We start from the raw sequence: 113,962 nt of genomic DNA on the forward strand, positions 1-113,962 counted from the left end.
TGGAACGCCGCTACTGGCTCAACGGGGAGTGGAAAGGCCGCCCGCCCTCTAGCAAGGCGGCACAAGCGAGCGCGACGATCACTGTGAGTAGCTCCGTCGGAAAAGACGGCCGGCCGGTCGCGAGCTCGCCGAAGAGCACAACCGCAGTGGCGCCACGGATCAGTGGATAGCAGCCATACCGGATGACAGTCGCAATGAAGGGGGCGCATTGGTGCTCATCTGTTCTGTCCTAAAGCTCTGACTGGATTGGAAAACCTTCTAGCTACGGTAGAGTCAAGGGCGTCCGGGAAGACCCTGTGGCAAGTTCGTTGCATCTGCGCCTTGACTCTCCAGCCGCTACAGGCTTCAGCATCCATCGATTTGGAAGGAACAATGCATGGCTGAAAACCACAGAAATCACGAAAACGACGAGTTGGGCCGCCTAGATGCGAGCGATGCGAAGGACCGAAAGATTCTTCTGACTGTGTTGCTGATCAACCTGACGCAGTCCGCCGCCGGCATTGCCCTTGGCATCTGGGCTGGCTCTACGGCGCTGATGGGCGCCGGGTTGGACAACCTCGCCGATGCGTCGGTCTATGCGGTTAGCCTGTATGCCGTCGGTCGTGCGGCAACGGTCAAGGTGGGCGCGGCCCGCTTGTCGGGTTTCTTGCTAATCGGCCTGGCCGCGCTGCTGCTGTTGGAAGTCCTACGCCGCTTCGCTGGAGGGGAAGAGCCTGTCGGCCCAGCCATGATGGCCATGGCCGCGCTGAACGCGGCTTTGAACCTAGTGTGCCTCAGACTACTGCGCCGCCATCGCGGGGAAGATGTGAACTTCAAGGCGTCAGCGATCTTTACCAGCAACGACTCCATCGTCAATGGTGCGATTGTGCTGTCCGGGGTGCTGGTGATGGGGTTCGGGTCGAACATCCCGGATCTGGTGCTGGGCGTCATCGTGGCCGCAATCGCAGCGAATGGGGGGCGGGAAATCCTGCGCGAAGCATCGGAAACAGCTCGCCGTAAGGCGGGCACATAAGGCATGTTTTCGCCCAGTTCATCCCGAGGTTTACCTCTGCAAAAGAGGTAGTCCAGCCTTTGGGCTACGGCCTCGGCTGCAGCCGAGCGTACCATTGGCGATGGCCGCGCGATAGGCGGGCATGCCGTTCTCGACCTCCGTCTGCCGTACAGCAGCGGTGCGCAAGGTTGAGGGTGCATGTCGTCTCTCCTGTTCGTGTGGCCCAGGCCAATGGCCGGGCCGGGACGTTGATGGGCAGGAGAATGGCGCCGAAGGCCCAACGGCCTTCGGCTCGGGAGAAAAGAGGAACCACCCGTGGGCTGATTGGCAGGCCCGGTCGTCGCTAGAACCGTCTGCTCATCAAGCAATCACACCCGGCCCATGTCGTGGCTGGGGCCGGCATCGTCTGGCGCACATCCGCGCACAAAGGGAGCCCGTTTTTGCACCGGCGGGCACCGGCACCGATTACCGCTGACCACGAAGGGTCTCCCGGTGGCTCGTGCAGCCTGGCAAGCCACCGGGAGACCCTTCGCAGAGGGCGGAAGAAACGCAGATCAACAGAACGCGCGTGGTGCGGCTCGCAGAGAAGCTACCTTCAGGTCCCGCGGCCGGGGACGGCTGGGCGGGACGCGCACACGGATCAAGAAGGCGTTGCGCGCTGGGCGTCCCGCAGGGCATGCGGCGGAGTGCGGGACAGGGGCCACGCCGCCGAAGGCGGGCACGGCTCACGGGGAACGGGGGCGGTCAGGAGCCTTTGCGGCCGCTACGGCGCGGGCGCGAGGCGCCGCGCTTGGAGCTGCCGGATTCGACTGGCAGCGTGCCTTTGCAGTCCGGGTAGCGGCTGCACGACCAGAACGGGCCGCTCTTGCCGCTGCGCTGGCGCGTGGGTGCGCCGCACTGCGGGCATGCCGGCCCTTGGGGAACCTTGATGGACAGGGAGGCGCTGCCGTACTGCGCAATCAACTGCGAAATCCACGCGGCCTGCTTGCCGATGAACACGTCCAGGGTGAGCTGTCCGGCCTCGATCATGTCGAGCGCCTGTTCCCAGACGGCGGTGGTGCCAGGGTCGGCAATCGCCGCAGGCACGGCATCGATCAAAGTGAAAGCCGCATCCGAGGCGCGGATGGCGCGCCCCTTCTTCACGAGGTAGCCGCGAGCGATCAGGCCGCCGATGATGTTGGCCCGCGTCGCTTCGGTGCCGATGCCAACCGTATCCTTGAGCTTCTGCTTCAGGCGGGGATCGGACACCAGCTTGGCGACGCCTTTCATGGACTTGACCAACTCGCCTTGCGTGTACGGTTTGGGCGGCAGCGTCTTGAGTGCCTTGAGATCGACGTCGGCCACCTGGCATGCCAGGCCCTCATACAGTTTCGGCAGCGCGGGCAGCACCTGGGCGCGGACCGCAGTATCGCCCTCGCCATCACCGTCTTCGGCCTGCGGCTCGGCGAGCACCTGGCGCCAACCCGGGATGACAACCTGCTTGCCCGTGGCCGCCAGGTTCTGCCCCCCGCACGAAAACTTGGCCACAGTGCGGTCGAACTCGTGGTGAGGGAGGAACTGCGCCAGGTAATGCGACCGGATGAGCCTGTACACGGCCAGTTCCTTCTCGCTCATGGCGGAGAGCTTCGCCGGTTCGAGCGTCGGGATGATGCCGTGGTGCGCCGTGACCTTGCCATCGTTCCAGGCGCGCGAGCGCTGCGAGCGGTCGAGCTGGCCCATGATCGAGCGCAGCGAGGGATCGGTCTTGAGCAGGCTGTCGAGAACGGTGGGCACTTCGGCAAACATGCTCTCGGGCAGGTAGCCGGAGTCCGAGCGGGGGTACGTCGTGGCCTTGTGCGTCTCGTACAGGGCTTGGGCAATCTCCAAGGTTTCCTGCACGTCCAGCCCAAGCTGCTTGGAACACACTTCCTGCAAGGTGCCCAGGTCGAACGGCAGCGGCGGGCCTTCGCGGACACGCTCAGTCTCCACCGACACGACGTGGGCACTGCCCGCAGCGCGGATCTGCTGCATGGTCTGCTGTGCGACCGGCTGCCGCAGGCAGCGGCCTGCGTCGTCGGTGCACGCATCGGGTGGAACCCATTGCGCGGCGAAAGTCGAACCGCCTGCGAACAGGGACACGGCGATGGCCCAGTATGGTACGGACACGAAGCGCGCGATCTCGCGGTCGCGGTCCACAACGAGCTTGAGCGTCGGGGTCTGTACGCGGCCGACCGACAGCACGCCGTCGTAACCCGCCTGTCGCCCCAGCACCGTGAACAGCCGGCTCAGGTTCATGCCCACGAGCCAATCCGCACGGGAGCGCGCCAGCGCCGAGTGGTACATCGAAAGCGTCTCGGCCGAAGGCCGCAGCTTGCCCAGTGCCGCCCGAATGGACGCATCGTTGAGCGCCGACAGCCACAGGCGTTCGATGGGGCCGCGGTAGCCGCAAAGCTCCACGATCTCGCGGGCGATCAATTCGCCCTCGCGGTCGGCATCGGTGGCGATAACCAGGTGAGTCGCCTTCGCCAAGAGCGCCTTGACGACCTTGAATTGCGTGGCGGTCTTCGGTTTGACCTCGACCCGCCAGTGCTGGGGAATGATGGGCAACTGCTCAACGGACCATCGTTTGAGCTGCTCGTCGTAGGCCTCGGGCGGCGCCGCCTCCACGAGATGGCCGATGCACCAGGTGACCGTGACGCCGGAACCGTTGAGGCAGCCTTCACCGCGCTGCGTGGCGCCGAGAATCCGGCCAATGTCTTTGCCCTGGGAGGGCTTCTCGCACAAGAACAGCCGCATATCCGTCCATCCCGATTCCTGTTGTTCATGGAGTTGCTGGGATCGAGGATGCCGAGCGCAGCCCCTGGCAGCAGCAAACAAGCCGCATGCGGCAGCGACCGCTTTCACGCCGATGAAATGGCGAGTGCGGGGAAGGTGCGTGGCCGGAAGTGTGCGGGCCGAGAGCCGCGATTTCCGGGAGCGCGCGTGGAACTCGGTGGACGTTGGTGGAGCTATCCCCTGGGGATAATTCGCAGCGCATGGAGGGCGGCGAAGCACTGCGGCAGCCGCCCTCCATGCCCGATCACTTCCTGCGCTTGGTCTCTTTCGGCGCCGTCGATTCCTGGGTGGCCTGGGGCTTCGGCTCTGCCTCCTGTGGCTTCGGGCTGAGGGCCACAGACTCGATGCGGTACGGCAGGATGCCGACACTGCGCGCGTTGACCTGCCAAGTCTCACGCGGCTGATCTTCGTTGTCCGTCCAGGGGTCGCGCTCCATGCGGCCGACGACCAGCACCCGCATGCCCTTCTGGTAGAGCTGCTGCCAGCGGTCGGCGTCGTGGTGCCAGAGTTCCACCGGCGCCCAGAAGCCGCCGCGGTCCTCGAACTCGCCGCCCTTGGTGGGGACGGGGTTGTCGAAGTACACGTTCAGCCGGAGCAACCGGCGAGGATCGTCGTTGCCATTGGGGAATTCGCGGTACTCGGGAGGCGATCCGATGTTGCCCTCGCCGATGAATTGTGTGCTCATGTTGGAATCTCCGTGGTGGTTGAAATACCCGTGCCTCGTTGGGCTCGGGCGCGTGCTCGGATGGCAGGCGCAATCACCGATCGCGCACTGCGGCAGGAACGGACGCGAGCCGGCGCAGGTAGGTGTTGTCCGCCTGCGCGGCCTTGCTGGCGCATTCCTGTGCTTGCCTGCCCAGGGTGTGCAGCAGGCTGATCTGCATGTTCAGCATGACGCGCTGCAGTTCGATCTCGTGCAGGTCGTGCAGCAGGTTGACCGGCGTGCTGGGGCTCGCCATCAGCTCCTGCCACAACGCCACGCCCATGGCCGATCGATCGTGCTTGCGCCAGCGAAGAAAGGTCGTGCCTGCGCCAGTGGTCTGCTGGGCCAGCTCGACGGGAAGCAGGTGGAAGGGATGCCCGCACGCCTGTGGCAGCACCTGTCGCTGCGCCAGGGCAATCAACTCGTCGCGCATGGCGAAGCACTGGCTGGCCCAGGCCTCGAAGTCCCCTTTACCTTTAAAAGGCTTTAAAAGGCCTTTTAGAGAGGCCGCGTGTTCCAGCCGCATGAAGGCTGGCTGTTCCAGACGACGGAAGTAGCGCGGTTCGCGGTTCGGGTCGCTCATGCCGGTTCGTCCTCGCCGGCGGCTGTGGACTTGGCCTCGGCCGAATCGGCGGCAGCGCCTTCGTCGGTGGGAGATGCGGCTGCGGCAGCGCTATCACCACGCTGTTGCAGACCACGGCGCACGACGGGCGGCGCAAACTTCGAGCGGCGCATGCCTTCGAGCACGTCCTGCGGCAGTTCGCCGAACTTCTCCAATGCTGCCCGAGCTGCGGCGTTCTTGGCCGCGAAGTCGTCGCGGGTGCAGCCCGAGTAGCGGTATTGCTGGGCCAGGCTGAACAGGCTGCGCAGCGCGTGGGCACCTTCGTTGAGCCAGCGCTCCAACGTCGAGCGATCGATCAGCGCGGTGTGGTGGGCGAGGATCAGCTTGCGGGCGATGTCGTCGTAGTCGGCCAGCAGATAGACGGCGGCAAAGCCGAGCTGCGCGTTCACGAACAAGGGGAGCTTCACCGGCTGCACGTTGAGGTTCTCACCCAGGCTCAACGCCGCAGGCACGCCGGCCAGTGCCTGGTCAACCTGCTCGCGCAGCGATTGCAACGTGGTCCTGGTCTGGTCGAGCTTTTCCTCGATGCGCAACATCCACCAGTCGCTGTACGGGTCGTCCTGCTCCGAGCCGCGCTTCATCTTGTTCATCACGGCGATGTAGCCGTTCAGGCCGACGATGCCGGGTCGCCCCTCGGCGGCGGCGCGGCCATGCCAGATGCGCGAGGCGTGGTGGGTGTGCAGCGTCAGCGACATCGCGCTGCGCAGGGAGCCGAGGTTGAGTTGCAATGGTTCGTTGCTGGTTGCCATGGTGATCGCTCGCTGGTGGACAGGGAGCCGCCAGCATCCGCATGCAGCGGAAGGCAGTCAGTCAACAAACCGAAATGAGCCGACCCCCGGTTCTGTGCGCGCTGGCGGCGCAGCGCGCAACGGTCCCCTGGGGACCGCTCCGCAGATGGGCACTCACATCGGCGTTCCCGTCCTCGGTTGTTGACGGTATGCGTGCTGCACCGCACGTCGCGCTGCCGTTCGACACGATCCTTCGCCGCGCAGCCGTCCCCAGGGGACCGTTCCGTTGAGCGCCATGGAGGTCTGCTTCATGGTCTTGCATGCGCTCTACTCAGGTTTTGCGCAGCATGTCGCGCCGTCGCCCGGCGCTTCACCGCACAGCCGTCCCCAGGGGACCGTTTCTGCCGACCGCCATGGAGATCTACTTCACGGCTTTGACAAGCCCTGTGCTCAGGATTTGCGCAGCAGATCGCGCAGGCGCTCGATGTGCTGCCGGGCCACCTCGGGCGGCACGACGTTGCGCGGCGGCTCGGTTGGTGGCGCTCGCGCCGCCGATGGTGTTGGCGGTGCCGGGCCGGTCTGCTTGGCCCAGGCATTGAACTCGCCGCGCATGGCGCGCTGGATGATGCCGAACAGATAACCGGCGGGGTTGCGGATGCCATGCTTGCCGCACCGTGCGGCCCATTCGTCCAGCACGGCCTGCCGCAGGGCAGCGTCCACCTGCTGCAACGCCATCTTGGCTCCGGCCTGCTGTTCCGCCTTCAGTTCCGCGAAGCGCTTGGGCCATTGCAGGTCGCCCAGCGCACGCGCCTGCGCGGTAGTACGTACTTCATCAATACGACTACTACGTACTGTACGGTCCTGCTTCGAATTCCGAAGAGCGCCGTCTGGCGCGGGTTTCGGCCCTGCTTCGGATTCCGAAGATGGGCGATCGCCATTCCGAAGAAGGCTCGCGGGCCCTTCTTCGGAATCGTGGACCGCATCCTCCTGTGGATAACTTTCGGAGGCGGTGATGCCCTGGTCGGCCAGGCGCTCGGCGAGCACTTGCAGCCGCGACGGCAAGGTGCGTCCGGACAGCATCGGGTCGTCCGCGATCTCCTGGAGGGTGTTGAGTCCCACCACCTGGACGGCCTTGGCCGAATGCCCCAGCGACTGGCTGACCAGGGCCAGGTAGTCGGCGTCGAGTTGCATCGCCTCGAACGGCGTCAGCGGTTCGTCGTGCAGGACGTAGAGGTTGCCGAGGATGCGACCGGTCTTGGGGTCGCGCCGTCGTCGCACGAGGCTCAGCCAGCGCGTCAGGCGCAGCAGCGTCAGCGCCCGCGCCACGGTCTCATGGGAGGCCTGGCCTGCGCAGGGCATCGACGCCAGCCAGGGGCGCAACTGCTCATAGGTGGGAAATGCCGTGACGCCATCGTCGTTGAGCATCAATCGGAACACCTGCCAGGCGTTGCGCTCCAGCGGTGTCAGGCGGCGGTCGAGGAACAGCCGCCGCGGCACGCTCTCGTGCCGATTGCCACTGAACAGGAAGGCGTCGCCGGACGTAGGAGGCGTGGGCGTTGGAGCAGGCAGGGACGCGGGAGCGCCAGAGCTGGACTTGGGCGCGAGGTCCTTCAGCGCAGCGTCGAACAGGTCGGCGAGTGCGATGGGGCCAGGGCGCTGGGCTCGTGGGGCGGTGTCGTCCACGGCCATGGCCTAGCCCAATCCCTGATCGACCCAGTTCCTGATCGCGGCCCAGACCACCGAGAGCGGCAGCGACATGCCCTCGGCCAGGTCCATGGCCGCATCGAGAATCGAGGTCTCGTCCTCCAGATCGACGTTCCTGCTGCTGGTCACGGCTTTCCATTGCCGCCACAGTTCGGTGTCCTGGGTCTCGTCCAGGACGGGGTGGCGCCCCTTGCGCTTGGGCAGGCCGAGGATCTCCCGCCGCAGGGCGACTTCCTGATGGGTCAGGCCATAGAAGCGGCTGACCATCTCCGTGCTGGCCCCCAGCCGCAGCATGCGATCGACCGTGGCGATTTCCTTCTCCACGTCCTGTGCCTGGTTGAGCAGGCGCTGCAGCACTTCGCGGTTGACCGTGACCGAGCACCACGAGACGCTGGCGTTGGCCAGCACGCTGATCAGCGCGGGGTGCTTGAGCGCATCCAGCTCGGCCTCGCCGAAGCCCATGGCCTTGCAGCGGCGCAGTTGGCCGTTGCGAAGGTCATACAGCGCCTGGGCAATCACGGCCTGGTTGAGCGGATGCGATGTGGACATGCGGCCTCCCTCGCTCACGTCCCGGGCGCCGTGGTGCCGGCTTCCAGGTCCAGCAGACGCCGGGCGAGGCGCAGCAGCCGAAAGAGCTTGACCAACGCCGTGTCGCTCAAGCGCCTTGCGCCGCTGCCATGGCCTTGGCTCTGGCCGTGCAACAGGGTCGGCAGGTCGGCGGCGAGCTGCGCGCCGTCCAGGCCCGCTTCGGCGACGGGCTGACCCGTCAGGGAAGTGAGCAGCGTCAGCACCGCGCGGCCGAGCGGCGACGGGGCTTGGCCGCGGGCGCGGCACGCAAACCCGATGCCATCGGCGCGATCCTCGATGCACTCGTCCAGGCCTGCCTCCCCGGCGATCTCGCGCGCGAACTGCGCGATGTGGATGCGCAGCCGATCGGGCGTGTCCAGGCCGGCGTCGATGTACCAGACGTCGGAGATCGGATAGAGTCCGCCGGCTTGCACCGGGATGGACTGCAGCACGCTCGCCGAGAAGTCGGGCGGCAGCGCATCGCCCAACTGGTCGGCGACCATGCGCTGGATCGATTGGAGCCGTTCTGTCGTCGGTGCTGGCGAGACGATGTGCTCGCGAAGCAGATCGCCCGGTGCGGCCGGCTGGCTTCCCGTGGCCGCTTCGCCAACCGCCGTGTCGTCGTGGCGCAAGGTGGGCTCGGACGCCGGAGGGCTGGCGGGTGGAGGACCGGCCGCCGCTGCAGGCGTGGCGATGGACGATGCTGCGCCCGGCGGAGTCGGCGTGCCGGCGGTGGGCGAAGGCAACGCCGGCTGCGCCGCAGGTGGCGTCGGGTCACTGACCAGCGCCCGGTGGCGGCTTTCCGATTCGGTCAGGTCCAGCGCCAGCACGTCGTAGCCGATGCCCAGCAGCTCGGACATCTGGCCGATCAGCTCGTCTTGCACGCGCTGCGGCGCGAACTCGTCGCCCTGCGTGTCGAACTGCGCCAGCACCTCCTGAAAGAAACTGTCGAAGTCCAGCGGCAGCGAACGGTCCTTGGCGTAGTGCTCCCAGGTGCGTTTGCAGGCCGTGCGCATGACCGACAGCCGCTCGACCTGGTGGCGCCCCAGGCCGCCATAGAGCACAGTGGGAATGGCGGGCAGCAGGTAGCGCACCGCGTCGGCCATGCGGGTGATGTGCGACCGCTGGACGGGGAAGCCATCGGCCGCCAGGCGGCGGGCCAGTTCCGACTGGCTCAGGGCGGCGCCGCTCTCCTGCTCGTAGAACTCCCGTGCTTTCTCGACGCCGAGCGCGCGCTCGATGAACGTGAGGCCGCCGCGCAGTTCGTTCTCGGCAAGATGCCCGGTCAGCGCGACGATTTCACCGCGCTCCGGCCATGGTCGGAACAGGCACGATATGCGGAAGAAGCGTTCTTCCTTGGTCTCCGACCAGAGTTCGCGCAGGATCGCCAGTCGCGTGTTGCCGCCGTTGCGGATGATGTAGTGGTCCTCGCCGGGCCTGCGCGTGATGGCCGGCGCCGCGTCCAGGCCGCGCTCGCGGATGGATGCCTTGATTTCCTCGTAAGCCGGGTTGCGCTTCATGCGCGGGTCATGGTCGTAGGGCCGCAACTGGTCCAGCGTCACGACCATGGGCGTGTCCGCGATCGGGTCGCTCAAGGCCGTAGCCGCTGGGCCGCTGCGCTCGAAGCCGGCCGCGAGCAGCTTGCCTGCCATGTCCTGCGAGGTCATGTCAGCCATGGCCGCACCCCTCGCAGTCCCCACGACCGCCGGCCGGCGCCATGCGGGCCTCTCGCTCGGCGCGGCGGATCTGCGCACGGGCGTTCAATTCGGCCCGGTGGTCACTCGCTGTCGAACTCGTGTAGATCGCCGCGCAGCCGGCCTTGGTGAACTTGAGGTGCCCGCCCGGCGTGCGCTTGACGTGCCAGCCCTCACCGACCGCGAACTCGATCAGGGCGCGCAGCCGCTTGTGGCCGCGGGCCAGCTCATGTGCGTTCGCCATGGGGCCTCCCAGGATCAAGAGGTCGCTGCGGGCGGCCGGATACTTGAGCCAGTCGGTCCTGCCATTGCGGGAACAACTCGCTGGCGAGCGCGCGCATCGTGTCGAGCGCGGCAGGGGCGACTCTGCCGGGCGGCTGGCGGTGCTCGACCCGATGCACCGGCAGGCCGCGCGTTGCGGCACGTGGATACGCTTCTATGGCCGGCACGTCGGTGGCGAGCACGCGGATGCCGGCGCTGTCCTGGAACAGGTCGCGCAAGGCCTGCTGGATCAGCCGTGCGTTGGCGGACACCGGGTGGACGCGGTTGATGAGCAAGTGCAGCGGCGGCGGTTCGATGCCCAGGTGCCGGTACGGCGCAATGTCTTCGAGCAACTGCATGGTGCCGCGCCGCAGCTCGCGTGCCGCGAGGATCTCCGGCGTGACGGGCGACAGCGCGAGATCGGAGGCGAGCACCGCCATCTCCAGCAGCACGGAACGCGCGCCCTGGGTGTCGATCAGCACCAGGTCGTAGAGGGGAGCAAGTGCTGGCAGCAGATGCCGCAACCGCAGGCGGCCATCCGGCGCATGCAGCAACAACGTGTTCAGCTCGCCCCGGTGGTCGTCGGACAGCACCAGGTCCAGGCCCGCGATGATCGTGCGGGACACGAGCTGGCCAAGGTCGCGCTCGTTGAAGGCCAACAGCTCATAGATGCCGCCCGGCGCGCGCTGGGTCAGTTCGTAGTAGGAGGACAAGGTGGGCTGCACGTCGAGATCGAGCAGCAGCACGCGCAGGCCCGCGTCCGCGGCGAGCCCGCCCAGGTTGGCGGCCGTCGTGGTCTTGCCGACGCCGCCCTTCGTTGAAATGATGGACACGACCTGCATGGCGCTCTCCGGCTGGGAATGGGAAGTCCGCGGGAGAGCGGGTCAGGTCCGGTGGTTGAGGCGCTCGGCGATCCACTGGTCGATTTCGATCGAATCCCAGCCGACAGCGCGCACGCCCAGGCGCAGCGCCTGAGGGAACTGGCGCTTCTTCATCAGGTTGTAGATGTGGGCGCGTTTGAAGCCGGACTTCGCTTCGACTTCATCGAGCCGCAGGATGCGGCGCTCGTTCGGCGGGAGTACAGGGGTCTGCGACATGGCGGTCACTCCTGAACGCTCGGTGGCGTTTGTTGGCGTGACCTCTATTCAATAGACCTGGCTGCGGAAAGACATTGCAAATGCAATCTCCGCGATTGCACATACAAGCTGGATAACCTCATGCGCTTGCGCTACGAACGTACCTCTTAGCGTTGGCGAACTTTCCGTTTAAGGTGCGCTCAGTGATGCCCATGGTGCCGCCGTAGTGGGCGACCAATGCAGAGACAAGGGCCTCCTGCGTTTTGAAGCTGGAATAGGGCACGCCTGAAGGCGACTGGCTCAGCATCAGCGTCAACATCCCTCCAATGATGTTGAGATAGGTCGTTTCCGCCCGTTCGCTGATCTCGCATTGCTTGGATGCCAACAGCACCGAGGATTGCTTGAGTAGCGTGTCGTGCTGCTCCTGCAGTTCTCGCATCTCACGTCGGGCTTGTTCAAGCGCGGCCTGAAGGGCCAGCCGCTCCACGAGGATCGCCTGTCCTGTTTCCATGGTGATGAAAGGATGCGCCATGCGTTCGCCACGGCTGAACAGAAATCCTGGCCGGTGCTCGGGATAGTGGGTGCGCATCCAGCGTTTTAGATCGACATGGCGAACAGTCAGATCCAGAGAATTGAGCAGGTTCGGATCATTGAGCGTGATCCCGTTCTTGCCGTAGGGCAGCTCTCCGTTGAGGATGCCGTCATAGATACGTTCCGAGTGCAGCCGGCACTCATTCCATCGAGGGCAGTTCAGCGACCGAGGCAGGACACGCGGTGACGCGATCGTGGCCAGGATCATCGGGAGATACCGCAGCAACCCAGCCCATCGGATGGCCGCCTCGATGGGACGATAGAACACCTTTGATGTTGAAATGTCCTTGTGCATGTCTTCGTCTCCTTTCGGGTGCGCTACATCACCGGCTCCTTTCTTGCCCAAGGGCTGTTGTGTCGTTATGGCCTGCGACGGACGCTTGAGGCGATGCCCTAAGCGAAGGCGGAGGAGGCCATTGGCGTCCGCCGCAGGTGGCCTTGTCTTGCTTGATATGCAAGAATCGATCAGTTGCCGGCCCATCGAGCGATGAGGACGCAAGCTCGATATTGGCGCTCACGGTACCAGCGTCATAGGTGGCGCAAAGCCCATCAAGACCGATTTGGTATGGTCTGATATCCAGACGGTTCAAGACCAGCGAGTTGAAGCGTTCGACGCCCCTACGTCCAGTTGGGGACTGGAAATCAGCGGTTAGTGATGCATCGCTCCACATGCTGATATATCGACAAAGTATCTGCCGCAGTACCAGTGACCCTGCCAGGTTGCCCCAGCACATAGGAGACGGAGATGGCTGAACATTCCCATGAACATCAACATCACACATCCGGTCAGATGGGTAAGCACGGCCGACCATACGCCAAGTTCTGGGTGAACATGGTGTTGGGCCTCGTCGTCATGTACTTCGTAATGTTCAGCATGATCGACGGCGCCAGGGACTTCAGAAACAATCTCAACATGCTCTACATGGCGGTCACTATGTGGGCGCCAATGGGCATCTTCATGCTAGCGACAATGCCCGGCATGTTTCCAAACCGGCGGCTCAATCTCGTGCTGTACGGCTTGTTTGCCGTTCTCACACTCGGTTCTTTTGCCGCTACCCGTGCTCAAACCGGAATCGGCGATCGACAGTTCATCGCGTCTATGGTCCCGCACCATTCGGGAGCGATCCTCATGTGCCGCGAGGCGCAGCTCTCAGATCCGGAACTCGTCAACCTATGCCAAGCGATTTCCGATGGCCAGCGCGCGGAGATCGAGCAGATGAACCGGATTGCTGCACGCCTTCGTTGAGGCTGGCTGCCACTACACTGGCGCCGCGTTGCGCTCCGGCGAAGTTAGCCGCAGCGATGTAAAGATGAGTACTTGCGGTGTTCCGATGCCGGCGGTTGTGTCCTACAGCCGTCCAGGTGCCAGGTAGTCCACGCGACACCACCCCGCGCTGCCTGCGGAGCGAGCGCAAGTCATGATCGTCGCAAGTTGGAGTTCGATAGCGAACCCGCTCAGCAGCTGGACGCATCAGGCGTAACGACGGGTGGATGGATCATCCTTGGACGCTGGTGGAAGTGGTTGGATGAACTTTGTTGCCGAGGGCGAAAAACAAGGCTATAATTGAGTTCTTCGCTGATCACCACAGTGGAGAAAGTGATTGGGAAACAGAGACTTAGCGCTCTAGTGCATGACTCGTTTCCCGCTCCAGTTTGTACGCGTTTAGTGTTAGTGGTTAGAGCACTTAACGTTTGAGGCCGAGTAGCAAAATGGTTATGCCGCGGATTGCAAATCCGCTTACGCCGGTTCGATTCCGACCTCGGCCTCCACTATAAACGAGCTCTGTAGATCGCTGATTTACAGAGCTTTTTTATTGGTGCTGAGAAAGATTTTCTGTCTCATTTTGAGGCACATCAAGCTTGCTTCACTGGGATGGGATGTATATATTCCCAGCTCTTGTCAGCCATGACAGTGGCGTTGCTACACCGCTGCATGCACCTCGCCCTGATGGTGAAATTGGTAGACACACCGGACTTAAAATCCGTCGTCCGAAAGGATGTGCCGGTTCGACTCCGGCTCGGGGCACCATCTAGATCAGCCGCTTGTGGAGCAATCCTGAGCGGCTGAGTCGTTTCTGCGTTCTCGACAATGACTTCGTTGATCCAAGCGCTGGCATGGCAGCTCCAACCGCTCGTTCAGCGCGGCATAAACCGAAGCTGCCAACTGCGGGGAATGGCGGCGGACACTGCGGCCAATATCAACGTGGACAGTCCGCTAACGACCATCGCCTTGATCCCGAAGGCTTGAGCCAAAAGGCCTCCCACAATGGCGCCGCCCAGCATCCCCGCCCAAGGAATGAGCTGCACGCGCCAACCATTGCGACGTTCGCCCAGGCACCAGCGGCCTAACCCTCGTCCAAACCTGGACAGCGCTCCCGTCACGTAGGTCAGTCCGATCGGCAGGCCGTTCACTTCCTCGACAACGGCATTGATCATCCCCATCGAGATCACGGCCAGGAGGAACGGGGCGGCACCTTCACCCGACACTCCGCACAGGCAGAGCAAGACACCAATCGCCAGGAGCAGCGGCCAGGCGCGTCGCCTGGAAAAACGGGCAGCCATGACGCCCAGCGCATTTCCGATGACAAAGGCTGCGATGAGCATGCTGATATGAAGGGCGAGGGCAGCGTTTGACTGGTCGATTGAAACCGCCAGCCGCGTGGTATTACCGCTCATAAACGAGACGAAGTCGCCGGTGACCATGAATCCGATTGCGTCGGTCATGCCTGCGATAACGGACAGTGTGCCGACAAACAAAAGCCCGACACGTCCCCTGAGGCGAGCGAATCGCTTGCCCGCCACATTTACGGTCATCGCATCAGGAAGCACCGTTACCTCGTCACAATCATCAAGCGCGTCGTAGGGAAGAGCGGGTTAGCTCGGCAGACGCCACTTTAGCAAGTTGGAGGTGCAAACGGGCGGTCGAAACAGCTTGGCCCAAGGCCTGGGCTCAATCCCGTGAGGCGGGACCAAGGGCCTCACGCATCTATTTCCCTTCCTGCTTCTCTCCGTTTGCGGTCGCTGCTTCCTTGTGGAGCGTCTCTGTCTCTGCGCCCGCGTTGGCGCCGGATGATTCTTCGCCTTTCTTGCTGGCTTTCTCTTGATTGGATTCCTTGGGTTGCGCGTGATTGTCGACGGGCAGTGCAGTCTTGGGATCGTTATCTTGCGCGACCGCCAGTAACGGGCCGGCCGACAGCAGGCCCGTCAGCACTAACCCAGTGATTAACCTGTTCATGATCGTAACCTCTTCAAGGGTGTGTGGAGTTTGAGGCGATGCGGGTCTGAAGGTGCTGGCGAGCGGACGAGTGGAACACTGTCCGACACGCCAGCGCATTGTTCAGCCCGCGATGATCGCCCGCAAAAACGGGGCTGTTCGGCTGACCTTGGCCTTCGCGACCTTTTCCGGTGTGCCGCTCGCGACGACTTTACCGCCTTGGTCGCCCGCCCCTGGCCCGATATCGATCACCCAGTCACTCTGCGCCACGACGCGCATTTCATGCTCGACGACGATGACTGTGTGTCCGCCGTCCACCAGCGCATTGAGTTGTTTGAGCAGGCGGTCCACATCGGTCGGGTGCAGTCCTGTCGTCGGTTCGTCCAGCACGTATAGCGTGGCGCCGCGCTGCGTGCGTTGCAGTTCCGTTGCCAGTTTGATGCGTTGCGCTTCGCCGCCTGACAGTTCTGTCGCGGGCTGCCCCAGCCGCAGGTAGCCCAAACCGATATCACGAAGAACGGTCAGTGACCTGAGCACGGCCGGTTGGTCGACGAATACATCGACGGCCTGCTCGACGGTCAGTTGCAGCACTTGGGCAATGTTGAGGTTTTGCCAACGGATGGCGAGGGTGTCGGGGTTGTAGCGGGCCCCGTGGCAGGTCGGGCAGGGCGCGTAAACGCTCGGCATGAACAACAGCTCGACACTGACGAAGCCTTCCCCTTCGCAGACCGGACAACGGCCTTTGGCAACGTTGAAGGAGAACTGACCGGCGTCGTAGCCTGCCGCTTTCGCGTCTTCGGTGGCTGCGAAGAGTTTGCGGACGTTGTCGAACAGGCCGGTGTAGGTCGCCAGGTTGGAGCGAGGGGTTCTGCCAATGGGTTTCTGATCCACTTGGACCAATCGCTTGATGGCGTCGAGTCCTTCCGTGATGCGCCCGCCTGTAGGCTGCGGAGCATCATCTTCGAGGCTGGGTTCTTCCTGGTCGTTATTGCTGGCAGCAGAGCGGCCCAGTTCCGCGCCGACCAGCTCCAGTAACGCCTGACTGACGAGGCTGGACTTGCCTGAGCCGGAAATGCCGGTCACGGCGCTAAAGCATCCCAGCGGAAACTCGGCCGCGAGGTCATTGAGATTGTTTCGTGTGATGCCTTCCAGGCGCAGCCAACCGGTTGCGGTGCGCCTTGCGGTGCGCAGGTCGCTGTGTTCGGCGAACAGGTGCAGGCGGGTTTGTGACGCCTGGATCTGCGCCAGTCCTGCTGGCGGGCCGCTGTAAAGAATGCGCCCCCCATGTTCACCGGCAGCGGGGCCAACGTCGATCAACCAGTCGGCACGGCGCATGGTCTCCAGATCGTGCTCGACAACGAAGAGGGAATTACCCGAAGCCTTCAGTTGCTGAAGGGCCGCAAACAGCGCTTCGCTGTCTGCAGGGTGCAGTCCGGCTGACGGTTCATCCAGTACGTAGATCACGCCAAACAGCTGAGACCCGAGTTGCGTCGCCAGGCGCAGGCGTTGCAGTTCGCCCGAAGACAGTGTTGGCGTGCTGCGCTCCAGGGCAAGATAGCCCAGGCCAAGACCGGTCAGGGTGCTGACCCGTGCGAGCAAGTCCTGCGCAATCCGCTGAGCCGCCAGGCGCTTCTCGATCGACAGGTTCGGCGTCGCCCGGACGTCGGGCGCGCTGTCGTGTGAGGCGCCGCCGGCCTTGACGCGTTGCTTGCGCGCGTTGTCGATCTGCTGACGATCAAGGGCGTGGCTGTCGGGGTTGGCGTCGAATGCGCCTTTAGCCACCGGGCGCAGGACTTCAGCCAGTCGCAGCAGCGGCATGCGTGAGAGTTCACCGATGTCCAGACCGGCAAAAGTGACAGAGAGGGCTTCGCGCTTCAGTCGCTTGCCATTGCACAACGGGCAGGGGCTGCCGCGCATGAATTGCGATACGCGCTTTTTCATCAAGGCGCTTTGCGAGTGGGTGAAGGTGTGCAGCACGTAGCGACGGGCGCCGGTGAAGGTGCCCTGATAGCTGGGCTCCAACTTGCGTTTGAGTGCCACTCGGGTTTCTTCAGGGGTCAGGCCTGCATACACCGGGACGGTGGGTTGCTCCTCGGTGAACAGAATCCAGTCGCGTTGTTTTTTCGGCAGATCACGCCAAGGGATGTCGACGTCGTAACCAAGGGTGACGAGGATGTCGCGCTGGTTCTGCCCTTGCCACGCCAGCGGCCAGGAGGCGACAGCGCGTTGGCGAATGGTCAAGGAGTCGTCGGGGACCATCAGGTCCTCGGACACTTCATAAACGCGGCCCAGCCCATGACATTCAGGGCATGCGCCCTGGGGCAGGTTGGGTGAGAAGTCCTCGGCGTACAGCATCGGTTGCCCGGGCGGGTAGTTGCCCGCCCGCGAATACAGCATGCGGATCAGGCTGGACAGCGTGGTGACGCTCCCGACCGATGAGCGTGTGCTCGGCGTACCGCGTTGTTGCTGCAAGGCCACGGCCGGTGGCAAGCCCTCGATGGAGTCGACGTTGGGCACGCCGACTTGATCGATCAAGCGTCGCGCGTAAGGCGCGACCGATTCGAAATAGCGGCGTTGAGCTTCGGCATACAACGTGGAGAACGCCAGTGACGACTTGCCCGATCCGGAAACCCCGGTAAACACCACGAGCGCGTCGCGGGGGATATCGACGTCGACGTCTTTGAGGTTGTGCTCGCGAGCGCCACGCACGCGAACAAAACCGGGTTGGTCAGGCGCGACGGTAAAGGAAGCAGGGGATTGTGTATCGGCATCGTCAGGCAAATGTGGCGCGGTGGTCATGTGCGGGCCTTGGGTCGCGGGTGGCAGGGGACAGATCGCAAGGGGCGAGCTTAACCGGCATCGGGGACTTTCGGGGTATGCCCTGCATCGTCGTGTTTGCCCCCGGTCATGGGCTGCTCTTTGCGGCTCTCGTTCGTGCGCTCGCGATCGTCCGCAACGTCTGCCGGCGTTGCCTTCGGGTCGTTGATTTCCTTGCCGGGAAATGAATGCTGTGTCATGCCTTTTCTCCTGTTGATTCGCATAACGCTTCCGCTGCCTGCAGGCCTTTTAGAAAACCGGCCAATGCCGCCTCTTCAAGCCGCAAACCCTTGCGTTGTCGTGAGCGCGGCAGTTTCGCCAGTTCGCCAATGACGAAGGCTTCCAGAACCGCCGGGTGGATGTAGCATTTGCGGCACACGGCAGGGGTGTTCCCCAAGAGCCGGGCGACTTCCTTGACCATGGCGACGATGTGTTTCTTCGCGTCGGCCTCCGGTTCCCAGTCCAGTTTGCGCAATGCGGCCAAGGCCATCGCGCTGCCTGCCCAGGTTCTGTAGTCCTTGGCAGTGAAATCAGAGCCGGTAAGGTCGTGCAGGTATTGATTGATGTCTGACGACGTGACGGTGTGACGATGGCCTTCCTCATCCAGGTACTGGAAAAGGTTTTGCCCCGGCAGTTCCATGCAGCGCTTGATGATATTGGCCAGGCGCCGATCGGTAACGCTGAGTTGATGTTCCACGCCGCTCTTGCCGCGAAACTCGAAAATGATCTTGCTGCCGTGCACGTCGACGTGTTTGTTGCGCAGGGTCGTCAGGCCATAGGATCGGTTGTCCCGGGCGTACTGGCTGTTGCCGATGCGGATCAGCGTTTGGTCCAGCAACGAGACCACCGCCGCCATGATCTTCTCGCGCCCCATGCCGGGGACTGCCAATTGGGCCTCCAGCTGCTTGCGCACCTTGGGCAAAACCGTCCCGAAGGCGATCATTCGGGAATATTTGTTTTCATCCCGAATCTCCCGCCAGCGAGGGTGATAGCGGTATTGCTTGCGCCCTCGGGCGTCGCGTCCGGTGGCTTGCAGGTGGCCGCGCGGATCGGCGCAGATCCACACGTCGGTGTAGGCGGGCGGTATGACCAGCGCATTGATGCGCTTGACCTCGACCTCGTCCCGGATGCGTTCGCCCTGGGTGTCGAAATACGCAAATTTGCCGCGCAGGATTTTGCGAGAGAACCCCGGCTGGCTGTCGTCGACGTAGTGCAGATCCTTGGGCAAATCTTCAATGAGGGTGGCGTCCGGCATGAGCGGCAATCCTGAGTACTGGTCTTTGCATTGACCGTCCCGGTGCGCAGTGGTGCCGATTATTTGGTGCGGTTTGCGCTTGGCGTCAGGCGAGCAGCGCCACCGATTTGATTTGCGCCCAGAGCTGCTGCCCAGGATGGAGGTGTAACTGGTCCCGCGAATAGCGCGTGATTCGCGCCAGCAAGGGTGTGCCTTCGGCATCCAGGCGTATCAGCACATGGGCCGCGTTGTCGGCGGCGACTTCGCTGACGACGGTAACGGGCAGGCGATTGAGAATGCTGCTCTGGTCGTCGGGTTGCAGGTTGAGGCTGACGTCGCGTGCCTGAATCTTGAAGCGCAAGGGTTTGCCGGCTTCCAGGGGCGCGTGCGCCACTCGAATGGACAAGCTGCTGGCCGGGAGGCGCACGGTCACCAGGTGATAGGCCGTGTCGTACGCACTCACCTGACCCTCGATCACCACGCCAGCGTCATCGCCCATGGCCAGCGGCAGGTCCAGACGGGCCAGCGTTTCGCCGATGGGCCCGCTGGCCAGCGCCTTGCCGTCACTGAGCAGCACCAGGTGGTCGGCAAGACGCGCGACTTCATCCTGGGAGTGGCTGACGTAAAGCATGGGGATGTCGAGTTTGTCGTGCAGGCGTTCAAGGTACGGCAGGATTTCGCTTTTGCGACGGGCGTCCAGCGCTGCGAGCGGTTCATCCAGCAACAGCAAACGAGGGCTGGTGAGTAAGGCGCGGGCAATGCCGACGCGCTGGCGTTCGCCGCCGGAAAGTGTGTCGGGCTGACGCGCCAGCAGGTGATCGATGCCCAGCAATGTCGTGGCCTGATCCAGTTTGACCCTGCGTTCACTCGCTGCGATGCGCTTGAGGCCGAACTCCAGGTTGCCGCGTACTGTGAGGTGCGCAAACAGACTGGCTTCCTGAAACACATAGCCGAGCGAGCGTTTGTGTGGCGCGAGAAAAATACCGTTGGCACTGTCTTGCCAGACCTCGCCGTTGATGCGAATGAACGCGTCTTGTGGCTTTTCAAGCCCCGCGATGCACCGCAGGCAGGTGGTTTTGCCCGAGCCGGAATGGCCATACAGCGCGGTGACGCCGCGCCCCGGAAGAGACAGGTCGACACCGAGCGAGAAATTCGGGAAGTCCACATTCAGACGAACGTCGATGAAGGGCGTCATGGGTCAGTCAGCTCCAGGCCGATTTGGTCTTGCCGCTGGAGTAGAGCGCCAACAGAACCAGAAATGAGAACACCAGCATGGCACCGGCCAGCCAGTGGGCTTGCGTGTATTCCAGCGCCTCGACGTGGTTGTAGATCTGTGTCGACACCACGCGGGTTTTCTGCGGGATGTTGCCACCGATCATCAGCACCACGCCGAATTCCCCGACCGTGTGCGCGAAGCCTAGAATCGCGCCGGTAATAAACCCGGGACGCGCGAGCGGCAGGATCACGGAGAAAAAGGTATCCCACGGGCTGGCACGCAGGGTCGCGGCGACCTCAAGCGGCCGAGGGCCGATCGCCACAAATGCATTTTGCAGAGGCTGTACGACGAAGGGCATGGAATACAGCACGGACCCGATCACAAGGCCGGTGAAGCTGAAGGTGAGGGTGCCCAGCCCCAAGCTCTGGGTCAATTGACCCAGTGCGCCATTCGGGCCGAGCAACAACAGCAAATAAAAGCCGATGACCGTCGGTGGCAATACCAAGGGCAATGCCACCACGGCGCCAATCGGTCCTTTGAGCCAGGATCGGGTGCGTGCCAGCCACAATGCGATGGGCGTGCCGATAATCAGCAGGATCACGGTGGTCAGTGACGCCAGTTTCAGCGTCAGCCAGATCGCCGAGAGATCGGCATTGTCGAGTGGCATTTACAGCTGATACCCGAAGGACTTGATCACCGCTGCGGCTTTTGGGCCTTTGAGGTATTCCATCAGCGCTTTGGCGGCGGCGTTGTCCTTGCCTTTATTGAGGATGACAGCGTCCTGCTTGATCGGCTCATGCAGGTTGGCCGGGACGACCCAGGCCGAGCCGCCGGTCAGCTTCCCGTCCTTAAAGACCTGGGACAGCGCGACGAACCCCAGTTCGGCGTTGCCGGTCTGCACGAATTGATACGCCTGGGCAATGCTCTGACCTTCAACGATCTTGGGTTGGGTGGCGTCGGTCAGGCCCAGCTTGTCGAGTACCTGAGTGGCGGCCAGGCCATAAGGCGCAGCTTTGGGGTTGGCGATGGACAGGTGCGCGTAGGTGTTGTCCTTGAGCACCTGACCTTTGTCATCCACATAACCGTCTTTCGCTGACCACAACGCCAGGGTGCCGACCGCGTAAGTGAAGCGCGAGCCTTTGACGATCTCGTTTTCGCTCTCAAGCTTGGCCGGGGTGGTGTCGTCAGCGGCCAGGAACACGTCGAAGGGCGCGCCGTTCTTGATTTGCGTATAAAACTGGCCCGTGGCGCCGAACGAGGCCACCAGCTTGTGACCCGTATCCTTTTCGAAATCCTTGGCGATGGCCTGGATCGGCGCGGTGAAGTTCGCGGCGACGGCCACCTGGACTTCATCGGCCCACGCACCCGTCGCCGAGAGGGCGGCGACGGCGAGGGTCAAGGATTTGAGCGTAAGGCGATGGGCGGTTGCGCGCATGAAACAGCTCCGTGGTGATCTTGTGAGGTGATGACGGACGTCAACCGAATACCGGCCAAACGCTATGCAGTGAAATATATAGCGAGTGGTCACCTCAAGGAAGCCTGTTTTTTTGCGCGCGTGACCAGGCCCGCGTCAGTGTTTGACGCCCGCCAGTCGTTCGAGGGTTTGAATGGCGAGTTGGCGGGTCCATTGCTCAGCAGGCAGTTGATGCTTGATCCCGACCGCCTGACCCGCCCAGAGGTTCATGAAACCACTGTCGCCTTGTGGTTCGGCCTTGGCGCGCAGCGGCATCAGTGCACCGCCGGCGGTGGGGAAAGCTGGCGCAGTGGCATTGACCGGGCCGATCTCCCGCATGATGCGATTGACGATTCCCCGTGCGGGGCGACCGGTGAACAGATTCGTCACAGCGGTCTGGCTGTCGGTGGCGGCCCGCAGCGCCGCTTGATGCAACTTCGAGGTCTTGGCTTCCGGGCAAAACAGGTAAGCCGTGCCCAGCTGCACGGCCGAGGCGCCGAGCATGAAGGCCGCGGCCACACCCCGACTGTCGGCGATCCCTCCCGCTGCGATCACTGGCACGCTGACCGAGTCGGCAATTTGCGGCACAAGTGCCATGGTGCCGACCTGGGTGTCCAGCGCGTCGCTTAAGAACATGCCTCGGTGGCCGCCTGCTTCGTTGCCCATGGCAATAATCGCGTCGCAGCCATGCTGCTCAAGCCAGACGGCTTCTTCGACGGTGGTCGCAGAGGAAATCACCTTGGCCCCAGCGGCCTTCACGCGCTTCACGTAGTCGGCAGATGGCAGGCCGAAGTGAAAGCTGACCACCTCAGGTTTCAGCTCTTCCACCAGCGCGCAGCTCGCTTCATCGAAGGGCGCGCGGTTTGATGTCGGCGTCGGTGCGTCGAAGTCTGCCCCCAGTTCCTGATAGTAAGGCTGCAGCAGGTCTTTCCACGCCTTGGCTGCCTCGGGGTTCGCGTCCGGGTTCTGGTGGCTGAAAAAGTTGAGGTTCAAGGGGGCGCGAGTCGCGGCCCGGATCGCGGCGACCTCTACGCGGATCTGGTCGTGGCTGAGCATGGCGCAAGGCAACGACGGCAGGCCGCCGGCTTTGCCGACTTCGATGGCCAGTGCGGAGCCTGCTGCGCCAGCCATCGGCGCAAGCAGGATAGGCACCTCGATGCCAAGCAGTTTGAGGATGCGGGTGTCGGGCCAGGCGATCATGGGCAGATTCTCCAAAGGCGGTAAGAAAAGGCGTGTTTCACAGGCTTGGGCGGGTGAAACCGGAGCAAGCAGATAGACGTGGATTGCACCGTTTCAGAAGGTGAGTTGATTTAATAGTCGATCAGTCTAATATGCAACCCCATGAACGAAATGATCGCAAAACCCAAACGTCGTGGCCGTCCACCTAAAGTGGCTCGCGACGACCAGTTCGACACCCGCACGGCGCTGGTGCGCTGTGGCGTGGAAGTCCTCACCGAACAAGGCTTCATGGCGACGGGTATCGACGGCATTCTCAAACGCGTCGGCGTGCCGAAAGGCTCGTTCTATCACTACTTCCCCAGCAAGGAAGTCTTCGGGCTTGAAGTGCTGGAAAGCTACGCCGGTTCCTTTGCCAGGCGCCTTGATCGCTGGTTGCTCGACGAAACGCTGACGCCGCTTGAGCGTTTCGCCGGCTTCGTCCAGCATTCCAAGCTCAGCATGGCGCGCTACGGCTACCGCCGTGGATGTCTGGTGGGCAACATGGGCCAGGAAGTGAGTGTGCTGCCGGAAGGTTTTCGTGAGGCGCTGGAGAGCACCTTCCTCGACTGGCAACAACGGCTGAGTGTCTGCTTCGAGGCGGCCAAGCAAGCAGGTGAATTGCCCGCAACCGCCGATTCACAAGCGCTGGCGGCGTACTTCTGGATTGGCTGGGAAGGTGCCGTACTTCGCGCCCGACTGGTTCAAAACGACAGCCCGATCAACACCTTTATCGCCGGATTTCTTCGCGGCTTGCCGCGATGATGCCGGCTCCCTCTTTATTCACGACTATTTATAGACGACCGGTCTATAACGGAGGCGTAGCATGTTCAACGGCATTCTGATCGACAAGGACGACAGCGGTTATCACGTCCAGCTGACCGCCATCGACGAAGCGCGTTTACCTGAGGGTGACGTGACCGTGCGCGTGGCCTACAGCACGCTGAACTACAAGGACGCGCTGGCCATCACCGGCAAAGGGCCGATCGTGCGCACGTTTCCCATGGTTCCGGGGGTGGACCTGGCAGGAACGGTGGAGCAAAGCAGCAACCCTGATTTCAAACCGGGCGATCAGGTGCTGCTCAATGGCTGGGGTGTCGGCGAGGGGCACTGGGGTGGTCTTGCGCAAATGGCGCGGCTTGAAGGCAAATGGCTGGTTCCGCTGCCAGTGGCGTTCACGGCAGCTCAAGCCATGGCCATTGGCACCGCGGGTTATACGGCGATGCTGGCGGTCATGGCGTTGGAGAAGAATGGTGTGACCCCGGACAAGGGCGAGATTCTGGTGACGGGTGCCAATGGCGGCGTCGGCAGTTTCTCCATCGCGATTCTGGCGAAGCTGGGTTACCGCGTTGTGGCCTCGACAGGGCGTCTGGAAGAAAGCGACTACCTCAAGCAGCTGGGCGCAGCCGAGGTGATCGACCGGGCAACATTGTCGCAACCAGGGCGACCGCTGGCCAGGGAGCGCTGGGCGGGGGCGATTGATTCGGTCGGCAGTCATACCCTGGCGAATATCTGCGCCAGCATGCGCTACTGGGGTACGGTCGCGGCGTGCGGCCTGGCACAAGGCATGGAGTTTCCGGCCTCGGTGGCGCCGTTCATCCTGCGCGGTGTGACGCTGGCCGGGATCGACAGTGTCATGCGCCCGCGTCAGGACCGTATCGACGCGTGGGCACGTCTGGCAACGGATCTGGATCCGGCGCGGTTGGCACTGATCACCCATGAAATCGGTTTGGGGGAGGTGATCGAAACCGCGCACCGGCTCATGGACGGGCAGGTGCGCGGCAGGGTGGTGGTCAACACTCAGGGCTAAGACGCTTAGCGTGCGCGGGCAAGGCCATAGATGAAGTCGCTCGACTGCAGGATCTTGACCTGCGCCATCGCCGGGTGTTTTGGGTTGATCATCAGGCACCGGGTTTGCACCGTTGTCGCCGATGGCAGTATCAGCCCCAACTGCTCGGTGCGCTCCAGCCAGGCGGTGCCGAAATCCATGCTGGCCTTGTCGGCCGGCAAGGCATCCCAACCGGCGGGCAGTTGCTGCAGGTCGGGCTCGTGGTACAGCGCCGGGTTGTCGGGCAACTGCAGCTCAACGAGCTTCAACGGTAGGCATGGCACGTGTCCCGCCAGCATGACGGCGTCCAGGGCACAGCCAGCGGTACTCAGGCCGAGGTACAGCGCGGGGTGCTGCGGATGGTTCCACCGGCCACCGTACAGCGCCGCGCCGGCGCCCGTGAGTTCGCTCACGTTGCTCGCCTTGCCGATTCGCCAGGCCCGCATCAGACGACACCGCCATGCAGCAACGCCGCCAGCGTGCGCCGGACCTGGATGGCACCTATTTCGGTTTCGCAAAGGGTGATCGGGGTCTGGTCATTGAGGGCACGGTTGGGTGTCATCATCCAGCGGCGAGCGGTGTCCTGATCTTCGAACACCTCCGCAGCGCGGACCGCCAGGGCGGCGACACGGTCCAGCCGTTCGGAACCCACCAGATCAAGCGGTCGCTGCTGCCGCTGGCGACGCTCCAGCGTGGAAACCGATGTGCTGAGCAACGCTTCAAGCTGACTGTTGCTGAGCTGGAAAGCGCAGCGCACCGTTTTGACCCAGCCGGGAGGAAACCCGGTGCGAATGTAGGCCAGGCGTTCAGTTTCGTTGCGCGTATTGAGTTGATCGGCAATCAGCCAGAAGGCGGGGGCGGCGGTGTTGATCGATGCGTGAGAAATGGCTGGCACGTCCATGCTCCTTGATTCAGGTTCCAGAGCCGGGGACGTTACGCCCCTCTCAGCGTTTCTCAAGCGCCAAGCTGTTACAGGTATTTGCCTGGGCCTCACGGTCCAGCAACTTGCGTTTGCGTTCCGTGCCCCAGCGATAACCTGAGAGCCCACCATCGCTGCGCACCACCCGATGACAGGGGATCGCCACGGCGATGCTGTTCGCCCCGCAGGCCTGCGCCACGGCGCGAAACGATTTTGGTGCGCCGATCTGCCGGGCGATCTCGGCGTAACTGGCGGTGTTGCCCGGCGGAATCAACGACAGCGCGTGCCAGACCCGCTGCTGAAACGCGGTGCCCTGTACGTCCAGCGGCAGGTTCAGGCCGACACCGGGCGCTTCGATAAAGCCCACCACGTGCGCGATCAGTTGCTCGAATTCGCGATCTCCGCCGATCAGCGTGGCGGTGTGGAACTGGTCCTGAAGGTCCTCGACCAACTGGTTGGGGTCGTCGCCGAGCAGAATCGCGCACACGCCGCGCGGGCTTTGCGCGACCAGAATCGATCCTAGAAAGCATTCGCCAACGGCAAATCGAATCGCCGTGTTGGCGCCGCCCTTGCGGTACGCCGAGGGTTTCATACCGAGCAATTTGTCACTGGCCTCGTAGAAGCGGCTGTTTGAGTTGAATCCTGCGTCATACATGGCTTGCGTGACAGTGCCCGTTTTGTTGTCGGGCGCTGTCAGGCGGGACCGTACCCGGTCCGCTCTGTGGGCGCTGGCATACGCCTTGGGCGTGACGCCGGTCACCGATTTGAATACGCGGTGGAAATGCCAGGGGCTCAGGCCGGACTGCTCGGCCAGCTGATTCAGGCTGGGTGCTTGCTCGGCCTCCGCGATCTGCCGACAGGCTTGGGCTACCAAGGCGGCGTGCTGGCCTGCGAGGTGCGTCTGATCCGCCGACGCGCGTTTACTGGGGCGATAGCCCGCCGCTTCGGCCAAGGCGGCATTGTCGAAAAACTCGACGTTCTCCGGGCGTGGCAGGCGCGAGACGCTGCTTGGCCGGCAGTAAATGCCGGTGGTGCGCACGGCGTACACGAAGTGCGAATCGGCGGCAGGATCGCGCGCCAACACGGCTGCCCAGCGTGGGTCGTGTTCAGTGCGTTGAGCGGCGGACCGGGCTTTGTTGCGGTGCATGGCGGTTACCTTCGCAGCGGTTACCTTCGGAAGAATTCGCTGTGCCAAAGATAGCGTGGGTGGAGGGCGATGAAACTCCGAGTCTTGCGCTCAAATTCAGGCCAGCATGGGCGGCAATGTGCCGAGCAGCGAAACGGCCGCCAGCGCCGCCGCGCCGAACAGGCACTCGAACAGCACGCTGACCCGCAGTACCGATACCCGAAGATCGGGGCCTCGGGCCAGGCGCCTGTTCAACGCCGCGAGCGCCAGCATGCACAACACCATTCCCACTTTGACGGCCAGCACCTGACCGAAACCGGACAGTGCCGGTTCTGGCCAGAACGCGCCGCTCAGGGCCCGCACGTTGATCATGCCGGTCACGACGATCAACGCGACCAGCCCATAGCCGATGCCGCTGAAACGCAGCAGCACGGCCCGCACGTCGACTGCGCTGCCACCGGTCAGCAGCACGGCCAGCATGAGCAGTCCGCCGAGCCAGGCGCCAACACCGATCAGGTGCAGCGTCTGGTTGAGGATCAGCAGCTGACCCGGTGTGCCGTCGTACATTGCGCCATGCCCCACAGGCGACAGGGTCAACAGCATCAACGTATTGACCAGCAGGCAGAGCCTCGGCCGCAAACGCGCCCTTGGCAACGAGAGCAGCACCGCGAGCAGGCAGAGTACGAGATGGACGATCCACACATGGCCGAAAAAGGTATGGCCAAGCACTGAGCCGATCGTCTGCACGCTCACCGCGTCTTGCCAGTCATCTGCCATGTTCGCAGCGGTGAGCATCAGCCACGCGACGGCACTCAGCAACGCGAGGAAAGCGAGACCGGCCATTGCCCGGTCGAGGCGACGGGTCGCTCCGGCTTCAAAGGACGACAGGTAAGAGGCGAACAGAACGCAACGAAACAGCCCGACGCCGAACAGCAGAAGGACTGCGCCAAAATGCAGGAATCGGCACAGAATCAATCCGTCTTGCATGGCGTTATGGCGTCACCTGGAACCGATAACTCCCTTCGCTCTTGTGCGTGTCCACCGACACAGCGTGCCACTCGACCTTGTACTTGCCCGGCGCCAGCGGCATCGCAGGCACAACGATCAGGACTTTCTTGTCCGCGGGGTCGGTGGTGACACTTTGGGTCTGGATGATTTCAGTGCCCTGGCCGGGACCGTCCAGACTGATGGCGACTTTGGTGAACTTCTCTTCGACGCCCTCGGAGAAGGTCAGGCGCAGTTCCTTGGGCGTGGTCACTTCGCTGTCGGCTGCCGGGAGCTGGCTTTCCAGATGCGCGTGAGCAAAGGCCGCGGTAGTGACCAGGCATGCCAGCAGAGGGAGGCAGGAGAGGGCTTGCTTGAAGCGTAGGGCAGACATCAAAGGCACCTTTGGTTGTGGGGCGGCGTATTGCAGCAACGTTCGTAACAGGAACCGATACGTGTCGATTCCGACAAATTCGAGCGCTACTAGACCAGAAAGTGTCTTCCGACTCCAGTTAATAACGGCCTCGTCGACTCATGCCGGCAAACCTTTCTGTGCAGTGCGCGCCATGATCTGCAGGTCTTCGAAGGGGTTCTTGCCGATCAGCATGAACGCATGTGTGGGACTGGACCAGTACACCACATTAAGCCCCATCCGCTCTTCACTCGCGAGCTGTCCGCTGCCGGTTTTGGCCGTGGTGATGCACAACGCAAGCGGCCCATGGCGCGCGTCGAGGTAGGTCAACTGACCGATGAGCACGCCTTCGTAGTCGAGAATCTGGGCGCGCCGGAACTCGGCGCCGGGCAGGGCGATTGCATCGGGCGTCAGCGGCAGGCCCAACTGCTGGCCGACCGAGCTCAACTGCACCCGGTGCGAGTTGGCATCGGCCGTCAGGTTTGCCAGGGTTTGCGGGGTGTACAAGGCCATGTATTCGGCCACCGAAGCGCGCCAGCCGCCATCGGTTTCGGCGCTTTGCCAGTTCATGAACAGACGATCAGCGGCGATCCCTGCCACCACGAAACTCGCCGCAGTCGCGAGAAATCCGCGGCGGCTCATGGTCGCCCTGTGTGGCGCTGCGTGTGGCGGTAATGAATCGAGCATGGCTTGCAGGCGATCGGTCGGGGCGTCGTCCAGTACGGAGTCGAACGCAGTCCGGAACGGCAGGTCACCGCACTTGAGCTGATCAAGGCGCGCGGCAACGGGCGGATCGGTGCGAAGCATCTGGTCAATAAGCTGCCGTTGTTCGCGGTCCAGCTCGTCATCCAGATAGGCCACCAACAATTCGTCCGTCGGTGGTGAGAGTGCGTTGTGGTGTGTCATCGCCGTTCTCCTGTCGATTTATCCGACATGGCGCGTGGTGTTGCGGTTTCAGCCAGCTTCAAACGTGCAGCGGCCAGTCGGCTCATCACCGTGCCAACCGGAATATGCAGGATTTCGGCAGTTTCTTTGTACGAAAGCCCCTCGACGTACGTCAGGAAAACTGTCTCGCGCTGTGCCTCAGGCAGGGCGTTGACGCGCTTGATGACCTGCGCGGCCAGCACTTCGTCCTGCGCCTGGCTTTCGCCGTCGAACGACAGCTCGTGCTCGGCGTCGACGAAACCCTGGCCCTGACGCACCCGTTGTGAGCGAAGCTCGTTGAGCCAGATCGAGTGCATGATCGCCAACAGCCAGCGATCCAGCCGGGTACCGGCCACGAACTGCTCGGCGCGCTCCAGGGCGCGCACGCAGGTGGCTTGGACCAGATCGTCCGCCAGGTGTTTTTGTCGAGACAGCACTAACCCGTAGCGCCACAGGCGTGGCAACAACTGGCCCAGTTCGCTACGAAACTCAGCGTCTCTGGCTATAACCGCCTCCCGATTTCACTCATCTGAAACGTTTGGTCACTCAGGTCTGGGGCGCCGAAGCGATGGCGTCGGCCAGATCTTCGTATTCTTCACAGGTCGTGCTGCACAGTGCCTTGATTTTCACCAGTTGTTCCTGAGCAAGGTCCAGGCGCCCTTTGATGACGTAGGCCTCACCCAGGTATTCACGCACTTGTGCGTAATTGGGGTCCAGTGCCACGGATTTGAGGTAATAGCCGATGCCTTCGTCGGTACGGCCCAATTTGCGGGTCGCATACCCACGATAGTTCAGCGCCTTGGCCGTGTCCGGGTTTTTCAGGGTGTCGAGCAACACCAGGGCTTCTTCATAGCGACCGTCCTTGGCGAGACGATAAGCGTAATCGGTGCGATCGGCATCCGACGTCGCCTTGCTGGTCTGCATCGTGCACTTGCGGGCCTTGCTGTCCCACACCTGGCCTTTCGGGCAGTTGGGCTTGGGTGGTGCGGATTCGTCGCCCGAGGCGCGGGCCTGACCTGCAAGCAACGCCAGCGCCATGCAGGCGCCCAAAAACAAGGGGGTCCGGTATCCAGCAGCAGCGTTGAGGCAGGTTTTCATGTGAGTCATGCTCCGTAAATCCGATCAAAAAAGGGCGGTCGTGTCATAAACGCTCAACCGAGCCGGTTCATTCCCGGGCAATTCAATGCTCAACCTCGCATGCCGCCGCGTTGCGGTCCCAGCATCCGGCGCAATGTGCTGTCGCCGACGATGTAGTGATGCCACAGCGCTGCACCGGCATGCAGCCCCGCCAGCAGAATGATTGCCCACGCCACATTGTCATGCAGGCCGCCCAGCGTGCCGCGCCAGTCATGATCAACGACGAAGGGGGCGGGAATCGGGAACAGGCCGAAAAATGTGAAGGGTTCACCCTGCGCCCACCGAAGCAGGAAGCCCAGCGCCACTTGTGCCAGCAATAACAGGTATAGACAGCCATGGCCGACTTTGGCAGCCATATTGACGGCCGGGTGGGTGTCCGATGCAGGACGGTTTCCGCCGAACAGTCGCCAGGCAATACGGGCCGCGATCAGCAACGCCATGGCGATGCCCAGTGAAATGTGAACCGACTGCAGACCTTTGCGCAGCGGCGTGCCCTTGGCCAGGGTTTCCCAGAGGTGCGCACTGGCGAACATGAAGATCACCACAGCCGCTGTCGCCCAGTGGAAGCTGCGCGTCAGACGGTCGTATCGTTGGGAGGAGCGGGTGGGTAGGCCCGAAATTGTGCTGTTCATGAAAGATCCCTGAGTGTGTTGAGTAATGAACACGCCAGCAGGAGAACTTATTCGGTAGGTTGCGAAGGAATTTTGCGCAGTCAGCCGGGACTCCCAGCGCGCGCGTGAAGGGTTGCGTCGCGCAGGACGCAATCCTTCGGTGGGCGTGGGGGTCAGACCTTGAAAAAACTCACGCGCTCGGTCAGCACATCGGCCAGATTCGACAGCTCGCGACTCGAGCGTGCCACCTGATTGGACCCCACGGCAGTTTCCAGTGCCGAGTCGTGGATGCGGTTGATGTTATGGCTGACGTCTTCCGCCGCCACGCCCTGCTGTGCCGCGGCACTGGCGATCTGGGCGTTCATGTCGTTGAGCGCGCCGACTTCATGGCGAATTTTCACCAGAGACGTCTGGGCTTCCTGAGTCTGCGCCACCGTCCGCTGCGCCATCTCGCGGCTTTCACGCATCAAATCGGCGGTCTTGCCCGCGCCACTCTGCAACTGACCCACCATGTTGCGGATTTCCTGCGTGGATTCCTGGGTGCGTGTCGCAAGCGAGCGGACTTCATCGGCCACCACGGCAAAACCCCGGCCGGCCTCGCCGGCACGAGCAGCCTCGATGGCCGCATTAAGGGCCAGCAGGTTGGTGCGCTCAGCAATGGAGTTGATCACCGCGACGATGGTCTCGATGGCCTGGCTGTCACTGGAGACCTGAGTCACCGAATCTGCGGCGGTTTCCAGTTTTTCGGCGAGCGCGTGCATGGCCTGCGCAGTGTTCTCGACCATGCGCTTGCCGTGTTCGACTTCATGATCGGCGGTCTGTGTCGCGTTGGCGGCTTTCACGGCGTAGCCTGCGACTTCCTTGACGGTGCTCGCCATCTGATTGATCGCGGCGGCCATGTGTTCCGTCTCGCTGGCCTGCAGGCGCATTTGCTCGCTGTTACGGTCGGAACTGGCGCGCAGTTGAGACGACGAGCCCATCAGCTCCATCGCGGCAGCACGTACCTGAAGGATGGTGGCCGACAAGTGCGCGTTGGTGGTTTTCAGTGCGCCCATAACGCTGTCGGGGAAGGGCGTGTCGATCCGCTCGGTCAGTTCGCCTGCGGCCAAGCGACGAATCGACGTCGCGACCTCATGGGGCTCGGCGCCGAGTGTCGATTTGATGCTGCGAATGATCAGCAGCGACGCAATGATGCCCAGCAACACGGCGATACCGCTCGAGACGAGCATCAACGAGGCGAAATGCGCGGCCGTCACACGGACGAAGCCAATGTGCTCGCCGATGGACGTCTCTTCGAGATCGATCAGTGCATTGATACGGTTCAGCCATTCCTTGTAGGCGCCCGCCACTTCGGCCATCAGCACGGACTGCGCCCCTTCGATGTCACCCTGCTGACGCAAGCGCAGCGCCTTGTCGGTGGCGGTCAGGGCGCTGCGTTCGATGGCCTTGATGCTGCTGAGTAACGCCTGTTCCTGTGCGGTCGCGCTCTTGGTCTGGTAGATCTGGTCCATGGGTGCTGCCGATGCCTGATACAGCGCGTTCAAGCGGTCGATGTCGCGCAGGTAGGTGGCCAGTCCCTGATCATCGCGCACCAGCACGGCGTCGCGAATCGCGATCGCCCGGTCATGGACGCTGCCGCGGAAGTTGATTGCATAGCGCTGTTTGACGGTTGCGTCTTCGCTGACGTCTGTCAGGGTCGACTCGATCAGGCCGACGCGTTGGACGCCGACGAGTGTGACCAGAATCATCAGCGCAAGGACCAGACCAAACCCCAGGCCCAGGCGTTTTGCAATCGTGAGCTGCTTAAACATATCCGTAACGAACCCCGATTCATTGGTGATATTAGAGAGCTATCATTTGCGCACCTTATACACCGGCCTGATACCGGTGGCAGCTAGCTTTTTCTATGAGCGCGATAGTTTATTTTCGTGAACTGAGCCGTACCGGTGTGCTGGAAGCATGGGGCAACGGCCGAGGGCGTTGTTGGCGCGTGCTGTCGAGGGAAGCCTTGGACGATCGGAGCGGTCCTGCGCAGGCGCGAACGCCAACGTCCTGCGTTGCGCGCGTCCGCGGTTTGAAACTATGGTGGGTTTCTTTCAGGTCGGGGCGGGCCCGCTACGACCGTTTTTCCGCATAAAAAGGATCTGTCATGCGTTTTTCTCCCTTCGTCGAGCGAATTTCCGGCCATGGCGTTGCCGCGTGGGATATTCATCATGAGGCCTTCAACGCCCAGCGCGACGGCGCCGATGTGATCATCCTGAGCATTGGCGACCCCGATTTCGCCACGCCTGATTTCATCACGCAGGCGGCCATCGACGCATTACGCGCCGGCGATACGCACTACACCGACATCGCCGGTCGACCAGCGCTGCGGCAGGCCATTGCCGAACGGTATTCGCAACGACTCGGGCGCAGCGTGCCGGCGGACAACGTCATTGCCGTGGCCGGCGCACAGAATGCGTTGTTCATGGCCTCGATGTGTCTGTTACAGGCGGGGGATGAAGTGGTCGTGCTTGACCCGATGTACGTCACGTATGAAGCGACGCTCAAAGCATCGGGGGCCACACTGGTGCGCGCGACCTGCTTTCCCGAGGATGGTTTTCGCCTGCGTGAGGCCGCATTGAAAAGCGCCATCACGCCACGTACCCGCGCCATCTTTCTGTCCAACCCCAATAACCCCACGGGCGTCGTGCTGGACCGGCAGGAATTGCAGTGCATTGCCGATCTGGCCATTGCCCATGACCTGTGGGTGGTGGTGGATGAGGTCTACGAGAGTCTGTGCTATGAGCGCGAACATCAAAGCCTCGCCAGCTTGCCGGGGATGGAAAAACGTTGCGTGGTCATTGGTAGCCTCTCCAAGTCTCACGCCATGACGGGGTGGCGGATTGGCTGGATGATCGCCGATGCCGAACTGATCGGCCACGCTGAAACCCTGGCGTTGAGCATGCTGTATGGCCTGCCGGGGTTTGTGATGGAAGGCGCGCTCGCCGCAGTGAAGGCCCATGAACCGGTCACACGTGAGATGCGCGAGACCTACCGGCGGCGCCGGGATCTGGTAGTCGGACGTCTGAGCGATTGCCCGGGACTGGCAGTGTTAGTGCCCGATGCCGGTATGTTCGTGCTGGTGGATGTGCGCGGAACCGGTCTGGGTTCGCTGGATTTCGCCTGGCGACTGTATCGCGAAGCCGGTGTTTCCGTCCTCGATGCGGCAGCATTTGGCGAGCCCGCCCAGGGGTTTGTGCGTTTGTCGTTCACCTTGAGCGACGATCAACTGGCCCAAGCCTGTGAAAGGATTGCCGGCTTTGTTGATCAACTTCCCCGGGCGGTTTGATTGCACGGGAACTTGCCTGATCCTGTAAGTGATCAGGGATAGTTATAGTAGTCTTGGCCGTCCCCCGCGTGTTGAATGAACCGGGTAGTGCAGATTAGATGAAAAATTATTTAATAAAAAAAGCCACCGCACTGATGTGAGGTGGCTAAAAAGTCTTACCAAAGGAATGATGAAGTGGAGCAAGATTCGATTGCCTGATGCTGCGGAGTCACCAGGCAGTTGAGTCGTGTGCTTCATCGCCGACAACGGTAACACCGGATCAATGATTTCAACTATTACGAAGATCGATAGTGACTATCACGACTCGTTTCTGAACCACTGGGCGGAAAAATGCTAAAAGTTTTTCGGTCCGGGGAGCAAACCCGACACAAAACCGAAGCGTTTTGCGCTTCAGGAAACAATAAGGAAATGGGCGTGAAGCCCGTAGATTTACCGTGGATGTCAATACGGATTCGATGTATTTAGCCCATCTGCCATAGCCTATATTCCACCGTTTCAAACTTCGCCTGAACTCAGGGGGACGCCTCGTATCTTAGGGGTTGCGGAACGCTGGGCCTTAATTGAGACAGGGGATAATAATGACGTTTGTGAAATGGAACCTCATGACGCTTGCGGTTTCGCTGGGCGTGAGTCAACTGGCAACGGCAGGGGTTGTCAGTGATCAATCGGAAGCCAAGGGGTTTGTCGAAGACAGCAGCCTGACCGTCCACCTCAAGAACTACTATTTCAACCGGGATGGCAAAAACGGCGGCGGCGATCGTAAAGACTGGACGCAAGGTGTGCTGGGCAATTTCAGTTCGGGGTTCACCCAGGGCACGGTCGGCTTCGGGGTTGATGCCTACGGTTACTGGGGCATCAAGCTGGATGGCGGCGCAGGCACCGCAGGCACGGGTAATTTGCCGGTTGATCGCCACGGCGATCCTGAAGATGAATATGGCACCGCAGGCGGTGCGATCAAGATGCGTATCTCCAAGACAGAGTTGCGCTACGGTGATCTGATGCCGACCGCGCCGGTATTCGCTGCCGGTGGCTCGCGGTTGTTCCCGCAAACTGCGACCGGTTTCAACCTGTTGAGCAGCGACATTGCCGGGCTTGAACTGGACGGGGGTCACTTCACCGGCGGCAACGGGCCGGTCACCACTAACCACGATCACGATATTTATGCGTCCTATGCGGGCGTCACGGCATCGAGCATTGACTATGCCGGCGGCAAGTACACCTTCAACGACAATCTGACGGCGAGTCTGTATGGCTCCAACCTCCAGGATGTCTGGGACCAGTACTACGGCAATATCAACTACACCCAGGCCATCACGGGCGACCAGTCGGTAAACTTCGACTTCAATATCTATCGCACCAATGATGCCGGCTCCGCAAAGGCAGGTGATATCAGCAACACGACATGGTCGCTGGCAGCCGCTTATTCATTCCTGACCGCCCACACCATCACGCTGGCTTACCAGAAAGTTCACGGCGATACGCCGTTTGACTATGTGGCGTTCGGGATTAATGGCCCCGGCGATACCGCGGACTCGATCTTCCTGGCGAACTCGGTGCAATATTCCGACTTTAACGGACCGGGCGAGAAATCATGGCAGGCGCGTTATGACCTGAACATGGCGACTTATGGCGTACCGGGTTTAAGCTTCATGGCGCGCTATATCACCGGTGATGACATCAATGGTTCGCACATGCCGTCCAATAGCACCTACGTCAACTATGGATATGGCGACGACGGTAAGCACCACGAGATTAACGTCGAGGCCAAATACGTGGTTCAGTCGGGTCCTGCAAAAGACCTGTCGTTGCGTATGCGCCAGGCGTTCCACCGAGCGAACAGCGATCAGGCCGAGGGCGACGTGAACGAATTCCGTTTGATCGCCGACTACCCGATCAACGTGTTCTGATGCGCTAGGCACGACAAAGAAAAAGCCAGGCAGTCCGCAAGGGTGCCTGGCTTTTTTGTGCCTGCCGGAAATCACTCAGGCGTGTGGTCACCACGGATCGAGAAGTTCGACATGTGTTCCAGGCCCTTGATCAGGCCTGAGTGATCCCAGCCGCTGCCACCCAGTGCCGCACAGGTGCTGAATACCTGTTGCGCATTGGCGGTGTTGGGCAGGTTCAGACCCAGTTCACGGGCCCCTTCCAGTGCCAGATTCAGGTCCTTCTGATGCAGGGCAATACGGAAGCCTGGATTGAAAGTGCCCTTGATCATGCGCTCACCGTGCACTTCGAGGATTTTCGACGAAGCGAAGCCACCCATCAGCGCTTCACGCACCTTGGCCGGATCCGCACCGTTTTTGGAGGCGAACAGCAGGGCTTCAGCCACCGCCTGAATGTTCAGGGCGACGATGATCTGGTTGGCCACCTTGGCGGTCTGGCCGTCGCCATTGCCACCCACCAGGGTGATGTTCTTGCCCATGGTCTGGAACAACGGCAGTGCGCGGTCGAAGGTGCCTTGGTTGCCGCCGACCATGATACTCAGGGTCGCGGCCTTGGCGCCGACTTCACCGCCCGACACCGGGGCGTCGAGGTATTGCGCGCCAGTGGCGTTGATCCGGGTGGCGAAGGTTTTCGTCGCGGACGGAGAAATCGAACTCATGTCGATCACGACTTTGCCGGCGCCGGTGCCCTCGTTCAGGCCGTTCTCGCCGAACAGCACGTCGTTGACCTGTGGGGTATCCGGCAGCATGACGATGATGAATTCGGCTTCCTGCGCCACTTCACGGGGGTTGCTCAAGACCGTCGCGCCGCCTTCGACGAGCGAAGCGGGTGGCGCGACGAAGTGCTTGGACAGAAACAGCTGATGACCTGCTTTTTGCAGGTTTTCTGCCATTGGCAGGCCCATGATGCCGGTGCCGATGAATCCGATGTTAGCCATGAGATGTTCCTCTTGTTTATGCCTGATGCGGTGTCCTGTAGGAGCGTGGCTTGTCCCGCGATCGACCGGGAACCGGTCGTAAAATCAGCTCGTGATGTGCGTCTGGCACACCGCACAATCGGGTTTTACTGCTGCTTCGCAGCAGATCGCGGGACAAGCCACGCTCCTACAGGATTTGCGTTGTTGTTAGAACCGCGAGCCTGTTCAGATCAAGTTATGGGTTTTCAGCCATCCAAGGCCCGCTTCGGTGGTGGTCAGCGGCTTATATTCACAACCGATCCAGCCGCGATAACCCAGCTTGTCCAGATGCCCGAACAGGAAGCCGTAGTTGATCTCGCCGGTGCCGGGTTCGTGGCGGCCGGGGTTGTCCGCCAGTTGCACGTGGCGAATCACCGGCAGGTTCTTTTCCAGGGTCCGGGCCAGATCGCCCTCCATGATCTGCATGTGATAGATGTCGTATTGCAACGACAGATTGCGGCTGCCGACTTTCTCGCGGATGTCCAGTGCCTGAGCCGTGGTGTTGAGGTAGAAACCCGGAATATCGAGGGTGTTGATCATTTCCATGACCAGGTCGATGCCCTGAGTCTGCAGCTTGTCCGCTGCGTACTTGAGGTTATCGACGAAGGTCTTTTCGATCAGCGCGTCGTCAAAGCCTTGTGGCTTGATCCCCGCCAGGCAGTTGACCTGGGTATTGCCCAGCACTTTGGCGTAGGCAATCGCCAGATCGACGCCGGCATAGAACTCTTCGACCCGGTCGGGATGGCAGGCAATACCGCGCTCGCCTTTGGCCCAATCCCCGGCGGGCAGGTTGAACAGCACCTGGGTCAAGCCGTTGGCGTCCAGTTCGGCCTTGATCTGCGCCGAGCTGAAGTCATACGGAAACAGGTACTCGACACCGCTGAAGCCCGCGTTGGCGGCGGCTTCGAAGCGTTGCAGAAAGTCCAGCTCGGTGAAGAGCATGGACAGGTTGGCGCATAAACGGGGCATGGTGGCTCCTTGTTCTCGCTCTTGTTGAGGGGCGTCAATCAATCCAGCAGGCTGATGGCAGTCGGGGCGTCGTCGCGGTGTTCGGCCAGCGATTCGAATTCATTGATCGCATTGATCTCGGTGCCCATGGCGATGTTGGTCACACGCTCCAGAATGATCTCGACGACCACCGGAACGCTGTACTGCTGCATCAGGCTGGACGCTTCGGCGAGTGCCGCCTGAATATGCGCCGGATCGCTGACCCTGATCGCCTTGCAGCCCAGGCCTTCGGCGACCGCAACATGGTCGACGCCATAGCCTTCCAGCTCCGGGGCGTTGATGTTGTCGAACGCCAGTTGCACGCAGTAATCGATGTCGAAGTTGCGCTGTGCCTGACGGATCAGGCCCAGGTACGAGTTGTTCACCACGACGTGGATGTACGGCAGCTTGAACTGCGCACCGACGGCCAGTTCTTCGATCATGAACTGGAAGTCATAGTCGCCGGACAGCGCAACGACCTTGCGACTCGGATCGGCTTTCGCCACGCCCAGCGCGGCCGGAATGGTCCAGCCAAGTGGGCCTGCCTGGCCGCAGTTGATCCAGTGACGCGGCTTGTAGACGTGCAGGAATTGCGCGCCGGCGATCTGCGACAGGCCTATGGTGCTGACGTAGCAGGTGTCCTTGCCGAAGAACTGGTTCATCTCTTCGTAAACACGTTGCGGCTTGACCGGAATGTTGTCGTAGTGCGTCTTGCGCTGCATCGTGCGCTTGCGTTCCTGGCAGCTGGCGAGCCAGCCGCTACGGTCCTTGAGCTTGCCGGCGGTGTGCCATTCGCGGGCCACTTCAAGGAACATCGCCAGGGCGGCACCTGCGTCCGAGACGATGCCCAGATCCGGCATCAGCACCCGGCCGATCTGCGTCGGTTCGATATCAATGTGGATGAACTTGCGACCCTCGCTGTACACCGAAACGGTGCCGGTGTGGCGGTTCGCCCAGCGGTTACCGATACCGAGCACCATGTCCGATTCCAGCATCGTGGCGTTGCCGTAGCGGTGGGACGTCTGCAGTCCGACCATGCCTGCCATCTGTGGATGGTCGTCTGGAATCGTGCCCCAGCCCATCAGGGTCGGGATCACCGGGATGCCGGTCAGTTCGGCGAACTCCACCAGCGCGTCCGAAGCGTCGGCGTTGATGATGCCGCCACCGGCGACGATCAGCGGGCGCTCGGAGGCGTTGAGCATGGCCAGGGCTTTTTCGATCTGATTGCGACTGGCTTGCGGTTTGATCACCGGCAGCGGTTCGTACGCGTCGATGTCGAATTCAATCTCCGCCATCTGCACGTCGAACGGCAGGTCGATCAGTACAGGGCCCGGACGACCGCTGCGCATCAACTGAAAGGCTTTCTGGAACACGTAAGGCACCTGGCCAGGCTCCATGACGGTGGTCGCCCACTTGGCGACCGGGGAAGCGATGCTGGCGATGTCGACCGCCTGGAAGTCTTCCTTGTGCATGCGGGCACGGGGCGCTTGCCCGGTGATGCAGAGGATCGGAATCGAGTCGGCAGACGCGGAGTAGAGGCCGGTGATCATGTCAGTACCGGCAGGGCCGGACGTGCCGATGCAGACGCCGATGTTGCCTGCGATTGCCCGGGTGTAACCCTCGGCCATGTGTGAGGCGCCCTCGACATGACGTGCCAGCACGTGATCGATGCCGCCGAGTTTCTTGAATGCGGCGTACAACGGGTTGATGGCAGCGCCGGGGATACCGAACGCGGTATCGACCCCTTCGCGACGCATCACCAGAACGGCGGCTTCGATGGCTCTCATGATGGTCATTTGTTAGTCTCCTGAACTCGATAGTTTTTGTACGTAGTTCTTTATTTTTTGTACGCAAGCAGCGTGATTTGAATTGAAGTTTTTGTGAATGGCTGCTTTTGGCAATTCTGTCGGTATCAGGAGTATCGAATGGATCGTTACACAGAGCTGCGCAGCTACGTGCTGGTGGCCACTCATGGCAGCTTTGCCGCGGCTGCGCTGGTCGAAGGCGTGACCCCGGTCATCATGGGAAGGCGACTCAGTGCGCTGGAGGATCGACTGGGCGTGAAGCTGATTCACCGGTCAACCCGTGGGCTGACCCTGACCGACGCAGGTGATTCCTATCTGGAAAACGCCAAGCAGGTGCTGCAGTCGTTCGAAGAGCTGGACGCGAGCATTAGCGAAAACGAAAGCAGTGTGCGCGGCCACCTGGTGGTGTCGGCCCCGGCAGGTTTCGGACGTCAGCACGTGGCACCCCATGCGCCGGAATTCCAGGCGCGCTTTCCCGATCTGCAGCTGTCCTTCAACCTCACGGACAACGTGGTCGATCTGGTGCGTGAGGGGTATGACATGAGCATCCGCATCGGCGAAGTGCTCGACCCCAACTACGTGGCCATCAAGCTGTTCGCCAACAAACGGGTGGTGTGCGGGTCGCCGCAGTATTTCGTCGAACACGGGTTCCCACAGGCGCTGGAGGACCTGGCCGAGCACAACTGCCTGTCCTTCAACCTCCAGGGCGGACAGCATCGTGGCTGGACATTTCTGCGCGACGGCAAGCAGGTGGCGGTTAAGGTGGCCGGGAATCTGTACTGCAACGACGGGGAGTTGCTGTACGACTGGGCCAAGCGCGGCCTCGGCCTTTGCTGGCGTTCAACGTGGGAAATCCAGAACGAAATCGACAGTGGCGCACTGGTGACGGTACTGGATGAATTTGCGTTGCCCAGTTACGACATTCAGGGGGTGTACCCGCAGCAGCATTACCTGCCGGCAAAGGTGCGGTTTTTCATTGCGTTTCTCAAAGAGGTGTACAACCGGCCGGGGTATTGGAAGCAGGGGTAATGGGCTTTTCGTTCGCGACCTGGAGGAAATGATTCCTCCCGTGGCAGCGAGCTTGCTCGCGAAGACTTATGGCCGGACGATAGACCGGTATCGAATTGACCTGCGCCTTCGTGAGCAAGCTCACTCCACAGTGGAGTCACACAGCTGACTGATCAGCGACTAAAAAGCGCAACCTATCAAATCAGCTCCACGGAAACCGGCGGCAGTCCGCGAATTTCACCCACCGCCAATCCCGGCCCTTTGGTCAGGTACATGCCGGTGTACGACCCCGTGGTGATCACCAGGTCCGGCGTTACACTCAGGCCATTTTGCGTGTGGTGATTGACCACCCAAGGCAGCAAGCGGCGCGGGTCACCGGCCGGGTTTGCACCGTCACCCGGCACGATGTCTTCATCGCCGAAGGTAAAGGTCAGTGCGGGTTCGACGAAGGGAAAGCTGGCGTCGTACGGCACAAAATCGCCCACGATCAACGCGCCATGGTTGAGCAGATCGCCGAGCGCCAGCAAAGGCTCGATCTTGGGCCACGCCGCAAAACGGCTCGACACCACTTCGATGGTCGCGCCCATGGAACCGATGCTGCCCAGTACTTCTTCATCAGAGTACGGCTCGTCACGGGGGGCGAATTCGCGGTTCAGGCGAAAGGCGATTTCCAGCTCCAGAATCGGCGCCGGGTAGTCAACGCATTCCACCTGACTGCCACTGGCAAACAGGCCGTCTTCAGGCAACAGTGCGCCATTGATCGGGCCGCCGTGGGTGGATTTTGAGCCGACTTTCCAACCGCCGACGGTCGTCTCGCGCAGGCGCAGGATTTCCCGCTGCAAGGCATAAGCGCTGGCAGCATCAGCGGGCACGTATTCAGGACGAATCTCGGTGAGTTTCTGACCGTCGCGCATGGCGTCGACGATCAATTCGGCAATGTTCGCTGGGTGAGACGGTAGGTTCACGCGGGACTTCCTTCAGGCAATTGAATGGAAAGCGCTCCACGGCCAAACCTTTCAGGGCCGCGGAGCCAGCAGGGCTACTCTAACCTCATTTGCTCACGACCGCCGACACCGGGCTTTGGGCGGAGGGCGGCCCGGACGACGGCAACGGGCCAATGACGGGGGCTTCAGGCAGGGTGAATTTATCTTCAGGCTTCATCCGCAAGGCCAGAATCACGCCGATCGCCATCAGCACCACACTGCCCGCAAAGGGCAGTTCCCAGCTGCCAAAGCGGTCGATCACATAACCTGAGACCACGGGCGACAGGATCGCGGCCGCCGCTGATCCAGTGTTCATGATCCCGGAAGCGGTGCCGCTGTATTGCGGGGCGATGTCCATGGGAATCGCCCACATCGGGCCAATGGTCATTTCCGCGAAGAAGAAGCCACCCGCCAGGCACAGCATGGACACATAGACGTTATGGCTGAGCATGACCGGGATCACGCAGAGCAGCGTCAGGAACATGCAGATCGCAACCATCCAGCTGCGTGAGCGCTTCAGGCATTGGGTCTTGATCAGCAGCCGGTCGGTGACCAGCCCGCCAAGGGTGTCACCGACCACACCGGCGAGGAACACCGCCGATGCGAAAATGGCCGATTTCTTAAGGTCCATGTTGTAGCTGTGCAGGAAGTACTGCGGAATCCACGACAGGAACAACCACAGCGTCCAGCCGTAGCAGAAGTAAACGACGGTCACCGGAAACATGCGCTTGAAGAGCGGCTTCCAGGGCACTTTCGGTGGCTTGGGTTTTGGCGGCGGCAGCAGCGCCAGTTCTGCCGGTGTGATGTGCGGGTGGTCCTTGGGATGCTCGGTGAAGACGAACGCCCAGAGCACGACCCACACCAGGCTGATCGCACCGCAGACAAAGAACGCGGCGCGCCAGCTGTACGCGGCCATGATTGCGACCACAGCCGCGGGCGCTACGGCATTGCCGATGCGGGCTGCGGAGTGGGTAATGCCTTGGGCGAAGCCGCGTTTTTCCTGAGCGACCCAACGTGACATGGCGGCAGTGGCCGCAGGGAAGGTGGCGCCTTCACCCAGGCCGAGCAGCAAGCGCGCCGCGAGCAGCGAAAACAGACCACCGGCAAAACCGGTGAGCACGGTCGCGAGCCCCCAGAGTGCGCCGCAGAAAATCAGCGTGCGGCGCGCGCCATACTTGTCACTGATCCAGCCGCCGATGATCTGGAACACCAGATACGGATATGCGAATGCCGAGAACACCAGGCCGATCTGGGTGTTGGACAGGCCGAACTCGGTGCCGAATCCGGAGGCGGCCGTGCTCACGTTGACACGGTCCAGGTAGGTGATGAAGTACATGACGCAGAGCATGAGCAGCACCATGCTCGTAGGGCGAAGGCGGAACAGTTTCATGACGCTATCTCCAGTTTCTTATTGTTCGCGCCAGTGGCGCGTGAGTCGGGATAGGGCAGAAGCAGGTTGCAGGCCTCAAGCGGCAAGTGAGTTGCCGCTTGAACGGCTGTTCATCGCTGGAAAGGGACGTGCTGCGAGCCGATGAAATCCATGGCCGCGGCCACGCCGCTGCCGCTGAGTTTCACCCCGGCCATTTGCAGGCCCATCTCGCAACCGGCCAGAGTCGCCATCAACGTCAGGTCGTTGCAGTCACCCAGATGGCCGATGCGGAACATCCGGCCTTTCATTTTGCCGAGCCCGGTGCCCAGTGACATGTCGAAGCGTTCGTAGATGACCTTGCGCACCTGATCCGCATCCACGCCGTCGGGCGTCATCACGCCCGTCAGCACGGGGCTGTACACCGACGGGTCCGCGCACTGGATCGGCAGCCCCCAGGCATTGACGGCCGTCCGGCAGGCTTGCGCCAGGCGGTTGTGGCGGGCGAACACATTGTCCAGGCCTTCGCCGAGGATCATGTCCAGCGCTTCGGACAGCCCATACAGCAGGTTGGTATTGGGGGTGTACGGCCAGTAACCGGTCTTGTTCATCTCGATGATTTCGTCCCACGCCCAGAAACTGCGCGGCAAACGTGCGTTTTGACTGGCAGCGACGGCTTTGGCGGACACGGCGTTGAAACTGATGCCCGGCGGAAGCATCAGGCCTTTCTGCGAACCCGACACCGTCACGTCCACGCCCCATTCGTCATGACGATAATCTGCCGAGGCCAGGCCTGAGATGGTGTCGACCAACAGCAGCGCAGGGTGTCCGGCAGCGTCGATGGCCTTGCGCACGGAAGCGATGTCGGATGTCACGCCGGTACTGGTTTCGTTGTGCACCACGCACACGGCTTTGATGCTGTGTGCGGTGTCGCGGCGCAAACGCGCTTCGATCTTGTCGGCGTCCACGCCATAGCGCCAGCCTTCGATGCCTGGCAAACCGAGGAACTCCGGCTCGATGCCCAGGCTTTCAGCCATCTTCTTCCACAGCGTGGCGAAGTGACCGGTTTCGAACATCAGGACCTTGTCTCCCGCGCTCAGGGTATTGCACAGCGCCGCTTCCCAGGCGCCTGTGCCGGAGGCCGGATAAATGATGACGGGCTGGGTGGTTTTGAAGACCTGCTTGATACCCGTCAGCACCTTGAGACCCAATTCGGCGAATTCAGGACCTCGGTGGTCGATGGTGGGGTAGCTCATGGCACGCAGAATGCGGTCCGGGACCGGGCTGGGCCCAGGGATTTGCAGAAAATGACGACCGGCTGGGTGGAAATCGAGCTTCATGGAGATACGCCTCTGTTTTTGTATTTTGAATGCAAAATACATTAGCACTGGTTTGACGCGCGTCAAATGTGTGAGCGCAAGCGCGCAAAAACACGATTTTCCGCCGCAGAGGCCGAAATTTTGTCTTAGTATCCGAGCATCACTGTGAGGACTTTGTATGCAAGATTCAGATTTCTCGATGCCCACGGAAGGCGTGAAGCAACTGCCCAAGCTGGAGCGTCAACGTCTTCATGACACCGTGGTAGAGCATCTGCGCAGCTTTATCATTGAAGGCACGCTGGGCGCAGGGACCAAACTCAACGAGCGTGAGTTGTGCGAGACCCTTGGTATTTCCCGCACGCCCTTGCGAGAAGCGCTGAAGGTTCTGGAAGCTGAAGGGCTCATCGAGATCTCACCCAATCGGGGCGCCAGCGTTGCCCGTATGTCGGAATTGGACATCCGCGAAGCGTTTGAGCTGATGAGCGGTCTGGAAGCGTTCGCCGGCGAACTGGCGTGCGAGCGGATCACCTCTGAAGAGCTGGACGAGATCAAGGCGCTGCATTACGCGATGGTGGTGTGCAAAAACCAGAATGACCTTCCCGGCTACTACCAACGCAATCGTGCCATTCACGACCTGATCAACCTCGCTGCGCGCAACTCGGCGCTGCGACAGACGTACATGGCGTTGAACGGGCGAATACAGGCATTACGTTTTCGCTCGAACCTGCAAGCGCCGAAGTGGGAACGTGCGGTGCACGATCATGAAGACATGATCCAGGCGCTGGAAGCGCGCGACGGTAAACGCTTGAGTGCCATTCTGCGGCAGCACCTGTTGGCCAAGCGCGATGCGTTGATGCTGATGCTGGGGCAGGGAAGCGAATGAACGGAACAGCAACTGCCGACACGTCGATCCGCTGCGGTTTAACCGTTACCACACTCATCACCCAGCCGGGTGTATTCAAGTTTGTGCGAGACACCCTTGCTGTCCACGTATTCCATTTGTGCCTTGACCGGGCCGCATGCGTTGGTCGCTGAACTGGCGTTACTGATTCGCACCACCTTGGCGATGTCGAGGTCCTGCGAGTAGTCGTACTGAACGTCCGTGGCGGCTGTGGCCGCTGTCTGGCCGGGCGTATCGTTGGCCGACGCGAACAGACTGAACATCGACAAAGCGGCAAACAGTGCGTATTTCATGACGGGCTCCAACGAAGCAATAGTGCAAGCGGCGATAGCGAAAGGGCTGGCTGATGGCGTCATTCTAGGGAGTGCGTCGGTTCGCTTAGAAATACTGTCTGTCGATAGGCGTCATCACGTGTGATGATGCGCACGAACCGGTGCTTTGCTGTCGGTAAAAGACCTGTTGCCTGTTTAGAGAGGGATAACGTACGCCGGGCATTATTGTTTGACGCGGCGGAATAAAAGCGGATCAAGCGCGTCTTGCAAGGGACATTCACTGAATGCATCACGTGTTCACACTTTCCCTGTTCGAGACGCTGACTTTATGAAAACCCGTTCTTTGAAACTGAGCAAACTTCGCGCTGCGTTGGCGATCGCCGCATTCGCCCTGACCTCGGTCGGCATGGCGAGTACGGCATCGGCTGCGCCGGTCCACAACATCGTGCTGGTGCATGGCGCATTTGTGAATGGCGCCGGCTGGAAGCCGGTGTACGACATTCTGGTCAAGGACGGCTATCACGTCTCGGTGGCTGCACACCCTTTGACGTCTTTCAATGATGACGTCACAGCCGTCAAACGCATTTTGGCGATGCAGGACGGACCGACCATTTTGGTCGGGCACAGCTATGGCGGCGCGGTGATTTCCAATGCGGGCGAGGACGCGCACGTTGCCGGGTTGGTGTATATCGCCGCCCACGCGCTGGATGTCGGTGAAACCGAAGCGGCGAACGGCAAGCTTTACCCCAATGCCACCAAGGCGGTGAAAAAGACCGACGACGGCTTCCTGTACCTCGATCCGGCGTTTTACCCTGCCGATTTCGCCGCTGACTTGCCCAAGGCTCAGGCAGAGTTCGAAGCCAATGCGCAATTCCTGACGTCAGCTTCCGTGTTCACCACGCCCGCCACGGTGGCCGCATGGAAGACCAAGCCCAGCTGGTACGCAGTGGCCAAAGCGGATCGGATGATCAACCCGGACCTTGAACGCATGTACGCCAGGCGCGCTAATGCGCACACCATCGAAATCGACGGTGCCAGTCATGCGGTATACGAGTCGCATCCCAAGGAAGTCGCTGCGCTGATCGAACAGGCCGCGCAGCACGCGCAGGACGCGCCGTGATTCGATTGTCGTAGCCGTCTGGCTTGCTGGCGAACGCGCTCTTGCAAGCGCAACCGTCCGCAAGCCGGGCCACTACGCCGCGCGGTTCACCCGCGCTTCGAGGTCCTTGCGAAACAGCTCCGGGCGGCTCAAGTAATGCCCGAATGCCAACACTTCCCACTGACCGTCGATCTCCAGGGCAAATGCCGGGACGCCTTGCGCACCCATGCGTCGCATGACGGCATGGCTGCTTTCCAGATGCTGTTCGATACCGTCATCGAGCAGCGCCAGGAGTTGGCCTTCGAACGTTTGTGGGTCATAACCCAGCACTTCGGCCACATCGATGATCACGGCGATATCGGCAATCGCCCGACCTTCCTGGTAATACGCGACCTGCAAACGCTTGAGCATCTCCACCCCGCGTCCGGACAGCGCTTCTGCGGCCAGCATCGCGGCGATCGGCAGTGAGGAGTCGAGCACCACGTCGTCGCGTTCCTGAAGCCCATTGACGTAAGCATCGCCAAACGTCTGTTTGCTGTAGAACGTGATGCGCGTTTCATGGGGACGAACGAAGTCGCGCCATTCGGGTGACATTGTGCGGCGCTTGTCCCCGGACAGCATGCCGATGCCCTGTGGCTGAACATGAACGCCTGGGACACTCATGGCGGCGCTGATCATCGGCGCCGCGCCATAGCACCAGCCGCAGAAGGGGTCATACAGGTAATGCAGGGTTGCAGTGCTCATGCCGGGTTCCTCCAGAGGCGCTAGGGGCGTTCAAACCAGTGCCGGGTAGTCGATATAGCCGCGCGCATCACCGCCGAAAAAGCTGTTGCCATCGGCCGGGTTCAGCGGGTGGTTCCCCTGCAGGCGCGCTGGCAGGTCGGGGTTGGCAATGAACGGGCGCCCAAAGGCGATGAGGTCGGCGCGGCCTTCCTGTAAGGCCCGTTCGGCGGTCTGTTGGTCATAACCGCCCGCCAGCATCAGGACGCCTTTGAACTCGCTGCGCAGACGCGCAATGATTGCGTCCCAACGAGGATCGAATTGCTCGTCGCGCACGGTGCCCACCATGGCCGGTTCCACCAGGTGCAAGTACGCAAGGTTCAGGGTGTCGAGCTGGCGAACGATGTAGCTGAAGGTTTCTTCCGGGGTCTCATCGCCCATGCCCATGAAGCGCCCCATCGGCGTCAGTCGAACGGCCACGCGATCCGCCCCGACTTCCTCGACGACCGCGCGAGTGACCTCCAGCACCAGTCGTGCTCGTTTTTCCAGGGAGCCGCCGTATTCATCGGTGCGATGATTACTCGCCGAGTTAATGAACTGATCCAGCAGATAGCCGTTACCGGCGTGAATCTCGACGCCGTCCATGCCTGCCAGCAGCGCGTTGCGCGCGGCGACGCGGTAGTCCTCGATGATCGCTTGAATGCCTTCGACGGTCAGGGCTTGCGGGACCGGAACATCGCCCCAGACGCCATGGCCGTGCTCATCGATGATGAACGTCTTGCCCGGAACCGGCAGGGCGCTGGGTGCCACCGGCAACCCGCCCTCAGGCTGAAACACGGGGTGCGAGACGCGGCCGACATGCCACAACTGCAGGAACATCCGGCCGCCCTCGGCGTGCACCGCGTCACTGACCTGTTTCCAGCCGGCCACCTGTTCAGCGCTGTGGATGCCGGGTGTCCACGCATAACCCTGGCCTTGCTGCGAGATCTGCGTGGCTTCGGTGACGATCAGTGCCGCGGACGCGCGCTGGCGGTAATACTCGACGTTCATCGGGGTCGGCACGTTGCCGGGTTGACCGGCACGGGAGCGGGTGAGCGGCGCCATGGCCACGCGATGGTTGAGCGTCAGGTTGCCAAGCTTGATGGGGGAAAAGAGTTTCATGAGGGTTGCCTCGCAGGCTTGAAGGGTGTGTTAGATGGCTCTACGGTAGGCGTTCGGGCGGGGCGGGAGAATGGGTCGACGGCGCAACGGTGCTTCGCGTTTAGCGCAATGCTGACGTTCCAGGCGTCATTTCTGGACAGCAAAAAAAGCCCCGCAAGGGCGGGGCGCTGATGAGTGTTCACGGCGAGGCTCATCGGGTGGAGAGCGGATCGATGCCCATGATCCGGTTGCCCATCGAGATGCCCCAGTCGACCATCTGCGCGCCTTCGCGCAATTGATCGTGCTGCCACGCGGCGAGCGCTTTGTGCAGATCAGGTTGGTGCTTGAGTGCCTGGGCCAGCGCCACCGCATTGGCCGCCGCCTTGGCCGTACTTCCTGCGGTGTGTGGCCGTGGAAGAAACGCGGCGTCACCTGTCAGCAGCACTCGGTCAAACACCATGCGAGGGACTTTAAGGTCCTGGATCGATTGCACGAAGATGGCCTGGGTGAGGCAGATCAGTTCAAGAAACGCGGGATTGATGCGCCCCTTGGCCAACGCCCGGAAGGCGGCTTCCTGTGCAGGCGCCATGGCACCCGGCGGCACCGAATGCGGGCGGCGCAGGCCAGCGTGGTCCGTCAATGCAGCGTCCAGCTCGGCGCCGGGCGCGGCTTTCAGGTACCAGAGCCAGTTGAACCGGCGTTCGCCAACCCGGGTTGAACCATCCGCGCCGGGGACCATGTACGTCAACATCAGTGACTCCGGGCTTTGCTGAAACACGAAATTTTCGTACAGCGGGGCCCTGGCCTGGTCCGGCAGGTCGCGTTCGTCGACCAGCCCGCGCCACACCAGATACCCCGAATAGTCGGGTTGCACATCCGGCAGCACAAGACTGCGGACCGTGGAGTGGCCGCCGTCGGCGCCAATCAATAGATCGCCTTTTACCTGCTGGCCGCCTTCAAACGTGGCGGTGACTGCGTAGTCGTGCTGCTGAATGTCGATCAGGGTCGCGCCACGGTGGTAATGCTCGCTGGGTAGACCCGACATCAGCGCGGCGTAAAGGCTGTTCCACGACGTCTGGGTTTGCGGCGCCAACTGGTTGTGGCGGATCTTGCCAGCAGCATCCAGAAAGACCCGGTGCCGGGAGCGCACACCCAGCGCATGGGTGTGCTGGATACCGGAAAAATCGAATGCCCTCAACACATCAGGTTGCAGCACGATGCCGCCGCCCCGACTGTCCAGCGCTGCGGGTGAGCGTTCGAACACTTCGACCTGCCAGCCGATCGCGCGCAACGCCGTCGCTGCGAACAACCCGCCCAGTGAGCCCCCGATGATCAACGCTTTGCCCGCAGGCGCGGGTAATTGAAGGGGAGATGAGTCGTTCATGGGGTTGCGCTCCGGGTGCGGTGAATGCCGACACACTAGAGCTGCTGCCGTGTTCGGAGAATCCGCCGCTGACGCAAAAGCGCGTTGCGCTGGGTGCAAGAGCGTCAGCTGGACATCATCTCCTGCATGAACGCAATAAACGCCTTCACCCGCTTCGAGCCACGGTGGTTGGGCAGGTACAGCGCCGAGATTTCGCTTTTGGCGTTGTCCGGGTAGGCCGGGCTGTTTTCGAACAGTTCGACCAGCCGTCCGGCGTCGATGTCCTGATCGATCAACCAGTCGGGGAGCAGGGCGATGCCAGTGCCTGCCAGCGCCAGTTCACGAAGGACTTCGGCGTTGTTGCTTTTGAAGCGGCCGTTGACGGAGACGCGAGTTTCTCCGTCGATCGAGAGAAAGGTCCAGGCTTGCTGGGGATTGCCGAAATTGAAGCGCAGGCAGTCGTGGTTGGAGAGTTCAGCCGGTGTCTGGGGCTCGCCGTGCTGCTCGAGGTAACCGGCGCTGGCGATCACCCGACGCCGAAACGTCCCGACCGGGCGGCTGACCACGCCGTCCATGGGGGCAGCGGAGCCCAGGCGTATCGACAGGTCAACCCGCTCGCTAAACAGGTCAACAATGCTGTCGGTGAGGGTGATGTCCAGTTCCAGGCGAGGGTAGCGACTCATCAGTGCACCCAGCTTCGGTGCGATGATGGTCCGCCCGAAAGCGGTTGGCACCGAGATGCGCAGCGGCCCCGAAGGCTCGTCGTCACTGTCCATCACGGTCGCGTCGGCGTCCGCCACGTCTTCAAGAATCTTGCGTGCGCGCGAGTAGTACGCGGCGCCGGCGTCGGACACCGTGACCTGGCGGGTCGAGCGGTTGAACAGCACGGTTCCCAACTCCGCTTCGAGCGAGTCGATCATGCGCGTCACACTGGACGTCGCCATGCCCAATTGTCGGGCCGCGGCTGAAAAGCCTTTGGCGTCGACGGTTTCCACGAACATCTTCAAGGCGAGCAGCTTGTCCATTGACCTTCCGTCATACCTGCACTCTGTGCGGGCAGTGTAGGCGGTCGGTGTCATGCCGCCAACGTCCTGCCCCTAAGGCCCCAGCTTGGGGAAGATCAGGATCGTGAGGTTGCCTTGCTCGTAGCGTTTGCCGTCGATGGGCAGCCGTTCAACTTCCTGTACTTCCTCGGTGCTGTTTACCCTCATCACCACACCGACCGAGCCAAGCGTGCGCGCCTGCGTCATCCATTGCTGGACCTTGTCGAGGTCGACCTGGCGTTGCGTGGCGTCCGGATAACCAATGCCGTACTTCAATTCCCCGACGATGTTATAGAGATCGACATCCGGCCGGTTCAAACGCCAGGCAAGCGCGGACGCTGCCCCCAGATCATTGCTGAGCAAACGGTCGCTCTGCCGGAGCTCGTCCAGGTGGGTTGCGATGAACTGATCCGGCATTTTGCTGGCGACCATGGAGGCGGGCATGGCGCCAGGCAGCAGCGCGACGAGCACCCCGATACCTACTGCAGGCGCAAGCCACATTTTCAGCGGGCGCATCACTGACAGCCCGTTGCAAATGATCCAGACCAGCAGCACGACGTAGACCAGCGTCAATGCGAACAGGTCCTGGCGTTCGAAGACGGGGCGGGCGATCTGAACATAGATCAGACCCACCATCGCCATCACGGCGAGCAACAGGTTGAGCAGCCCGTTCCATCGGACAGCGCGGCCGTCGTTGTCGCGAATGCGCCCGATGAGTGCGTGACCCGCCAGCATCGCCAACGGCAACAGGCAAGGCATGATGTAGGTCGGCAGTTTGCCGCGGCTGAAGCTGAAAAAGATCAGCGGCACGATCAACCAGAGCAGAAAAAAACCGGTGGCGGGAGTCGCTTTGCCAAGCCACGCGGTGCGCAGCGCAGGGACCAGCATGCCTGCCCAGGGTAGGCTTGAGGCCGCCAGCAACGGCAGGTAAAACCACCACGGCTGGGCATGTTGAGCGTCCTGGGCGGCGAACCGACGAACATGTTCATTCCAGAAGAAAAAATGCCAGAAGTCAGGTTCCTGGGCGTTCACCGTCAGCACCCACGGCAGGCATACGGCCGCTGCGACCAGCACAGCCAGAACACCGCCGCGCACGACGTCGAGGGCGCGCCGCTGCCAGATCATGAACGGGAGTGTGACCAGGACGGGGAGCACGAACGCCAGGAATCCCTTGGTCATGAACCCGATGGCACATGCGGCCCCGACGGTGATCCACGCCAGCCGCCGGTGACGGGATGATGTCGCGTCCAGCGCGAACCAGACGCTTACAAGACTGAGATTGGCCCAGAGCGTGAACTGGGGATCCAGGTTGGTGTACCCCGCCTGGCCGGCGACGAGCCCGAAACTCATGTAGAGCATTGCGCAGACAAAGCTTTTGGCCGAATCGCGCCACAGATGCCGGGCAAGCCGATAGACCAGTATCACGCTGAGCCCGGTGCTGAGCGCCGACGCAATGCGCACACCAAAAAGATTGCTGCCAAACACGGCTTGACCGGCAGCGATCCACCAGTAGCCGGCGACCGGTTTTTCGAAATAGCGCAGGCCCATGAAATGGGGCGCCGCCCAGTGACCGGTGCTAAGCATCTCCTGACTGATCTGGGCGTAGCGCGTTTCATCGGGTATCCACAGGCCATGAAATGTCAGCGGAATCAGATAAAAAAGAATGAACGCGGCGGCCAGCAGGGGTATGCCCCACCTCGCGACGAAATCAATGGTCGAGGTCGACGCAAAACGCTTGTCTGGCAGTACCTTGAAGTTAGCGCTGTTCATGGACGGTTTTCCGGGAGTAAATGACGCGATCCGGGCCACGGAACACAGCAGAGACAGGCTGTGAACCCTGACGCGTGTTGTTCCAGAAAAACGGCTGCATAAACGACATGCTTGAGGCTCCTTGGGCGTCAGGCGAATTGCGCGTCATCAGGGAAGAGATCCGACGTCAGCGATTGATAGTGACGAGCGGCACGATCGGCCAATTGGGCATGTTGGCAATACCGAGCACTTTCATGCTGCCGTCGGGCGAGACCCGTACGAATAGCGAGCTGTCGTATTCGCTCATCGCGGCATGCTTGAAACCGGTCTGTTTTTCAAAGTCGCTGATACAACCGCTGTGGGTGACCAGGATGAGATTGTGCTGCGCCTGTTTGTGCGAGAGCACATCATCGCGCATCGTCTTCCCGCAATCCGCCAGCCATTGTTGGCTGACGGATCGGGCGTCGAACATGAACTGCGCGGTCTGTGCTGTCCGGGTGATGGGGCTGTGCATGATGTCAGTGCTGTCCAGTCCCCATTGTGCATAGGAACGGCCTAGCTGCTGTGACTCCGCGCTGCCGAGCAGGGTGATCCCGTCGGCTGGCCCCAGACACTCATTGCTGGAACGGTCGCAACGCTCGGCGTGCCGTACCAGAACCACCACATCGCCTCGGCGCCAAGATTCCTTCAGGCTGATGACGTCCGGCGACTCTGGATTGCTCATGTCCAGAACCGCTGGCGACACCGGCCAGACAATGAAGCCCGTGGTCATGGTGACCATCAGCGCGATGCCGAGAATGATCCAGCGACGTGAGCTCTTTTTTCCTCGTTTGAACAGCCCGAGCAATCCGATTGAAACGTTGGACATGGGTGTCACCTGATACCTGTTGCAAATGTGAAGACGGGCAGTGCGAGCACACGCTCGCCCCGAGAATGCGATGAGCACCACGTTAAGGATCGGGAGGTGGAGCGGGGGTGAAGGCACTGTGAAAAATTTGCGGGTCACGAAAGTGAAACAAACGGAAAACGCCGCGACGGCATCCGCACTCGATTGCTGAATACGGGCATTCCTTTATGGAATCCATACTATAAAAAACATGAATTTTATTTATGGAGACCGGCCCTCTACCCTAGACGGCCCACACGACAAAGGACCTGACATGAGCGTTCAGCCGCCATCCGCCCCTTCACAACCGTCTGCTGCCGACCCGTCCGTCGCTGAGCGTCACTGGAAGCGCAACCTGACCGTCTGCGTTTTCGGTGCCTTCACCACGATCGTCGCCATGACGCTGTTGCTGCCGTTCCTGCCGCTGTATGTCGAACATCTGGGCGTCAGTGATCCCCCGGCCATCGTGCAATGGTCGGGCGTGGCATTCGGTGCGACATTTCTGTCGGCGGCGCTGACGGCACCGCTCTGGGGGCGCTTGGGCGATCGCTATGGGCGCAAGCTGATGTTGATCCGGGCAAGCCTCGGGATGGCCATCGCGATGTCGTTGATTGGCCTGGCGGAGAACATTTATCAGCTGGTGGGGTTGCGCCTGTTGGCCGGGTTGTTGGGCGGGTACGCGTCGGGCGCGACGATTCTGGTGGCGACGCAGACCCCCAAAGAGCGCTCCGGCTGGGCACTGGGCACGCTGTCGTCGGGGATCATGGCAGGCAATCTCACCGGCCCCTTGATTGGCGGGCTCCTGCCGCCACTGATCGGCATACGCAACACGTTCTTTCTGGCGGGTGGCGTGATCTTCCTGACCTTTCTCGCCACCTTGTTTCTGATGAAGGAAACGCCGCGACCCAGGCGAGCCGCTGGAGCACCCAAGCCGGTGACGGTGCGCCCATGGGACGTGATTCCGGATAAAAAGCCGGTGGTCACGATGTTCGTGGTGGCGTGTCTGGTGATGTTCTCGATCATGTCCATCGAGCCCATCATCACGGTGTACCTGATCCAGTTGCACACCAAGAACGTGACTTTGATGGCGGGTCTGGTGATGTCCGCGACGGCTTTGGCCAGCGTGTTGTCGGCGTCGCGCATCGGCAAGCTGGCGGACCGCATCGGCCATTGGAAGGTGGTGATCGGGTGCCTCAGCGCGGCGGCTGTGCTGCTGATCCCGCAGGCGTTCGTCAGCAACGAATGGCAACTGGTGGTACTGCGCTTTCTCATGGGGATCGCGTTGGGTGGTCTGCTGCCGTGCATCGCCGCGATCATTCGTCACTCGGTCCCGGACATTGTGGCGGGGCGAATGTTGGGTTATTCCACCTCAAGCCAATACGTCGGTCAGGTGCTCGGGCCGCTGACCGGCGGTTACCTGGGCGGCCATTTCGGCATGCCGATTGTGTTCATTGCCACCTGCGTGTTGATGGCGGCGTGTGCGGCAGTGATGCTGGTCATGCGCCCGGTGAGTGTGCGGTGACAACCGTCAGAGCACGTGGGCCTCACCTGCCGTCGACAGCCTGACGGTACTGCCCAGGGGCGGAATATTGATGCCGGGGTTGCGCACGTTCAGCGTGCGATGGGGGATCTGTTCCCCGCCAGCCGTGGTTCTGGCGGCAAGTTCCAGCGTCAGGATGCACGAGCTGCCAGTAAAATCGATGTCCGTCACGCGCCCGACACTGTAGGGCCCCGACTCAGCGGCATCGTGGGTGACGACCGTCAGTTGTTCGGGGCGCAGCAGGATTTGCGCGGCACCTTGTCGGCGCGGTTTGAGCACGGGTACCGAGCCCAGTTCGCAGGTGGCGATATCCCCCTCGACCCACGCAGGCAAGATGATCGCGTCGCCCAGAAACACGGCGGTCTCCTCGTCGACCGGGTGGCGGTACAGCGCCATCGGGGAACCTGCCTGCACCAGCTTGCCTTGACGCATGACCGCCAACTGATCGGCAAATGACAGCGCCTCCGCCTGGTCGTGAGTCACCAGAATCGTGGTGATGCCCGCGTCCGACAACAGTTTGCTGACCGCCTTGCGCATGCTGCTGCGCAGGCCGGTATCGAGCGCCGAAAAGGGTTCGTCGAGGAGCATGATGCCGGGGTTTTGCGCCAGCGCCCTGGCCAGCGCGACACGCTGCTGCTGACCGCCCGACAGTTCGTGTGGCCAGCGTTCGCCCATCGATTCATCGAGCGAGACCATCTCCAGCAACTCGCTGATGCGTCGGTGTCGAAACGCGCGATCACCCGAGAGGCCGAAACCAATGTTCGAGGCCACAGACAGGTGAGGAAACAGCGCGCCATCCTGCGGTACGTAGCCGATGTTGCGCAGGTGCGCCGGCACCGCGCGGGTTTCATCGACCAACCAGTTGCCTTGCAGGGCAATGCGCCCACGGTCCGGGAATTCAAAGCCTGCGATCATCCGCAATAACGTGGTTTTGCCGGACCCCGAAGGGCCGACGATCGCGGTGCGACTGCCTGCAGGAATCGACAGGCTGACGTTGTCCAGCGCCCGGACATTTCCGAAGGATTTATAAAGCGCGTGCAGCTCAAGAGCGTTCATCGGCCCGCCGTACGTTTGGATTGGTGATAGAGAAGGGCGGTCAGCGGTAACGACAGCAGGACCATGATCAGGGCGTATGGAGCGGCGGCCGCATAGTCGATCTCACTGGTCATGGCCCAGAACCCGGTCGCCAGCGTGCGTGTGCCGCTGGGCGAGAGAAGCAGGGTAGCGGTCAGCTCGTTGGTGATGGCCAGAAACACCAGCGCGGCGCCGGCTGCTGCCCCAGGCGCTGCAAGGCGCAAGGTGATCAGCCACAGGGCCTGGGTCGGCGTGCGACCGAGGCTGCGGGCGATGTTCTCCAACTCGACCGGTGCCTGGGCAATGCCGGCGCGCAGGCTGACCAACGCGCGGGGCAGGAACATCAGCAGATACGCCAGCAGTACGGTGATCACGGTCTGATAGATCGGCCGCGCCACCTTGATGGTGATGGTCACCAGCGCCAGCGCGACCACGATGCCCGGTAACGAACTGGTGATGTAGTTGCAGCTTTCCATCAGCCGGTTGAACCGACTTGGCGCGCGGATCGACAGCCAGGCGATGGGGAACGCGGCGGCCGTGATCAGCACCGCACCGACGGACGCCAGCATCAGGGTCTGTTGCACGGCGTCGAGCAACCCGTCCTGCTGCCAGGCCTCGCTGCCTCCGGCGATCAGCCATCTTGCCAACGTAATGAGCGGCACGCCGAGGGCCAGAAGAGACAGGCTCATTGGCAACAGCAGGCACAACACCGTGGCCGTTCTCGACAGCTGCCAGAGCTGCGGTTGGCGTGCACTGCCTGACCCCACGCGGGCATAACGCGCGTTGCCTCGGGCAGCGGATTCCAGCGTCAGCAACAACAGACACAGCAGCGCCAGTACACCGGCAAGCATGTTCGCGGCGGGCCCGTTAAAAGACGACTGGAACTGGTCGAAAATTGCCGTGGTGAACGTGTCGAAACGAATCATCGCAAACAGGCCGTACTCTGCGAGCAGGTGCAATCCGATCAGCAATGAGCCCCCACAGATCGCCAGCCGCAGTTGCGGCAACACGATGCGCAAAAACACCGCCAGCGGTTTGAGGCCCAGCGATTGGCCCACGTCCTCGATGGCGGGATCCAGCCGCCGCAAGGTCGCGGCGATGGGCAGGTAAAGAAAGGGAAAGTACGCCAGCACGGACACGAGCACGGCGCCCGATAACCCATGCATCGAGGGCACCAGACTGACCCACGCGTAGCTGTGGACGAACGCCGGGACAGCAATGGGCGCGGTGGCGAGCAGCGACCACAGCCGACGTCCCGGCAAGTCGCTGCGCTCCGTCAGCCAGGCCACCGCCAGCGACAGCACGATGCACAGCGGCAAGGTGATCAGCACCAGCATCAAGGTATTGAGCAAAAGCTCTGCAACCCGGGGGCGAAACACCAGCTGGACGATGCTGTCCCAGCCACTCTGAATCGCGATGAAAATCACGAAACCCAGGGGCAGCAGCGCCAGCAGCGAGATGACCCAGGAGCTGCCGGTGATCCAGGCGGCGAAATGCCGCCCCTGTTTGCGCCCGCGCGAAGCCGCCGTGGGCGCAGAACCGGTCACGGACGCGTTTGCCGAGGTGGACATACGTTCCAGTTGCACAGTCAGAGCAGTCCCGCCTGGGTCATCAAGTCCACGACCTTTTTACTGTCCAGTTTCGACGCGTCAACCACCGGCGCATCGAGTTCGGCCAGTGGCGTCAGCTGTGCATTGGAGGCCGCGCCCTGGCCGACGGCGTACTCGAAGGATTTGCCATCCTTGAGCACCGCCTGACCTTCCTTGCCGGTGATCCATTTGATGAACGCCTGCGCCTGCTCCTGGTGCTTGCTGGAGGCCAGCACACCGCCACCGGAAATGCTCACGAAGGCGCCCGGGTCCTTGTGCTTGAAGTAATGCAGGGAGGTGTTCTTGCTGTTTTCGCCGGTCTTGGACTGATCGACGAAGCTGTAGTAGTGAAAAATCACGCCGCTGTCGACCTGACCGGCGTTGACCGCCTTGAGCACAGCGCTGTTGCCACGATAAGCCGTGAAATTGGCTTTCATGCCTATGAGCCATTGCAGCGTTGTCGCTTCGCCTTTCAGCGCCAGCATGCCACCGACGATGGCCTGGAAGTCAGCGCCGGCGGGCGACGCAGCCCAGCGACCTTTCCAGCTTGGGTCAGCCAGATCCAGGATCGACTTGGGCAGTTGGTCCTGGGTCAGTTTGTCCTTGTTGTAAACGAACACCGTCGAGCGCGCCGCGATGCCGACCCAGTTGCCATGGGCCGGGCGGTAAGCCGAGGCGACTTGTGACAGGGTCGTCGGTGCGATCGGAGCGAACAGACCGGCGCCGTCGACAAGCACCATGGAAGGGGAGTTTTCAGTCAGGAAGACGTCTGCCGGGGACGCCTTACCCTCCTGAACGATCTGGTTCGCCATCTCGGTGTCATCGCCATTGCGCAACGTGACCTTGATGCCTGTCTCTTTCGTGAACCCCTCGACCCAGGCTTTGGTCAGCCCTTCGTGCTGGGCGTTGTACACGACCAGGCCGTCATCGGCCCAGGCGCCGGCGCTGGAACACGTCATGGCGGCGAGCAGGGCAGCTTTGAAAAAGGTGGGTCTGTGAAGTGTCATTGTCAGGGTTCCCTGGGAGGGTGGTAGAGATGGGCAGATCCGTGCAGGCGTCCAGCAAGCAGTGTAGAGCCAATCCTCTCAATGCGAATCATTAGCGCATGAGAGGGAGTGGCAAATTAATGTTGGGGATGAGAAAAAATCGTCAAAACGGTGTGTATGTCTCGTCAATTGACGAGGCTGGCAGCACCGTCTCTGCGCCCTCGTCTGAAAGGACCTGTCCGGTTTGCACGACGCCTGCCGGTTTCGGGAGGCATCAGCGCTACGGGTTCCACCTCAACAGCTGCTCCTTGAACGCATAACTGGCCGTTTGGTAGTAAGTAATCGCACGTACCATCAGGGGGTCGTCCAGCTCTGCGGTCCGTTCGACACTCTGCCCCTTGGCGTCGTCATGACGGCGCAAGCCCTTGCGCGGGCTGAGGATGGCCATGTCCCTGCCGTCGAAGAGCCCAAGGTGTTGGTAGTTGCCTACCAGAACACGGGGTTCGAGAGCGTGATCGCGAAACAGGTCGCGCCCGTAGAACGTCGAGGTGTACTTCAGATTGAGCAAGCCAAGCAGGGTGGGCGCCAGATCGATCTGGCTGGCCAGATCCGTCCACTCGGCTGCGTTGATCAGTTTGGGGGCATAGATGAACAACGGAATGTGGTAATTGCTGATCGGCAGGTCTTCCTTGCCTGCGCTGCCCGCCGTGTGGTCGGCGACGAAGACGAACAGCGTGTTATCGAACCAGGGCTTGTGACGCGCTTGTGCGAGAAATTCACCGATGGCGTAGTCGGTGTACTTGATCGCGCCGTCGCGTCCGTTGCCCGACGGGATATCGATCCTGCCATCCGGATAGGTGTAGGGGCGGTGGTTTGAGGTCGTCAGCAGCTGAAGAAAGAAGGGTGTGTGCTTCGCGAAGCCCTCATCGGCCAGGTTCAGGGCCTGACGGTAGAGGTCCTCATCGGCCATTCCCCAGGCATTTTTGAAGGAGATGTCTGATTCCTCGACGCTACTCTGATCGACGACTCGATAGCCATTGCCCGAGAAAAACGCGTTCATGTTATCGAAATAGCCGCGCCCGCCATACACGAACACGCTGTCATAACCGGCCTTTGACAGTTGCTGCCCCAGGCTGGCAAAGCCGCTCTCACGACCGGTGCGCTTGACGATAGACCGTCCTGGTGTGGGTGGAATCGACAGCGTTATCGCCTCCAGCCCCCGATCCGTCCGGGTGCCCGTGGCGTAGAAATTGTTGAAATACAGGCTGTGTTTGCGCAGGTCGTCCAGATTGGGGGTCAGATTGCGAGGGTCGCCATTGCTGCCCATGTATTTGGCGCTGAAGCTTTCAAGTGTCACCAGCACAATGTTAGGGGTGCGTGCTGTCCCGGTATTGTCGATGGTTCGCCGATTGTCCAGCGGGTCCTGGCCTACGAAAACGGCCCTGGTTGTCGCCAGCTCCTTGCGCAGCTGCTGGCTGGCATCGGCAGCCGGAAGCGTCCCGTAGAACGTCGGGTAGTCGAGCTCGTTGTTCCGGAACGCCGCGAAGAACTGATAAGGACCATTGCTGGCCAGTTCACGTTGGTAAGCGTTGCCGCCCTGACCGCGAGGCGTGTCCTGATCGATGAGGAACAGGCTGGTCGCGGCGAGTGCAAGGCTGGCCAGACTCAAGGCGACACGCTGGCGGGGGCTTGGCAGCGGGGCGTCCACGCTGCGGCGCACCCGGCGTGACAATGCAAGGCTCAGGCCGATGGCCAGGACGGCCAGTACGCTCAGCAGGGTACCAATCGGGTATGACTCGAGGATGTTGTTGAGGACTTCGTCCGAATAGACCAGGTAGTCCACCGCGATGAAGTTGAAACGCGCACCGAACTCATCCCAGAACAGCCACTCCGCCACGGCGGTAAACAGCATGACGAACACGCTGAATACCATCAGGCCTTGCATCAGCCAGCGGTGTGCTCGGGTTCGCCACAGCCGGGCAGGGCAGACCAGCAGATACAACGTCAGTGGCAGGATGGCGTAAAACAGAAACGCAAGGTCGTACAGCATGCCTATGGCGAGGGTCTGCAGTGTCACACCTTGTGCCTCGTCCATGTGCGTCAGCCACAGCAGGCCGCGGGTTATCGCAAAGATGGCAAACCAAAGGCAGGAGAGCAGGGCGATAAAACGAATGGGCGCGCAGCGCAAGATGTGCATGTGACATTCCTTTGTTGTTCCTTCTTTCCTCAACCCACCCAACGAGGGGATGAACGCATTGGACGATCCGAAGGCAGCGAGGGTAGTCCAGGCCTTTTGACCTTGATGGTTTCTGGCGTGGATGGCCGCGGTGAGCGGCGAAGGCGCGCATAGTGACACTTACGCGCGAGCGCTGGCGTGCCCGGAAATATTTCGTATTAGTTGCGTGAGCCAGACTTAATCAGGCGGTTTGTTTAAAACCCTGGTTGCGTATTCGCACTTGGAAAGTGTGTGAAAAAAAAGTTATCCGGAGGTGAAAAATGTGTCGAAAGAGCGTTGGTGGTTTTAAACGTTCGGGGTGCGCTGCCCGCGTTAATCGTTATGTTGAGTACAACGTGGGCCAATTAACGAAACCATGACATGACGCCCCCGATAATGTGCGCCGACTGGCAGTAGTGCGAGCGACGGCACGGATATGTACGAAAACTGATGGATATCAAACACAGCCTCAAGCAACGAATCGTGATTGTCTTTGCCCTGATGAGCGCATTAGTGGCGGGCGTATTTGCGCTCGGCATTATCGCGACTGTGCACATTGTAGAGACCCGACTCACCACCATCAGCCTGGGCGGCAACCTGCATCGTTTGCTGACGCAAGACCGCATCGAGGATTGGCGTCATCGTCCGGATAAAGACGAGTTGTTCTATGCCGAAGACGGGATTGGCGACGTGGCGATGAGCGATGACCTGAAAGGCTTGAGGCCGGGTTTTCAGGAATTCTTTCGGGGCAAGAAAGCCTATTACGCCATGGTCGAATCGGTGGGTGAGCGACGCTACGTTTTGCTCCGCGACCAGCGCAAATTCGAGAAGCGCGAACGCATTCTGTTCGCCGTGGTGCTGGTGGGGTTCATCCTCAGTGTCATGCTCGCGGTGCTGCTCGGACGCCTGCTCGCTTCGCGGGTCATGGCGCCGGTGTCGCGGCTGGCCGGACAGGTCCGGCACCGGGATCAGCTCCTCGAACTGGCACCGACCCTGGCCGACGATTACGCACGGGACGAAGTGGGCGCGCTGGCGAAATCCTTTGACGAAACGCTCGGCCGACTGCGTGCTGCGCTGGGCCGTGAAAAACTGTTCACCAGTGACGTCAGTCATGAATTGCGCACGCCCCTGATGGTGCTCGCCACCTCCTGCGAGCTGTTGCTGGAATACCCCGGCCTTGATGACCGTTCGCGCACGCAGGTGCAGCGCATCAGCAAGGCGACTTCAGGCATGAACCAGTTGGTCGAAACATTCCTGCTGCTGGCACGTACCGAAGGCAAGCGCGCACCCGAAGGGCAGCGTTCAAGCGTTCCCCGGATGGCCGAAGAGTTGATCGAGGTCTGGCGCCAACCCATCGAGGAAAAGGGACTGGAGTTGATCTATGTTGACGCATCGCAGGGCGCTGAGTGTGGTCAGTACAATGCACCGCTGCTGCGGTCTGTCATGGGTAACCTGTTGCGCAACGCCTGGCATTACACCGATCAGGGCTTCATCCGCCTGACCTTGACCGATCAGGGGTTCAGCGTCGAGGACAGCGGTATCGGCATTCCGCAAGAGAAGCAGCTGGCGATGTTTCAGCCGTTCGTGCGGGGTGACGAGCAGCGTGGGGAAGGGCTGGGATTGGGTTTGTCACTGGTCCAGCGGATATGCGTCAATCAGCACTGGACCGTGACATTGACCAGCCGGGAGCCGGCCGGGTGTTGCTTTACCGTTGCGCTGGGGACACCACAGTCGTTGTCGGTGTAGCGTTCAGCGTTCGCTCTGGCTGCAACGCCACCGACGGATCCAGCCGGGCCCGGCCATAGAACACCATTGCCGTGAAGAACATCGAGAACCATACGATGATGCCTGCCCATGGCGTGTGCGACATGAAGTGCCAGCCCTGAAACACGCGCGTTGTTCCGTAAACGGTCCCCAGGATCAGCGAGAACGCCAGCACTTTGCGGGCATGGCGCCAACGGTAACGGCGTGCTACGAAGAATAACGCCATCATCGTGAAGCCGCCCGAGGCATGCCCACCCGGCCAGCAGCGGCCTTTACCGGCATCGTGCAGCAGGTTGAAGTTCTCGTACCACTCTTTCTGCTGCTCGGTCCCGCCATACAAGGTGGTTTCCACTGGACAGTAGATGCTGGTGTGACTTTTGAAATAGTGGATCGCGCCCGTCGTGATGGAGAACGACAACACCACGAATAACAGGTCGCGACGGTGGCGGGTCAGAAAACGCAACGCGGGCGCGATGCGGACCTTCTCCAGCCAGGCCATCATCCGAGCGTGCTTCTCTGCCCTAAAGCGCGGCCAGAGAAACGAAAGAAGCGCTCCGATGATGGCCGCTTCGCCCGTCCAGTTCGGGATTATCCTGGCCCACTTGTGAGTAATGGTCTCGAACAGTTTGCTGTGCTGCAGCGGGAAAGCGTGCGTGCTGGTGTTGTATATCCAGTCGCTGAACCTGACGTCGAGCCCCGTCAGATCGAAACTGACAAACAGCACCAGCGCGAGGAACAGGGGAATACCCACATGATTGAAGTAGAAGCGGTTTCTGCTGTTTTGCACGGTCACAGGTTCCGATGGGCTGTTGGACGAGAGGGTAGAGCTCGACGGGTCAAGGGCGCTTGGCAAGGACCTTCCCCCAGTCTTGTGCGTCGATAAACCCCAGCACGCGGGCTGCGTGCGTATCAGGGTCAATGGAGACGATCAGCGATGAGCCATACCCGATGGACGACGGGGCTGGAGTGTTCAGGGATTGCTCGAGCGCAGCGACGCATTCGCTGTGGGTCACAAGCACCATATTGCGATGATCGAGTTTGTGCTTCAGCACATCCTCTAGCATCGTTTTGCGGCAATTGATCAACCAGTCCTCGCCCGTGCTCGTGCGGTTGAATGCGTAGGCCGAGGTTTGTTCGGTGCGTCGCAATGGACTGTTGTAAACGTCTACCTGGCTCAATCCCAGGTTCTTGAACGCCATGCCGACCTGCTGCGCCATCTGCCGGCCTTTGACGGTAATGCCGTCGGCCTCATCCAGGCAGGGATTGGAGGAATGGTCGCAACGCTCAGCGTGGCGCATAAGCACCACCAGATCACCCCTGTCCCACAACGAGAAGAGATTGGCCTTGCGTGCATGATTTCCCTCGGCCAGGTCAGCGATGGCGGCCGGGCGCAGCGCAACGGCGCAGACGGCCGCCATGAGCACAATGCCCAGCGCCAACAGACCCACGCGTGCGGATTTTCCTAGCGCGTGATAACGCGCGTTCAGTTCATCCAAAGCGTGGCTTACGTTCGAGTTCATGAAGGGATCTTTTGCCGATCAAGCGTGAATGACGGGGCACATCGATTCGTCGGTGGATACGTTACGACCACCCAGCGGCACGCGCCGAGACATCGATGAGTTCTGGTCGCGAGGGTAAGGGGACGGGAGTCAACAGCGAGTGAAGTGCATGTGAAAACTGCTTTCACATTTGTACGAGGGGTTCATGTCAATGTGGGCGGATACAGGTGTCGTTCAGTGCGGCTCATCAATAATGGCCGGCAGGTGATGTGCCACTTCAGTGAAACGGGTGGCGGGAGGAACATTGCACTCGCGCAGAATCCTTACTCACGGGTTATATCTTCGCAATTGATCTGGACTGACGTTCACACACTTGATCGGGAATGAGGCGGCCATTGTTCAGCGTGATATCAGGGCGCGTAACCCACGTGAAAGACCGCAGTGTCTTTGCCGTATTTTTTTTGTGCGGATTACTGTTGTTTTTTGCGCTGGGCAACCATCAGTTGCAGGACTCCACCGAGCCGAGAGTCGCCGGTATTGCGATGGAAATGCACCTGAGTGGCAACTGGGTGACACCGACATTGAACGGTGAACCGTTTCTGGAAAAACCTCCCCTGAGCGTTTGGCTTGATGCCAGTGCCATCCGAGGGTTTGGCGCAACGCCGCTTGCGGTTCGCCTCGCGTCGGCGTGTGCAGGTTTGCTGACCCTGTTTTTGCTGTATTCCATGCTGTGTCGAATGGGCCGTCCACGCCATGTCGCGCTCGGTGCCACGCTGTTGTTGGTGACGACGGCGACGTTCTGGGGCAATGCGCGTCAGGTGGGCGAGGATGCCTTGTTGACGTTGGGCGTGACGATGGCGCTGTTGGCGTTTTTCAACACGTGCCTTCAGCGCAACCGGTCTACCGTCCCCCTCGGTGACTGGCTGCTCTTCAGCCTGGGGATCGTCATCGCGACATTGAGCAAAGGCGTGCTGGGCCTGGCGATGCCCGGTGTCGTGATCTTCGCCTATCTGAGCATTGAAAGCGGGCTGGAAGGTCGCCTGGTCCTGCGGCACTGGTTTTATCCGTTGTCGTTCACACTGCTGGCGCTTGTGCCGTTGGCGGTGTGGTTGTGCTTGCTGTACGGTCAAGGCGGAACCGAGTCGCTGAAGGCCGTGTTGTGGACCAACAGTGTCGGACGCTTCGACGGCTCGTTTTCGGACGCCGGCCACTACGAACCCTTTTACTACTACCTGGGCAAACTGCCGCAGGCGTTCCTTCCCTGGAACCTGCTGGTGTATCTGGGGCTGTGGCATTTCAGAAAACAGTGGCGAGGCAATCGCTACGTCTTGTTTTTCAGCGCCTGGCTGATCGCTCAATTCCTGCTGCTGACGCTCGCTTCCAGCAAACGGATGGTTTATCTGATGTCGCTGACGCCGGCTGCGGCGGTGATCGCGATGGAGTACCTCGCGATGTGGCACGAACGCTTGCGTCATCGTGCTGAAACTTCAGTCCGGGTTCGCCGTTGGTTGCAGCATCGTCGAGGCTGGGTGACAGGCATTGTGGCGGTGGTTTGCGTTGCGTACCTGAGTGATGCGTATTGGTTGGCGCCGCGTGCCGACGTGAAGCTGTCATTTTTGCCACTCGCTGAGCGTGTTCGGACCTTGCAGGCGCAGGGCAGGCATGTGGTGCTTTTTCAACCCAGTGAGCGGTTGGCAGGGGCCAGCGTGTTCTACAGTGAGAGTTTGCTCGACACGGTGCTGGACGAAGATGCCTTGCAGGGCGTGCTCAAGGGGGATGCGCACACGATAGCGATCATGGAAAAGACCGAGGCGCCTCGGCTGCCCTTGAAGATCGTGGACCGAATCACCGTCGGCGACCGCGTCTATTATTTCGTCAGCCGCTGAACGCTCAGCGGCAGGACAACAGGAGTTTGTGTTGACATCGATCGCGTCTGAATTCTTATCGGGTGTCACGCCGGCGCGCGCCAGACGCCAGGCCTGGAGCGCGGGCGGGCTGGCCTTCCTGCTGTTTGTTGCCGCCAGCTGGCACCTGAGCATCGTGGGGTTCGACTCACGTTTCGTGCTCTTCGCCCAGGAAATGCTGCGCCATGGACCGGGCTTTTTCCCCACCACGTATGGCGAGCCTTACCCGGATTATTCGGCGTTTTCCACCTGGCTGATTTATCTCTTTTCATTGCCGCTAGGCGAAGTCACGAGTTTGACGGCGTGGTTGCCCACCTGCATTGCCTCGGCGGTCATGGTGGGGTTGATGTATCGCCTGTTGGCGCCCTATTCGCGACGCTGGGCGTGGTTGAGCATTGCGTTTTTGTTGCTCACCAACACGTTCATTACCGAAACCCGGGCGGTGTCCCTGGACCAGATGCTCGCGACCGTGTCGTTCTTTGTGTTCTACCTGGCCTATGCGACTGATCATTTCGGCTCAGCGCGACGGCTGTGGGCGGTGTTCGCGCTGCTGGTGCTGGGGTTCGCGATTCGGGGGCCGATTGGCCTGGTCGTGCCTGCCGGCGTCATGTGCAGTTACTACGTATTGAGTCAGCAATGGCGCCGCTTGTGGTCGTTCGGGTTGTCTGCGCTGGCGCTGTTAGTGGCGTGCATGCTGATTCTGTTGCTGTTGGCGCGGCTCAGCGGTGGGGAGGCGTTATTGGCCGAGGTGCTGCGCATGCAGATCACTTCACGGATGGATGGCAGTGAAGGCAGCAGTCCGTTGCTGTGGTATTTCGGCAGTTCGCTTGGCAACTACGCCTTGGCCTACCCCATGGCGCTGGTGGTGTTGGCGGTGGTGGGCGTCACCGGCCGGCGGCCAACCAGTGCTGCCTTGCACCTGTTGTACCTCGCTGCTTTCGCCGGTCTGGTGGTGATGGTCGGATTGTCCGTGCCGCAGGCAAAAAAGGCCCGTTACATCCTGCCGATGCTGCCGATGGCAGCGATCATTGCGGCGTATCCGTTTCAGGTGCGCACAGGTCGCGTCTTCTGGTGGCTTCGGGGGATGACGCTGACGGTGTGCTGTTTCATTCCTGGCGCGCTGGTCGCCGGGTTGCTGGCGGTGCGTCCGCGTTTTCCGGAGGCGCTGAGCGATATCGGCCCCGTTCTGGTGACGCTGGGCCTGTTGCAGTTGATCGCGTTGCCCTTGTTGATGCGCCCGCGTTTGCGCTTGTACGGGCTCCCGGCGTGTGCGGTGCTGGCGGTCTGGATCAGCTACATCGGCATTTTCGAGAAAGCGGAGCGCACGCTGTACGACACCCGTCACTTCACCCAGGCGGTCCGCCAAGTCACACAAGCCGACAAGGCGCTGCTGGTGCTGCATTCGATGGGCAAAGACGCCAAGGCCATCAAGTTCATGGTCAATGTCGATCAGGACTTGGTGCCGCAGTTTACCGAAACACCGGAACAGCTGAGTGCGGTGCAGGGGCCGGCGGATGTGGTGATGAGCAACAACGATTTTCAACGGTTGCAAGGCACCCCGTTGGGCGCATTGCCGGTGTTGCTCAGCGGCCGGTTCGATAAGGAAGAGTACGTGCTGCTTCGGTTACCGGCGCCGTGACAGCGCAGGCATAAAAAAGCGCGGCCTGGATGACCAGGCCGCGCAGTCTTGGGGTTACACCGCGTGATGGTTGGCCAGCAGTTCGTAAGGCGCCCACAGTTGTTGCGGGATGGGCAGGTTGCAGGAGTCGCCCCGGCCAATCGGGAAGTACTGGAAGCCGCGCTTGGCCAGGCGTTCGGTGTCGTACAGATTGCGGCCGTCGAAGATGACCGGTGACTTGAGTCGCTGCTGAATCAGGTCGAAGTCCGGTGCCTTGAACTGCTGCCATTCGGTGCAGACGATCAGCGCGTCGGCCCCCAACAATACCGATTCCGGCGTGCCCATCAGGATCAGGTTGGGCTGCTCGCCGTACAACCGCTGGGTTTCCTGCATGGCTTCCGGGTCGTAGGCGCGAACCGTTGCACCTGCTGCCCACAGCGATTCCATCAGCACACGACTCGGTGCATCGCGCATGTCGTCGGTGTTGGGTTTGAAGGCCAGCCCCCACAGCGCGAACGTCTTGCCCTTGAGTTCGCCCTTGTAAAACGCGTTGATGCGGTCGAACAGCTTGTTCTTCTGGCGCTCGTTGATGTCTTCGACCACATTCAGCAGGTCGTTCGAGCATCCGGCTTCACGCGCACTGTGAATCAACGCGCGGATGTCCTTGCCGAAGCACGAGCCGCCGTAGCCACAGCCTGGATAGATGAAGTCATAACCGATCCGTGAGTCGGCACCGATGCCAAGCCGCACGGACTCGACGTCGGCACCCAGGTGTTCGGCCAGCTCGGCAATCTGGTTGATGAAGCTGATCTTGGTCGCCAGCATGCAGTTGGCGGCGTATTTCGTCAGTTCCGCGCTGCGCAGGTCCATGAACATGATGCGTTCGTGGTTGCGGTTGAACGGCGCGTAGAGTTCGCGCATGACGGGGAACACATCCGGGTTGCCACAGCCGATGACGATGCGGTCGGGACGACGGCAATCCTTGACCGCCGAGCCTTCCTTGAGGAATTCGGGGTTGGACACAATATCGAATTTCAACAGGCGGGCCGACTGGCGCAGGTGCTGCTCGATGTGGCTGCGCAAGGCATCACCACTGCCCACGGGCACCGTCGACTTTTCGACAATGATCACCGAGGTCTCGCGGTGCCGGGCGATGGCGTCGCCGACTGCGAAGAAGGCGGTGAGGTCAGCGGAGCCATCAGGTCGGGAAGGCGTGCCCACGGCAATGAACAGCACTTCTCCGTGCTCTACCGTGCGTTTTTCATTGGTGGTGAAGTGCAAGCGCCCGGCCTCAAGGTTCTCCCGAACCAGGTTTTCAAGGCCGGGCTCGTAGAGGGTCACATGGCCCTTGCTCAGTTGCTCGACCTTGGCCGGGTCAATGTCCATGCACACCACGTCGTGGCCAACCTCAGCCAACACCGTCGCCTGCACCAGACCCACATAACCGCTACCGAAGACGCTGATTTTCATCGGGAAAGCTCCTTGTCACTGTTATTGCCGTTGTCGCAGCTACGCCGGAAATTGATCGTCACTACACCGAGCACGATCAGGGTCACACCCACCGTTCGAGGAACGGTGAGCGTCTCGTTGAAAAAGGGGAGCAGGGCCGCCAGAACGTACACCGCGGCGTAACTGATGCTGAGCAGCGAATAGGCGCGGCTCAGGGGCACATCTCGCAGTGCGCCGAGCCAGCACAGCATCGACAGCGCGTACGCCGCAATCGCTGCCGTCACCACGCTGAGCGCGACCGGGTCGACGTTGCCGCCTTGTAGGTCTGCCAGCCACTGGACGGGTTCTGGCAGCCGCTGCATGCTCCAGCGCATGCCCAGCTGTGCCGCGCTGACCAGCACGACGCTGCCCATGGCCAGGCTCAGGCCGCGACGCGCGCTCATGCTTGACGCCCCAGCAAGACCACACCGACCAGAATGAGCGCCACGCCGAACCAGTGGCGAGGGTCAACGGATTCCTTGAACAGGTAGCGTCCAGTCAAGGTGATCAGCACGAAATTCAGCGCCAGCATCGGGTAAGCAACGCCGACGTCCACGCGCTGCAGCACCAGCAGCCAGAGCAACAGGCCTGCGCCCAGACACGCCAGCGCCAGCCATAACCAGCCACTTCGCAGCGCCGCGCCAACGCCGGGGAACCTGTGCCCCCAACGCTCGACGGTCAGCTTCTGCGCAATCTGACCCATGCACGTCAGCAGGCAGGCACACAGCAAGAGGCCGAACGTCATGACGGCGTCCTGTCGAAGATCATGATCGTGAGATTGCCTTCTTCATAACGCTTGCCGTCCTGCGGCAGCAGGCTGAATTCGTAGGCGTCATCGACCGCGTTGCCGCGCATCACCACCGCGACCGCACCTTCCTGGCGGGCCTTGGTCATCCACGCCTGGACCTGTTTCCAGTCGATTTCTCTGGGTTTGGGTTGTGGGTACGCGAGCCCGTATTCCAGTTCGCCACGGGTGTCGTAAAACACCACATCGTTGCGCTTGAGACGCCAGGAAAGCGCGGCCGCCGCGCCCAGGTCGTTACTCAACAGGTGAGTGGCAGCGTCCAGTTCATCGAAGTGGCGCACCACGAACTGATCCGGCGTCTTGTTGAAGACAATGCTGTTGGGCAGCGCCGCCGGGATCAGCGCGATGGTCAGCCAGCTGCCCAGGGCTGGCATCAGCCAGAAACGCAGGGGCCTGGCGCCCTGTAGCGCATTGGTCGCGATCCAGCCCAGCAACACGACAATCGCCAGTGTCAGGTGCTGAGGCTCCTGCTGATACACCGTTTTCTTGAACTGGATGAACAACAGCGCAGCCAGCGCAATCACGCCAAAGGCGCTGTTGAACAGGCCGTTGATGCGCAACGCGGTGGTCTTTCCAGCGTTCAGGGTTTCGACCAGTGCATGACCCATCAACAGGGCCAGTGGCATCAGGCACGGCAAAATGTAGGTCGGCAGCTTGCCTTTGCTCAGGCTCAAGAAAGCCAGCGGCAGGATCAGCCACATCAGCAGAAAACCGCTGTGGCTCTGGCGTCGTTGCTCCCAGGCTTGCTTGAGCGTGCCGGGCAGCAACAAGGCCCAAGGTACGCATGCGGCCACCAGCAGCGGCAAGTAGTACCACCATGGCTCGGCATGCTGAGCGTCTTCGCCGGCAAAGCGACGAATGTGTTCGTGCCAGAAAAAGAAACGCCAGTAGTCAGGCTCACGGCCATGCACTGCCAGGACCCACGGCAGGCACACCAGCACGGCGACGACGATGGCCAGCGGACCGAAGGTCAGCAGCTCGCGCAGGCGTCGCTGCCAGACCATGTAGGGCAGGGCGACCACCACGGGCAAGGCCCAGGCGAGAAATCCCTTGGTCATGAAACCCATGCCGCAGGCAAAACCGAGCAGGGCCCAACACAACACACGCTGCCGTCCAACACTGTGGATGGCGAACCAGAAGGCGACCAGCGTCAGGTTCACCCAGAGCGTGAATTGCGGATCGAGATTGGCATACCCCGATTGCCCCGCGACCAGGAAGAAGCTCATGAACAGCAGCGCGCACGCGAAACTTTTGCGCGGGTCAGACCAGATGCGTCGCGCGATCAGCCAGGTCAATAGCACGCTCAGGCCGGTGGTCAACGCGGAGGCGAAACGGACGCCGAACAGGTTTTCGCCGAACACCGCCTGCGCCGCCGCGATCAGCCAGTAGCCCGCGGCGGGTTTTTCGAAATAGCGCAGCCCCATGAAATGCGGAACGGTCCAATTGCCGCTGTGCAGCATTTCCTGGCTGATCTGGGCGTAGCGGGTTTCATCGGGAATCCACAGACCGTGAGTCCCCAGCGGCAACAGATACGCGAGCAAGAATGCCGCGATCAGCAACGCGATGTTCTGATGGCGGCTCATGGTTGCTGCACTCCCAGCCAGCCTTCACGCCCATCGAGCGCGCCGCGCACCAGATGCCCCTGAGGGAGCGTCCCGAGGTTGTCAGGCAGCAGGTTCCCCAGCGGTTGAAAGTGTATGTCCCGGGTTTTCGCCTGGGTGAGCAGATGACGGAAATGTTCGGCCATGACAATGCCTTCCACTTCTGCGTGCACGGTGTAGACATTCAGCTTCGAAGGGCTGAACCGGCCCAGCAAGTAATTGTTGAACGCGCGGGCATCCAGCTGAGGACCGACGACTTCGTCGAACGTCGGCAGGTCCACCGGGATCTGCGGCGTGCCCGGCTGACCGTCCGTGAGTAACGGACGGAATACACCTTGCCCACGGCAATCGCTGTTGTAGCGGAAGTCGAAACCTTGTTTGGCTTGCACAACGCGTTCATCCGCGCGCCATCCGGCGGCGGCTGAACAGGTCACGGCATTGCCGAGGATGTCACTGAGGCAATCCACGCCACGGGCGATCTGGGCAGTGAGCTGGTGCTGCGTCCAGGTGCCCGCATGCGCTTGCCAGCCATGGTGATCCCACGCGTGCAGGCCGACTTCGTGACCGGCATTCTGGGCGCGACGCATCAAGGGGCCCAGGTCGCGACCGATGGGTTTGCCTGGCCAGGCGGTGCCGGCCAGCAAGATGTCCCATCCGTACAGGCTGGCGGCTTTGGATCGCAGCATTTTCCAGAAAAACTGCGGTCTTGCCAGGCGCCACAGATGACGGCCCATGTTGTCCGGGCCGACGCTGAAAAAGAACGTGGCCTTGATCTGTGCTTCGTCCAGCAGGTCGAGCAGTCGTGGCACGCCGTCCCGCGTGCCGCGATAGGTATCGACGTCAATGCGCAAGCCTGCCTGCATCAGTTCGCTTCCGCTTTTTCAGCCATGGCTTCGCGCAGGAAGAAATCCAGGGTCTTGCCGATGGTTTCACTCAGCTCGATGGTCGGCTGCCAGTCGATCAGGCGACGCGCGTTGTCGATGCTTGGTTTGCGGTGGCTGACGTCCTGATAGCCCTTGCCGTAGAAGGATTGGCTTTCTACTTCGCGGAAACCGGCAAACGGCGGGAAGTTGTGACGCAGCGGGTGCGCTTCGAACTGACGCAGCAGCTCTTCACCCAGTTGGCGAATGCTGGCCTCGTTGTCCGGGTTGCCGATGTTGATGATCTGACCGTTGCAGCGGTCATCGCGGTTTTCGATGATGCGCGCCAACGCTTCGATGCCGTCGACCACGTCGGTGAAGCAGCGTTTTTGCGCGCCGCCGTCTACCAGGCGGATAGGCGTGCCTTCCACCAGGTGCAGGATCAGCTGCGTAATCGCGCGCGAGCTGCCGATGCGAGCGGAATCCAGTCGGTCCAGGCGCGGGCCCATCCAGTTGAACGGACGGAACAGGGTGAATTGCAGACCTTTTTGCCCGTAGGCCCAGATCACCCGGTCCAGCAACTGCTTGGACACGGAGTAAATCCAGCGCTGTTTGTTGATCGGGCCGACGACCAGGTTGGAGGTGTCCTCGTCGAAGTTCGCGTCCTGGCACATGCCATAGACTTCCGAGGTCGACGGGAAGATCACGCGCTTGTTGTACTTGACGCAGTAGCGAACGATTTTCAGGTTTTCTTCAAAGTCCAGCTCGAACACCCGCAACGGGTTGCGGGTGTATTCGATCGGGGTGGCAATGGCCACAAGCGGCAGCACCACGTCGCATTTCTTGATGTGGTATTCGATCCATTCGGTGTGGATGCTGATGTCGCCTTCGATGAAGTGGAAATTCGAATGGCTGCGCAAGCGCTCGATGGCATCGGAACCGATGTCCATGCCGTAGACTTCGTAGCGATCATCCTGGAGCAGTCGCTCCGACAGGTGATTGCCGATGAAACCGTTGACGCCCAGGATCAGCACGCGGGTACGCTTGAGCTGACGCCGCTTCTGGCCGCCCACCAGTCGCGAACCTTCTACCAGACCGAACTCCCGCGCCAGTTGCGGACCGCTCAGATAGAGTCCGTCATCGCCGCGCTGCCCGGCAGTGATCAGCAGGGAGTCTTCGCCACAGGCAATGCGCAGCGGTTCGCAACTGATGACCGTGCCCGGGGCCTGACCGTCATTGCCGGATTGCACCTTGGCGCTCCAGACGATCATCTTGTGTTCGCCTACCGGGCAGAATGCGCCCGGGTAGGGTTGGGTGACAGCACGCGTCAGGTTGTACAGGTGCGATGCGGGTTGCTGCCAGTCGATCAAGCCATCGGCCGGGGTACGGCGGCCAAAACAGGTGGCTTTGGATTCATCCTGCTCGGTGCCTGGCAACTGTCCCTTGCCCAGCAACGGCAGGGTTTCGGACAGCAGGTCAGCCGCGCTGGCGCGCAACTTCGCGTGCAGGGTCAGGGCGGTGTCGGTGGTGCTGATGCTCACACGCTGCTGAGCCACGATGGCACCGGCGTCGGCCCGTTTGACCATGCGGTGCAGGGTCACGCCGGTTTCGGTCTCGCCGTTGACCAGCACCCAGTTGGCCGGCGCACGGCCACGGTAGCGAGGCAGCAACGAACCGTGCAGGTTGAAGCCGCCGTTTTTGGCGCATGCCAACAGGGTTTCGCTGAGTAGATGGCGGTAGTAGAACGAGAAAATGAAGTCAGGTGCCAGCTTGCCGACGCGTTCGATCCACAGCGGGTGATTCGCGTCTTCAGGGGCATGAACGGGAATGTTGTGCTGCGCACACAGTTGTGCGACCGAGCCGAAGAAGGTCTTTTCCTTGGGGTCGTCGGCGTGGGTAAACACCGCCGAAATCTCATAGCCAGCGTTGAGCAGGGCTTCAATCCCGACACAACCGATATCGTGATAAGCAAAAACAACAGCTTTGAGGCTCATGGTGCGACCTTATTCAAAATGGGAGCAGGGGCATCGACTTTCTGAGGGGCGGAAACGGGTTGGCTGCGCACCACCTTCTCGATGAAAAAACGTGGACGCGCGCGTACATCGCTGTACATGCGACCCAGGTATTCGCCGAGCAGGCCCATGCCGATGAACTGTCCGCCGGTGAAGACAAACAGCACCGCGAACAGGACGAAGGTGCCGTGCCCCGCCCATGGCGCGCCGAAGATCAGGCGCAGTACGATCAGCAGCGTCGCGAACAGCACGCCGAGAAAGGCCATGCTGAAACCGATGATGCTCAACAGCCGCAACGGCGTCGTGGTCATGCAGGTGACCAGGTCGAACATCAGATTGATTAGCTTCATTGCGCTGTATTTGGATTCCCCATGCTCGCGCTCAGCATGCATCACCTGTACTTCAGTGGTGTGACGGGCAAAGCTGTTGGCCAAAATCGGGATGAAGGTGCTGCGTTCCCGGCAGGCCAACATGGCGTCGACGATGCTGCGCCGGTAGGCGCGCAGCATGCAGCCATAGTCGGTCATGGCCACGCCGGTGGAGCGCTGCACGGCCAGGTTGATGAGTTTTGAAGGCCAGCGCCGCAAGGCCGAATCCTGCCGATTGCCACGCACCGTGCCGATCACGTCGTAACCCTGCTCAGCCAGGGTGACCAAACGAGGGATTTCTTCGGGCGGGTTCTGCAGGTCGGCATCCAGTGTGATCACCAAGTCGCCTTTGCACTGCTCGAAACCGGCCATAATCGCGGCGTGCTGGCCATAGTTGCGGTTGAGGATGACTGCGACCACCGGGCTGCCTTCACGCTGGCTGGCCTCGAGCAGGATCTCGGCGGACTCATCGCGGCTGCCGTCGTCAACCAGAATGATTTCGCAGGGCTGGCTCACCTGCGCGCAGGCCGCTTCGGTGCGGCGCAGCAGTTCCGGCAGGCTTTGTTCCTCGTTGTAGACCGGGATGACGATCGACACGCGGTGGATGGGGTACGGTTTCACGAGCGGACTTCCACAATGGATTCAATGGCGCTGACGACGCGGTCAACATCGTCAAGGGTCATGTCAGGGAACAAGGGGATGGAACACAACCGCGACGAGTTCCATTCGGTCTCGGGCAAGCGCACGTCCGGGAACCGTTGGCGGTAGTAGCTGTGCAGGTGGGTCGCGATGAAGTGGATGCCGCTGCCGATGTTTTGCGCCTGCAGGGCTTTCATGAACGCATCCCGGTCCAGGCCGCAGCGCTCTGCGTCGATGCGCAGAATGAACAGATGCCAGGCGTGGTGCTGGTCGTAGCGCGGATGCGCCAAGGGTTGTACGGGGCTGCCTGCCAGACGTTCCAGATAATGACTCGCCAGTTCGGCGCGACGCGCATTGAGCGCGTCCAGGCGCTCAAGCTGCACCAAGGCAATGGCGGCGTTGATGTCCGCAAGGTTGTATTTGAACCCCGGTTCGATCACCTCGGCCTGGGGCTTGCGGCCGTGGGTCAGGCGGTCATAGGCGTCGACGCCCAGGCCATGGAATTTCAGGCGGCGAACACGATCGGCCAGTTCAGGATCGTCGCTGACGAACATCGCGCCTTCGGCGCAGGTCATGTTCTTGATCGCATGAAACGAAAAGATGGCGGTGCCAGAAGCGCCGACCGGACGGGCTTTGTAATGAGTTCCTGCAGCGTGGGCCGCGTCCTCGATCACCGCGATTCCATGGCGTTTGGCCAAGGCATACAGGGGATCGAGGTCAAACGCGGCACCGGCGTAATGCACCGGAATGATGGCCTTGGTGCGCGGGGTGATGGCGCGCTCGATCATCGCGGCGTCGGTCATCAGCGTGTCGCGGTCTATATCGACGAACACCGGGGTCGCGCCCAGTAGGCAAATCATGTTGGCGGTGGAGACCCAGGTCTGCGAGGGCGTAATGACTTCATCGCCCGGACCGATGCCCAACGCGAGCAGGGTGATGTGCATGGCCCCCGTCGCTGAGGAAAGCGCCACGGCCTGCTGCGCGCCGCAACGCTCGGCGAATTGCTGTTCCAGTCGCTGGCATTCCGGGCCCGTGGTGATCCATCCCGAACGCAGAACACGGGTGGCGGCTGCCACTTCCTCGTCGCCCATGCTCGGGCGGGAAAAAGGAAGAAAATCCAGACTCATGTAGACCCTCCAGCACGTGTGACGATAGTGACGTCGTTGTCGAGGCGCGCAAGCGAACACGCGAGCCGCCTGTAGCGAAGACGCTCGTTATTTAGATGATGTCGGCCGCATGGGCGTGCAGATAAAACGGGTGCTAGCAGTGCCCGATCCTTGGTGTGATGCATTTACTGCCCTGTTAAAGAAAAGCAAGTTTTCGCACTTTCGTTATTGGAATAATAGAACGTTATTTATGAAAATTCTGTTGAAAGCGTGTTGTTGTTTCATCTGTGTGGACTGAGATGAAGTCGCTTTCAATTTTCTGTGAGGGTGAAATGAAAAAGTCATGAATGTCGTCTATTCTTAGCCGCTTTTTTTACAGGAGCCCCGTGCTGCAAGCGTTTCAGGAATCACGGCTCTATGGGGCCTTGAGTCGAGCGTACGCTCCTGAAGCTGAACAGAAACTGAAACGCCGCACGGTAACAGCCGTGGGGCTTGGCACTATCAAGAATGGATGACAAAACATCGTAAGAGAGGCGAACAGTAGTAAACAGCGGAACGGGGCGGGGAGCGCAGAGAGGGGCAGTCGCAATAACCGTTATAAGTCGTCCGGCCGGCCAGAGGACATAGGCCGGACATGTGTATGAGTTGTTTAGGATCCGTTTATAACAGAACTCTTTGTTCAAAAGGAAAAGCGAGTCATTCCGGAATAACAGCGATGACATCTATTTCCATTAACCACTGAGGCTGCCCCAATGCGGAGACCACCAGGCCGGTAGAAATAGGAAACACGCCCTTGAGCCATTTCCCCACCTCGCGGTACACCTCTTCGCGGTAACGCGGGTCGATCAGGTAGATGGTTATTTTCACGATGTCCTGCAACTGGCTGCCAGCTTCCTCCAGCAGTTGCTTGACGTTTTTCATCGCTTGCTCGGCTTGCGCGCGGGCGTCGCCCAGACCGATGAGGTTGCCATCGAAATCCGTGCCCAGTTGGCCACGGACGTACACCGTGTTACCGGCGCGTACCGCCTGACACAGATCATTGTCCAGCGATTGATTGGGGTAGGTGTCCTTGGTGTTGAACATTCTGATGCGGGTGTGGGTCGGCATGGTTTCTAACCTGATGAGCGTGGACCGGGGGCCATCCCTGGCCGGAATATGAGAGCGCAGGGGCCTTACAGCGGCGGCGCATCGAAGTAATTAGCGCGCACGGCAGCGCCAATCAGGTTGACGATCAAGCGCCCGGCGGTGATGGAGCTGATGTTGTTGACGTCGATCGACGGGGTGATTTCCACGATGTCCATGCCGACCACCTTGCCTTTGTTGACCAGTCCGTGGATCAACTTGCGGATCTGCACGTAGGTAATTCCCCCCAGCGCCGGACCTGCAACGCCGGGCATGATCGAAGGGTCAAGCCCGTCGGCGTCGATGGTCAGGTAATAATTGCCGCCCTCTGGAATCCGGTCGAGCACCGACTGCATGCCGTTGTCGTGGACGTCGTAGGCCGTGATCAGGTGTGCGCCGTAGTTGACGGCCGCCTGGAAGTCCGTAGGGCGTCCGCTGCCTTGAGCGCGCAGGCCGATCTGGAAGATTTCGCCGATGTGGTCCATCTCCGAGGCTCGACGGATCGGGCTGGAAAGGCCGTCGCGCACACCGTTGATCTCTTCTCGCCAGTCCAGGTGCGCGTCGATATGGATCAGGGTGATCGGACCCCGTCCTTCATAAGCGCGCAGGACCGGGATCGGGATGCTGTGATCGCCGCCCAGAATCACTGGCATGGCACCCGCATTGAGGATCTTGCGCACGGCTTGTTCGGCTCTGAGGCTGGTGCTGTTCAGGTCGGATGGATCGGCGGGCACATTGCCGCAGTCCACCACCTTCAGCGCGCGGTTGTCGTAGATCGGGCCGCCCACGTCGAAGTCGTAGTGGTGCAAGGCACGGCAGATACGGTCGCTCATCGCGCGAATGGCGTCGGGCGCCTTGCTTTGGTCGTTGCTGATGTGTTCGGCGACGTACGCCTTGCCGAACGGAATGCCGAGAATGGCGACATGGGCGTCTAGCGTGTCGAGGTCGGTGCAGATCGGCGACCACAAAAAGCTCTCGTGTTTTTTCGAAGGTGGAACGGTCAGCGGGAAAGCCATGAGTGTCTCCTGAGGGGGTGAGCGATCGGTCAAGCGATCAGTGATCCAGAGAAAGAAAGCGCCGCAGCTCGACGGTCTGCGGGTTATCGAAGAGCGCATGGGGCGGGCCGGATTCGTGCACCTGCCCCTGATGCATGAAAATCACCCGGTCACTGACGCGGCGCGCGAAGGCCATCTCATGGGTCACCATGATCAGCGTCATGCCCTCGGCGGCCAGGCCTTCCACCACGTGGAGCACTTCGCCCACCAGTTCGGGGTCCAGCGCCGAGGTGATTTCATCGCAGAGCAAAACCTGCGGGTTCATGGCCAGCGAGCGGGCGATTGCCACGCGCTGTTGCTGACCACCGGAAAGCTGGTCCGGGAAGTAATCGAAACGTTCGCTCAGGCCGACACGCTCCAGCAGCCTGCGGGCCTGACGTTCGGCATCGGCGTTCGCGGTTTTCTGTACCAGGCGCGGCGCGAGCATCACGTTCTGCCCGGCGGTCAGGTGCGGGAACAGGTTGAAACCCTGAAAGATCATGCCGACGTTCTGGCGCAGCTCACGCATCGCCTGGCGGTTGTCGGGGCGAATCGGCTGGCCGTCGACGGTTACCGATCCTTCTTGAAACTGTTCAAGGCCGTTGAGGCAGCGCAGCAGGGTGCTCTTGCCTGAGCCACTCTTGCCGATGATGCAGACGACTTCCTTGCGCGCGATCTGCAGGTCCACGCCTTTGAGGACTTCGTTGTCGCCGAAGCGCTTGCGCAGACCGCGAATGTCCACCAGGGCGAAGGCCCCACTGGCGTCGGTGTGATTTGACGGTGTCATGAATGAAACCCTTATCGGCGAAGTGAGTGTTCGAGGCGGCGGCTGTACAGCGACAGCGGAAAGCACAAGGCGAAGTACATGAGGGCCACCGAGCCGTAGATGAAGAACGGCTGGAACGTGGCGTTGGTGATGATTTGTCCGGCGCGGGTCATTTCGACGAAGCCGATGACCGAGGTCAGCGCAGTGGCTTTGACCACTTGCACCATGAAACCCACGGTGGGCGCGATGCCGGCCCGCAGCGCCTGCGGCAGGATCACGTAGCGCATCTGTTCGCTGAAGCTCAGTGCCAGGCTGCTGGCCGCTTCCCACTGACCGTTGTCGATGGACTCCACGCAGCCACGCCAGATCTCGCTCAGGTACGCGCTGGCGTACAGCGTCAGGCAGATCGACGCGGCGACCAGTGCCGTGGTTTCGAGGCCGAACATCGACAGACCGAAATACACCAGGAACAACTGCAACAGCAGCGGCGTTCCCTGGAACACTTGCACATACAGCATGATCAGTCGGCGCAGAAAGCGCGTGCCGGTGAGGCGCAACACGACCAGGAGCGCCCCCAAAAGCCCACCGCCAATGAAGGCGATCAGGGACAACCCGACGGTCCAGCGCATGGCCAGCAACAGGTTGCGGGCGATGTCCCACAGCGTGAATTCGTACATGACAGTCCCTCAGCGACCAAAGATTAAATGCGGACCGACCCAATTCAGCAGGCGGCGAAGCGCGATCGACAGCAGCAGGTAAAGCCCGGCCACGACGATGTAGGTCTCGAAATTCCTGAACGAGGTACTGGCGATCTGGTTGGCCGCATAGGACAGCTCTTCGGTGGAGATCTGGCTGCACACGGCCGAGCCCAGCATGATGATGACCATCTGCCCGACGAGCGCTGGCCAGACCCGTTTGAGCGCGGGGGGCAGAATGACGCGGGTGAAAATCTGCCAGCGGTCAAGCGCCAGACTTTCTGCGGCTTCGATCTGGCCATTGGGGGTGGCTTCGATGCCGGAACGTGCGATCTCGCTGACGTAGGCCCCGAGGTTGATCACGTTTGCGAGGATGGCTGCGGTCAGTGCGGTCATTTTCAGCCCTAGCCCCGGCAACCCGAAGAAGATGAAAAACAACTGAATGATGAAAGGCGTGTTGCGGATCAGTTCCACATACAGTCCGATCAGCCAGCGCGCCCAACGCGGCCCTTTGCTGCGGATCACGCCGCAGGCGATGCCCAGCGTCGTTCCGAACACCGCCGCCAGCAGGGTCAGCAATACGGTCAGCAACAGGCCATTGAGCAGTTGCGGCCACTGCGCGAATACCACCGAGAAATCCAGAGTCATGGTTCTATCGTTTCCACATTGAGCGCTTCAGGTGCCAGCAGGTGACGAACACCCGGAAGCTGTTCGAGGCGCAGCAGGTCGTCCAGCAGGCGCCGTGCACGAGGCAGCGGCACCGCCCGGGTGCTGCATTGCATGAATTTGTCGTTGAGTTGCGCGGATGAGAGCGGTTGTGCGGCTGACCCCAAGGGCATGGCGCAGAAGCCTTCAACGGCGCTACCGTCGTGGCGCACGACCTTGACCCAGGCCCCTTCCGGGGCTGATTCAAGCAACCGCGGTTGCCAGCGGTCGCTGCTGAACATGCGCACACGCTTCATCCATGTCCTGAGGTCGGCACGGCCGAGCACGGCGTCGTCCAGCATTGCGAGCGAAAGGTCACCCAGCAGGACGGTACAGGCCATGGCAAACGGCATGCTGAACTGCGCCTGTTGTCGGGTCACCGGAAGGTCATGCGCGAGGTTCTGGATCACGATCGGCGGTACGTCGCAGATAATTTCAGCGATATCGGGCGCAGCAACGACACCACGGCCGAGCATTTCACGCAGGGCATCGATGGCGGCATGGGAAGACAGGCACACCGGCACACGCTTGATGTCGACGCCTGGTTTTAGCAGGCTCCAGCTGTCGCCAGGCATCGTCACCGGCTCCAGCCGCCCGCCGTTGAACATCGCGGCGAGACCACGGCTGTGCTCGACAATGTCCAGTGGGCCGGTGCAGCCCTGGCGGGCCAACAGCGCAGCGATGACACCCGCTTCACTGCTGCTTCCGGCCATGAGCGTCTTCGCGTCGCTGCCAAAAGTTGCTTTCATGCCCCCGGTCCCTGCCAGCGCGAGGGCGAATGCCGCTGCCGTCTGGCCGGTGGTCAGGTCCAAGGCATGGCTGGCAGCCGCGCACGCCCCGACGACGCCCAGCACACCGGTCGTCCACCACCCCCGGTCATAAAGCTGGCGGGTCAGTGCCTTGCCGAGCGCGTATTCACACTCGGCGCCCGCCACGAACGCAGCCAGTAAGCGTGCGCCACTGAGGCCCTGCATCTGCGCCACCGCGAGTGCCGCCGGCATGATCACGGCCGAGCCGTGGACAAACGCTGGGTAGGCGTTATCGTCGAAATCCAGCGCATGCGCCGCTGTCGCGTTGACGAATGCGGCGGCCGGCGCACAGACCGGACGCTCATCGCCCAGTGCGCGGGCCTGACCATCGGCTGCGGTCAGGCGTGAGAGGGCAAGTGCCTGCATGGCGACCGAAGTGCGACTGCCTGCCAGGGCGACACCTGTGGTGTCGATTAGGCAGCGCTTGGCGGCGTGCTGCACGGCCGGCGGAATGTCCGCCAGCTGCAGGCCCGACGTCCAGCGTGCGAGCGTCACCAGTGAGGGCGTGAAATCGTCCATGGTTACTCTGGCAACTCGCCTGCGGGCGCACCCAGCCATTTTTGCGAGATTGCATCGAGCGTGCCGTCGGCCTTGGCCTGACGAATGATCTCGTTGACCTTGTTGCGCAACTCGGGCTCGTTCTTGTTCATGCCGATGTAATTCGGCGCATTGGACAGAACCACCTTGAGCGCGATGTCCATGTTCGGGTTCTTCTGCTTGAGCGCGGCGGCCACCGTGGTGCCGATGGCGACCATCTGTGTCTGGCCGGAGAGGAAGGCTGAAATACTGCTGTTGTTGTCCTCGAACCGTTTAGTGATGGCTTCAGGCGCCATGTCGGTGAGTTCACGATCCTGCATCGACCCTCGGGTCACCGACACGGTTTTGCCCGCCATGTCGGCCATCGTTTTGACCGGCAGCGCGGTCTTGCCGAAGACCGCATCGAAGAAGGGCGAATAGGCGATGCTGTAGTCGATGACTTTCTCGCGCTCAGGGGTTTTGCCCAGCGAGGAAATGGTGAAGTCAGCTTTGCCCGACTGAAGATATGCCACACGGTTAGGCGCGGTGACGGGCACCAGTTGCAGCTTCACGCCCAGTTGCTTCGCCATGAGGTTGGCGACGTCGATGTCCAGGCCTTGAGGAACCATGTCCGGTCCGACGTAACCATAAGGCGGGTAGTCCACCGGGACGGCGACACGCAATTCCTTGCTTTTGATAATGTGGTCCAGCGCTTCGCCGGCCTGGGTGAGGGTGGAGCAGAACAGGGCGCTAAGGCCCGCAAACAGCCCTGCGGCGACGAGGGTTTTACGCATGGGCTTGCACAGTCTGGCTTTCATCAGGACGCTCCGGTAGAGGAATGATTCGGGATGGACAAGGTGTCCAGGCAAAACGGCAGGTCTAGAAAAAAAGGGTCAACCCAGGTCCCACCACTCTCCGAGGCTCAGCAGCTTCTCTTCGGTGTGGGTGACCGAGGCTTCTACGTCCTGGGTCGAGGCGGCAGACATCAACGCCACCAGCATTTCGCTGACGAGCATGGCGGGCACGATGGTGTCGTAGAACGAAGGGGTCTGGTTTTTCACGATGATCGTTTCAGCCGCCAGGCGTGCGGTGGGTGAGGTCAGGCTGTCGGTGATGGTGATGATGCGCACACCCTGCTGGTGCAGGTAATTGGTGAGGGTAATCAGCCGGCGCGAGTAGCGCGGCAGGCTGCACACCAGAGCGACGTCCTTGGGGCTGGTCTGATTGATGATCGACATCACGCCGCTTTCACCGGCGCCTTCGACCAGCCTCACGTTCTTGGCAAAGTAGGAGGCCACGTGGGAAAACTGAAACGCCACCCCGAAGGACGAGCGCATGCCCAGGCAGTAGACCTGACGCGCGCCTGCAAGGAGGGCTACGGCACGGGAAATGGCGCGCAGGTTGTCGTTGCTGCACATCGACTGAATCTGCTCGATGGCGTTGTTGGCCATGTCCTGAATGACCCGCTGTTCGCCGACGCGTTGCTTGAGTTCAACCAGGTCATGAGCACGTGAACCGTAGGCGCTGTTCTGTCCGCGCAATGAGTCGATGAACACTTCACGCAACTGATCGTAGCCGGTCATGCCCATGCGCTTGGCCAACCGGGTCATGGTCGAGGGCGGCACATTGGCCAGGCGGGCGATATCTCGCATCGACATAACGGCGATTTCATGGGGGTTGTCCAGAATGAAACTGGCCGCCGCACGCTCCTGTCGCGGGAAGGTCTCGAACTGCTGCTGGAGCTGGGTGCAAATCTGATCGCGGTCCATCCGGTTGGTCACCTGGAACTGAAGTCCAGGGTGAATTTGCAACAGGTGTGCCAGAAAATTTCGAAATGATTCAAGTGATTCATAACTGAGGGGCGGTCAGTCGGCGCACCGTTGAAGGGGCGGCGACTCAGGTCGGTCGATTTCGATTGGTTTGATTCAAAAAAGGCAGAGCGGCAATGGGTGGTGAATGACGTGGTTTCTTGCCAGGGCATCCCGTGACGTCGGATGCCGGGGGCGCCACGCGTCGACGTGGTGCGACGCACTGCGACAGTGCGACCGCATTGCTGCAGTGATGTCAGTCCCTGGTGGAATGACCCGTTGCCTTTATTTCGTTTGTGAGAAAGCGGGGAGATCGCTTGAATAGGCGCCTCTCCCACCGCCTGCAGGTCGTTTGAGCATGGATTTTCCGTCAGTCAGCCAGTCCATTTCCTTCGTTCACCCCATCAGCCTTACCCATGGAAAAAACGCTGAGGTCTGGGACGTTGACGCAAAGCGTTACATCGATTTCGTCGGGGGTATCGGTGTATTGAATCTGGGGCATTGCCATCCCAAAATCGTGGCGGCCATTTGCGAGCAGGCTCAGCGCATGACGCATTACGCGTTCAACGCAGCCCCCCATGTGCCGTATCAACGGTTTATTGAACGGCTGGCGGCGTTTATTCCGGTGAGCTACCCGGTCAGCGGCATGCTGACCAACAGCGGCGCCGAAGCGGCGGAGAATGCGCTGAAAATCGTACGTGGACACACTGGCAAGTCGGCGGTCATCGCGTTCGATGGCGCGTTTCACGGGCGGACCCTGGCGACGCTGAACCTCAACGGCAAGGTGGCGCCCTATAAGCAGAAAGTCGGGTCGCTGCCCGGGCCAGTGTTCCATCTGCCGTATCCGAGCGCGGACAATGGTGTTTCGACCGCCGAAGCCCTGAAGGCGATGGACAGGCTGTTCAGCGTGGAAATCGACATCGACGAAGTCGCGTGTTTCATCATCGAACCGGTGCAAGGCGAGGGCGGCTTCCTGGCACTGGACGTCGAGTTCGCTCAGGCGTTGCGCCGGCTGTGCGACGACAAGGGCATCGTCCTGATCATCGATGAAATCCAGTCAGGCTTCGGCCGCACCGGTCAACGCTTTGCCTTCAGCCGTCTGGGCATCGAGCCGGATCTGCTGTTGCTCGGCAAGAGCATCGCAGGCGGGGTTCCGTTGGGGGCAGTCGTCGGTCGCAAGGCGCTGATGGATACATTGCCCAAAGGCGGGCTGGGTGGGACCTACTCCGGGAATCCACTGGCGTGCGCGGCAGGTCTGGCCACGCTGGATGAGATGACCGATGCCAACCTCGCTGCCTGGGGTGAGCAGTATTCGGTCGCCTTGCTGACCCGCTACGAACAATGGCAGGCGCAGAAGCTGTCGCCGTACCTTGGGCGGTTGACCGGCGTCGGCGCGATGCGCGGCATCGAGCTGCTGACCCCGGAAGGTAAACCGGCTACCGCACAAATGGCTCAGTTGCTGGCGAGCGCAAGGGAGCGCGGGTTGCTCTTGATGCCGAGCGGCAAAGCCCGTCACATCATTCGACTGTTGGCGCCCTTGACCATCGAGCCCGAGGTGCTGAACGAGGGGTTGGACATTCTCGAGGCGTGCCTGGCGAGCCTCTGATCCGTCATACCTTCAAAAAAAGCGCTGCGCGCGGTGCATCTGTGTGAAAAGAAACGCACGTCTGTGTGACCGCGCACTCTAACCCCTGCATTCACCGAATGAGTCAGTGGTCATGAGCGCAAAAACACCTCCGCCAGCGTCGCAATCTCCCGAACTCCCCGACGAGACGCCGGAATACCCGCTGTCGGCACCCATCAAACCCGATGATCCAGAGCGCCGTAGCGAACAGTCCAAGGCCGAAACGCAAGGCTGCGTTGAAGAGCAGGGGGCCGTCGACTCTGGACCGGGCACATGAGAGTGACTCGAGCTTTGCATGGTAACTGCATGCCATTCTTGATGATTGTGCTTGGAATACCCGACTAAACCCGGAAGAATGCGCCTTTTTATCGCGCGCGTTGGTCGTGCGAATCACCACGCTGACAACCCCAGCGGAGGAAGCGAATTTGAACCAGCTAAAACGCCTTCAGAGCGGCATTGAAGGACTGGATGAGTTGCTGAAGGGCGGTTTCGTCGCCGGATCGTCGTACATCATTCAGGGACGTCCGGGGTCGGGCAAGACCATTCTGGCCAATCAGATCGGGTTCAACCATGCGCGTGCGGGTGGACGTGTGCTCTTCGCCACGCTGCTCGCCGAACCGCACGAGCGTCTGTTTCAGTTTCTGTCGACGTTGAGTTTTTTCGACAAAGACAAGATCGGCGATCAGATCCAGTTCGTCAGCGCGTTCGACACGATGGAAAACGACGGGCTGGATGAGGTGGTCAAGCTGTTGCGCCGAGAAATCGTGCGTCAGAAGTCCACGGTTATGATTCTCGACGGTCTGCTGAACGCTCGGTCCAGGGCGGATTCGCCGCTCAATACCAAGCGGTTCATCTCTGAATTGCAGGGCCACGCCGCTTTTGCCGGCTGCACGGTGTTTTTCCTGACCAGTTCGCAGCTCGATGATGGCAGTCCTGAACACACCATGGTCGATGGGGTGCTGGAGTTGGGCGAAGAGGTGGTCGGCACCAAATCGATCCGCCGCATCAAGATGCGCAAGACCCGGGGCAGCGGCGCGTTGGCTGGGGCGCATGAATGCGAGATCACCGAGGACGGGCTGGTCGTCTATCCGAGGCTTGAAAGCACCCTGACCGATTCGGCCATGCGTGACAGCGACCATTGCTCGCTCGTGTCAAGCGGTCTGCCTTCACTCGACCCGCTGATCGGCGGAGGGTTGGTGACCTCTTCCTCGACGTTGATCATCGGGCCTTCCGGCTCGGGCAAGACATCGTTCGGCATCAGTTTTCTGGGACAGTCGACGGTCGAATCGCCAGGCCTGCACTTCGGCTTCTACGAATCACCGCAACGCCTGCGCATGAAGGCTGCGTCACTGGGTCTGGATTTCGCCAGCATGGAGCGGTCCGGCGCCCTGACCATCCTGTGGAAATCGACGGGTGCCGGCTTGATCGACAAAATGGCCCTTGAGCTGCTGCGGGTGGTCGAAGAAAAATCCATCAAGCGGGTCTTTCTCGACAGCCTGGGCGGAATGGCGAGGGTCGCCGCCGACACGTCGCGCTTGCAGGACCTGTTTACCTCGTTGATGGGCGAGCTGCGAGCGCGGGATGTCACTGTAGTCGCGTCCTGGGAGGTCCAGAGTCTGTTCGGCGGAGAGATCAATGCGCCGGCACCGGACCTGTCGAGCATCGTCGACAACTTGCTGGTCCTGCGTTTCCTACAAGAAAGGGCTGAACTTAAACGCCAATTGTCCATTCTTAAAATCAGGGACAATCCCTACGATCCTGCACTGCTGGAAGTCACCATCAGTGAGCAAGGTCTTGACGTGAAAAAGGCTCATTTCCATGCCCTTGGCGATTCCCGTAACGCGTAGACACCGCGGTCGCCAATACGCTCACGATGCGTCGAGCGGACCGAGGGCCCTATGACCACCATATTGATCGTCGATGACGAGTACTTGATCGCCGACATTCTCAGCTTCGCGCTTGAGGATGAGGGCTATCTCACCGTGACCGCAGGCAGCGGCCAGAAAGCGTTGAGCATTCTGGACCGGGAAAAACCGCAGTTGATCATCACCGACTACATGATGCCCGGCATGAACGGCATTGAGCTGGCCGAGGCGGTGCGGGCGCACAAGACGCTGGGCCAATTGCCCATGATATTGATGAGCGGTGCGCAGGCCCATCTGGGGGTCGCACGGCCTGATCTGTTTGTGGACGTGTTCGACAAGCCGTTCGAGATTCAGTCCGTGCTGTCCAGGGTCAAATCGCTGCTGGGCCCCGGCGGCGCCTGATTCGTCAGCGTCTCAATCGATGAGTTGATCATCAGCGACCGGTTACTTGCGGGTGCATGAACAGGCGTTCGTCCGGCGGAACGAAAATATCCGGAATCTCGCCCGTGACGCAGAGTCGAGTGTTTATAACACTTAAAAGGACTGCGCCATGATCTCCTCACTTGAACTCTGCCAAATCATTGAATCCTCATTCCTGCCCGCCCGCTGCCAGTGCTCGGTAGACGCGAGAGGCCTCATGTCTATCCAGCTGTACACCTCGCGCACTGGGCATGCCGACTTCATGACCACGGGAATCGATGTATCCACGCTCAACACCAGCCGCAGCATCGCGTCGCTGATCACGGGCCTTAAAGAAGATCTGCGCCTGCGTTCACTGGGCGGCGGTTCGCCGCGGGCGATTGATCGCAGAGCGACGACGTTCGGCGGTTAAGAGGGATCAATCGGCTGCCACGGCGGCGATCATCATCTCTTTCGGCTTCACCGATGCGCCCACCGCAACGGTGAATGGCCTGCGGCGTCTCCGAAATCTCCCTGACGAACGCTTTGAACCGGATCACGGCACCGACAGGTAAGCGGTGATGCACCTGTATTTACGGCGCGACGTCAATACCCAGAGTTGAAAAACACTTTATCCGCGACGCATGAAAAAATACTGGCATATACCTCTGAATCTGAATATCGTGGCATATGCCACCTTTTTCGGATGGGCGTCGTCGACTGTTTCGACCTGGATGTCGGTGAAGCCTCAACCGTGGGTTTGAAGTGGTTGAGCCGCGCACCACCGATTTTTTGATGTTCAACGCTTGTCTGGATACCTCCCATGCTTGGCCTTGTACGCGTTGCTTTGAGACGACCGTATACGTTCGTCGTGCTCGCCATCCTGATTCTGATCATCGGCCCGCTGACGGCCTTACGCACGCCCACCGACATCTTTCCGGAGATCCGCATCCCGGTCATCGCGGTCATCTGGCAGTACACCGGCCTTGCGCCGGATCAGATGGCGGGGCGAGTCACGTCGCCGTTCGAGCGGGTGCTGACCACCACCGTGAACGACATCCGCCACATCGAAGCGCAGTCGCTCAACGGCTTTGGCATCGTGAAGGTGTTCTTCCAGCCAGGCGTCAACATCAGTACCGCCAACGCGCAGCTAACCTCTGTTGCCCAGGCTATTTTGCGTAACCTGCCGCCCGGTACAGTGCCGCCGTTGATCCTCAACTACAGCGCATCGACGGTGCCCATTGTCCAGTTGGCATTGTCGGGCAAGGACCTTAGCGAGCAGAAACTCGGCGACCTGGGCCTCAACACCGTGCGCCTGATGCTGACCACTGTGCCCGGCGCTGCGTTGCCGTACCCGTTCGGCGGCAAGACCCGTCAGGTGCAGATCGATCTCGACCCGGCTCAGATGCAGGCCCGAGGCTTGTCGGCCCAGGACGTGGCGAACGCACTGGCCACGCAAAACCAGATCACCCCGGTGGGCACGGAGAAAATTGGCAGCTTCGAGTACATGCTGCAGCTGAACAACTCGCCGGTCGCTTTCAAGGACCTGGAGGACCTGCCGATCAAGACGGCCAATGGCACCACGGTATTGATCCGTGACGTCGGCACGGTGAAGGATGGCAACCCGCCACAAAGCAACATCGTGCACGTGAACGGCAATCGTTCGGTGTTGATCCCGGTGCTGAAAACCGGGTCGGCGTCGACGCTGGGCGTCATCGCCGGTATCAAGGAAAAGCTGGCGGACTCCAAGGCGCAGCTGCCGGAAAACCTCAATATCGACCTGATCGGCGATCAGTCGCTGTTCGTTCGTGCCGCGATCAGTGGCGTGGCGCGGGAAGGTCTCATCGCCGCGGCGCTGACCAGTCTGATGATCTTGCTGTTCCTCGGCAGTTGGCGTTCCACCGTGATCATCGCGGTGTCGATCCCGTTGGCGATTCTCTCGTCCATTGCGGCGTTGTCCGCGCTGGGAGAGACACTCAACATCATGACGCTGGGAGGATTGGCGCTGGCCGTGGGCATCCTGGTAGACGATGCCACGGTGACCATCGAGAACATCAACTGGCACCTGGAGCAGGGTAAACAGGTCGAGGCGGCGATCATGGACGGAGCGGCGCAAATCGTGACGCCCGCGTTTGTTTCGCTGTTGTGCATCTGCATCGTGTTCGTGCCGATGTTCTTCCTGGACGGTGTTGCCCGCTTCCTGTTCGTGCCGATGGCCGAAGCGGTGATCTTCGCCATGATCGCCTCGTTCATCCTGTCGCGAACGCTGGTGCCGACGATGGCCAACTTCCTGCTCAAACCCCATGCGGCGGGTGAGGCGCATCGTGAAAAGCCGGTCAGTCGCAACCCGCTGGTGCGCTTCCAGCGCGGGTTCGAAGCGCGCTTCGAGCGAGTCCGCGAAGGGTACCGCGGCATGCTGGAAACCGCTCTGGAACACCGCCGGTCCGTCATGATCGCGATCTTCGCGTTCGTCATCGCCTCGTTCGCGCTGGTACCGTTCCTGGGCCGCAACTTTTTCCCGGCGGTCGACTCCGGTCAGATCCTGATGCACGTACGTGCGCCGGTCGGCATGCGCGTGGAAAGCACAGCGCGTCTGATCACCGATGTCGAGAACAGCATTCGGCGCGTCATCGAACCGTCGGAACTCAAGGCAGTGGTGGACAACATCGGTCTGGCGGTCAGCGGCATCAACGCGTCCTACAACAACACTGGTACGGTCGGCTCGCAAGACAGCGACATCCAGATCAGCCTTAATGAGGACCACAAACCGACAGCGGACTACATTCGCCAGTTGCGCGAGGCGCTCCCGCGCGAATTCCCCAATGCCGTGTTTTCGTTTCCGCCGGCAGACATCGTCGGGCAGATCCTGAACTTCGGTTCATCGGCGCCGGTGGACGTGCAGATCGCCGGCAACAACCTGCCCGCCAACTTCGCCTTCGCCAACACCTTGCTGCGCGAGATCCGTCGCGTCCCGGGCGTTGCCGACGCGCGTATCCAGCAATCCCAGCAATTGCCGACGTTCAAGATCAACGTCGACCGGACTCGCGCGCAGCTGGTGGGTATCAGCGAACGCGATATCACCAACAGCCTGGTGGTCAACTTCGCCGGTTCGAGCCAGGTCGCACCGACGTTCTGGCTGAACACGGCCAACGGCGTTTCCTACCCGATCGTCCTGCAAACCCCGCAGTACAGCCTCGACTCGCTGGCACAGCTGCACAACCTGCCGCTGACATCGGCCACAGCGCCCGGATCGCCGGGAGCGGGGCAGATTCTTGGGGGACTGGCGTCGGTAGAACGTACCCACAGTAATTCGGTGGTGAGCCAGTCCGATATCCAGCCGGTCGTGGAAGTGTTGACCTCGATCCAGGGCCGGGACTTGGGCGGTGTGGCCGCTGACATCCAGAAGATTCTCGCGGCGCACGCCAGTGAGATCCCGAAGGGCTCCAAAGTCACCCTGCAGGGGCAGGCGACCACAATGAACAACGCGTTCAGCGGCATGTTGTTCGGCCTGCTCGGCGCGGTGGTGCTGATCTACCTGTTGATCGTGGTCAACTTTCAGTCCTGGAGCGACCCGTTCGTGATCATCACTGCGTTGCCAGCGGCCCTGGCCGGGATTGTCTGGATGTTGTTCGTGACGCACACGCCGCTGTCGGTGCCCGCGCTGACGGGGGCGATCATGTGCATGGGTGTGGCCACAGCCAACGCCATTCTGGTCGTCAGTTTTTGTCGGGAGCGTCTGGCTGAGCATGGCAATCCGGTGCTGGCCGCGCTGGAGGGCGGATTCACCCGGTTTCGCCCGGTTCTGATGACCGCGATTTCGATGATCATCGGCATGGCGCCGATGGCGTTGAGCCTGGGTGAGGGGGGCGAGCAGAACGCGCCGCTCGGTCGCGCGGTCATTGGCGGGTTGAGTTTTGCCACGGTCGCCACACTGTTCCTGGTGCCTATCATCTTCAGCCTTGTCCACGCCCGCGATGCTCGCTCTCGCGACCGCCACGCCACCGTGCAGACCAACGCAACACAAGGGTTTTGACATGCTTACTGACACTCCTGTAATTCATCCTCAACCGCGCCGCAGTGCCGGACGCGCAAGACTCGGCCTGTTGGTCGCGCTGCTGGCGGTGGTCGCCATCGTCGCGGTCGGTATCGGTGTGCGCGCCAACGAGTCGAAGGACCTGAAAACCTGGACCGACACACAGGCGCTGCCCAGTGTGATTCTGGTCAGCCCGGTCGCAGCCGCCCAAGGTGCCGCGCTGGTTCTGCCGGGCCGTCTGGAAGCCTGGTCGCGGGCGGCGATCTTTGCTCGGGTCGGGGGTTATCTGAAGTCCTGGAAGGCGGACATTGGGGCGAAGGTCAAGGCCGGTCAGTTGCTTGCCGAGATCGATACGCCCGAAGTGGATCAGCAACTGCTCCAGGCCCGCGCCGATCTGGCCGCTGCCAAGGCCAACGCCTCACTGTCCCAGACCAGCGCCAAACGCTGGCAGGCGATGCTGGCGTCCGACTCGGTGTCGAAGCAGGAAGTCGACGAACGTAACGGGGATCTGGCCGCCAAACAGGCGCAGGTCATGGCCGCCCAGGCCAACGTCGAGCGACTGACCGCGACCCAGGGTTTTCAACGCCTGACCGCGCCGTTCGATGGTGTCGTCACCGCGCGTTCGACCGATGTCGGTGCTTTGATCAACGTCGGCAGCAGCACCAGCGGTCAGGAGCTGTTCGCCGTATCGGACGTCAGCCGCCTGCGTGTTTACGTGCAGGTGCCGCAGTCCTATGCGCCGCAGATCAAGGTGGGCACCGACGCACGGCTGAGCGTGCCTGAGTACCCGGGCGAACCCTTCAAAGCAACTGTGATTGCGTCGGCCGATTCGGTGAACGCGGCCTCGGGCAGCACGTTGGTGCAGCTTCAGGTCGATAACCCGGCAGGTCGTCTGTTGCCGGGTGCGTACACCAGCGTGCGTTTCGACCTGCCGGTACAACCCAATGTCGTGCGTTTGCCGGCCAGTGCCTTGCAGTTCGATGACCGTGGCATGCGTGTCGCGACGCTCGATCAACACGATCATGTGCTGTTCAAGACCGTCACCATTGCACGGGACTTCGGTGACACCGTCGAAATCGGCTCAGGCGTCACGGCAGCGGATCGAGTCATCGATACACCGCCCGATGGTTTGAGCGATAACGACCCTGTTCAGGTATCAAAACCTGCAGCGGCGAACACTGTCGCCGAGGCGAAACCTCATGGTTAAGCACAGCCTGCTGTTCATCGCCATGTTGGGCGTGGGCGCGTGTTCCTTGGCACCCCATTACAAGGTGCCCGAGACACCGGTTTCCGCGCAATACAAAACCCGGGGCGCCTGGGACGTGGCCACGCCCAACGACCAGATCAGCCGCGATGGATGGTGGCGTGTGTATCACGATTCGCAACTCGATGCGCTGCAACAGCAGTTGCTGTCAAACAACCCGAATCTGAGTGCGGCGCTGGCGCACTACGCTCAGGCGCAGGCGTTCGTGGCGCAGGTGAATTCGGCGCTGCTGCCGACGGTCAAGGGCTTCGGCAACGGCCAGCGTATTCGCCAGTCGGACACGCGACCTTTGCGATCAACGACCACCGACAACGTCTACAACTCCGGCACGCTGGGGTTGCAGGTCGATTACGAAGTGGATTTGTGGGGCCGTGTGCGTGACTCGGTGAACGCAGGAACCGATGAAGCGCAGGCCTCACTGGCAGACTTGGCGTCGGTACGCCTGAGCCTGCAAGCACAACTGGCGGACAGCTACATACGCTTGCGTGGGCTGGACCAGCAAACCCGGTTGCTCGAGCAAACGACCGAGGCGTTCAGCAAGGCGGTCAACTTGACTCAGGGCCTGCATGACGGCGGCATCGTCTCGGGACTCGACGTCGCACGCGCCCATTCGCAGTTGTCCTCGGCCAGATCGCAGCTCAAACAGAACACCGTGCAGCGCGCTTTGCTTGAACACAGCATCGCCGCACTGACCGGCGCCTCGGCGTCGCAATTCAGCATCACGCCGTCGACCGAGGCATTGCCGCTACCGGTTGTGCCGACCGGCGTTCCGTCGACGCTGTTGCAGCGCCGGCCGGATATTGCTGCAGCCGAGCGTCGAATCGCGGCTGCGAACGCACGAATCGGCGTCGCACGCAGTGCGTTCTTCCCGACCCTGACGCTGAGTGCGCAAGGCGGGTACCAGAGCGACGAGTTCGCCCACCTGTTGAGCGCACCCAACCTGTTCTGGGCCATTGGCCCTGCGTTGGTCACGACTGTTTTTGACGGTGGCTTGCGACAGGCTCAGGTGGACGCTGCGAAGGCTGCGACCGACGAGGCGGGTGGCAAGTACCGGGCGCAGGTGCTGGCGGCATTCGAACAGGTGGAGGACAACCTGGCGATCATCGACGGCCTGGGTTCGGCACTGGAAGATCAACGTGCCGCAGCCGACGCGGCGCACTACAGCGAAGACCTGTCCCTGGCGCGTTACAAGCAGGGTGCGGTGGGTTATCTGGACGTTGTGGCCGCGCAGACTGCTGCATTACAGGCACAGCGCAGCGTGCTCGATCTGCAAACCCAGCAACTGGCTGCCAGCGTGGGATTGGTGAAGGCGTTGGGCGGGGGCTGGACTTCGGCCGACTTGGCGGTTGACGCGACATCGCAGGAGGCCAGACCCGCAGCACGGGTTAGATGATGCGGTCTTCGGCCTCGAAGACGCTGTGCGGGTAATCCTGCGCCGCCTGGATCAGGTGCTGTCTGAAGACGTGCTCGCCGTGGTCAATCAACGAGTAGAGCACCTCACCGGTTGAAGCGCTCCGCCAGGCTATGAAGGTAATGCGCCATTTGTTCGAGTTCGCGGCTGATGCTTGAGCCCTGTTGGGCCTGTCCGGCGCTCTGATCGCACAGTTGGGCAATCCGGTTGATCTGCTGGTTAATGCTTTCGGCCACGTGGGTCTGTTCCTCGGAGGCAGACGCCATTTGCTGGCTCATGCCGGTGATCCGTGTAACGGCCTGACTGATACCGCTCAACGCCTGTTGCACGGCCTCGACGCTGGCCACGCTTTCCTGAGACATGGCTTGCCCTCGACTCGCGGTGGCCACCGCACGGGAGGCGCCTTCTCGCAGTTCGCCAATGATCCCTTGTATCTGTTCGGTCGAGGTTTGCGTGCGGGACGCCAGCGAGCGCACTTCGTCGGCGACCACGGCAAAGCCACGGCCTTGTTCGCCGGCCCTCGCGGCTTCGATGGCGGCATTAAGGGCCAGCAGGTTGGTCTGCTGGGCAATGGCGTTGATGACGTCGACCACGCTGCCGATCGACTGGGTCGCGGTCGCGAGCTCACCCACAGCCTCGCCGATCTCCGAGACCGAGTTGGCCATATGCCGAATGGCCAACAGGCTGTCGTCGGCCAACCCACGGCCCTGTTGCGCCAGCGTGTCGGCTTCGAGCGCCGCGTGCGCGGTGTTTTGGACGTTATGGGTGACTTCCTGAATGGTCGCCGCCATCTGGGTGATGGCGGTCGCGGACTGATCGGTTTCGTTGCGTTGCTGATCCAGTGCTTCGGCTTGCAACAACGACAGGCTGGCTGACTGCCCGGCGCGCTGCTTGACCCCTTCGCCCGCGTCGACAAGGCGGGTCAGGGCGGTCTGCAGGCGCGCTTCTTCGCTGAGCATCGCCAGGTCCAGTTGTGCCTGCGGACCGCGGTTATCGCTGTAGGTGAGGGCGATCAGCGGGTCGGTGAAGGCTTTCGGGTGCTCGCTGAGTATCGTCTTCAGCGTCCGGTTCTGGCGCAGTTCCAGCGCCGCACTCAGTGCAATCAGGGTGAACAGCATCACGGCGAACGAAAGGTGTTCGGCCAGCAGGTAGTTGCACAGCCCCAACACGACGGCGGCAATGATCAATGGCAGTTGGCGCAGCAGGTGATAGCGGGCCGTGCTAACGGCCGATACGGCGGATTTGCCTGCCCGAAGGCGTGCATACAAAGCTTCGGCGCGGCGGACCTGGTCACGGGTGGGCAAAGCGCGAACGGATTCATAGCCGGCAATCTTGCCGTTCTCGTACACCGCGGTGACGTAGGCGCTGACCCAATAGAAGTCACCGTTCTTGCTGCGGTTTTTCACCACGCCCATCCAGGGTTTGCCCTGCTTGATGGTCTCCCACATGTGGGCGAACACGGAGGGTGGCATGTCGGGATGGCGGACGAGGTTGTGCGGCTGACCGATCAGCTCCTCGCGGGTAAAACCGCTGAGGGTGACAAAGGCGTCATTGCAATAGGTGATATGGCTGCTGAGGTCAGTGGTGGAGATGAGGCGCTCGCTGGCTGCAAAGGTACGTTCCTGCTGTGTGACGGGCATGTTCAAACGCATAAGACCGACTCTTCCCTGAATGACTGACATGGTGCCTGCCAGTAGGTGTAGCACAACATGTTCAGCTGCATGGGAACAGTGTGCAGCGGGCGTCCTTTCCCGCTTGCGGAGCAGTCACGCCGGCCGGTTCAGTTGCCGTCGGCGACCTTTCTTTCGATCTCGGCCGTCTTGCGATTGAGGTCTTCTACTTCCTGCTCTTTGACCCTGTTCGAGGACGGGGTGATGACTTCATCCACGGCGCGGGTGTCGTCATCAGGGTCTTGCAGATCACGCTCGACGACATTGACCGGTTTGCCGGACGCGTCGGTGGGCGGTGCATCGGGTTGAACGTGTGGGGTGCGGTCGTCATTGCTCATGTCGATATCCTCCGGTGTGATAGGGGTTGGATAGCGGGGGCAGACACGAGTTCGAGGTTTTTGCGAGGCACGTTCTCGACGCGGCAACGATAAACGGCAGGCAGAAAAAAGCCCGCTGGGGAGAACGGGCTTAAAGAGGATCAAAAGGAGTAGGTGCAGACTGACCCTTATGGCGTGAATATTTTGTGAAAACCGATTTATAACTAATTCCCATTTAGGAGTAAGCGACGAACGGTCAAGCGTCGCTGAGGACGATGCCTATCTGGATCACGAGGTTCGGGCCCCAGGGTTTTGCCAGAACGCCGGATCGGCGCTCTTCAACCGTTCCACCGCATTGTTGATATGGTTCAGCGCGGCATGTCGCGCGGCCTCGGGATCGCACGCTGCAATGGCGGTGTAGATCGCGAAATGTTCGACGCGAACGGTTTTGGCCATGTCCCGACGGCGTTCTTCGTTCGAGCGGGTAATGCGGATTGCCTCCTTGACGAACTGACCGATGAATTCGTGAAGGGAAGGGTAGAGCGGGTTTCCCGTGGCATGGGACACCGACAAATGGAAGGCCAGGTCTTCCTCTACACCGTCGCGCCCTTCGTGTTCGGCCAGATCGATGGCCTTCAACGCGCGCTCGATCGCTTCCAGTTGCGCAGCGGTATGTCGTTGTGCAGCCAGCGCCGCGGCTTCCCCTTCGATACCGCGCCGCAATTCCGTGACCCGCAACACAGCCTCGATGGAGCCGGTCACGTCCAGATCGAGGGTGAATGCCTTGATATGCGCACCTTCGCAGACGACGGTGCCGCTGCCCTGACGCACCTCGACGAGGCCCGCGGACTTGAGCCTTGAAATGGCTTCGCGAATGACCGTGCGGCTTACGCCATAGCGCTCGGACAGCACCGGCTCGGTCGGTAAACGTGAACCGGGCAGCGCTTCCCCGCTGGCGATGTGGGCTTTCAGCGCCGCGGTGACTTGATCGGCCAGCGTCCCCTTGGAGGCATCTTTCAAACTGGACGAGGCGTTCGGTAACGAGGGTGGAGCGGGCTGGACCATAACAATCTCGTGCGTCAAATCAGGGAACGTTACTGCATTTTGCCCAAGACGTCGTCCCTTCTACGCGCCTTGAATTCGTATGACGTATTATGTAACTTGTTTTTTCTGAACACGGCGTCGAATGCTGTTTCGTTTAGTGCTGCAACGCTTGGTTCTACCCACATAACAACACCCCACTACAAAAACAAAGGGATGGGAAAGAGATGAGTGAATCACTGGCTCAAGACGGCGTCAGTCCGGTCGTCGATGCTTCAGAAGACGCGGCCTATCGCAAAGCCGCCTGGCGGATTTTGCCGCTGCTGTTGCTCTGTTATTTGCTGGCCTACCTGGATCGGGTCAACGTCGGCTTTGCCAAGCTGCAAATGTCCGATGACCTGCATTTCTCTGAAGCGGTCTACGGCCTGGGCGCTGGGATCTTCTTCATCGCGTACTTTCTGGTGGAAATCCCCAGCAACCTGATCCTGCACAAGGTCGGCGCGCGACTGTGGATCGCTCGCATCATGATCAGCTGGGGTGTGATCTCCTCGTGCATGGCCTTCGTGACCACGCCGACGTCGTTCTACGTCATGCGGTTCCTGCTGGGGCTGGCGGAGGCCGGTTTCTATCCGGGTGTCATCCTTTATCTGTCGTACTGGTTCCCGACCCACCGCCGCGGCAAGATGTTCGCGATGTTCGCCACGGCCGTTCCCCTGTCCGGTCTGATTGGAGCTCCGCTGTCGGGCTGGCTGATGACCGCCTTCAACGGCGCCCATGGCTACGCCGGTTGGCAGTGGCTGTTTTTCATCGAAGGATTGCCTTCGATTGCTGTCGGTATCCTGGTGATCTTTTGCCTCAGCGACCGGATTTCCCACGCTGGCTGGTTGACTCAAGAACAGAAAACACTCCTGCAGTCGCGCATCGACGCCGAAACAAAGGGCCACGTCGCTCATAGCGTTCGGGAGGTTTTCCTTCAGCCGCGCATGTGGCTGCTGACGGGCATCTACTTCTGCCTGATCGCCGGTTTTTATACCGTAGGTTTCTGGTTGCCGACCCTGGTTCGTCAAGCGGGTGTGACGGATGTCCTGCAGATCGGCCTGTTGACAGCGATCCCTTACGGCGCGGCCGTCGCCACTATGGTTCTGGTCTCACGCAACGCCGATCGACTGCGTGAGCGTCGCTGGCATCTGGCGTTGACGGCCTTGGTTGGCGGTATTGGCTTGATCATCTCCGCGACCTGGAGTGACAACTTCACCGTTTCGATGATTGGCCTGACCCTTGGGGCAATGGGCGCGCTCAGCACCTTGCCGCTCTTCTGGCCGCTGCCGACCGCGTTTCTGGGTGGTACGGCTGCGGCTGCCGGTATCGCACTGATCAACTCGTGCGGCAACCTGGCCGGCTTTGTGTCGCCCTATCTGATGGGTTTTCTCAAGGACATGACGCAAAGCACCACTATCGGCATGTACGTCATGGCCAGCGCGCTGTTTCTCGGCGCGGCGCTGGTGTTTCGTATCCCCGCCAAACTTGTTAACCGCTGAGCATTAGGAGCTACTCATGAATATTCTCGTGACCGGTGCGGCTGGCTTTCTGGGCCGTCGCCTGATCGAAGCACTCCTGCAGCGCGGCTCGTTGACCGATCGCCAAGGCGTCAAACAGATCATCCGCCGCATCGTGGCATTCGACGTGGTGCCGCTGAGCGGTATTGAGGATGAACGGGTGCAAGTGGTGTGTGGCGACATCGCCGACCCGCACGTGCTGAAAGGACTGGTCAGTGCCGAAACGGACAGCGTGTTTCATCTCGCTGCGGTGGTGTCGAGTCAGGCCGAGCAGGATTTCGAGCTGGGCATGCGCATCAACTTCGCCGCCACGCACAATCTTCTGGAACGAATCCGCAGCCTGGGTCATTGCCCCAAATGGGTAATGACCAGCTCAGTCGCGGTGTTCGGTGGGCAATTGCCTGCGCAAGTCGAAGACGACCAGGTGTGGGCACCGCAGAGTTCTTATGGCACGCAGAAGGCGATGAACGATCTGCTGCTCGCCGACTACAGTCGCCGGGGTTTCGTTGACGGGCGCAGCCTGCGCATGCCGACCATCGTTGTGCGCCCCGGTAAGCCTAATTTGGCGGCGTCGAGCTTCGCCAGCGGGATTATCCGCGAACCGCTCAACGGGCAGGAGAGCGTCTGCCCGGTGCCGCTTGAGACCCGTTTGTGGTTGATGTCTCCCGCTCAGGCGATCACCAATCTGATTCACGGTCATGAACTCACGGATGAGCAATTGAAGGCGGGCAGGGTGATCAACATGCCCGGCCTGTCGATCACCGTTGAGGACATGATCGGTGCGTTGCGCCGCACGGCCGGTGATGCGGTGGTCAGCCGCATTCGACTGGAGCGCAACCCTGCGATCGAGAAAATCGTCGGGTCGTGGCCGGGCTCGTTTACGGCCAGATATGCGAAGGGCCTGGGCTTTACCGCTGACCATGATTTTGCCGATGTGATCGGACAATTCATTGCGGAGTACCCACCGCAAGGCGCCTGATTTTCCCGTGTTCAGATGTCGCCTCGCCGTATAGGTTGGGGCGCTCAAACGTGCTCTAATCACCCCCACTCGAACGGGGGAACGGCCTGCAGTGTCATGCTGAAGTGTCCACGCTCCCGATACCCTCCGGTTTTTGCATAGGGCTGTCATGGATACGGGGTCACGACTCAAGTTAGTGCGGGAAAGCTACAAGATGTCCCAGCGAGAGCTGGCCAGACGCAGCGGTGTCGCCAACGGCACCATCTCCTTGATTGAACTCAACCGCGTCAGCCCTTCGGTCAGCTCGCTGAAAAAGCTGCTCGAAGGGTTTCCCATGACGCTGGCCGACTTCTTTTCCTTCGACCAGCCGCCTCAGGAACAGCGTTATGTCTTCCGTGCAGGCGAGCAACCCGACCTCGGCCGCGACGGCCTGCGCCTGTTGCTGATTGGCGCGTCGGTGCCGAGCCGTCAGATGCGGATGTTGCGCGAGCAGTATGCGCCGGGCGCAGGTTCGGGAGCAGAGCCGATCGTGCATGCGCAAGGCGAGGAGTGTGGGTTGGTCACGCGCGGCACCATCGAACTGACCGTCGACGGACAGATCAGCATTCTAAATGCTGGCGACGGCTACTACTTCCCGACCACGCTGCCTCACAGTTTTCGCAACATTGGCCAGGATGAAGCTGAAATCATCAGCGCCAACACGCCTGCAAACTTTTGAGGCAGCCGGCAAGAAATACAGGCACAAAAAAAGCCGCTATTCCGTTATCTCAGACGGCGTAGCGGCTTGAAGGAGCGGTATCAAATCGGCGGATTTGATGGGTTTGAATGTACCGGCTCACTTCGCTCCTCGCCAGCCATCGTTTGACAAGACTGTATTGCCAGACTGGAAACAATACAGTTCATTCGTGCAGAGAACGGGTTCTCACTTTTGCGCGCCAAGGTCAGCTTTGTTGATGCACCAGCCCCTTTTCGGGGGCGTCTTCCACCGCCGCGAGTCGGTAACCCACGCCATGCAGGGTGTGAATCAGCGCCACCTCAAAGCCGATGTCGACAACCTGCCTGATCTCATGAATGCGAGTGGCCACTCCATTCTTGTTCTTCAGCGTGCCATCGCCCCACAAGACCGTTGCGATTTCCGATTGCGTCACGATGGCCGGGCTTCTGCGCATCAGCAGAGCGAGCACTTCGATGTTGGTGGGATTAAGTCTTAACGGTTTCCCATCACGAACCACCTTGTACTGCGTCACGTTGAGGAACAGGTCCTCAACGGTGAGAATTTCGTGGGTTCTGGGCGGGCGGAACATGCGCGAGTGTCTCTTGCGAACGTGTGATTCTAAGGGGAGCGTACAGCCGCAGATGTAAAAAATTAGTTCGGCCACGGTGAAAGGTCTGTTGCACCAGCAAGGACGAAGTAATCGGCCTCTCCCCATCGTCAGCATTGATAACGTTTCTGCTCCCATCATCCGCCTTGATGCGAGGTATCGGATCTTGCGATTTCCTTTCCATTGAGCCGGCGACGAAGATAAGTCCCAAGAGCAAACAACATGACAGCTTGCTCACTTAAGCCCTTATCTTTGGAGATACATCATGAAATATGTACTGTTCGCGGCACTCTCGTTGGCCAGCGTCTATGCCTCCGCTCAAGAGTCGGTAAGCTCGGTGAGCGATACCCAGGTCAGCGCGCAAACTCAACGCTACAACCAGCACAAAGGGCTGGATGTGTCGAAAGTCATCAGCAGCACCACTGCTCAGGACGTTCAAAAAGTGGACGGCCCGGTGAATGCGCAACTGGTCTACCTTGACAGTGCTGGCGTGAAGCACACCCTTGATTACACCATCCAGGGCTACGGTCGTCAGAACGGGTAATGAGCGAACGGCCCCATGACTTCTGAATTACGCTTCAAATCAACGCCGCATCCACGATGCGGCGTTTTTTTTTGCGCGTTTTCATAACCGCTGAACCTTCCACGCCGGGCGGAATCCACTTTTCTCCGGCTGTCGTGTCTGCCCCGATGCCGTACCCGCATCTCTGGCCGACATCAGGCGGTCGCCGGAAAAAAACTGTGCCTGGGCCAGACCCCCGAAGGCATGTTCAGTGCAACTGCAGTGGGAGCTCACGATGCAGCCTTATGTCATTTGCCACATGATGTCGTCTCTGGACGGCCACGCGCTTACCGATGGTTGGGATCGCCCGTTCAAAAATGCCGCCGGGCAGCTCTATGAAAAACTGGCCAAGACGTATGAATTCGACGCGTGGATATGCGGGCGCGTGACCATGCAGGAGGTGGCGCACGACGAAGGCTACCCGACAGGCCTGGCCAACTCGCCGATTCCCCGGACTGACCATTTCGTTGATCGCAACGCCGCCTCTTATGCCATTTCCATCGACCCTCACGGGAAGGTTGGCTGGAAGAAGAATCAGGCGCTGGGTTCTCACGTGGTCGAGGTGCTGACAGAAGGCGTTTCGGACGATTATCTGGCGTACCTGCAATCCATCGACGTGTCGTACCTGTTTGCAGGCAAAACCGACATCGACCTCAAGAACGTGGTCGATACGCTCCACAAGGAGCTGGGTTGCAAGCGATTGATCGTCGAAGGCGGCCCGCACATCAGTGGCTCGTTCGTGAATGCCGGTCTGGTGGACGAGGTCAGTGTGCTGATTCTACCGCTGGTGGATGGCCGGGGAGCGCACCCGGCATCCTTCGAGATTTCGCCCAGTGCCTGGACGCAACCGGTGCACCTGACCCTGGCGTCGGCCGAGGTGCAGGAAGGCGGCGGAGTGTGGTTGCGTTACCGCCGTGGTTGATCGCTGAGCGCGAAACGAAGCGCAGGCCTGACCGTGATTCTGCCGGTGCCTGACTCAGCGCCGGGCAGTCAACCAAACGGCAGCGGGTCAGCGTGCAGCTTTATCAAGCATCGCCAGCAGCAGAACGTTAGCACCGGCTTCGGCCCAGTGAGGGTGAATGTGTTCGGCTTCGTTGTGGCTCAAACCGTCGACGCAAGGCACAAATATCATCGACGTGGGTGCGACCTTGCTGAGGTAGCAGGCGTCGTGGCCCGCGCCTGAAATCATCTTGCGATGGCTGTAGCCCAACTCAACCGCGGCCCGCTCGACGCTGTCGATGCACGCCGCATCGAAGGCAATGGGCGCGTACTGGAAGATCTGTTTTAACTCATGCTGCAAACCGGTCTTCTCGGCAATGGCAACCACTTCGCGACGCAGTTCCCCGTCGAGGATTTCCAGGACTGCCTCGTTGGGGTGACGGAATTCGACACTGAACAACACGCGCCCCGGCACGACATTGCGCGAGTTGGGGAATACGTTGACCCAACCCACGGTGGCGCGCCCTTCGTCGCCCTGAGCGACACCCATCGCGTTTACCGCTTCGACGACCCGCGACAGGCCGAGCAGGGCGTCCAGCCGATGATTCATCGGCGTTGTACCGGCATGGGCGCTGCGGCCAGTGAGTTCGATTTCATACCAGCGCTGACCTTGCGCACCGGTGACGACGCCAATGGTGATGTCTTCGGCTTCGAGAATCGGGCCTTGCTCAATGTGCAGTTCGAAGGCGGCGTGGATCTCGCGCCCGCCCATGGGCTCGTTGCCCGCGTAGCCGATATCCTTCAGCGCCTCGCCGATGCTGATGCCCTTGGCGTCGGTGCGGGACAGGCCGTATTCGAGGTCGAACACGCCGGTGTAGACGCCGGAAGCGATCATCGCCGGCGCGAAGCGCGAGCCTTCTTCGTTGGTCCAGTTAACCACCTCGATGGCGCGGTCAGTCTGGATGTTGTGATCGTTGAGCGTGCGGATCACTTCAAGGCCTGCGAGCACGCCATAGATGCCGTCAAACTTTCCACCCGCTGGCTGGGAGTCGCCATGGGACCCGGTCAGCACGGGTGACAGACTCTCGTGACGGCCAGGGCGGCGGGCGAACATGTTGCCCATGGCGTCGACGCGCAACGTACATCCCGCTTGCGTGGCCCAACGGGCGAACAGGTCACGGCCGATCCGGTCTTCTTCGGTGAGTGCCAGGCGTGAGACACCGCCTTTGGGCGTGCCGCCGATCTGAGCCATTTCCATCAGCGAATCCCAGAAGCGCGCTGCGTTGATCCGGGGAGAACTCGTCATTGCTCAGGCTCCTGATCCTTGACCTTGTAGCGGAAGTTGCAGTGCGTTGCGCCCTGCATGATGGTCTGGGTGCGCGTGAGCTCGACGTTGGGGTCGTAACCGACGATGAACACTTCGTCGCGGTTGCAGGACAGCAGATGGCCGATTTCGCCAAGGCCCATCTCGTGGTACATCTCGGCGTAGCGGCAGCGGTGCACGTCGTAGTCGTAGTGGGTCGCGTCGCTGGCGATGATTTCCACCTTCAGCGCGTCGTCCTGCTCCCACAACGCTTGCAACGCTACAAAACCCTCCAGGTTCGGTCCCTGGGGTTCGCGGGAAGCGAAGTACTCGCCGGCTTTGACGGCCGCCTGGGAAACGGCTTCGCCAATCACTGCCTGGGCGCTCTCTTTGCCGTAGTCGCGTACCAGGATGTCGTAGATCGGTTTGATGATCTCAGCTTCGATTCGCCGCCGGGCCAGGATGCCCAGTTCACCTTCGACAGCGCTCATGTCAGTTCTCCTCGGTTTACGGTCAGAAAGGGGCGGCCCGTTCGCTGCGGGATCCCCCCTTGTTCTTGCTGCAGCAAAGCATCACGGCTTGCCGAAACGCACACTAGGCAATCATTCTATATTTATCAACTATCAAAAGTTCATAACCTTAAAAGTGGGTGTGATTAGTGAATGTATGCGTTCTTATAGCCGTGGGTCAGGGTTGTTCAGGCGGTTTAATTAGATTTAGACTCAATACATGAATAATACAGAACAGTTGGAAAATGACCCTCCGCTGCGGGCCGTTCGGACTTTTGAGGCGTTCGCGCGACATGGTGGCGTCAATACCGCCGCCCGGGAGCTGGATGTCTCGCCCTCGGCTATCAGCCATCAATTGCGTCTGCTCGAGGCTTTTCTCGGCCAGGCGCTGACCTCACGGCAGGGGCGCAACCTGATCCTGACCGACGAGGGAAGGGAATACTACCGGGCGATCCGTTCGGCATTTTCCGTGCTGCGCAGCGCCACAGAGCATGTTCGGGAAAAGTCGGCGACGCGGCAGGTCACCATCAGCCTGATTCCGATGTTCGGCATCAATCTGTTTATTCCACGGCTCGGTGAGTTTCTTGCCGAGAACACTGGCGTCGACGTCAACGTGACCTACGCCAACCACCGCAGTTACCCCAGCGACGCTGCTGACATTTCCATTCGTTTCGGCAGCGGGCTTTGGGCGGGTTACCACAGCGAGCCGCTCATTCCTGGGGACGTGACGGCGTGGTGCAGTCCGGCCTTTCTGGCGCGTCACGGCAGTATCGATACGCCGCAGGCATTGATCGATCTGCCGTTGCTGCATGACGAGGAGCGCGGCACGTGGGGGCAATGGTTGCAAGCTGCCGGGGTCAGGCACCCGGCAGCGCTGCAAGGACTGCTGTTCGAGGATGGCCAGCTCGCGCTGACCGCTGCACTTAATGGACTGGGTTGCGCATTACTGCGCGAGCCCTTGATCACGCCGCTGCGTGATCGGGGTGAGCTGCTCAAGCTGTTCGACCAGACCCTGGACGACGGTCGCGCCTATTACCTGTGCCGCCGCGCCGATGGCGAGTTGTCCCGCGAAGGGTTGAATCTTTACAGCTGGCTCAAGCGCGTGCTGCTGGCGTGAGGTCCGACAGCAACGCGCTCTTTCCAGACCCTCGCGCTCACATGCAGAATCAGGTTGTGCGAACTTAAGCCTTGCTGAAACGCGATCTTCGTACCCTTAAGGTCAACCACTTGATGCGCTGGGCTGTGCTTTGGCGCCAACAGGGTTTCTGCCTCTTATCGCTGTGACAGCTCCGGTCGCCTGGTCAAGGCCCTCAGGAGAGTTTGTCCGTACAAACCGACGCCCAGCCCTGAGACAATCAGCAGCACGGCGATCACTTTGTTGAGGGACAGTTGCTCATTGAAAATGACAGCCGAGCCAACCAGGCCGAAGACCGGAACCAACAGCGATAACGGTGCGACGGTCGAGACGGGATAGCGCTTCATCAGCGAGTTCCATACCCAGTAACCGAACAGCGTGTTGGGGTAAACCTGAAACAGAATCGACAACACGGCGCGGGCGTCTATCTGACTCACCAGTGCGCGGTAACCGACCGATCCGTTCACCGCGTAATCAAGCGCAAACAGAGGGATGGGCGAAAACGCGCTGGACCACACCAGAAAGGCAAACACCTGTGTGGTCCTGGCTTTCTTGTTGATGACGTTAGCGACGCTCCAGGCCAGCGCGCCCAGCAGCACGAGCATCAGACCGGCCGATGTGACCGTTCCGTCGGCAATGGTGAGGATGCTGAGCAATCCACATGAGGCGATCCCCATGCCCGCGATCTGGTAACGGGAAAGTTTCTCGCGCAATACCCTGGCCCCCAAAAGGAGGGTGAAAAACGCACTGAGCTGAAGGACCAGCGAGGCGATGCCTGCCGACAAGCCTGACTGGATGCCGAGATTGACCACGCCCCACAACCCCACACCGAAGACCAGTCCATAGCCTACGATGTAGCGCCACGGCACATCAGGTTTCGGAATGAAAAAGATGGCGGGAAGGGCGCAGAGTGTGAAGCGAATGCCCGCAAGGATAAAAGGATCGACGGTGGTCAGGCCCAGCTTGATCACTGAGAAATTCAAACCCCAGATGGCCGTGACCGCAATGGCGAGCAACAGGTGGCGGATTTTCATCGGTGTCTTCCTTGATGGGATGTTGAGGAGGTTGCGGGATGACGCGTCAGGTACCAGAGAATCAGCGCGACAGCACTGATGGATGCGCCCAGCAGGCTGACGGCACACCATCCCCAGCGTTCATAGGTCTGGGTTGCCGCCACGGCGCCGAGTGCGCTGCCGATCGAGTAAAAGCCCATGTACGCGCCGACCATGCGGCTCTGGGCGTCAGGGCGCGCGGCAAAGATCAGGCTCTGACTGGTGACATGAACGGCCTGGACGGCGAAGTCGAGCAGGATCACGCCACAGGCAAAGGCGAGCAGTGACGTTTGTGCAAAGCTGATAGGCAACCATGAAAACGTCAGCACGCCCAGTGCAAGTCCGGTGACGCGCTGCCCCGAACCTTGATCGGCCCAGCGGCCGGCTCGTCTGGCGGCCAGCGCACCGGCAACTCCGGCTAGACCGAACAGGCCGATGGCGGTGTGCGACAACGAGAGCGGCGGGGCACTCAAGGGCAGCACCATTGCCGTCCACAACACGGAAAACGCAGCGAAGATGAGCAGGGCCAGCAGCCCTTTGACTCGCAGCAATGGATCGCTGAGCAGCAGCGTGAAAAGGGAGCTGATGAGGCTCAAGTACGTCCCTGGAGGCCTTGGCGACTCGGTGTCAGGGACCTTTTTCCAGAGCACAGCGGCGAGGGTGAGCATCAATCCCGAGGACACGAAATAAACCGCTCGCCAACCGGCCTGATCGGCCACCAGCCCCGAGGCGAAACGCGCCAGCAGAATCCCCAGCACAATGCCGCTGGTCACCGTGCCGACGGTTTGCCCACGTTGTGAGGGCTGGGCGAGCAGGGCGGCATAGGCGACCAGCACCTGAACGACCACTGCCATCAAGCCCACGACGATCATTGCGCCGAGCAGCGCCAGCCACGTTTGCGATGCGCCAACCGCTGCCAGTGCGATAGCCGACAGCACGATCTGACTCAACACCAACCGTCTGCGGTTGACCAGATCGCCCAAGGGGACGATCAGCAGCAAACCCAGTGCGTAACCGGCCTGAGTGGCCGTGACCACGGCGCCGATCAGCCCGGAGGCGATTCCCATGCTCTCGGCCATCGAATTGAGCAACGGCTGGGCGAAATAGACGTTCGCGACCGCCAATGCACAGGTAATCGAAAACAAAAGGGTGAGCCCAGGAGAGAGAGCGGCATGGTTGTGGCCTGCCTTCTGCTCTTGGCCCGATAGCAGCGCCCTCGAGGCGCTTTCGGACAAACATCGTGTGGAGCGTTCCGTCTCAGCTGTCATCTCGCCGTCCATCTCGTTAGACTGGTTGCAATTTGCAACCGAGGCGGATTTTTGCGCAATCCTGTTTCAAATTGCAACCAGAATTGTGAGGGTGTTGATTTGGCTTTTACGCCGAAGGGAAAGAATATGAACGAAGATGATGTGCCTGCAGGCAACGAATGCCCGGTCGCCAGGACGCTTGAAGCCATTGGTGATCGTTGGTCGCTGATGATCATTCGCGATGCGTTCGACGACATTCGCCGGTTCAGCGATTTTCAAAAGAGCCTGGGCATTGCTAGGAATATTCTGGCGGCACGCTTGAAAGCACTGGTCGACGTCGGTGTGTTCGAGGTCTGTCCGGCTTCCGATGGCAGTGCCTACAAGGAGTACGTGCTGACAGAAAAAGGACGCGAGGTGTTTCCGATTGTCGTCAGCCTGCGGCAGTGGGGTGAGCGCTTCCAGTTTGAGCCGCACGAGACCCGCTCGCTGCTGCTGGACAATGCATCCGGCAAGCCGTTGATGACGATGGCGGTACGTTCATCGAGCGGCGAACAGCTCGGGCCTTCTGATTGTCACCGCGTGAGGGTCGTTGCCGAGGACACATGAATCGGCAGACCCGCTGATTGCAACGTGCGCTGGCAGCTCACAACGACGCGCGGATCATCTGCTGCAGCACTTCGGACTGCGCTCGCGCAGAGTGTCTTCTCATAGGCCGAGCGTCATAGCTCCAGATGCAGCGGCGCTGTCCCGGCGGCAGGGACGGCACAGCAGATCAGTGCTTCACCGACGGGGACCTGAAACTCCGGCGGCTGAGCGTAGGTCACCGCGCCTTGCAGAATGTTGGTGCGGCAGGTGCCGCAAGACCCGCCCCGGCAGCCGAAGGGGGGCGCCAGGTCGCGCTGTTCGGCCAGGTCCAGCAGCGAGCCGTCACCTGGATTCCAGCGGGCTTCTTTGGTCGAAGCCATGAACATCACCGGTACTGACTCGCTGGAGATCGGCGCCAGCTCCATCACTGGCGCCGTGTCGCCCATAGAGCGTTGCAGACTCGACGGACCAAACGCTTCGGCGTGGATGCGCGAGTCGTTGATATCCAGTGCCCGCAAGCCGTCATACATCTGTTGCATGAACCCTTGCGGGCCACAGAGATAAAAATCGTAATCATCGAACGGCAGCAGCTCACGCAGCAGACCGACGTTCAGCCGACCCTCCCGCTCGTAATCCACCCCGTGTTCAGCCCCTGTGACGTCACTCAATGCCCGCACGTAGCGCAGCTTGCCCTCCGAGGCGGTGGCGAGGGCGGAGAATTCTTTGTGAAACGCAAGCTGCGCCTTGTTCGACGCCGACTGAAACACCCATGTAGGTCGGTGGTAACGGGTACGCTTGCCCTCGTGAACCAGATGCCGCGCCATCGCCAGTGCCGGTGTCACACCCACGCCTGCCGCGAGCATCACCACCGAGCGGCGGACCGTGGCGTCGACGGTAAAGACGCCCGCCGGGGCGCGGGCTTCGATCAGATCGCCGACCTGCAGGTTGTCGTGCAGGTGCGTGGAAACCACGCCCTCACGTTTGACGCTGATGCGCAGCACATCGTCTGTTGGCGCGCTGGACAGCGTGTAGGTACGCACCACGGGTTTGCCTTGCCCGGCGATGGAGAGGCGGATCGGCAGATGCTGTCCGGCCAGGCGCGCAGGAACACCCACGCCATCATCGGGCAGCAGGTGGAATGAACGAATGGTTTCACTCTCCTGGACGATGTCGACAACCTTGTACGGACGCCAGCTCTGTTGCAGCGCGGCCGCCTTCAGCCGCATGTCCATGTCTTCCCAGCTGCCCGTCATCAGCACGTTAGGCGAAGTGCCGTTTTCCATGTCCACCCAGCGCAACGGCAACCCGCCGGGACGCCGTATCACCCGCTCGGGAAAAAAACGCCACATGCGCTCGGCGCCGATGAAGGCCAGGGTTTGCGCGGAATCGAGAATGACCTCGGTGCGCCCGGTCATCTGCAGCAGGTCGCCCGTGCGCATGTCGACAAAGACCAGGCCCACCCGCGGGTTGATCAGCATGTTGCCGAGGGTGTTGAAGAACAGATTGCCATTGAAGTCCGGCACGGTCAGCGCGCCGTTTTCGTCAACGCTCACGAACCCGGGCTTGCCGCCGCGATGGGAGACATCGACCTGACACTCACCGTCACGCACGACGTATGAGGCGACGTAGAAGGAATCCGCAGCGGTTATCGTTGCAATGTCCTGTTCGTTCAAAGCGGCGGACTGGCTGACTTCGCCCGGCGGCGTATCGTCGAAGGCGTAGCGGCGAAGATGAATGTACCGCGGGCAATTTCCGTAGGATTGCGTCGGTTGAATGTCGAAGGCGACATCACTGCTGCGACGCACTACGCCATTGAGCCGGTTGCGACGTCGGGTGTGCAGTTCCATACCGAGCATGCCGATGCCGTCACCGTCCTCCATCCCCGCATCTGCCGGGTCCGCCGTTTCCCGAGGCAGGTCGAGGACCAGCCGCCGTGGATCGGGCGACTGCATGAAGCCCGGTTGTCCGGCGCGCAGCGTAGCCCAGGGATTGCCCTGCGGATCGACGCTGCCCAGCACCACGAAAGGTAACTGGCAATAGAACTCGCGATGCTGGTCAGGTAGCCAGTCACGGGCCATCTGCTGCTGACCGGGTTTGACCATACGTTCGACTGCGCCGACGCTGCGTTGCAGCCGTAACTCGCCTTCGTGCCAAGGCGACAGTTCGATTTCTTCCGCGGGTGTGTGCATGACGACCATCTCGGCGAGGTGATGAGCCATCCCCCTGCAATGGCGTGGCGGGCAGAATATCTCTCTGCCTTAATTCTGCGTTTCACTGGGTGAAATGATCACCGGTTAGCGATAAAAAGCGCCAGCCCGAATGACCAGGGTATGGATCGACGTGCCGCAAGCCATGTTGGAGGGGTTACCAGCCAGGTCACTATTGCAACGGATGAAATGCTGGATTGTAAACGCTGGTAATTCCGCAGTGTGGCGACGGAGTGGACACTGGTGCCATCGACGCAGCTACCTGAACCCCCACGTTGTTATCGCGCGAAGGCGTCATTCGCAACGAGGTCTTATTCGGAGAATTTCATGGAATTCCTGCTCTATCTTGCCCTTGGCGCATGTGCCGGTGTGCTCGCCGGCCTGTTCGGCGTCGGCGGCGGCCTGATCATTGTCCCGGTGCTTGTTTTCAGTTTCACGCTGCAAGGTTTCGACAGTTCGGTATTGACCCATTTGGCTGTCGGCACCTCACTGGCAACGATCATTTTTACGACCATTTTGTCGGTGCGCGCGCATCATCGTGCCGGGGCCGTGAAGTGGAGAATATTTGGCTGGATGACCATTGGCATTCTGATTGGCGCGGTGCTGGGGTCAGTCACCGCCAGCCGCATTGCGGGGCCCACTCTTCAGAAAATCATTGGTGTGTTCGCCATTGTGATGGCCATCAAAATGGCGTTGGATCTCAAGCCTAAGGTCAGCCGCGAGATTCCGGGCAAACGCGCGTTGGCCGGTGTCGGCGTCCTGATCGGCTGGGCGTCGGCCATCTTTGGAATTGGAGGGGGCTCATTGACTGTGCCGTTTTTGACATGGCGCAGCCTGACGATGCAGCAGGCCGTGGCGACCTCCGCCGCCTGCGGGTTTCCCACAGCTATCGTGGGGACGATCAGTTTCATGGTGCTGGGTTGGCATGATCCGTTATTGCCAGAACACAGCCTGGGATTTGTGTACCTGCCAGCGCTGATCGGCATTGCGCTGACCAGCATGTTCTTCGCTCAATTCGGCGCGAAACTGGCACACAGTCTGTCACCTAAAATGCTGAAGCGATTGTTCGCTTTGATGCTGGTGGTCGTGGGTATCAGTTTTCTTGCCTGAACTGTCCTGTCCACCTGCCACCTGCCTTGAAGGGTGCATGAACCAGGAGGATGCTGGCATGGGTCTCAGTCATCCCTGAACTTGTCTCTGATCGTCCGGTGGAAATGCTCCACCAAAAAGTCGACAAAAACACGGGTCTTGGCAGGCAAGGCTTTGCGGGCAGGAAAATAGACGGATACCGAACCCAGGTCCACGTACCAATCCGGCAATAATCGCGTCAACTCTCCGTTTTGCAGCCATGGCCAGGCGCGATCCACGGGCACCAGCGCCACGCCATACCCCATCCGGGCGCAACTGCACAGCGCCTCTGGGTCGTTCATGATTGCAGCCGGCTCGAGATTCAAATCGAACGTCTCCCCAGCGCTATTACGCAGCGTCCAGGAGCGCAGCCTGCCGGTGTCCGTTGATCGCATGACAACACCGGGCTGCCCCTGTAAATCCGCAGGTGTCAAAGGCAGCGGCCGGCCCTTCAGCCATTCTGGCGAGGCAACCGCCACAAGATGGAGTTTGGCGATCTCCCGCGCGACAACCCCCGGGGACAACTCCATGCCTCCGCCAATGGCGACGTCGAACCCATCACCGATCAAGTCAACCCGGCGGATTTCCAATTGCCAGTCCGGTATCACCGCGGGGTAGCGTTGTTTGAAGAGTTTAAGCATGGGGAGGAGGTGATCGTATGCGAGGGAAGGTGCCACGTTCACCCGTAAGCGACCTGCAGGAACGTCGCGAGAAGCGCCCAGGTGAGCGATTGCTCCCTGAATGGTTTCCAGACTGCCGCGGACTTGGGAATAAAACGCCTCACCCGCTTCCGTCAGGGTCAGGCTTCGCGTGTTCCGGTGGAATAGACGGGTCTCGAGCCTGGTCTCCAGGCGGGCTACATTTTTGCTGACTGCTGCGGCGGAGACGCCCATCTGGCGAGCCGCCTCGGAAAAACTGCCCGCTTCTGCAGCGCGAACGAATGACTCGAGATTCCCTAAGGTTTCCATGAGGTGCTCCAACATTTGGTTGAAGCTGATTCTACCTGTTGAGGACTAATTCATCCCCGGGATTGCCTGCATAGTCCGCCTGTACTTGCTAACCACACAGGCGAATGAGATGAAAAAAATCCTGGTCACTGGCGCTACGGGCCGCCTCGGCAGTGGCGTTCTAGAGTGTTTGATGCAACGCAGCGCGCCAGCCAATATCGTGGCGCTTGCTCGAGACCACCATAAGGCACAAGGGTTGGTCTTGAAGGGCATAGAGGTCCGTTACGCTGACTACAGCAATTACGACACCCTTGTGAGCGCTTTTGAAGGTGTAGACACCATCTACATGGTGTCGGCGGTGGCGTTCACGGACCGGACGGCCCAACACAAAAATGTCATTGACGCCGCGCGTTTTTCCGGCGTTCGTCACGTGATCTACACCAGCATCCAGCGCACCAGTGATGATCTCTGTCCTATTGAAGGCGTGACCGACAGCGACATCGCGACGGAAAGCATGCTGGAAAACTCAGGTATGTTCTTCACCATCGTCAGGCACCCGTTGTACGCCAACGACCTGCCCATGTTCATCGGCGCGCAGGCAGCACTCGAAGGATTTTCTTGCCCTGCGGGTGATGGCCGGATCGCGCTGGCCT

General features: G+C 61.0%; 103 protein-coding genes, 2 tRNA genes and 4 pseudogenes (1 of these 109 only partly in view). 32 read left to right on the plus strand and 77 right to left on the minus strand.

Features of this window, described 5'->3' with window-relative positions:
- Window positions 1–376: 376 nt before the first annotated feature.
- Window positions 377–1,012: a cation efflux transmembrane domain-containing protein gene (locus BLS87_RS04680; protein WP_003098972.1), complete on the plus strand. Its 636-nt coding sequence runs from the start codon at window positions 377–379 to the stop codon at window positions 1,010–1,012.
- Between the two features lie 723 nt (window positions 1,013–1,735).
- On the opposite strand, the gene BLS87_RS04685 is transcribed toward BLS87_RS04680, so the two are convergent.
- From BLS87_RS04685 to BLS87_RS04735, 11 genes are all read right to left on the minus strand, one after another.
- Window positions 1,736–3,766, minus strand: coding sequence for a DNA topoisomerase III (locus BLS87_RS04685; protein ID WP_003116834.1), 2,031 nt, complete (start codon window positions 3,764–3,766; stop codon window positions 1,736–1,738).
- Window positions 3,767–4,049: 283 nt separating this feature from the next.
- Window positions 4,050–4,490 carry a single-stranded DNA-binding protein gene (locus BLS87_RS04690; RefSeq protein WP_003098976.1) on the minus strand — a complete coding sequence of 147 codons (441 nt, stop codon included), beginning with the start codon at window positions 4,488–4,490 and terminating at the stop codon, window positions 4,050–4,052.
- A gap of 73 nt (window positions 4,491–4,563) precedes the next feature.
- On the minus strand, window positions 4,564–5,091 hold the full coding sequence (locus BLS87_RS04695) for a DUF3158 family protein (protein ID WP_003098978.1): 528 nt from the start codon (window positions 5,089–5,091) through the stop codon (window positions 4,564–4,566).
- Window positions 5,088–5,879, minus strand: a complete 792-nt coding sequence (locus tag BLS87_RS04700) for a PFL_4669 family integrating conjugative element protein (protein ID WP_003116836.1) — start codon at window positions 5,877–5,879, stop codon at window positions 5,088–5,090. The genes BLS87_RS04695 and BLS87_RS04700 overlap by 4 nt, the downstream gene beginning before the upstream one ends.
- Before the next feature lie 429 nt (window positions 5,880–6,308).
- The gene (locus BLS87_RS04705) at window positions 6,309–7,547 is read right to left on the minus strand and encodes an STY4528 family pathogenicity island replication protein (RefSeq protein ID WP_003116837.1); all 1,239 of its coding nucleotides are present in this window, start codon (window positions 7,545–7,547) and stop codon (window positions 6,309–6,311) included.
- A gap of 3 nt (window positions 7,548–7,550) precedes the next feature.
- A complete protein-coding gene (locus tag BLS87_RS04710; RefSeq protein ID WP_003090097.1) occupies window positions 7,551–8,111 on the minus strand; it encodes a DUF2857 domain-containing protein in 561 nt (186 codons plus the stop codon).
- A gap of 14 nt (window positions 8,112–8,125) precedes the next feature.
- Window positions 8,126–9,805, minus strand: a complete 1,680-nt coding sequence (locus BLS87_RS04715; RefSeq protein WP_004350508.1) for a ParB family protein — start codon at window positions 9,803–9,805, stop codon at window positions 8,126–8,128.
- Window positions 9,798–10,067: a hypothetical protein gene (locus BLS87_RS04720; RefSeq protein WP_003050422.1), complete on the minus strand. Its 270-nt coding sequence runs from the start codon at window positions 10,065–10,067 to the stop codon at window positions 9,798–9,800. Before BLS87_RS04720 ends, BLS87_RS04715 begins: the two co-directional genes overlap by 8 nt.
- Window positions 10,051–10,926 carry a ParA family protein gene (locus BLS87_RS04725; protein ID WP_003098988.1) on the minus strand — a complete coding sequence of 292 codons (876 nt, stop codon included), beginning with the start codon at window positions 10,924–10,926 and terminating at the stop codon, window positions 10,051–10,053. Before BLS87_RS04725 ends, BLS87_RS04720 begins: the two co-directional genes overlap by 17 nt.
- Window positions 10,927–10,968: 42 nt before the next feature.
- Window positions 10,969–11,181, minus strand: a complete 213-nt coding sequence (locus BLS87_RS04730; protein WP_003090093.1) for an AlpA family transcriptional regulator — start codon at window positions 11,179–11,181, stop codon at window positions 10,969–10,971.
- A gap of 118 nt (window positions 11,182–11,299) precedes the next feature.
- Window positions 11,300–12,046 carry a hypothetical protein gene (locus BLS87_RS04735; RefSeq protein WP_003098991.1) on the minus strand — a complete coding sequence of 249 codons (747 nt, stop codon included), beginning with the start codon at window positions 12,044–12,046 and terminating at the stop codon, window positions 11,300–11,302.
- Between the two features lie 450 nt (window positions 12,047–12,496).
- Here BLS87_RS04735 and BLS87_RS04740 point away from each other — a divergent pair, with 450 nt between their 5' ends.
- From BLS87_RS04740 to BLS87_RS04750, 3 genes are all read left to right on the plus strand, one after another.
- Complete coding sequence (locus BLS87_RS04740) at window positions 12,497–12,997, plus strand: DUF305 domain-containing protein (protein WP_003098996.1); 501 nt, start codon at window positions 12,497–12,499, stop codon at window positions 12,995–12,997.
- 450 nt (window positions 12,998–13,447) lie between these two features.
- A tRNA-Cys gene (locus BLS87_RS04745) sits at window positions 13,448–13,521 on the plus strand.
- A gap of 172 nt (window positions 13,522–13,693) precedes the next feature.
- A tRNA-Leu gene (locus tag BLS87_RS04750) sits at window positions 13,694–13,780 on the plus strand.
- Between the two features lie 107 nt (window positions 13,781–13,887).
- Here the strand turns inward: BLS87_RS04750 and BLS87_RS04755 are convergent.
- The 9 genes from BLS87_RS04755 to BLS87_RS04790 all read right to left on the minus strand — a co-directional run bounded on the left by BLS87_RS04755 (window position 13,888) and on the right by BLS87_RS04790 (window position 22,885).
- A complete protein-coding gene (locus BLS87_RS04755; protein ID WP_074751356.1) occupies window positions 13,888–14,565 on the minus strand; it encodes a YoaK family protein in 678 nt (225 codons plus the stop codon).
- A gap of 172 nt (window positions 14,566–14,737) precedes the next feature.
- Window positions 14,738–14,986, minus strand: coding sequence for a hypothetical protein (locus BLS87_RS04760; RefSeq protein WP_074750597.1), 249 nt, complete (start codon window positions 14,984–14,986; stop codon window positions 14,738–14,740).
- 102 nt (window positions 14,987–15,088) lie between these two features.
- On the minus strand, window positions 15,089–17,764 hold the full coding sequence (locus BLS87_RS04765; RefSeq protein ID WP_074750599.1) for an excinuclease ABC subunit UvrA: 2,676 nt from the start codon (window positions 17,762–17,764) through the stop codon (window positions 15,089–15,091).
- A 50-nt stretch (window positions 17,765–17,814) separates the two neighbouring features.
- Window positions 17,815–17,982 carry a hypothetical protein gene (locus tag BLS87_RS34110; RefSeq protein ID WP_167362030.1) on the minus strand — a complete coding sequence of 56 codons (168 nt, stop codon included), beginning with the start codon at window positions 17,980–17,982 and terminating at the stop codon, window positions 17,815–17,817.
- A complete protein-coding gene (locus BLS87_RS04770) occupies window positions 17,979–19,037 on the minus strand; it encodes a DNA topoisomerase IB (protein ID WP_074750601.1) in 1,059 nt (352 codons plus the stop codon). The genes BLS87_RS34110 and BLS87_RS04770 overlap by 4 nt, the downstream gene beginning before the upstream one ends.
- Before the next feature lie 85 nt (window positions 19,038–19,122).
- Window positions 19,123–20,211: a molybdenum ABC transporter ATP-binding protein gene (gene modC / locus BLS87_RS04775; protein ID WP_074750603.1), complete on the minus strand. Its 1,089-nt coding sequence runs from the start codon at window positions 20,209–20,211 to the stop codon at window positions 19,123–19,125.
- 7 nt (window positions 20,212–20,218) lie between these two features.
- Entirely contained in the window at window positions 20,219–20,899 is a 681-nt protein-coding gene (gene modB, locus BLS87_RS04780) for a molybdate ABC transporter permease subunit (RefSeq protein ID WP_074750605.1), read from the minus strand.
- Window positions 20,900–21,667 (minus strand): molybdate ABC transporter substrate-binding protein, encoded by a 768-nt coding sequence (gene modA / locus BLS87_RS04785; RefSeq protein ID WP_074750607.1) that lies wholly within the window; start codon window positions 21,665–21,667, stop codon window positions 20,900–20,902.
- 135 nt (window positions 21,668–21,802) lie between these two features.
- Entirely contained in the window at window positions 21,803–22,885 is a 1,083-nt protein-coding gene (locus BLS87_RS04790; protein WP_074750609.1) for an NAD(P)H-dependent flavin oxidoreductase, read from the minus strand.
- 141 nt (window positions 22,886–23,026) lie between these two features.
- On the opposite strand from BLS87_RS04790, the gene acuR reads away from it, so the two are divergent.
- Together acuR and acuI are read left to right on the plus strand one after the other, a co-directional pair.
- Window positions 23,027–23,665 carry an acrylate utilization transcriptional regulator AcuR gene (gene acuR / locus BLS87_RS04795; protein WP_074750611.1) on the plus strand — a complete coding sequence of 213 codons (639 nt, stop codon included), beginning with the start codon at window positions 23,027–23,029 and terminating at the stop codon, window positions 23,663–23,665.
- Window positions 23,666–23,726: 61 nt separating this feature from the next.
- Entirely contained in the window at window positions 23,727–24,710 is a 984-nt protein-coding gene (gene acuI, locus BLS87_RS04800) for an acrylyl-CoA reductase (NADPH) (protein WP_074750613.1), read from the plus strand.
- Between the two features lie 5 nt (window positions 24,711–24,715).
- Here acuI and BLS87_RS04805 read toward each other — a convergent pair whose 3' ends face one another.
- From BLS87_RS04805 to BLS87_RS35120, 11 genes and pseudogenes are all read right to left on the minus strand, one after another.
- Window positions 24,716–25,174, minus strand: a complete 459-nt coding sequence (locus tag BLS87_RS04805) for an RES family NAD+ phosphorylase (protein WP_074750615.1) — start codon at window positions 25,172–25,174, stop codon at window positions 24,716–24,718.
- Window positions 25,174–25,623, minus strand: a complete 450-nt coding sequence (gene parS / locus BLS87_RS04810; protein ID WP_244165801.1) for a type II RES/Xre toxin-antitoxin system antitoxin — start codon at window positions 25,621–25,623, stop codon at window positions 25,174–25,176. Before parS ends, BLS87_RS04805 begins: the two co-directional genes overlap by 1 nt.
- A 49-nt stretch (window positions 25,624–25,672) precedes the next feature.
- Entirely contained in the window at window positions 25,673–26,794 is a 1,122-nt protein-coding gene (gene ada, locus BLS87_RS04815) for a bifunctional DNA-binding transcriptional regulator/O6-methylguanine-DNA methyltransferase Ada (protein ID WP_074750619.1), read from the minus strand.
- 96 nt (window positions 26,795–26,890) lie between these two features.
- Entirely contained in the window at window positions 26,891–27,760 is an 870-nt protein-coding gene (gene copD, locus BLS87_RS04820) for a copper homeostasis membrane protein CopD (RefSeq protein WP_074750621.1), read from the minus strand.
- 4 nt (window positions 27,761–27,764) lie between these two features.
- Window positions 27,765–28,151, minus strand: a complete 387-nt coding sequence (copC, locus tag BLS87_RS04825; protein ID WP_074750623.1) for a copper homeostasis periplasmic binding protein CopC — start codon at window positions 28,149–28,151, stop codon at window positions 27,765–27,767.
- Between the two features lie 138 nt (window positions 28,152–28,289).
- Window positions 28,290–29,075, minus strand: a complete 786-nt coding sequence (locus BLS87_RS04830; RefSeq protein ID WP_074750624.1) for an anti-sigma factor family protein — start codon at window positions 29,073–29,075, stop codon at window positions 28,290–28,292.
- Complete coding sequence (locus BLS87_RS04835) at window positions 29,072–29,569, minus strand: RNA polymerase sigma factor (RefSeq protein WP_074750626.1); 498 nt, start codon at window positions 29,567–29,569, stop codon at window positions 29,072–29,074. Before BLS87_RS04835 ends, BLS87_RS04830 begins: the two co-directional genes overlap by 4 nt.
- Before the next feature lie 70 nt (window positions 29,570–29,639).
- Window positions 29,640–30,131, minus strand: coding sequence for a tetratricopeptide repeat protein (locus BLS87_RS04840; protein ID WP_425262200.1), 492 nt, complete (start codon window positions 30,129–30,131; stop codon window positions 29,640–29,642).
- Between the two features lie 149 nt (window positions 30,132–30,280).
- Window positions 30,281–30,862 (minus strand): cytochrome b, encoded by a 582-nt coding sequence (locus BLS87_RS04845; protein WP_074750629.1) that lies wholly within the window; start codon window positions 30,860–30,862, stop codon window positions 30,281–30,283.
- Between the two features lie 152 nt (window positions 30,863–31,014).
- On the minus strand, window positions 31,015–32,070 hold the full coding sequence (locus BLS87_RS35115) for a methyl-accepting chemotaxis protein (protein WP_425262201.1): 1,056 nt from the start codon (window positions 32,068–32,070) through the stop codon (window positions 31,015–31,017).
- 72 nt (window positions 32,071–32,142) lie between these two features.
- Window positions 32,143–32,652: pseudogene (locus BLS87_RS35120) on the minus strand (MCP four helix bundle domain-containing protein); the annotation flags it as partial.
- 338 nt (window positions 32,653–32,990) lie between these two features.
- On the opposite strand from BLS87_RS35120, the pseudogene BLS87_RS04855 reads away from it, so the two are divergent.
- Window positions 32,991–34,148, plus strand: a pseudogene (locus BLS87_RS04855) (pyridoxal phosphate-dependent aminotransferase); the annotation flags it as partial.
- A 602-nt stretch (window positions 34,149–34,750) separates the two neighbouring features.
- Window positions 34,751–36,079 (plus strand): OprD family porin, encoded by a 1,329-nt coding sequence (locus BLS87_RS04860; RefSeq protein ID WP_074750634.1) that lies wholly within the window; start codon window positions 34,751–34,753, stop codon window positions 36,077–36,079.
- Between the two features lie 71 nt (window positions 36,080–36,150).
- Here BLS87_RS04860 and BLS87_RS04865 read toward each other — a convergent pair whose 3' ends face one another.
- The 3 genes from BLS87_RS04865 to gcl form a co-directional block, all read right to left on the minus strand.
- Window positions 36,151–37,053, minus strand: coding sequence for a 2-hydroxy-3-oxopropionate reductase (locus tag BLS87_RS04865; protein WP_074750636.1), 903 nt, complete (start codon window positions 37,051–37,053; stop codon window positions 36,151–36,153).
- 204 nt (window positions 37,054–37,257) lie between these two features.
- A complete protein-coding gene (gene hyi, locus BLS87_RS04870) occupies window positions 37,258–38,040 on the minus strand; it encodes a hydroxypyruvate isomerase (protein ID WP_074750638.1) in 783 nt (260 codons plus the stop codon).
- 38 nt (window positions 38,041–38,078) lie between these two features.
- Complete coding sequence (gene gcl / locus BLS87_RS04875; RefSeq protein WP_074750640.1) at window positions 38,079–39,854, minus strand: glyoxylate carboligase; 1,776 nt, start codon at window positions 39,852–39,854, stop codon at window positions 38,079–38,081.
- A gap of 129 nt (window positions 39,855–39,983) precedes the next feature.
- Between gcl and BLS87_RS04880 the strand changes: the two genes are divergently transcribed.
- Complete coding sequence (locus tag BLS87_RS04880; protein ID WP_074750643.1) at window positions 39,984–40,892, plus strand: LysR family transcriptional regulator; 909 nt, start codon at window positions 39,984–39,986, stop codon at window positions 40,890–40,892.
- Between the two features lie 176 nt (window positions 40,893–41,068).
- Here BLS87_RS04880 and BLS87_RS04885 read toward each other — a convergent pair whose 3' ends face one another.
- The 3 genes from BLS87_RS04885 to BLS87_RS04895 form a co-directional block, all read right to left on the minus strand.
- Complete coding sequence (locus BLS87_RS04885) at window positions 41,069–41,836, minus strand: 2-keto-4-pentenoate hydratase (protein WP_074750644.1); 768 nt, start codon at window positions 41,834–41,836, stop codon at window positions 41,069–41,071.
- Between the two features lie 85 nt (window positions 41,837–41,921).
- Entirely contained in the window at window positions 41,922–43,244 is a 1,323-nt protein-coding gene (locus BLS87_RS04890; RefSeq protein WP_083370600.1) for an MFS transporter, read from the minus strand.
- A gap of 110 nt (window positions 43,245–43,354) precedes the next feature.
- Window positions 43,355–44,560: a pyridoxal-phosphate-dependent aminotransferase family protein gene (locus BLS87_RS04895; RefSeq protein ID WP_074750646.1), complete on the minus strand. Its 1,206-nt coding sequence runs from the start codon at window positions 44,558–44,560 to the stop codon at window positions 43,355–43,357.
- A gap of 157 nt (window positions 44,561–44,717) precedes the next feature.
- Between BLS87_RS04895 and BLS87_RS04900 the strand changes: the two genes are divergently transcribed.
- A complete protein-coding gene (locus BLS87_RS04900) occupies window positions 44,718–45,422 on the plus strand; it encodes a GntR family transcriptional regulator (protein ID WP_074750648.1) in 705 nt (234 codons plus the stop codon).
- Between the two features lie 38 nt (window positions 45,423–45,460).
- Here BLS87_RS04900 and BLS87_RS04905 read toward each other — a convergent pair whose 3' ends face one another.
- Window positions 45,461–45,733 carry a DUF2790 domain-containing protein gene (locus tag BLS87_RS04905; protein ID WP_074750650.1) on the minus strand — a complete coding sequence of 91 codons (273 nt, stop codon included), beginning with the start codon at window positions 45,731–45,733 and terminating at the stop codon, window positions 45,461–45,463.
- Between the two features lie 307 nt (window positions 45,734–46,040).
- Here BLS87_RS04905 and BLS87_RS04910 point away from each other — a divergent pair, with 307 nt between their 5' ends.
- Complete coding sequence (locus BLS87_RS04910; RefSeq protein ID WP_083370601.1) at window positions 46,041–46,832, plus strand: alpha/beta fold hydrolase; 792 nt, start codon at window positions 46,041–46,043, stop codon at window positions 46,830–46,832.
- Window positions 46,833–46,904: 72 nt separating this feature from the next.
- On the opposite strand, the gene BLS87_RS04915 is transcribed toward BLS87_RS04910, so the two are convergent.
- From BLS87_RS04915 to pmrG (BLS87_RS04940), 6 genes are all read right to left on the minus strand, one after another.
- A complete protein-coding gene (locus BLS87_RS04915) occupies window positions 46,905–47,555 on the minus strand; it encodes a DsbA family protein (RefSeq protein ID WP_074750652.1) in 651 nt (216 codons plus the stop codon).
- 30 nt (window positions 47,556–47,585) lie between these two features.
- On the minus strand, window positions 47,586–48,692 hold the full coding sequence (locus tag BLS87_RS04920; protein ID WP_074750654.1) for an alkene reductase: 1,107 nt from the start codon (window positions 48,690–48,692) through the stop codon (window positions 47,586–47,588).
- 190 nt (window positions 48,693–48,882) lie between these two features.
- Window positions 48,883–50,055 (minus strand): FAD binding domain-containing protein, encoded by a 1,173-nt coding sequence (locus BLS87_RS04925; protein WP_074750656.1) that lies wholly within the window; start codon window positions 50,053–50,055, stop codon window positions 48,883–48,885.
- A 104-nt stretch (window positions 50,056–50,159) separates the two neighbouring features.
- Window positions 50,160–51,059 (minus strand): LysR family transcriptional regulator, encoded by a 900-nt coding sequence (locus tag BLS87_RS04930; RefSeq protein ID WP_074750659.1) that lies wholly within the window; start codon window positions 51,057–51,059, stop codon window positions 50,160–50,162.
- Between the two features lie 72 nt (window positions 51,060–51,131).
- Window positions 51,132–52,847: a lipid IV(A) 4-amino-4-deoxy-L-arabinosyltransferase gene (arnT, locus tag BLS87_RS04935; protein ID WP_083370602.1), complete on the minus strand. Its 1,716-nt coding sequence runs from the start codon at window positions 52,845–52,847 to the stop codon at window positions 51,132–51,134.
- 166 nt (window positions 52,848–53,013) lie between these two features.
- Window positions 53,014–53,694: a lipopolysaccharide core heptose(II)-phosphate phosphatase PmrG gene (gene pmrG, locus BLS87_RS04940; RefSeq protein ID WP_143024297.1), complete on the minus strand. Its 681-nt coding sequence runs from the start codon at window positions 53,692–53,694 to the stop codon at window positions 53,014–53,016.
- 292 nt (window positions 53,695–53,986) lie between these two features.
- On the opposite strand from pmrG (BLS87_RS04940), the gene BLS87_RS04945 reads away from it, so the two are divergent.
- Window positions 53,987–55,234 carry an MFS transporter gene (locus BLS87_RS04945; RefSeq protein WP_074750661.1) on the plus strand — a complete coding sequence of 416 codons (1,248 nt, stop codon included), beginning with the start codon at window positions 53,987–53,989 and terminating at the stop codon, window positions 55,232–55,234.
- A 6-nt stretch (window positions 55,235–55,240) separates the two neighbouring features.
- Here the strand turns inward: BLS87_RS04945 and BLS87_RS04950 are convergent, their stop codons facing one another.
- From BLS87_RS04950 to BLS87_RS04965, 4 genes are all read right to left on the minus strand, one after another.
- The gene (locus BLS87_RS04950) at window positions 55,241–56,308 is read right to left on the minus strand and encodes an ABC transporter ATP-binding protein (protein WP_074750662.1); all 1,068 of its coding nucleotides are present in this window, start codon (window positions 56,306–56,308) and stop codon (window positions 55,241–55,243) included.
- Window positions 56,305–57,897: an ABC transporter permease gene (locus BLS87_RS04955; protein WP_083370603.1), complete on the minus strand. Its 1,593-nt coding sequence runs from the start codon at window positions 57,895–57,897 to the stop codon at window positions 56,305–56,307. Before BLS87_RS04955 ends, BLS87_RS04950 begins: the two co-directional genes overlap by 4 nt.
- A 17-nt stretch (window positions 57,898–57,914) precedes the next feature.
- Window positions 57,915–58,922 carry an iron ABC transporter substrate-binding protein gene (locus BLS87_RS04960; RefSeq protein WP_074750664.1) on the minus strand — a complete coding sequence of 336 codons (1,008 nt, stop codon included), beginning with the start codon at window positions 58,920–58,922 and terminating at the stop codon, window positions 57,915–57,917.
- A gap of 259 nt (window positions 58,923–59,181) precedes the next feature.
- The gene (locus BLS87_RS04965) at window positions 59,182–61,098 is read right to left on the minus strand and encodes an LTA synthase family protein (RefSeq protein ID WP_074750666.1); all 1,917 of its coding nucleotides are present in this window, start codon (window positions 61,096–61,098) and stop codon (window positions 59,182–59,184) included.
- 468 nt (window positions 61,099–61,566) lie between these two features.
- On the opposite strand from BLS87_RS04965, the gene BLS87_RS04970 reads away from it, so the two are divergent.
- Window positions 61,567–62,862 (plus strand): sensor histidine kinase, encoded by a 1,296-nt coding sequence (locus tag BLS87_RS04970; protein ID WP_074750668.1) that lies wholly within the window; start codon window positions 61,567–61,569, stop codon window positions 62,860–62,862.
- On the opposite strand, the gene BLS87_RS04975 is transcribed toward BLS87_RS04970, so the two are convergent.
- The gene (locus BLS87_RS04975) at window positions 62,822–63,667 is read right to left on the minus strand and encodes a phosphatase PAP2 family protein (RefSeq protein ID WP_074750670.1); all 846 of its coding nucleotides are present in this window, start codon (window positions 63,665–63,667) and stop codon (window positions 62,822–62,824) included. The genes BLS87_RS04970 and BLS87_RS04975 overlap by 41 nt on opposite strands.
- A 49-nt stretch (window positions 63,668–63,716) precedes the next feature.
- Window positions 63,717–64,400, minus strand: a complete 684-nt coding sequence (gene pmrG / locus BLS87_RS04980; RefSeq protein ID WP_074750671.1) for a lipopolysaccharide core heptose(II)-phosphate phosphatase PmrG — start codon at window positions 64,398–64,400, stop codon at window positions 63,717–63,719.
- A gap of 407 nt (window positions 64,401–64,807) precedes the next feature.
- Here pmrG (BLS87_RS04980) and BLS87_RS04985 point away from each other — a divergent pair, with 407 nt between their 5' ends.
- Both BLS87_RS04985 and BLS87_RS04990 read left to right on the plus strand, forming a co-directional pair.
- Window positions 64,808–66,265, plus strand: coding sequence for an ArnT family glycosyltransferase (locus tag BLS87_RS04985; protein ID WP_074751367.1), 1,458 nt, complete (start codon window positions 64,808–64,810; stop codon window positions 66,263–66,265).
- 31 nt (window positions 66,266–66,296) lie between these two features.
- A complete protein-coding gene (locus tag BLS87_RS04990; RefSeq protein ID WP_083370605.1) occupies window positions 66,297–67,922 on the plus strand; it encodes an ArnT family glycosyltransferase in 1,626 nt (541 codons plus the stop codon).
- A 54-nt stretch (window positions 67,923–67,976) separates the two neighbouring features.
- Here BLS87_RS04990 and BLS87_RS04995 read toward each other — a convergent pair whose 3' ends face one another.
- The 16 genes from BLS87_RS04995 to BLS87_RS05070 all read right to left on the minus strand — a co-directional run bounded on the left by BLS87_RS04995 (window position 67,977) and on the right by BLS87_RS05070 (window position 84,196).
- A complete protein-coding gene (locus BLS87_RS04995; RefSeq protein ID WP_074750672.1) occupies window positions 67,977–69,371 on the minus strand; it encodes a UDP-glucose dehydrogenase family protein in 1,395 nt (464 codons plus the stop codon).
- Window positions 69,368–69,793, minus strand: coding sequence for a 4-amino-4-deoxy-L-arabinose-phosphoundecaprenol flippase subunit ArnF (gene arnF, locus BLS87_RS05000; protein ID WP_074750673.1), 426 nt, complete (start codon window positions 69,791–69,793; stop codon window positions 69,368–69,370). Before arnF ends, BLS87_RS04995 begins: the two co-directional genes overlap by 4 nt.
- Entirely contained in the window at window positions 69,790–70,134 is a 345-nt protein-coding gene (gene arnE / locus BLS87_RS05005) for a 4-amino-4-deoxy-L-arabinose-phosphoundecaprenol flippase subunit ArnE (protein WP_074750674.1), read from the minus strand. The genes arnF and arnE overlap by 4 nt, the downstream gene beginning before the upstream one ends.
- Window positions 70,131–71,777, minus strand: a complete 1,647-nt coding sequence (arnT, locus tag BLS87_RS05010) for a lipid IV(A) 4-amino-4-deoxy-L-arabinosyltransferase (protein WP_074750676.1) — start codon at window positions 71,775–71,777, stop codon at window positions 70,131–70,133. Before arnT (BLS87_RS05010) ends, arnE begins: the two co-directional genes overlap by 4 nt.
- Window positions 71,774–72,658 carry a 4-deoxy-4-formamido-L-arabinose-phosphoundecaprenol deformylase gene (arnD, locus tag BLS87_RS05015; RefSeq protein ID WP_074750678.1) on the minus strand — a complete coding sequence of 295 codons (885 nt, stop codon included), beginning with the start codon at window positions 72,656–72,658 and terminating at the stop codon, window positions 71,774–71,776. The genes arnT (BLS87_RS05010) and arnD overlap by 4 nt, the downstream gene beginning before the upstream one ends.
- A complete protein-coding gene (gene arnA / locus BLS87_RS05020; RefSeq protein ID WP_074750680.1) occupies window positions 72,658–74,649 on the minus strand; it encodes a bifunctional UDP-4-amino-4-deoxy-L-arabinose formyltransferase/UDP-glucuronic acid oxidase ArnA in 1,992 nt (663 codons plus the stop codon). The genes arnD and arnA overlap by 1 nt, the downstream gene beginning before the upstream one ends.
- A complete protein-coding gene (gene arnC, locus BLS87_RS05025; RefSeq protein WP_074750682.1) occupies window positions 74,646–75,656 on the minus strand; it encodes an undecaprenyl-phosphate 4-deoxy-4-formamido-L-arabinose transferase in 1,011 nt (336 codons plus the stop codon). Before arnC ends, arnA begins: the two co-directional genes overlap by 4 nt.
- Window positions 75,653–76,801, minus strand: a complete 1,149-nt coding sequence (arnB, locus tag BLS87_RS05030) for a UDP-4-amino-4-deoxy-L-arabinose aminotransferase (protein WP_074750684.1) — start codon at window positions 76,799–76,801, stop codon at window positions 75,653–75,655. The genes arnC and arnB overlap by 4 nt, the downstream gene beginning before the upstream one ends.
- Window positions 76,802–77,476: 675 nt before the next feature.
- Complete coding sequence (locus BLS87_RS05035; RefSeq protein WP_074750686.1) at window positions 77,477–77,887, minus strand: RidA family protein; 411 nt, start codon at window positions 77,885–77,887, stop codon at window positions 77,477–77,479.
- A 65-nt stretch (window positions 77,888–77,952) separates the two neighbouring features.
- Window positions 77,953–78,918 (minus strand): agmatinase, encoded by a 966-nt coding sequence (locus tag BLS87_RS05040; RefSeq protein WP_074750688.1) that lies wholly within the window; start codon window positions 78,916–78,918, stop codon window positions 77,953–77,955.
- A 37-nt stretch (window positions 78,919–78,955) separates the two neighbouring features.
- The gene (locus BLS87_RS05045) at window positions 78,956–79,723 is read right to left on the minus strand and encodes an amino acid ABC transporter ATP-binding protein (protein WP_074750690.1); all 768 of its coding nucleotides are present in this window, start codon (window positions 79,721–79,723) and stop codon (window positions 78,956–78,958) included.
- A gap of 11 nt (window positions 79,724–79,734) precedes the next feature.
- Window positions 79,735–80,379, minus strand: coding sequence for an amino acid ABC transporter permease (locus tag BLS87_RS05050; protein WP_074750692.1), 645 nt, complete (start codon window positions 80,377–80,379; stop codon window positions 79,735–79,737).
- A 9-nt stretch (window positions 80,380–80,388) separates the two neighbouring features.
- Entirely contained in the window at window positions 80,389–81,045 is a 657-nt protein-coding gene (locus BLS87_RS05055) for an amino acid ABC transporter permease (protein ID WP_074750694.1), read from the minus strand.
- Window positions 81,042–82,430: an MmgE/PrpD family protein gene (locus tag BLS87_RS05060; protein ID WP_074750696.1), complete on the minus strand. Its 1,389-nt coding sequence runs from the start codon at window positions 82,428–82,430 to the stop codon at window positions 81,042–81,044. Before BLS87_RS05060 ends, BLS87_RS05055 begins: the two co-directional genes overlap by 4 nt.
- Window positions 82,431–82,432: 2 nt before the next feature.
- The gene (locus tag BLS87_RS05065; protein ID WP_167362038.1) at window positions 82,433–83,221 is read right to left on the minus strand and encodes a transporter substrate-binding domain-containing protein; all 789 of its coding nucleotides are present in this window, start codon (window positions 83,219–83,221) and stop codon (window positions 82,433–82,435) included.
- A 99-nt stretch (window positions 83,222–83,320) separates the two neighbouring features.
- The gene (locus tag BLS87_RS05070; RefSeq protein ID WP_074750700.1) at window positions 83,321–84,196 is read right to left on the minus strand and encodes a MurR/RpiR family transcriptional regulator; all 876 of its coding nucleotides are present in this window, start codon (window positions 84,194–84,196) and stop codon (window positions 83,321–83,323) included.
- Window positions 84,197–84,593: 397 nt separating this feature from the next.
- Here BLS87_RS05070 and BLS87_RS05075 point away from each other — a divergent pair, with 397 nt between their 5' ends.
- The 8 genes from BLS87_RS05075 (at window position 84,594) to BLS87_RS05105 (ending at window position 94,813) form a co-directional block, all read left to right on the plus strand.
- Window positions 84,594–85,841 (plus strand): 2-aminoadipate transaminase, encoded by a 1,248-nt coding sequence (locus BLS87_RS05075; protein WP_074750702.1) that lies wholly within the window; start codon window positions 84,594–84,596, stop codon window positions 85,839–85,841.
- A 112-nt stretch (window positions 85,842–85,953) separates the two neighbouring features.
- Window positions 85,954–86,136, plus strand: coding sequence for a hypothetical protein (locus BLS87_RS33605; protein ID WP_143024298.1), 183 nt, complete (start codon window positions 85,954–85,956; stop codon window positions 86,134–86,136).
- Window positions 86,137–86,284: 148 nt separating this feature from the next.
- Entirely contained in the window at window positions 86,285–87,706 is a 1,422-nt protein-coding gene (locus tag BLS87_RS05080; RefSeq protein WP_074750704.1) for an ATPase domain-containing protein, read from the plus strand.
- 51 nt (window positions 87,707–87,757) lie between these two features.
- Window positions 87,758–88,126: a response regulator gene (locus tag BLS87_RS05085; protein ID WP_074750706.1), complete on the plus strand. Its 369-nt coding sequence runs from the start codon at window positions 87,758–87,760 to the stop codon at window positions 88,124–88,126.
- A 148-nt stretch (window positions 88,127–88,274) separates the two neighbouring features.
- On the plus strand, window positions 88,275–88,556 hold the full coding sequence (locus BLS87_RS05090; protein WP_074750708.1) for a DUF1652 domain-containing protein: 282 nt from the start codon (window positions 88,275–88,277) through the stop codon (window positions 88,554–88,556).
- 390 nt (window positions 88,557–88,946) lie between these two features.
- Window positions 88,947–92,156, plus strand: coding sequence for an efflux RND transporter permease subunit (locus BLS87_RS05095; protein ID WP_074750710.1), 3,210 nt, complete (start codon window positions 88,947–88,949; stop codon window positions 92,154–92,156).
- A gap of 1 nt (window position 92,157) precedes the next feature.
- Window positions 92,158–93,363, plus strand: coding sequence for an efflux RND transporter periplasmic adaptor subunit (locus BLS87_RS05100; RefSeq protein ID WP_074750712.1), 1,206 nt, complete (start codon window positions 92,158–92,160; stop codon window positions 93,361–93,363).
- A complete protein-coding gene (locus tag BLS87_RS05105) occupies window positions 93,356–94,813 on the plus strand; it encodes an efflux transporter outer membrane subunit (protein WP_074750714.1) in 1,458 nt (485 codons plus the stop codon). The genes BLS87_RS05100 and BLS87_RS05105 overlap by 8 nt, the downstream gene beginning before the upstream one ends.
- A gap of 104 nt (window positions 94,814–94,917) precedes the next feature.
- Here the strand turns inward: BLS87_RS05105 and BLS87_RS35125 are convergent.
- The 4 genes and pseudogenes from BLS87_RS35125 to BLS87_RS05120 all read right to left on the minus strand — a co-directional run.
- Window positions 94,918–95,424: pseudogene (locus BLS87_RS35125) on the minus strand (methyl-accepting chemotaxis protein); the annotation flags it as partial.
- Window positions 95,425–96,201: 777 nt separating this feature from the next.
- Window positions 96,202–96,513 (minus strand): annotated as a pseudogene (locus tag BLS87_RS35130) (PAS domain-containing protein); the annotation flags it as partial.
- A gap of 98 nt (window positions 96,514–96,611) precedes the next feature.
- Window positions 96,612–96,839, minus strand: a complete 228-nt coding sequence (locus tag BLS87_RS05115; RefSeq protein ID WP_074750718.1) for a hypothetical protein — start codon at window positions 96,837–96,839, stop codon at window positions 96,612–96,614.
- A 267-nt stretch (window positions 96,840–97,106) separates the two neighbouring features.
- Window positions 97,107–97,883: a FadR/GntR family transcriptional regulator gene (locus BLS87_RS05120; protein ID WP_143024299.1), complete on the minus strand. Its 777-nt coding sequence runs from the start codon at window positions 97,881–97,883 to the stop codon at window positions 97,107–97,109.
- Between the two features lie 203 nt (window positions 97,884–98,086).
- Here BLS87_RS05120 and BLS87_RS05125 point away from each other — a divergent pair, with 203 nt between their 5' ends.
- From BLS87_RS05125 to BLS87_RS05135, 3 genes are all read left to right on the plus strand, one after another.
- Window positions 98,087–99,397, plus strand: a complete 1,311-nt coding sequence (locus BLS87_RS05125) for an MFS transporter (RefSeq protein ID WP_074750721.1) — start codon at window positions 98,087–98,089, stop codon at window positions 99,395–99,397.
- A 16-nt stretch (window positions 99,398–99,413) separates the two neighbouring features.
- On the plus strand, window positions 99,414–100,394 hold the full coding sequence (denD, locus tag BLS87_RS05130) for a D-erythronate dehydrogenase (RefSeq protein WP_074750723.1): 981 nt from the start codon (window positions 99,414–99,416) through the stop codon (window positions 100,392–100,394).
- Window positions 100,395–100,542: 148 nt separating this feature from the next.
- Window positions 100,543–101,091, plus strand: coding sequence for a cupin domain-containing protein (locus BLS87_RS05135; protein ID WP_074750725.1), 549 nt, complete (start codon window positions 100,543–100,545; stop codon window positions 101,089–101,091).
- Window positions 101,092–101,314: 223 nt separating this feature from the next.
- Here BLS87_RS05135 and BLS87_RS05140 read toward each other — a convergent pair whose 3' ends face one another.
- Window positions 101,315–101,677 (minus strand): winged helix-turn-helix domain-containing protein, encoded by a 363-nt coding sequence (locus tag BLS87_RS05140; RefSeq protein ID WP_074750727.1) that lies wholly within the window; start codon window positions 101,675–101,677, stop codon window positions 101,315–101,317.
- A 283-nt stretch (window positions 101,678–101,960) separates the two neighbouring features.
- Here BLS87_RS05140 and BLS87_RS05145 point away from each other — a divergent pair, with 283 nt between their 5' ends.
- Together BLS87_RS05145 and BLS87_RS05150 are read left to right on the plus strand one after the other, a co-directional pair.
- Window positions 101,961–102,239 (plus strand): DUF2790 domain-containing protein, encoded by a 279-nt coding sequence (locus BLS87_RS05145; protein WP_074750729.1) that lies wholly within the window; start codon window positions 101,961–101,963, stop codon window positions 102,237–102,239.
- A gap of 253 nt (window positions 102,240–102,492) precedes the next feature.
- Window positions 102,493–103,179, plus strand: coding sequence for a dihydrofolate reductase family protein (locus BLS87_RS05150; protein ID WP_074751373.1), 687 nt, complete (start codon window positions 102,493–102,495; stop codon window positions 103,177–103,179).
- An 87-nt stretch (window positions 103,180–103,266) separates the two neighbouring features.
- Here BLS87_RS05150 and BLS87_RS05155 read toward each other — a convergent pair whose 3' ends face one another.
- Both BLS87_RS05155 and BLS87_RS05160 read right to left on the minus strand, forming a co-directional pair.
- Window positions 103,267–104,502 (minus strand): Zn-dependent hydrolase, encoded by a 1,236-nt coding sequence (locus BLS87_RS05155; protein WP_074750731.1) that lies wholly within the window; start codon window positions 104,500–104,502, stop codon window positions 103,267–103,269.
- A complete protein-coding gene (locus BLS87_RS05160) occupies window positions 104,499–104,990 on the minus strand; it encodes an L-2-amino-thiazoline-4-carboxylic acid hydrolase (RefSeq protein WP_074750733.1) in 492 nt (163 codons plus the stop codon). The genes BLS87_RS05155 and BLS87_RS05160 overlap by 4 nt, the downstream gene beginning before the upstream one ends.
- Window positions 104,991–105,228: 238 nt before the next feature.
- Here BLS87_RS05160 and BLS87_RS05165 point away from each other — a divergent pair, with 238 nt between their 5' ends.
- Complete coding sequence (locus BLS87_RS05165) at window positions 105,229–106,125, plus strand: LysR substrate-binding domain-containing protein (protein WP_074750736.1); 897 nt, start codon at window positions 105,229–105,231, stop codon at window positions 106,123–106,125.
- Between the two features lie 155 nt (window positions 106,126–106,280).
- Here the strand turns inward: BLS87_RS05165 and BLS87_RS05170 are convergent, their stop codons facing one another.
- Window positions 106,281–107,177, minus strand: coding sequence for an EamA family transporter (locus BLS87_RS05170; RefSeq protein WP_074750737.1), 897 nt, complete (start codon window positions 107,175–107,177; stop codon window positions 106,281–106,283).
- A complete protein-coding gene (locus tag BLS87_RS05175) occupies window positions 107,174–108,463 on the minus strand; it encodes an MFS transporter (RefSeq protein WP_074751375.1) in 1,290 nt (429 codons plus the stop codon). Before BLS87_RS05175 ends, BLS87_RS05170 begins: the two co-directional genes overlap by 4 nt.
- 126 nt (window positions 108,464–108,589) lie before the next feature.
- Here BLS87_RS05175 and BLS87_RS05180 point away from each other — a divergent pair, with 126 nt between their 5' ends.
- Complete coding sequence (locus BLS87_RS05180) at window positions 108,590–109,048, plus strand: winged helix-turn-helix transcriptional regulator (RefSeq protein ID WP_074750739.1); 459 nt, start codon at window positions 108,590–108,592, stop codon at window positions 109,046–109,048.
- Between the two features lie 113 nt (window positions 109,049–109,161).
- Here the strand turns inward: BLS87_RS05180 and BLS87_RS05185 are convergent, their stop codons facing one another.
- Entirely contained in the window at window positions 109,162–111,216 is a 2,055-nt protein-coding gene (locus BLS87_RS05185) for a 2Fe-2S iron-sulfur cluster-binding protein (RefSeq protein WP_074751379.1), read from the minus strand.
- A gap of 345 nt (window positions 111,217–111,561) precedes the next feature.
- On the opposite strand from BLS87_RS05185, the gene BLS87_RS05190 reads away from it, so the two are divergent.
- The gene (locus tag BLS87_RS05190; RefSeq protein ID WP_074750741.1) at window positions 111,562–112,344 is read left to right on the plus strand and encodes a sulfite exporter TauE/SafE family protein; all 783 of its coding nucleotides are present in this window, start codon (window positions 111,562–111,564) and stop codon (window positions 112,342–112,344) included.
- A gap of 65 nt (window positions 112,345–112,409) precedes the next feature.
- Here the strand turns inward: BLS87_RS05190 and BLS87_RS05195 are convergent, their stop codons facing one another.
- A complete protein-coding gene (locus BLS87_RS05195) occupies window positions 112,410–113,330 on the minus strand; it encodes a LysR family transcriptional regulator (RefSeq protein ID WP_074750743.1) in 921 nt (306 codons plus the stop codon).
- 109 nt (window positions 113,331–113,439) lie between these two features.
- Between BLS87_RS05195 and BLS87_RS05200 the strand changes: the two genes are divergently transcribed.
- Window positions 113,440–113,962, plus strand: the 5' portion of a protein-coding gene (locus BLS87_RS05200; RefSeq protein ID WP_074750745.1) for an SDR family oxidoreductase. Its footprint extends 440 nt past the window's final position; the window shows 523 of its 963 coding nt (coding positions 1–523); it begins with the start codon at window positions 113,440–113,442; its stop codon lies beyond the right edge, outside the window.

The organism is Pseudomonas abietaniphila (assembly GCF_900100795.1).
Classification (GTDB): Bacteria; Pseudomonadota; Gammaproteobacteria; order Pseudomonadales; family Pseudomonadaceae; genus Aquipseudomonas; species Aquipseudomonas abietaniphila.

Coding starts and splice junctions, on each gene's coding strand:
- BLS87_RS04680 (WP_003098972.1), top strand. CDS start 377: ATGGCTGAAAACCACAGAAATCACGAAAACGACGAGTTGGGCCGCCTA.
- BLS87_RS04685 (WP_003116834.1), bottom strand. CDS start 3,766: ATGCGGCTGTTCTTGTGCGAGAAGCCCTCCCAGGGCAAAGACATTGGC.
- BLS87_RS04690 (WP_003098976.1), bottom strand. CDS start 4,490: ATGAGCACACAATTCATCGGCGAGGGCAACATCGGATCGCCTCCCGAG.
- BLS87_RS04695 (WP_003098978.1), bottom strand. CDS start 5,091: ATGAGCGACCCGAACCGCGAACCGCGCTACTTCCGTCGTCTGGAACAG.
- BLS87_RS04700 (WP_003116836.1), bottom strand. CDS start 5,879: ATGGCAACCAGCAACGAACCATTGCAACTCAACCTCGGCTCCCTGCGC.
- BLS87_RS04705 (WP_003116837.1), bottom strand. CDS start 7,547: ATGGCCGTGGACGACACCGCCCCACGAGCCCAGCGCCCTGGCCCCATC.
- BLS87_RS04710 (WP_003090097.1), bottom strand. CDS start 8,111: ATGTCCACATCGCATCCGCTCAACCAGGCCGTGATTGCCCAGGCGCTG.
- BLS87_RS04715 (WP_004350508.1), bottom strand. CDS start 9,805: ATGGCTGACATGACCTCGCAGGACATGGCAGGCAAGCTGCTCGCGGCC.
- BLS87_RS04720 (WP_003050422.1), bottom strand. CDS start 10,067: ATGGCGAACGCACATGAGCTGGCCCGCGGCCACAAGCGGCTGCGCGCC.
- BLS87_RS04725 (WP_003098988.1), bottom strand. CDS start 10,926: ATGCAGGTCGTGTCCATCATTTCAACGAAGGGCGGCGTCGGCAAGACC.
- BLS87_RS04730 (WP_003090093.1), bottom strand. CDS start 11,181: ATGTCGCAGACCCCTGTACTCCCGCCGAACGAGCGCCGCATCCTGCGG.
- BLS87_RS04735 (WP_003098991.1), bottom strand. CDS start 12,046: ATGCACAAGGACATTTCAACATCAAAGGTGTTCTATCGTCCCATCGAG.
- BLS87_RS04740 (WP_003098996.1), top strand. CDS start 12,497: ATGGCTGAACATTCCCATGAACATCAACATCACACATCCGGTCAGATG.
- BLS87_RS04755 (WP_074751356.1), bottom strand. CDS start 14,565: ATGACCGTAAATGTGGCGGGCAAGCGATTCGCTCGCCTCAGGGGACGT.
- BLS87_RS04760 (WP_074750597.1), bottom strand. CDS start 14,986: ATGAACAGGTTAATCACTGGGTTAGTGCTGACGGGCCTGCTGTCGGCC.
- BLS87_RS04765 (WP_074750599.1), bottom strand. CDS start 17,764: ATGACCACCGCGCCACATTTGCCTGACGATGCCGATACACAATCCCCT.
- BLS87_RS34110 (WP_167362030.1), bottom strand. CDS start 17,982: ATGACACAGCATTCATTTCCCGGCAAGGAAATCAACGACCCGAAGGCA.
- BLS87_RS04770 (WP_074750601.1), bottom strand. CDS start 19,037: ATGCCGGACGCCACCCTCATTGAAGATTTGCCCAAGGATCTGCACTAC.
- modC (WP_074750603.1), bottom strand. CDS start 20,211: ATGACGCCCTTCATCGACGTTCGTCTGAATGTGGACTTCCCGAATTTC.
- modB (WP_074750605.1), bottom strand. CDS start 20,899: ATGCCACTCGACAATGCCGATCTCTCGGCGATCTGGCTGACGCTGAAA.
- modA (WP_074750607.1), bottom strand. CDS start 21,667: ATGCGCGCAACCGCCCATCGCCTTACGCTCAAATCCTTGACCCTCGCC.
- BLS87_RS04790 (WP_074750609.1), bottom strand. CDS start 22,885: ATGATCGCCTGGCCCGACACCCGCATCCTCAAACTGCTTGGCATCGAG.
- acuR (WP_074750611.1), top strand. CDS start 23,027: ATGAACGAAATGATCGCAAAACCCAAACGTCGTGGCCGTCCACCTAAA.
- acuI (WP_074750613.1), top strand. CDS start 23,727: ATGTTCAACGGCATTCTGATCGACAAGGACGACAGCGGTTATCACGTC.
- BLS87_RS04805 (WP_074750615.1), bottom strand. CDS start 25,174: ATGCGGGCCTGGCGAATCGGCAAGGCGAGCAACGTGAGCGAACTCACG.
- ada (WP_074750619.1), bottom strand. CDS start 26,794: ATGCACCGCAACAAAGCCCGGTCCGCCGCTCAACGCACTGAACACGAC.
- copD (WP_074750621.1), bottom strand. CDS start 27,760: ATGCAAGACGGATTGATTCTGTGCCGATTCCTGCATTTTGGCGCAGTC.
- copC (WP_074750623.1), bottom strand. CDS start 28,151: ATGTCTGCCCTACGCTTCAAGCAAGCCCTCTCCTGCCTCCCTCTGCTG.
- BLS87_RS04830 (WP_074750624.1), bottom strand. CDS start 29,075: ATGACACACCACAACGCACTCTCACCACCGACGGACGAATTGTTGGTG.
- BLS87_RS04840 (WP_425262200.1), bottom strand. CDS start 30,131: ATGGCGCTGGCGTTGCTTGCAGGTCAGGCCCGCGCCTCGGGCGACGAA.
- BLS87_RS04845 (WP_074750629.1), bottom strand. CDS start 30,862: ATGAACAGCACAATTTCGGGCCTACCCACCCGCTCCTCCCAACGATAC.
- BLS87_RS35115 (WP_425262201.1), bottom strand. CDS start 32,070: ATGCTCGTCTCGAGCGGTATCGCCGTGTTGCTGGGCATCATTGCGTCG.
- BLS87_RS04860 (WP_074750634.1), top strand. CDS start 34,751: ATGACGTTTGTGAAATGGAACCTCATGACGCTTGCGGTTTCGCTGGGC.
- BLS87_RS04865 (WP_074750636.1), bottom strand. CDS start 37,053: ATGGCTAACATCGGATTCATCGGCACCGGCATCATGGGCCTGCCAATG.
- hyi (WP_074750638.1), bottom strand. CDS start 38,040: ATGCCCCGTTTATGCGCCAACCTGTCCATGCTCTTCACCGAGCTGGAC.
- gcl (WP_074750640.1), bottom strand. CDS start 39,854: ATGACCATCATGAGAGCCATCGAAGCCGCCGTTCTGGTGATGCGTCGC.
- BLS87_RS04880 (WP_074750643.1), top strand. CDS start 39,984: ATGGATCGTTACACAGAGCTGCGCAGCTACGTGCTGGTGGCCACTCAT.
- BLS87_RS04890 (WP_083370600.1), bottom strand. CDS start 43,244: ATGAAACTGTTCCGCCTTCGCCCTACGAGCATGGTGCTGCTCATGCTC.
- BLS87_RS04895 (WP_074750646.1), bottom strand. CDS start 44,560: ATGAAGCTCGATTTCCACCCAGCCGGTCGTCATTTTCTGCAAATCCCT.
- BLS87_RS04900 (WP_074750648.1), top strand. CDS start 44,718: ATGCAAGATTCAGATTTCTCGATGCCCACGGAAGGCGTGAAGCAACTG.
- BLS87_RS04905 (WP_074750650.1), bottom strand. CDS start 45,733: ATGAAATACGCACTGTTTGCCGCTTTGTCGATGTTCAGTCTGTTCGCG.
- BLS87_RS04910 (WP_083370601.1), top strand. CDS start 46,041: ATGAAAACCCGTTCTTTGAAACTGAGCAAACTTCGCGCTGCGTTGGCG.
- BLS87_RS04915 (WP_074750652.1), bottom strand. CDS start 47,555: ATGAGCACTGCAACCCTGCATTACCTGTATGACCCCTTCTGCGGCTGG.
- BLS87_RS04920 (WP_074750654.1), bottom strand. CDS start 48,692: ATGAAACTCTTTTCCCCCATCAAGCTTGGCAACCTGACGCTCAACCAT.
- BLS87_RS04925 (WP_074750656.1), bottom strand. CDS start 50,055: ATGAACGACTCATCTCCCCTTCAATTACCCGCGCCTGCGGGCAAAGCG.
- BLS87_RS04930 (WP_074750659.1), bottom strand. CDS start 51,059: ATGGACAAGCTGCTCGCCTTGAAGATGTTCGTGGAAACCGTCGACGCC.
- arnT (WP_083370602.1), bottom strand. CDS start 52,847: ATGAACAGCGCTAACTTCAAGGTACTGCCAGACAAGCGTTTTGCGTCG.
- pmrG (WP_143024297.1), bottom strand. CDS start 53,694: ATGTCCAACGTTTCAATCGGATTGCTCGGGCTGTTCAAACGAGGAAAA.
- BLS87_RS04945 (WP_074750661.1), top strand. CDS start 53,987: ATGAGCGTTCAGCCGCCATCCGCCCCTTCACAACCGTCTGCTGCCGAC.
- BLS87_RS04950 (WP_074750662.1), bottom strand. CDS start 56,308: ATGAACGCTCTTGAGCTGCACGCGCTTTATAAATCCTTCGGAAATGTC.
- BLS87_RS04955 (WP_083370603.1), bottom strand. CDS start 57,897: ATGTCCACCTCGGCAAACGCGTCCGTGACCGGTTCTGCGCCCACGGCG.
- BLS87_RS04960 (WP_074750664.1), bottom strand. CDS start 58,922: ATGACACTTCACAGACCCACCTTTTTCAAAGCTGCCCTGCTCGCCGCC.
- BLS87_RS04965 (WP_074750666.1), bottom strand. CDS start 61,098: ATGCACATCTTGCGCTGCGCGCCCATTCGTTTTATCGCCCTGCTCTCC.
- BLS87_RS04970 (WP_074750668.1), top strand. CDS start 61,567: ATGGATATCAAACACAGCCTCAAGCAACGAATCGTGATTGTCTTTGCC.
- pmrG (WP_074750671.1), bottom strand. CDS start 64,400: ATGAACTCGAACGTAAGCCACGCTTTGGATGAACTGAACGCGCGTTAT.
- BLS87_RS04995 (WP_074750672.1), bottom strand. CDS start 69,371: ATGAAAATCAGCGTCTTCGGTAGCGGTTATGTGGGTCTGGTGCAGGCG.
- arnF (WP_074750673.1), bottom strand. CDS start 69,793: ATGAGCGCGCGTCGCGGCCTGAGCCTGGCCATGGGCAGCGTCGTGCTG.
- arnE (WP_074750674.1), bottom strand. CDS start 70,134: ATGACGTTCGGCCTCTTGCTGTGTGCCTGCCTGCTGACGTGCATGGGT.
- arnT (WP_074750676.1), bottom strand. CDS start 71,777: ATGAGCCGCCATCAGAACATCGCGTTGCTGATCGCGGCATTCTTGCTC.
- arnD (WP_074750678.1), bottom strand. CDS start 72,658: ATGCAGGCAGGCTTGCGCATTGACGTCGATACCTATCGCGGCACGCGG.
- arnA (WP_074750680.1), bottom strand. CDS start 74,649: ATGAGCCTCAAAGCTGTTGTTTTTGCTTATCACGATATCGGTTGTGTC.
- arnB (WP_074750684.1), bottom strand. CDS start 76,801: ATGAGTCTGGATTTTCTTCCTTTTTCCCGCCCGAGCATGGGCGACGAG.
- BLS87_RS05035 (WP_074750686.1), bottom strand. CDS start 77,887: ATGCCGACCCACACCCGCATCAGAATGTTCAACACCAAGGACACCTAC.
- BLS87_RS05040 (WP_074750688.1), bottom strand. CDS start 78,918: ATGGCTTTCCCGCTGACCGTTCCACCTTCGAAAAAACACGAGAGCTTT.
- BLS87_RS05045 (WP_074750690.1), bottom strand. CDS start 79,723: ATGACACCGTCAAATCACACCGACGCCAGTGGGGCCTTCGCCCTGGTG.
- BLS87_RS05050 (WP_074750692.1), bottom strand. CDS start 80,379: ATGTACGAATTCACGCTGTGGGACATCGCCCGCAACCTGTTGCTGGCC.
- BLS87_RS05055 (WP_074750694.1), bottom strand. CDS start 81,045: ATGACTCTGGATTTCTCGGTGGTATTCGCGCAGTGGCCGCAACTGCTC.
- BLS87_RS05060 (WP_074750696.1), bottom strand. CDS start 82,430: ATGGACGATTTCACGCCCTCACTGGTGACGCTCGCACGCTGGACGTCG.
- BLS87_RS05065 (WP_167362038.1), bottom strand. CDS start 83,221: ATGCGTAAAACCCTCGTCGCCGCAGGGCTGTTTGCGGGCCTTAGCGCC.
- BLS87_RS05070 (WP_074750700.1), bottom strand. CDS start 84,196: ATGGACCGCGATCAGATTTGCACCCAGCTCCAGCAGCAGTTCGAGACC.
- BLS87_RS05075 (WP_074750702.1), top strand. CDS start 84,594: ATGGATTTTCCGTCAGTCAGCCAGTCCATTTCCTTCGTTCACCCCATC.
- BLS87_RS33605 (WP_143024298.1), top strand. CDS start 85,954: ATGAGCGCAAAAACACCTCCGCCAGCGTCGCAATCTCCCGAACTCCCC.
- BLS87_RS05085 (WP_074750706.1), top strand. CDS start 87,758: ATGACCACCATATTGATCGTCGATGACGAGTACTTGATCGCCGACATT.
- BLS87_RS05090 (WP_074750708.1), top strand. CDS start 88,275: ATGATCTCCTCACTTGAACTCTGCCAAATCATTGAATCCTCATTCCTG.
- BLS87_RS05095 (WP_074750710.1), top strand. CDS start 88,947: ATGCTTGGCCTTGTACGCGTTGCTTTGAGACGACCGTATACGTTCGTC.
- BLS87_RS05100 (WP_074750712.1), top strand. CDS start 92,158: ATGCTTACTGACACTCCTGTAATTCATCCTCAACCGCGCCGCAGTGCC.
- BLS87_RS05105 (WP_074750714.1), top strand. CDS start 93,356: ATGGTTAAGCACAGCCTGCTGTTCATCGCCATGTTGGGCGTGGGCGCG.
- BLS87_RS05115 (WP_074750718.1), bottom strand. CDS start 96,839: ATGAGCAATGACGACCGCACCCCACACGTTCAACCCGATGCACCGCCC.
- BLS87_RS05120 (WP_143024299.1), bottom strand. CDS start 97,883: ATGGTCCAGCCCGCTCCACCCTCGTTACCGAACGCCTCGTCCAGTTTG.
- BLS87_RS05125 (WP_074750721.1), top strand. CDS start 98,087: ATGAGTGAATCACTGGCTCAAGACGGCGTCAGTCCGGTCGTCGATGCT.
- denD (WP_074750723.1), top strand. CDS start 99,414: ATGAATATTCTCGTGACCGGTGCGGCTGGCTTTCTGGGCCGTCGCCTG.
- BLS87_RS05135 (WP_074750725.1), top strand. CDS start 100,543: ATGGATACGGGGTCACGACTCAAGTTAGTGCGGGAAAGCTACAAGATG.
- BLS87_RS05140 (WP_074750727.1), bottom strand. CDS start 101,677: ATGTTCCGCCCGCCCAGAACCCACGAAATTCTCACCGTTGAGGACCTG.
- BLS87_RS05145 (WP_074750729.1), top strand. CDS start 101,961: ATGAAATATGTACTGTTCGCGGCACTCTCGTTGGCCAGCGTCTATGCC.
- BLS87_RS05150 (WP_074751373.1), top strand. CDS start 102,493: ATGCAGCCTTATGTCATTTGCCACATGATGTCGTCTCTGGACGGCCAC.
- BLS87_RS05155 (WP_074750731.1), bottom strand. CDS start 104,502: ATGACGAGTTCTCCCCGGATCAACGCAGCGCGCTTCTGGGATTCGCTG.
- BLS87_RS05160 (WP_074750733.1), bottom strand. CDS start 104,990: ATGAGCGCTGTCGAAGGTGAACTGGGCATCCTGGCCCGGCGGCGAATC.
- BLS87_RS05165 (WP_074750736.1), top strand. CDS start 105,229: ATGAATAATACAGAACAGTTGGAAAATGACCCTCCGCTGCGGGCCGTT.
- BLS87_RS05170 (WP_074750737.1), bottom strand. CDS start 107,177: ATGAAAATCCGCCACCTGTTGCTCGCCATTGCGGTCACGGCCATCTGG.
- BLS87_RS05175 (WP_074751375.1), bottom strand. CDS start 108,463: ATGACAGCTGAGACGGAACGCTCCACACGATGTTTGTCCGAAAGCGCC.
- BLS87_RS05180 (WP_074750739.1), top strand. CDS start 108,590: ATGAACGAAGATGATGTGCCTGCAGGCAACGAATGCCCGGTCGCCAGG.
- BLS87_RS05185 (WP_074751379.1), bottom strand. CDS start 111,216: ATGCACACACCCGCGGAAGAAATCGAACTGTCGCCTTGGCACGAAGGC.
- BLS87_RS05190 (WP_074750741.1), top strand. CDS start 111,562: ATGGAATTCCTGCTCTATCTTGCCCTTGGCGCATGTGCCGGTGTGCTC.
- BLS87_RS05195 (WP_074750743.1), bottom strand. CDS start 113,330: ATGGAAACCTTAGGGAATCTCGAGTCATTCGTTCGCGCTGCAGAAGCG.